Source organism: Kitasatospora sp. NPDC017646 (assembly GCF_044329365.1).
Classification (GTDB): Bacteria; Actinomycetota; Actinomycetes; order Streptomycetales; family Streptomycetaceae; genus Kitasatospora.
Map to the genome: position 1 here is coordinate 170,047 of NZ_JBIRJC010000008.1, position 114,040 is coordinate 284,086.

The 114,040-nt window shown below is 73.1% G+C and carries 98 protein-coding genes, 4 tRNA genes and 1 riboswitch (1 of these 103 cut by a window edge); of the genes, 69 read left to right on the forward strand and 33 right to left on the reverse strand.

Annotated features, from left to right (window positions below; genetic code table 11):
- Window positions 1–119 precede the first annotated feature (119 nt).
- Window positions 120–767: a TetR/AcrR family transcriptional regulator gene (locus ACH4J0_RS15625; RefSeq protein WP_396240258.1), complete on the forward strand. Its 648-nt coding sequence runs from the start codon at window positions 120–122 to the stop codon at window positions 765–767.
- A gap of 49 nt (window positions 768–816) precedes the next feature.
- Here the strand turns inward: ACH4J0_RS15625 and ACH4J0_RS15630 are convergent, their stop codons facing one another.
- Both ACH4J0_RS15630 and ACH4J0_RS15635 read right to left on the reverse strand, forming a co-directional pair.
- Window positions 817–1,527, reverse strand: coding sequence for a hypothetical protein (locus tag ACH4J0_RS15630; RefSeq protein WP_396240260.1), 711 nt, complete (start codon window positions 1,525–1,527; stop codon window positions 817–819).
- Window positions 1,528–1,747: 220 nt separating this feature from the next.
- Window positions 1,748–2,083: a GNAT family N-acetyltransferase gene (locus ACH4J0_RS15635; protein WP_396240262.1), complete on the reverse strand. Its 336-nt coding sequence runs from the start codon at window positions 2,081–2,083 to the stop codon at window positions 1,748–1,750.
- A gap of 32 nt (window positions 2,084–2,115) precedes the next feature.
- Here ACH4J0_RS15635 and ACH4J0_RS15640 point away from each other — a divergent pair, with 32 nt between their 5' ends.
- Window positions 2,116–3,234, forward strand: a complete 1,119-nt coding sequence (locus ACH4J0_RS15640; RefSeq protein ID WP_396240264.1) for an alpha/beta hydrolase — start codon at window positions 2,116–2,118, stop codon at window positions 3,232–3,234.
- A 24-nt stretch (window positions 3,235–3,258) separates the two neighbouring features.
- Here the strand turns inward: ACH4J0_RS15640 and ACH4J0_RS15645 are convergent, their stop codons facing one another.
- The 3 genes from ACH4J0_RS15645 to ACH4J0_RS15655 form a co-directional block, all read right to left on the reverse strand.
- Window positions 3,259–3,972: a DsbA family oxidoreductase gene (locus ACH4J0_RS15645; protein ID WP_396240266.1), complete on the reverse strand. Its 714-nt coding sequence runs from the start codon at window positions 3,970–3,972 to the stop codon at window positions 3,259–3,261.
- A 93-nt stretch (window positions 3,973–4,065) separates the two neighbouring features.
- Window positions 4,066–4,614: a GNAT family N-acetyltransferase gene (locus ACH4J0_RS15650; protein WP_396240268.1), complete on the reverse strand. Its 549-nt coding sequence runs from the start codon at window positions 4,612–4,614 to the stop codon at window positions 4,066–4,068.
- A gap of 230 nt (window positions 4,615–4,844) precedes the next feature.
- Window positions 4,845–5,036 carry a DUF6011 domain-containing protein gene (locus ACH4J0_RS15655; protein ID WP_396240270.1) on the reverse strand — a complete coding sequence of 64 codons (192 nt, stop codon included), beginning with the start codon at window positions 5,034–5,036 and terminating at the stop codon, window positions 4,845–4,847.
- A gap of 42 nt (window positions 5,037–5,078) precedes the next feature.
- Between ACH4J0_RS15655 and ACH4J0_RS15660 the strand changes: the two genes are divergently transcribed.
- Entirely contained in the window at window positions 5,079–5,846 is a 768-nt protein-coding gene (locus tag ACH4J0_RS15660) for a TetR/AcrR family transcriptional regulator (RefSeq protein ID WP_396240272.1), read from the forward strand.
- On the opposite strand, the gene ACH4J0_RS15665 is transcribed toward ACH4J0_RS15660, so the two are convergent.
- Window positions 5,833–6,231 carry a winged helix-turn-helix transcriptional regulator gene (locus ACH4J0_RS15665; protein ID WP_396240274.1) on the reverse strand — a complete coding sequence of 133 codons (399 nt, stop codon included), beginning with the start codon at window positions 6,229–6,231 and terminating at the stop codon, window positions 5,833–5,835. The genes ACH4J0_RS15660 and ACH4J0_RS15665 overlap by 14 nt on opposite strands.
- A gap of 97 nt (window positions 6,232–6,328) precedes the next feature.
- Between ACH4J0_RS15665 and ACH4J0_RS15670 the strand changes: the two genes are divergently transcribed.
- Together ACH4J0_RS15670 and rarD are read left to right on the forward strand one after the other, a co-directional pair.
- Entirely contained in the window at window positions 6,329–7,177 is an 849-nt protein-coding gene (locus ACH4J0_RS15670; protein ID WP_396240276.1) for an SDR family oxidoreductase, read from the forward strand.
- A 143-nt stretch (window positions 7,178–7,320) separates the two neighbouring features.
- Entirely contained in the window at window positions 7,321–8,298 is a 978-nt protein-coding gene (rarD, locus tag ACH4J0_RS15675; protein ID WP_396240278.1) for an EamA family transporter RarD, read from the forward strand.
- Between the two features lie 5 nt (window positions 8,299–8,303).
- On the opposite strand, the gene ACH4J0_RS15680 is transcribed toward rarD, so the two are convergent.
- Genes ACH4J0_RS15680 through ACH4J0_RS15690 form a run of 3 tightly spaced genes read right to left on the reverse strand, consistent with a single transcriptional unit; the run spans window position 8,304 to window position 11,499 of the window.
- Window positions 8,304–9,179 carry an ABC transporter permease gene (locus ACH4J0_RS15680; protein ID WP_396240280.1) on the reverse strand — a complete coding sequence of 292 codons (876 nt, stop codon included), beginning with the start codon at window positions 9,177–9,179 and terminating at the stop codon, window positions 8,304–8,306.
- Entirely contained in the window at window positions 9,166–10,230 is a 1,065-nt protein-coding gene (locus tag ACH4J0_RS15685; RefSeq protein ID WP_396240282.1) for an ABC transporter ATP-binding protein, read from the reverse strand. The genes ACH4J0_RS15680 and ACH4J0_RS15685 overlap by 14 nt, the downstream gene beginning before the upstream one ends.
- Window positions 10,231–10,233: 3 nt before the next feature.
- The gene (locus ACH4J0_RS15690) at window positions 10,234–11,499 is read right to left on the reverse strand and encodes an outer membrane lipoprotein carrier protein LolA (protein WP_396240284.1); all 1,266 of its coding nucleotides are present in this window, start codon (window positions 11,497–11,499) and stop codon (window positions 10,234–10,236) included.
- 181 nt (window positions 11,500–11,680) lie between these two features.
- Between ACH4J0_RS15690 and ACH4J0_RS15695 the strand changes: the two genes are divergently transcribed.
- Together ACH4J0_RS15695 and ACH4J0_RS15700 are read left to right on the forward strand one after the other, a co-directional pair.
- Window positions 11,681–14,269, forward strand: a complete 2,589-nt coding sequence (locus ACH4J0_RS15695; RefSeq protein ID WP_396240286.1) for a bifunctional FO biosynthesis protein CofGH — start codon at window positions 11,681–11,683, stop codon at window positions 14,267–14,269.
- Window positions 14,270–14,450: 181 nt separating this feature from the next.
- On the forward strand, window positions 14,451–15,566 hold the full coding sequence (locus tag ACH4J0_RS15700; protein WP_396240288.1) for an ADP-ribosylglycohydrolase family protein: 1,116 nt from the start codon (window positions 14,451–14,453) through the stop codon (window positions 15,564–15,566).
- 175 nt (window positions 15,567–15,741) lie between these two features.
- Here ACH4J0_RS15700 and ACH4J0_RS15705 read toward each other — a convergent pair whose 3' ends face one another.
- The 3 genes from ACH4J0_RS15705 to ACH4J0_RS15715 all read right to left on the reverse strand — a co-directional run bounded on the left by ACH4J0_RS15705 (window position 15,742) and on the right by ACH4J0_RS15715 (window position 18,013).
- Complete coding sequence (locus ACH4J0_RS15705; protein ID WP_396240290.1) at window positions 15,742–15,951, reverse strand: DUF397 domain-containing protein; 210 nt, start codon at window positions 15,949–15,951, stop codon at window positions 15,742–15,744.
- Window positions 15,948–16,811, reverse strand: a complete 864-nt coding sequence (locus ACH4J0_RS15710; RefSeq protein WP_396240292.1) for a helix-turn-helix domain-containing protein — start codon at window positions 16,809–16,811, stop codon at window positions 15,948–15,950. Before ACH4J0_RS15710 ends, ACH4J0_RS15705 begins: the two co-directional genes overlap by 4 nt.
- Before the next feature lie 461 nt (window positions 16,812–17,272).
- Entirely contained in the window at window positions 17,273–18,013 is a 741-nt protein-coding gene (locus tag ACH4J0_RS15715) for a GPP34 family phosphoprotein (protein WP_396240294.1), read from the reverse strand.
- Between the two features lie 298 nt (window positions 18,014–18,311).
- Here ACH4J0_RS15715 and ACH4J0_RS15720 point away from each other — a divergent pair, with 298 nt between their 5' ends.
- The 3 genes from ACH4J0_RS15720 to ACH4J0_RS15730 all read left to right on the forward strand — a co-directional run bounded on the left by ACH4J0_RS15720 (window position 18,312) and on the right by ACH4J0_RS15730 (window position 21,966).
- Entirely contained in the window at window positions 18,312–20,681 is a 2,370-nt protein-coding gene (locus ACH4J0_RS15720; RefSeq protein ID WP_396240296.1) for a D-alanyl-D-alanine carboxypeptidase, read from the forward strand.
- A gap of 127 nt (window positions 20,682–20,808) precedes the next feature.
- Window positions 20,809–20,881: transfer RNA gene (locus ACH4J0_RS15725), tRNA-Arg, on the forward strand.
- A gap of 611 nt (window positions 20,882–21,492) precedes the next feature.
- On the forward strand, window positions 21,493–21,966 hold the full coding sequence (locus tag ACH4J0_RS15730) for a hypothetical protein (protein WP_396240298.1): 474 nt from the start codon (window positions 21,493–21,495) through the stop codon (window positions 21,964–21,966).
- A gap of 124 nt (window positions 21,967–22,090) precedes the next feature.
- Here the strand turns inward: ACH4J0_RS15730 and ACH4J0_RS15735 are convergent, their stop codons facing one another.
- Window positions 22,091–23,020 carry a phosphatase PAP2 family protein gene (locus ACH4J0_RS15735; protein WP_396240300.1) on the reverse strand — a complete coding sequence of 310 codons (930 nt, stop codon included), beginning with the start codon at window positions 23,018–23,020 and terminating at the stop codon, window positions 22,091–22,093.
- A 422-nt stretch (window positions 23,021–23,442) separates the two neighbouring features.
- On the opposite strand from ACH4J0_RS15735, the gene ACH4J0_RS15740 reads away from it, so the two are divergent.
- Together ACH4J0_RS15740 and ACH4J0_RS15745 are read left to right on the forward strand one after the other, a co-directional pair.
- Window positions 23,443–24,414 carry a sigma-70 family RNA polymerase sigma factor gene (locus ACH4J0_RS15740; protein WP_030286482.1) on the forward strand — a complete coding sequence of 324 codons (972 nt, stop codon included), beginning with the start codon at window positions 23,443–23,445 and terminating at the stop codon, window positions 24,412–24,414.
- 136 nt (window positions 24,415–24,550) lie between these two features.
- Window positions 24,551–24,802: a hypothetical protein gene (locus ACH4J0_RS15745; RefSeq protein ID WP_396240302.1), complete on the forward strand. Its 252-nt coding sequence runs from the start codon at window positions 24,551–24,553 to the stop codon at window positions 24,800–24,802.
- Window positions 24,803–24,817: 15 nt separating this feature from the next.
- Here the strand turns inward: ACH4J0_RS15745 and mscL are convergent, their stop codons facing one another.
- The 5 genes from mscL to ACH4J0_RS15770 form a co-directional block, all read right to left on the reverse strand.
- Window positions 24,818–25,234, reverse strand: a complete 417-nt coding sequence (gene mscL / locus ACH4J0_RS15750; protein WP_396240304.1) for a large conductance mechanosensitive channel protein MscL — start codon at window positions 25,232–25,234, stop codon at window positions 24,818–24,820.
- Between the two features lie 30 nt (window positions 25,235–25,264).
- On the reverse strand, window positions 25,265–25,537 hold the full coding sequence (locus tag ACH4J0_RS15755; protein ID WP_396240306.1) for a hypothetical protein: 273 nt from the start codon (window positions 25,535–25,537) through the stop codon (window positions 25,265–25,267).
- Window positions 25,538–25,854: 317 nt separating this feature from the next.
- Entirely contained in the window at window positions 25,855–26,166 is a 312-nt protein-coding gene (locus ACH4J0_RS15760; protein ID WP_396240308.1) for an FmdB family zinc ribbon protein, read from the reverse strand.
- Window positions 26,167–26,291: 125 nt separating this feature from the next.
- Entirely contained in the window at window positions 26,292–27,584 is a 1,293-nt protein-coding gene (locus tag ACH4J0_RS15765) for an MFS transporter (protein ID WP_396240453.1), read from the reverse strand.
- A gap of 556 nt (window positions 27,585–28,140) precedes the next feature.
- Window positions 28,141–29,625 carry a potassium/proton antiporter gene (locus tag ACH4J0_RS15770; protein WP_396240310.1) on the reverse strand — a complete coding sequence of 495 codons (1,485 nt, stop codon included), beginning with the start codon at window positions 29,623–29,625 and terminating at the stop codon, window positions 28,141–28,143.
- 341 nt (window positions 29,626–29,966) lie between these two features.
- Here ACH4J0_RS15770 and ACH4J0_RS15775 point away from each other — a divergent pair, with 341 nt between their 5' ends.
- A complete protein-coding gene (locus ACH4J0_RS15775; protein WP_396240312.1) occupies window positions 29,967–32,687 on the forward strand; it encodes a penicillin acylase family protein in 2,721 nt (906 codons plus the stop codon).
- A 61-nt stretch (window positions 32,688–32,748) separates the two neighbouring features.
- Here ACH4J0_RS15775 and ACH4J0_RS15780 read toward each other — a convergent pair whose 3' ends face one another.
- Window positions 32,749–33,324 (reverse strand): 5-formyltetrahydrofolate cyclo-ligase, encoded by a 576-nt coding sequence (locus ACH4J0_RS15780; protein ID WP_396240314.1) that lies wholly within the window; start codon window positions 33,322–33,324, stop codon window positions 32,749–32,751.
- Between the two features lie 62 nt (window positions 33,325–33,386).
- On the opposite strand from ACH4J0_RS15780, the gene ACH4J0_RS15785 reads away from it, so the two are divergent.
- The 10 genes from ACH4J0_RS15785 (at window position 33,387) to ACH4J0_RS15830 (ending at window position 42,994) form a co-directional block, all read left to right on the forward strand.
- Window positions 33,387–34,295, forward strand: coding sequence for a GGDEF domain-containing protein (locus ACH4J0_RS15785; RefSeq protein ID WP_396240316.1), 909 nt, complete (start codon window positions 33,387–33,389; stop codon window positions 34,293–34,295).
- Between the two features lie 51 nt (window positions 34,296–34,346).
- Window positions 34,347–35,267, forward strand: a complete 921-nt coding sequence (gene galU / locus ACH4J0_RS15790) for a UTP--glucose-1-phosphate uridylyltransferase GalU (RefSeq protein WP_396240318.1) — start codon at window positions 34,347–34,349, stop codon at window positions 35,265–35,267.
- 28 nt (window positions 35,268–35,295) lie between these two features.
- On the forward strand, window positions 35,296–36,633 hold the full coding sequence (glp, locus tag ACH4J0_RS15795) for a gephyrin-like molybdotransferase Glp (protein ID WP_396240320.1): 1,338 nt from the start codon (window positions 35,296–35,298) through the stop codon (window positions 36,631–36,633).
- 167 nt (window positions 36,634–36,800) lie between these two features.
- The gene (moaC, locus tag ACH4J0_RS15800) at window positions 36,801–37,301 is read left to right on the forward strand and encodes a cyclic pyranopterin monophosphate synthase MoaC (protein ID WP_396240322.1); all 501 of its coding nucleotides are present in this window, start codon (window positions 36,801–36,803) and stop codon (window positions 37,299–37,301) included.
- A 17-nt stretch (window positions 37,302–37,318) separates the two neighbouring features.
- On the forward strand, window positions 37,319–37,822 hold the full coding sequence (locus tag ACH4J0_RS15805) for a molybdenum cofactor biosynthesis protein B (protein ID WP_396240324.1): 504 nt from the start codon (window positions 37,319–37,321) through the stop codon (window positions 37,820–37,822).
- On the forward strand, window positions 37,819–38,445 hold the full coding sequence (locus ACH4J0_RS15810) for a GNAT family N-acetyltransferase (protein WP_396240455.1): 627 nt from the start codon (window positions 37,819–37,821) through the stop codon (window positions 38,443–38,445). Before ACH4J0_RS15805 ends, ACH4J0_RS15810 begins: the two co-directional genes overlap by 4 nt.
- A 150-nt stretch (window positions 38,446–38,595) precedes the next feature.
- Window positions 38,596–39,600 (forward strand): hypothetical protein, encoded by a 1,005-nt coding sequence (locus ACH4J0_RS15815; protein WP_396240326.1) that lies wholly within the window; start codon window positions 38,596–38,598, stop codon window positions 39,598–39,600.
- A 71-nt stretch (window positions 39,601–39,671) separates the two neighbouring features.
- Window positions 39,672–39,745, forward strand: a tRNA-Ala gene (locus ACH4J0_RS15820).
- A 363-nt stretch (window positions 39,746–40,108) separates the two neighbouring features.
- The gene (locus ACH4J0_RS15825; protein WP_396240328.1) at window positions 40,109–41,350 is read left to right on the forward strand and encodes a glycosyltransferase 87 family protein; all 1,242 of its coding nucleotides are present in this window, start codon (window positions 40,109–40,111) and stop codon (window positions 41,348–41,350) included.
- Between the two features lie 24 nt (window positions 41,351–41,374).
- Window positions 41,375–42,994 carry a DUF2079 domain-containing protein gene (locus ACH4J0_RS15830; RefSeq protein WP_396240330.1) on the forward strand — a complete coding sequence of 540 codons (1,620 nt, stop codon included), beginning with the start codon at window positions 41,375–41,377 and terminating at the stop codon, window positions 42,992–42,994.
- Between the two features lie 35 nt (window positions 42,995–43,029).
- Here the strand turns inward: ACH4J0_RS15830 and ACH4J0_RS15835 are convergent, their stop codons facing one another.
- The 3 genes from ACH4J0_RS15835 to ACH4J0_RS15845 all read right to left on the reverse strand — a co-directional run bounded on the left by ACH4J0_RS15835 (window position 43,030) and on the right by ACH4J0_RS15845 (window position 45,737).
- Entirely contained in the window at window positions 43,030–43,452 is a 423-nt protein-coding gene (locus tag ACH4J0_RS15835) for a universal stress protein (protein WP_396240332.1), read from the reverse strand.
- Window positions 43,453–43,539: 87 nt separating this feature from the next.
- Window positions 43,540–44,406, reverse strand: coding sequence for a peptidase (locus ACH4J0_RS15840; RefSeq protein WP_396240334.1), 867 nt, complete (start codon window positions 44,404–44,406; stop codon window positions 43,540–43,542).
- A 2-nt stretch (window positions 44,407–44,408) separates the two neighbouring features.
- Complete coding sequence (locus ACH4J0_RS15845; protein WP_396240336.1) at window positions 44,409–45,737, reverse strand: VWA domain-containing protein; 1,329 nt, start codon at window positions 45,735–45,737, stop codon at window positions 44,409–44,411.
- Window positions 45,738–45,912: 175 nt separating this feature from the next.
- Between ACH4J0_RS15845 and ACH4J0_RS15850 the strand changes: the two genes are divergently transcribed.
- The 5 genes from ACH4J0_RS15850 to ACH4J0_RS15870 all read left to right on the forward strand — a co-directional run bounded on the left by ACH4J0_RS15850 (window position 45,913) and on the right by ACH4J0_RS15870 (window position 50,924).
- Window positions 45,913–46,761 carry an ATP-binding cassette domain-containing protein gene (locus ACH4J0_RS15850; protein ID WP_396240338.1) on the forward strand — a complete coding sequence of 283 codons (849 nt, stop codon included), beginning with the start codon at window positions 45,913–45,915 and terminating at the stop codon, window positions 46,759–46,761.
- Complete coding sequence (locus ACH4J0_RS15855; RefSeq protein ID WP_396240340.1) at window positions 46,758–47,441, forward strand: ABC transporter; 684 nt, start codon at window positions 46,758–46,760, stop codon at window positions 47,439–47,441. Before ACH4J0_RS15850 ends, ACH4J0_RS15855 begins: the two co-directional genes overlap by 4 nt.
- Window positions 47,442–47,517: 76 nt before the next feature.
- Window positions 47,518–47,652 carry a hypothetical protein gene (locus ACH4J0_RS15860; protein WP_396240467.1) on the forward strand — a complete coding sequence of 45 codons (135 nt, stop codon included), beginning with the start codon at window positions 47,518–47,520 and terminating at the stop codon, window positions 47,650–47,652.
- Window positions 47,653–47,898: 246 nt separating this feature from the next.
- Complete coding sequence (locus tag ACH4J0_RS15865) at window positions 47,899–49,386, forward strand: amino acid permease (RefSeq protein WP_396240342.1); 1,488 nt, start codon at window positions 47,899–47,901, stop codon at window positions 49,384–49,386.
- A gap of 128 nt (window positions 49,387–49,514) precedes the next feature.
- Window positions 49,515–50,924, forward strand: a complete 1,410-nt coding sequence (locus ACH4J0_RS15870) for a glycosyltransferase 87 family protein (RefSeq protein WP_396240344.1) — start codon at window positions 49,515–49,517, stop codon at window positions 50,922–50,924.
- Between the two features lie 78 nt (window positions 50,925–51,002).
- Here the strand turns inward: ACH4J0_RS15870 and ACH4J0_RS15875 are convergent, their stop codons facing one another.
- A complete protein-coding gene (locus tag ACH4J0_RS15875) occupies window positions 51,003–52,760 on the reverse strand; it encodes a penicillin-binding transpeptidase domain-containing protein (RefSeq protein WP_396240346.1) in 1,758 nt (585 codons plus the stop codon).
- A gap of 199 nt (window positions 52,761–52,959) precedes the next feature.
- On the reverse strand, window positions 52,960–54,738 hold the full coding sequence (locus ACH4J0_RS15880) for a dolichyl-phosphate-mannose--protein mannosyltransferase (RefSeq protein ID WP_396240348.1): 1,779 nt from the start codon (window positions 54,736–54,738) through the stop codon (window positions 52,960–52,962).
- Between the two features lie 105 nt (window positions 54,739–54,843).
- Between ACH4J0_RS15880 and rsmI the strand changes: the two genes are divergently transcribed.
- From rsmI to ACH4J0_RS15915, 7 genes are all read left to right on the forward strand, one after another.
- On the forward strand, window positions 54,844–55,713 hold the full coding sequence (rsmI, locus tag ACH4J0_RS15885) for a 16S rRNA (cytidine(1402)-2'-O)-methyltransferase (RefSeq protein WP_396240350.1): 870 nt from the start codon (window positions 54,844–54,846) through the stop codon (window positions 55,711–55,713).
- Between the two features lie 235 nt (window positions 55,714–55,948).
- The gene (locus tag ACH4J0_RS15890) at window positions 55,949–56,380 is read left to right on the forward strand and encodes a hypothetical protein (RefSeq protein ID WP_396240352.1); all 432 of its coding nucleotides are present in this window, start codon (window positions 55,949–55,951) and stop codon (window positions 56,378–56,380) included.
- Window positions 56,381–56,513: 133 nt separating this feature from the next.
- Complete coding sequence (gene metG / locus ACH4J0_RS15895; protein WP_396240354.1) at window positions 56,514–58,133, forward strand: methionine--tRNA ligase; 1,620 nt, start codon at window positions 56,514–56,516, stop codon at window positions 58,131–58,133.
- Window positions 58,133–59,011 carry a TatD family hydrolase gene (locus ACH4J0_RS15900; RefSeq protein ID WP_396240356.1) on the forward strand — a complete coding sequence of 293 codons (879 nt, stop codon included), beginning with the start codon at window positions 58,133–58,135 and terminating at the stop codon, window positions 59,009–59,011. Before metG ends, ACH4J0_RS15900 begins: the two co-directional genes overlap by 1 nt.
- A 188-nt stretch (window positions 59,012–59,199) precedes the next feature.
- Window positions 59,200–60,078 (forward strand): 16S rRNA (adenine(1518)-N(6)/adenine(1519)-N(6))-dimethyltransferase RsmA, encoded by an 879-nt coding sequence (gene rsmA, locus ACH4J0_RS15905; protein ID WP_396240358.1) that lies wholly within the window; start codon window positions 59,200–59,202, stop codon window positions 60,076–60,078.
- Window positions 60,075–60,989 carry a 4-(cytidine 5'-diphospho)-2-C-methyl-D-erythritol kinase gene (locus ACH4J0_RS15910; protein WP_396240361.1) on the forward strand — a complete coding sequence of 305 codons (915 nt, stop codon included), beginning with the start codon at window positions 60,075–60,077 and terminating at the stop codon, window positions 60,987–60,989. Before rsmA ends, ACH4J0_RS15910 begins: the two co-directional genes overlap by 4 nt.
- Before the next feature lie 115 nt (window positions 60,990–61,104).
- Window positions 61,105–62,916: an ABC-F family ATP-binding cassette domain-containing protein gene (locus tag ACH4J0_RS15915; RefSeq protein ID WP_396240363.1), complete on the forward strand. Its 1,812-nt coding sequence runs from the start codon at window positions 61,105–61,107 to the stop codon at window positions 62,914–62,916.
- Window positions 62,917–62,940: 24 nt separating this feature from the next.
- On the opposite strand, the gene ACH4J0_RS15920 is transcribed toward ACH4J0_RS15915, so the two are convergent.
- Window positions 62,941–64,818 (reverse strand): FUSC family protein, encoded by a 1,878-nt coding sequence (locus tag ACH4J0_RS15920; protein ID WP_396240365.1) that lies wholly within the window; start codon window positions 64,816–64,818, stop codon window positions 62,941–62,943.
- A gap of 318 nt (window positions 64,819–65,136) precedes the next feature.
- On the opposite strand from ACH4J0_RS15920, the gene ACH4J0_RS15925 reads away from it, so the two are divergent.
- From ACH4J0_RS15925 to ACH4J0_RS15945, 5 genes are all read left to right on the forward strand, one after another.
- Complete coding sequence (locus ACH4J0_RS15925) at window positions 65,137–65,682, forward strand: hypothetical protein (RefSeq protein WP_396240367.1); 546 nt, start codon at window positions 65,137–65,139, stop codon at window positions 65,680–65,682.
- A gap of 45 nt (window positions 65,683–65,727) precedes the next feature.
- On the forward strand, window positions 65,728–67,416 hold the full coding sequence (locus ACH4J0_RS15930) for a WXG100 family type VII secretion target (protein ID WP_396240369.1): 1,689 nt from the start codon (window positions 65,728–65,730) through the stop codon (window positions 67,414–67,416).
- Between the two features lie 98 nt (window positions 67,417–67,514).
- Entirely contained in the window at window positions 67,515–68,879 is a 1,365-nt protein-coding gene (locus ACH4J0_RS15935) for a S8 family serine peptidase (protein ID WP_396240371.1), read from the forward strand.
- Between the two features lie 131 nt (window positions 68,880–69,010).
- On the forward strand, window positions 69,011–70,315 hold the full coding sequence (mycP, locus tag ACH4J0_RS15940) for a type VII secretion-associated serine protease mycosin (RefSeq protein ID WP_396240373.1): 1,305 nt from the start codon (window positions 69,011–69,013) through the stop codon (window positions 70,313–70,315).
- A gap of 159 nt (window positions 70,316–70,474) precedes the next feature.
- The gene (locus ACH4J0_RS15945) at window positions 70,475–71,752 is read left to right on the forward strand and encodes an MFS transporter (RefSeq protein ID WP_396240375.1); all 1,278 of its coding nucleotides are present in this window, start codon (window positions 70,475–70,477) and stop codon (window positions 71,750–71,752) included.
- A 24-nt stretch (window positions 71,753–71,776) separates the two neighbouring features.
- Here the strand turns inward: ACH4J0_RS15945 and ACH4J0_RS15950 are convergent, their stop codons facing one another.
- Window positions 71,777–72,373 (reverse strand): flavodoxin family protein, encoded by a 597-nt coding sequence (locus tag ACH4J0_RS15950; protein WP_396240377.1) that lies wholly within the window; start codon window positions 72,371–72,373, stop codon window positions 71,777–71,779.
- Between the two features lie 169 nt (window positions 72,374–72,542).
- On the opposite strand from ACH4J0_RS15950, the gene ACH4J0_RS15955 reads away from it, so the two are divergent.
- From ACH4J0_RS15955 to ACH4J0_RS15975, 5 genes are all read left to right on the forward strand, one after another.
- A complete protein-coding gene (locus ACH4J0_RS15955; RefSeq protein WP_396240379.1) occupies window positions 72,543–72,992 on the forward strand; it encodes a winged helix-turn-helix transcriptional regulator in 450 nt (149 codons plus the stop codon).
- Between the two features lie 139 nt (window positions 72,993–73,131).
- Window positions 73,132–73,207 (forward strand) — tRNA-Thr (locus ACH4J0_RS15960).
- 177 nt (window positions 73,208–73,384) lie between these two features.
- Complete coding sequence (locus ACH4J0_RS15965; protein WP_396240381.1) at window positions 73,385–74,053, forward strand: LuxR C-terminal-related transcriptional regulator; 669 nt, start codon at window positions 73,385–73,387, stop codon at window positions 74,051–74,053.
- 189 nt (window positions 74,054–74,242) lie between these two features.
- The gene (gene galE, locus ACH4J0_RS15970) at window positions 74,243–75,205 is read left to right on the forward strand and encodes a UDP-glucose 4-epimerase GalE (protein ID WP_396240383.1); all 963 of its coding nucleotides are present in this window, start codon (window positions 74,243–74,245) and stop codon (window positions 75,203–75,205) included.
- Window positions 75,206–75,491: 286 nt separating this feature from the next.
- Complete coding sequence (locus ACH4J0_RS15975) at window positions 75,492–76,424, forward strand: LuxR C-terminal-related transcriptional regulator (RefSeq protein ID WP_396240385.1); 933 nt, start codon at window positions 75,492–75,494, stop codon at window positions 76,422–76,424.
- 17 nt (window positions 76,425–76,441) lie between these two features.
- Here ACH4J0_RS15975 and ACH4J0_RS15980 read toward each other — a convergent pair whose 3' ends face one another.
- A complete protein-coding gene (locus tag ACH4J0_RS15980; protein WP_030290689.1) occupies window positions 76,442–76,939 on the reverse strand; it encodes a MarR family winged helix-turn-helix transcriptional regulator in 498 nt (165 codons plus the stop codon).
- A 110-nt stretch (window positions 76,940–77,049) separates the two neighbouring features.
- Between ACH4J0_RS15980 and ACH4J0_RS15985 the strand changes: the two genes are divergently transcribed.
- On the forward strand, window positions 77,050–77,841 hold the full coding sequence (locus ACH4J0_RS15985; protein WP_396240387.1) for a methyltransferase domain-containing protein: 792 nt from the start codon (window positions 77,050–77,052) through the stop codon (window positions 77,839–77,841).
- A 73-nt stretch (window positions 77,842–77,914) separates the two neighbouring features.
- Here the strand turns inward: ACH4J0_RS15985 and ACH4J0_RS15990 are convergent, their stop codons facing one another.
- Together ACH4J0_RS15990 and ACH4J0_RS15995 are read right to left on the reverse strand one after the other, a co-directional pair.
- On the reverse strand, window positions 77,915–78,517 hold the full coding sequence (locus ACH4J0_RS15990; protein WP_270151038.1) for a TetR/AcrR family transcriptional regulator: 603 nt from the start codon (window positions 78,515–78,517) through the stop codon (window positions 77,915–77,917).
- A gap of 254 nt (window positions 78,518–78,771) precedes the next feature.
- Window positions 78,772–79,764 carry an acyl-CoA desaturase gene (locus ACH4J0_RS15995; protein WP_396240389.1) on the reverse strand — a complete coding sequence of 331 codons (993 nt, stop codon included), beginning with the start codon at window positions 79,762–79,764 and terminating at the stop codon, window positions 78,772–78,774.
- 269 nt (window positions 79,765–80,033) lie between these two features.
- On the opposite strand from ACH4J0_RS15995, the gene ACH4J0_RS16000 reads away from it, so the two are divergent.
- The 8 genes from ACH4J0_RS16000 (at window position 80,034) to ACH4J0_RS16035 (ending at window position 86,461) form a co-directional block, all read left to right on the forward strand.
- Window positions 80,034–80,104, forward strand: a tRNA-Gln gene (locus tag ACH4J0_RS16000).
- A 154-nt stretch (window positions 80,105–80,258) separates the two neighbouring features.
- Window positions 80,259–81,713 (forward strand): bifunctional UDP-N-acetylglucosamine diphosphorylase/glucosamine-1-phosphate N-acetyltransferase GlmU, encoded by a 1,455-nt coding sequence (gene glmU / locus ACH4J0_RS16005; protein ID WP_396240391.1) that lies wholly within the window; start codon window positions 80,259–80,261, stop codon window positions 81,711–81,713.
- Window positions 81,714–81,914: 201 nt separating this feature from the next.
- Window positions 81,915–82,892, forward strand: a complete 978-nt coding sequence (locus tag ACH4J0_RS16010) for a ribose-phosphate diphosphokinase (protein WP_396240393.1) — start codon at window positions 81,915–81,917, stop codon at window positions 82,890–82,892.
- Window positions 82,893–83,193: 301 nt separating this feature from the next.
- Complete coding sequence (locus ACH4J0_RS16015) at window positions 83,194–83,781, forward strand: 50S ribosomal protein L25/general stress protein Ctc (protein ID WP_396240395.1); 588 nt, start codon at window positions 83,194–83,196, stop codon at window positions 83,779–83,781.
- A gap of 119 nt (window positions 83,782–83,900) precedes the next feature.
- The gene (pth, locus tag ACH4J0_RS16020; protein ID WP_396240397.1) at window positions 83,901–84,479 is read left to right on the forward strand and encodes an aminoacyl-tRNA hydrolase; all 579 of its coding nucleotides are present in this window, start codon (window positions 83,901–83,903) and stop codon (window positions 84,477–84,479) included.
- A gap of 138 nt (window positions 84,480–84,617) precedes the next feature.
- On the forward strand, window positions 84,618–84,941 hold the full coding sequence (locus tag ACH4J0_RS16025; RefSeq protein ID WP_396240399.1) for a hypothetical protein: 324 nt from the start codon (window positions 84,618–84,620) through the stop codon (window positions 84,939–84,941).
- Between the two features lie 103 nt (window positions 84,942–85,044).
- Window positions 85,045–85,566, forward strand: a complete 522-nt coding sequence (locus ACH4J0_RS16030; RefSeq protein WP_396240401.1) for a SigE family RNA polymerase sigma factor — start codon at window positions 85,045–85,047, stop codon at window positions 85,564–85,566.
- Complete coding sequence (locus ACH4J0_RS16035; RefSeq protein WP_396240403.1) at window positions 85,556–86,461, forward strand: hypothetical protein; 906 nt, start codon at window positions 85,556–85,558, stop codon at window positions 86,459–86,461. Before ACH4J0_RS16030 ends, ACH4J0_RS16035 begins: the two co-directional genes overlap by 11 nt.
- 67 nt (window positions 86,462–86,528) lie before the next feature.
- Here the strand turns inward: ACH4J0_RS16035 and ppc are convergent, their stop codons facing one another.
- Window positions 86,529–89,264, reverse strand: coding sequence for a phosphoenolpyruvate carboxylase (ppc, locus tag ACH4J0_RS16040; protein WP_396240457.1), 2,736 nt, complete (start codon window positions 89,262–89,264; stop codon window positions 86,529–86,531).
- A 335-nt stretch (window positions 89,265–89,599) separates the two neighbouring features.
- Between ppc and ACH4J0_RS16045 the strand changes: the two genes are divergently transcribed.
- Window positions 89,600–90,868, forward strand: a complete 1,269-nt coding sequence (locus ACH4J0_RS16045; protein ID WP_396240405.1) for a sensor histidine kinase — start codon at window positions 89,600–89,602, stop codon at window positions 90,866–90,868.
- A gap of 70 nt (window positions 90,869–90,938) precedes the next feature.
- On the opposite strand, the gene ACH4J0_RS16050 is transcribed toward ACH4J0_RS16045, so the two are convergent.
- Window positions 90,939–91,505, reverse strand: coding sequence for an SUKH-3 domain-containing protein (locus ACH4J0_RS16050; protein WP_396240459.1), 567 nt, complete (start codon window positions 91,503–91,505; stop codon window positions 90,939–90,941).
- 73 nt (window positions 91,506–91,578) lie between these two features.
- A complete protein-coding gene (locus ACH4J0_RS16055; protein WP_396240407.1) occupies window positions 91,579–92,040 on the reverse strand; it encodes a YwqJ-related putative deaminase in 462 nt (153 codons plus the stop codon).
- A gap of 433 nt (window positions 92,041–92,473) precedes the next feature.
- Between ACH4J0_RS16055 and ACH4J0_RS16060 the strand changes: the two genes are divergently transcribed.
- The 7 genes from ACH4J0_RS16060 (at window position 92,474) to ACH4J0_RS16090 (ending at window position 105,706) form a co-directional block, all read left to right on the forward strand.
- A complete protein-coding gene (locus tag ACH4J0_RS16060) occupies window positions 92,474–93,622 on the forward strand; it encodes a Gfo/Idh/MocA family protein (protein WP_396240409.1) in 1,149 nt (382 codons plus the stop codon).
- Complete coding sequence (locus tag ACH4J0_RS16065) at window positions 93,619–94,737, forward strand: DegT/DnrJ/EryC1/StrS family aminotransferase (RefSeq protein WP_396240411.1); 1,119 nt, start codon at window positions 93,619–93,621, stop codon at window positions 94,735–94,737. The genes ACH4J0_RS16060 and ACH4J0_RS16065 overlap by 4 nt, the downstream gene beginning before the upstream one ends.
- Before the next feature lie 63 nt (window positions 94,738–94,800).
- The gene (locus ACH4J0_RS16070; RefSeq protein ID WP_396240413.1) at window positions 94,801–95,802 is read left to right on the forward strand and encodes an SMI1/KNR4 family protein; all 1,002 of its coding nucleotides are present in this window, start codon (window positions 94,801–94,803) and stop codon (window positions 95,800–95,802) included.
- A 63-nt stretch (window positions 95,803–95,865) separates the two neighbouring features.
- Window positions 95,866–98,646, forward strand: coding sequence for an SUKH-4 family immunity protein (locus ACH4J0_RS16075; RefSeq protein WP_396240415.1), 2,781 nt, complete (start codon window positions 95,866–95,868; stop codon window positions 98,644–98,646).
- 266 nt (window positions 98,647–98,912) lie between these two features.
- Complete coding sequence (locus tag ACH4J0_RS16080; protein ID WP_396240417.1) at window positions 98,913–100,328, forward strand: hypothetical protein; 1,416 nt, start codon at window positions 98,913–98,915, stop codon at window positions 100,326–100,328.
- Window positions 100,329–100,936: 608 nt separating this feature from the next.
- On the forward strand, window positions 100,937–104,569 hold the full coding sequence (gene mfd, locus ACH4J0_RS16085; protein ID WP_396240419.1) for a transcription-repair coupling factor: 3,633 nt from the start codon (window positions 100,937–100,939) through the stop codon (window positions 104,567–104,569).
- Window positions 104,570–104,668: 99 nt separating this feature from the next.
- Window positions 104,669–105,706 (forward strand): MazG family protein, encoded by a 1,038-nt coding sequence (locus tag ACH4J0_RS16090; RefSeq protein WP_396240421.1) that lies wholly within the window; start codon window positions 104,669–104,671, stop codon window positions 105,704–105,706.
- Window positions 105,707–105,710: 4 nt separating this feature from the next.
- On the opposite strand, the gene ACH4J0_RS16095 is transcribed toward ACH4J0_RS16090, so the two are convergent.
- On the reverse strand, window positions 105,711–106,136 hold the full coding sequence (locus ACH4J0_RS16095; protein ID WP_396240423.1) for an SDR family NAD(P)-dependent oxidoreductase: 426 nt from the start codon (window positions 106,134–106,136) through the stop codon (window positions 105,711–105,713).
- 290 nt (window positions 106,137–106,426) lie between these two features.
- On the opposite strand from ACH4J0_RS16095, the gene ACH4J0_RS16100 reads away from it, so the two are divergent.
- The 7 genes from ACH4J0_RS16100 to ACH4J0_RS16130 form a co-directional block, all read left to right on the forward strand.
- Entirely contained in the window at window positions 106,427–107,743 is a 1,317-nt protein-coding gene (locus tag ACH4J0_RS16100) for a cytochrome P450 (protein WP_396240425.1), read from the forward strand.
- A gap of 210 nt (window positions 107,744–107,953) precedes the next feature.
- A riboswitch (cyclic di-AMP (ydaO/yuaA leader) is annotated at window positions 107,954–108,121 on the forward strand.
- Window positions 108,122–108,126: 5 nt separating this feature from the next.
- Window positions 108,127–108,885: a transglycosylase family protein gene (locus ACH4J0_RS16105; protein WP_396240427.1), complete on the forward strand. Its 759-nt coding sequence runs from the start codon at window positions 108,127–108,129 to the stop codon at window positions 108,883–108,885.
- Window positions 108,886–109,126: 241 nt separating this feature from the next.
- Window positions 109,127–110,413, forward strand: coding sequence for a phosphopyruvate hydratase (gene eno / locus ACH4J0_RS16110; protein ID WP_396240429.1), 1,287 nt, complete (start codon window positions 109,127–109,129; stop codon window positions 110,411–110,413).
- Window positions 110,414–110,531: 118 nt separating this feature from the next.
- Complete coding sequence (locus tag ACH4J0_RS16115; RefSeq protein WP_396240431.1) at window positions 110,532–111,014, forward strand: septum formation initiator family protein; 483 nt, start codon at window positions 110,532–110,534, stop codon at window positions 111,012–111,014.
- Window positions 110,986–111,663: a DUF501 domain-containing protein gene (locus ACH4J0_RS16120; RefSeq protein ID WP_396240433.1), complete on the forward strand. Its 678-nt coding sequence runs from the start codon at window positions 110,986–110,988 to the stop codon at window positions 111,661–111,663. The genes ACH4J0_RS16115 and ACH4J0_RS16120 overlap by 29 nt, the downstream gene beginning before the upstream one ends.
- Entirely contained in the window at window positions 111,660–112,601 is a 942-nt protein-coding gene (locus ACH4J0_RS16125) for an exopolyphosphatase (RefSeq protein WP_396240435.1), read from the forward strand. Before ACH4J0_RS16120 ends, ACH4J0_RS16125 begins: the two co-directional genes overlap by 4 nt.
- 428 nt (window positions 112,602–113,029) lie before the next feature.
- On the forward strand, window positions 113,030–114,040 hold the 5' portion of the coding sequence (locus ACH4J0_RS16130) for an NAD(P)/FAD-dependent oxidoreductase (protein ID WP_396240437.1). The gene runs 357 nt beyond the window's last position; 1,011 of the gene's 1,368 nt are visible here — the first part of the coding sequence; the start codon lies at window positions 113,030–113,032; the stop codon falls past the right edge of the window.

The window sequence follows — 114,040 nt, forward strand, 5'->3', positions numbered from 1 at the left end:
GTACGCAGCATAGAGCACGCCTGTTCGGTGGCAAGTCCGCTCGCGAGCGGGCTGCATACACTACACCGGGCAGTTTTCGAGAGGGTCGGCGGGGGCGCCGACGCAGAAGGAGGAGGGCCGTGGCGACCACAGGCGGAGCGGGACGACCGGAGAAGCGCAAGGCGATCACCCGGGCCGCGACGACGGTCTTCGGACGCGAGGGCTACGTCCGGGCCAGCATGGACGCGATCGCGGCCGAGGCTGGGGTGTCCAAGCGCACGGTCTACAACCACTTCGCCGACAAGGAGACCCTCTTCCTGTCGGTGGCGCTCCAGAACGCGGCGGAACTGACCGAGCGGATCCGGGAGTTGATGGCGAAGTACCTCGACCGGGTGGTGGACCTGCGCCGCGACCTGGTCGACTTCGCGGTGGAGCGGGCGAACGCCGTCCTCTCCGCGGGCGAGCACGGGGCGCTCGGCCGGGCCATCCGCGCCGAGGTGGCCAACATCCCGGCGGACGTGCTGGAGGCCTGGCTGGAGGCCGGTCCGGTGGCCTCCCAGCGGGACCTCGCGGAGCACTTCGCGGCGCTCACCGAGCGCGGGCTGCTCGCCGCCGAGGACGCGGAGCTGGCCGCCGAGCAGTTCACCCTGCTGACCTTCCACGGCGTGGCCGAGCGCTCCTTCTGGGGCGCCCTGCCGGTGGCGGGGGAGGTGGTCGAGCGGATCGCGAGGGCGGGCGTGGACGCCTTCCTGCGGATCCACGGCGGGACCGCCGCCGCGGCGGAGTGACCGGTGGGCGGGGCGGCCCGACGCCGCCCCGCCCACCGGCCGTCCTGCGTCACTTCCAGTTGACGCCCTTGCCCAGGGTGTACGGCTCGCCCCAGTACTCGGCGCCGGCCACCTTGGTCGCCGTCGGCGCCAGCGCCAGCACGCAGGAGGTGATGGACTGGCCGTTGGTGAAGCCCTTCGGGAACGACGGGTGCGGGCACTTGTCGAAGGTGCCGATCAGCATCACCTCGGAGGCCTCCGAGCCGTCCGGCAGCGTGCCCTTCATCTGGGTCAGGCTGGCGAAGGACAGGTCGGTGCTGCCGGTGTTGGTGACCTTGAACCGGACGTAGTACGGCACCATGCCGGTGGCCTTGTCGCCGAGCTTGAGCGGGGCGAGGTCGGCCGGGTCGCCCTTGTCGATCGAGGTCACCGCGAGCGAGACGGTGCCCTTGGTGCTGCCCGAGACGAACGGGATGGTGGCGGCGTCGCCGAGCTTCAGCGTGGTCCCGGGCGCCGCGGTCGGGCCGGCCTGGGCCGGGGCCCCGCCGGTCGAGCCGGCGGTGGAACCGCCCGGCGCCGCACCGGTGGCGTCGCCGGTCGGCGCGGCGGAGGCCGCCGGGGTGGTGGGCGCGGCGGACGGCGTGGCCGGCGCCTGGGTGGCCGGCGCGGTGGCGGCGCTGTCGGACGACGCCGCGTCGTCGTTGCAGGCGGTCATGGTGAGCGCGCCCACCACGGCCAGGCCGGCCAGGGCCATGGTGCGACTGTTGCGGATGGTCTTCACGTGACGTCCCCCGTTGGTGCGGATCACTGCGGATCGCTCCGGATCATTGCGGACTGCCGTGGCGGCCGTCCTCCTGAGGGACGTTCATAGCGCAGTGATCAACGCGCACGCCACGACTTCGCCGGGTCTTGACCGGGCCGTGACGAGTCCCACCCGAGTCCGTGACAAGGGATGCCGAGTCGTGATCACACGTGCCCGAACCGCCCGCCATCTCGGCGGATCACCCTTCGTGCACACCGGGACGGGCCTCGCACCGGGGCGTTGTCCGTGCGGACGTGGGGCCCAGGTGGTCGGCGGCCGGGGCGAGGCGGCGGTACGGCGCGGTGACGCAGGCGCGGGCGAGGCCCCGGCCGCGGGCGTCGGGGTGGGTGACGACGTTGCCGAGCACTGCGACCCGGTGGGCGGCGGAGTGCACGTGCACCCCGGCGGCGGCCACCGGCCGGCCGTCCTCGTTCCGACCTCCGCCAGTTCTTCTACGACTGACCGCGCCGACAGTGCGGGGCGCGGGAGGTCGGCCCGTCCGACGTCCTGCGAGGATTGCCGGGCCGGGCCGCAACCGAACCGCCGGTTCCGGCCGTATCAGCTGATGTGAAGCTGACCGGCACGGCGTTCTTCGTCCTCTCCATCCTCCTCCTCCCGCTCTCCGTGGGGCTGCTGATGTACCTGTGGAACCGGGTGCGCGGCCCGCGGTCCGTGCGCTTCGGCAGCCGGCTGCTCATGGTGGCCTTCGCCCAACTCACCGCGGTGACGCTGGTGTTCGTGGTGGTCAACAACGACAACCAGCTGTACGGCAGCTGGGACGACCTGCTCGGCACCGGGAGCCACGTCCGGGCGGTGCCCGTGCCGCCCCCGGCGGATGCGACGGCCGCCGCGAACGGGCCCGAACAGCCCAAGGTGACCCAGCAGTTCACCTCGGTGGACGACAAGGCCGTGCCGAAGGACGTGAAGACCACCCAGTTGAAGGGCCGGGTCTCCGGGGTGGACGGCGAGGTGCTGGTCTGGACGCCGCCGCAGTACGACGACCCGGCCTACAAGGACAGGAAGTTCCCGGTGGTCGAGCTGCTCGTGGGCTTCCCCGGTTCGTCCAGCGCCTGGTTCGGCAGCATGAACGTCTCCAAGCAGCTGGCGCCGCTGATGAAGTCCGGGCAGATCGCGCCGTTCATCCTGGTCTCGCCGCGCGTGGTGCTGCTTTCCGACCACGTCGACACGGGCTGCGCGGACGTGCCGGGCAAGGTCAACGCCGAGACCTGGCTGGCGCGGGACGTGCCGCAGATGGTGCTGGACAACTTCCGCGCCGAGCCGGGCCCCGAGCGCTGGGCCGTGGCAGGCTACTCGGCGGGCGGGCACTGCGCCGCCCGGCTCGCACTGGGGCACCCGAACCGGTACCACGCCGGGGTCAGCCTCTCCGGCTACAACGACCCGAACGGCGAGTCGGACTCGCTCACCGCCAAGGACCCACACCTGCGCGAGGTCTCCAACCCGGTCTACCTGCTCCAGCACGCGCAGACGCCGCCCGACGTCGCCCTGTACGCGACGGGCAGGAAGGGCGACGGCTACGAGGACGCCCTGGCGCTGCAGCGCAACGCCAAGGCGCCGACGACCGTCACCCCGGTGGAGGTCAACGGCCCGCACCTGACCTCCACCTGGGAGCCGCTCGTCCCGTCGGTGTTCACCTGGCTCACCCAGACCGTGGGGAAGGCCGGCTGAACCTGCCGCCGCCGGCGGCCGGACCTACCGCTGGGGCAGCTCGCAGCCGTCCGGCCCGCAGGCCTGCGCGTCGTCGGCGCCGACCGTGATCAGCGGCGACGGCACCCGGCTCTCCCAGGCCTGCTCCAGCGCCCGGGTGAAGGTCTCGGCGGGCTGGGCGCCGGACACCCCGAGCCTCCGGTCGAGGACGAAGAACGGCACGCCCGTCGCCCCCATGGCGCTCGCCGTTGCCTCGTCCTCGCGCACCGCCTCCGCGTACGCCTCCGGATCGGCCAGCACCGCGGCCGCCGCCTCGCCGTCCAGTCCGGCTCCCACAGCGAGCTCCAGCAGCCGCCCGGCGTCGAAGGCCGAGCGCTCCTCGGCGAAGTTGGCCCGGTACAGCGCGTCCAGCAGCTCGGCCTGCCGGCCGTGCGCCTCGGCGAAGTGCAGCAGCCGGTGCATGTCGAAGGAGTTCGCGGCGTCCCGCCCGCCGTCCAGGTACGGCAGCCCCTCGCCGCGGGCGCTCTCGGCGATCCGGGCCTCGGCCGCCTCGGCCTCCTCCAGGCTCATGCCGTACTTTGCGGCGAGCAGCGGGATCACCGGCCGGGCCGCACGCGGCGCGTGCGGGTCCAGCTCGAAGGAGCGGTGGACGACCTCCACCTCGGCGCGGTGCGGGAACGCCGCCAGGGCCTGTTCGAACCGGGCCTTGCCGATGTAGCACCACGGGCAGTTGATGTCGCTCCAGATCTCGACGCGCACGGCGCTGCACTCCTTCCGGCCTCGCGCGGTCCCTCCGCGCCGACCCCTTCCGGAACGCCGACGTCCACCTGAATATTTCTCGCGCTGAAATGTTCAGGTGCGGCCGGGGGTGACCGGCCGTTCGTAGCGGCTCATCCAGAGGACCGGGCCCTCGCGCTTCGGCTGCCCGGGGACGCCGGGCCAGGGCGCGTCGCCGCGGTGGACGAAGCCGCGCCCCTCGTAGTAGTCGCGCAGCGAGCGGTTGTGGGCGACGCAGTCCAGTCGCAGCGCGTCAACCCCGCGCTGCCGGGCCCGGTCCTCGGCCCAGTCGAGGACCACCCCGCCCAGGCCGCGCGCCCACCGGCGGACGGCCAGCCGGTGGACGTAGCCGGCCGTACCGCCCGCGTCCGCCCACAGGGCGTCGGCCCAGTCGAGGGTGACCGTCCCCGAGGCCTTGTCGCCGACGTCCACCAGCCAGGTCTCGCCGCGCTCGATCGCCCCGGTCACCCAGGCCGGCGGGAAGCGGTCCGGCCACTGGCGGATGCCCCGGTCGCCCAGCCAGCCGGCCGCCTCGTCCAGCACGCTCAGCACCTCGGCGGTGTCCTCCCCGGTCGCGGGCCGGAACGACACCGGGTCGCCGGCCCACTCGATCGAACTGCTCATCGTCCCTACCGTTCCGGTGCGAAGGCTGACACGGGATCCCCGCCGCCCAGCGTTCCAGCTCCTCGGGCGCCGCGTCCACCGGGCCGGGGTGCGGGGCACGGGGCGCCCGCGAGCTTCTCCGGCGCTCGCGCCGAGGCCGCTCCCTCAGCGCCCCGAACCCCAGCAGGAACACCCCCGCCCCGGCCTGATCCGCCGCCTCTTCGGCCGCTCCTGGAACCGCCGGCCCCGGGCTACACCCCCGGCAGCGTCTCCTGTTCCACGTCGTACCGCGCGACCCGCTCCGCCGGATCGCGGCACTCCGGCCCCAGCCGCAGCATCCGCGACTCCGGGTCGTGCAGCGGCCGGTGGCAGCGTCGGCAGGTCACCCGGGGGCGGAGGGCCTGGGTGGTGTCCGTGCCGGGCAGTGGCTCAGGGCTGGTCATGGGGAGACGGTAACCGCCGCCGTCCGTGAAAGGATCCTGCGCATGGCCACGGACCGCAGCAGCGCAGGAGACCCCGCGCGCACCCTCGCCCTGCTCTGGGGGCTGACCGCCGAGGAGAAGCCCGGCCGGCGCGGCCCGAAGCAGGCCCGATCGACCGGCGAGATCGCCGCCGCCGCCATCGCCCTGGCCGACGCCGAGGGCGTGGACGCCGTCACCATGCGCCGGGTCGCCCAGGAGCTAGGGCTGTCCCCGATGGCGCTCTACACCTACGTCCCCGGCAAGGCCGAACTGCTCGACCTGATGCTGGACACCGTCTACGCCACCATGCCCCGCAGCGCCCCGGCCGACGACGGCTGGCGGGCCCGGGTGACCGCCGTCGCCGACGACAACCGGGCGCTGTTCCGCGCCCACCCGTGGGTCGCCGCCGTGTCCACCAGCCGCCCGCCGCTCGGTCCCGGCCTGATGGCCAAGTACGAGTACGAGCTGCGCGCCCTGGAGGGCACCGGCCTGCCCGACGTCGAGCTGGACGCCGCGCTGACCCACCTGCTGGGCTTCGTCCAGACCTGCGCCCGGATGGCCGCCGACGAGCGGGCCGCCCAGCAGGACAGCGCGCTGACCGACGCCCAGTGGTGGCAGGCCAACGCGGACCTGCTGGCCCGGGTCTTCGACCCCGGGCGCTACCCGGTGGCCGCCCGCGTCGGCGCCGCCGCCGGCCAGGCGCACGGCGCCGCGTACGGCCCGGACCACGCGTACGCCTTCGGCCTGGCCTGCGTCCTGGACGGGCTGGCGGCGCTGATCAGGGAGCGGTAGGCCGCCCGTCGTACTCCTCGCGGGCCGCGACCACCGAGTCCACCCGTCGCTCGGACCAGTGTGCGAGCGACGCGACCAGCTCCGCCGCTTCCCGCCCGAGCGGGGTGAGGCTGTAGTCGACCCTGGGGGGAATCACCGGGTGCGCCTCGCGCAGCACGAAGCCGTCCCGCTCCAGTGTCTGCAGGGTCTGGGCGAGCATCTTCTCGCTGACCCCCGTCACCCGCCGCCGCAGCTCGCTGAACCGGTAGCCGCGCTCGTGCAGCGCACCGAGGACGAGCACGCCCCAGCGGCTGGTGACGTGCTCCAGCACGCCCCGGGACGGACACATCCGGTCGAAGACGTTCGCCGGGGGCGGCTCACTCGCCCGCACAGTACTTACCTCCATGTCAGTACCCTACTTCGAAGTGCGTACTTTCGAAAGGTTAGTGCCAGCTCTAGGGTGAGTTCCGAGGTCAGAGAGCCGCCCAGGAGAAGGAGCACCCATGTACGTCGTCACCGGAGCCACCGGCCAGCTCGGCCGCCTCGTCGTCGAGGGCCTGCTGGCCAAGGTCCCCGCGAGCGAGGTGGCGGTGGCCGTCCGTTCCGCCGGGAAGGCGGCCGACCTTGCCGCGCGCGGGGTCGACGTCCGCGTGGTCGACTACGACGAGCCGCAGACCCTGGCCGGCGCCTTCGCCGCCGACGACCGGGTGCTGCTGATCTCGGGCAGCGAGGTCGGCCGCCGCGTCCCGCAGCACCGGGCCGTGGTCGAGGCCGCCCGGACGGCCGGGGTCGCCCTGCTCGCCTACACCGGCATCCTCGGCGCGGCGACCTTCCGGCTGGCCGACGAGCACAGGGCGACCGAGGAGCTGATCCTCGCCTCCGGCCTGCCGTACGCCTTCCTGCGCAACGGCTGGTACACCGAGAACTACCTGGGCGACGCGGCCGGCACGGTGGCGCGCGGCGTGGTGCTCGGCAGCGCCGGCCAAGGCCGGGTGGCCACCGCCCCGCGCCGGGACTACGCCGACGCGGCGGTCGCCGTCCTGCTCGACGGGAGCGAGCAGAACCGGGCCTACGAGCTGAGCGGCGACGTCGCCTGGAGCCTGGCCGAGCTGGCCGCCGAGCTGGCGAAGGCCTCCGGCGAGCCGGTCGGGCACCGAGACGTCACCCCGGCCGAGCACCTGGACGTCCTGATCGGCGCCGGCCTGCCGCAGGGCTTCGCCGAGGCGCTGGTCGACGTGGACGCGGGCATCGCGCGCGGCGAGCTGGCCGGAACCCCGGGCGACCTGGCCCGGCTGATCGGCCGTCCGACCGTTCCGCTGGCCGAGTCCGTCCGCGCGGCGCTGGGTGCCTGAGGAGGCCGTCTGACCTGCGAGGACGCCGGGTCCGTCCAGCATTCAGGCAATGTCATGACCAAAATCCGGAAACGGAGATGACAGTCGGCCCTCCCGCCAGCTACCGTCGCCAGGACGACACGCGCGCGGGAGGGCACTCGGCCATGCCACAGACGACCCAGCAGGACAGCGGCCGAGGCCTCTGGTACGGCATGGCGGCCTACGGGATCTGGGGGCTCTTCCCCCTCTTCTGGCCGCTGCTGGAGCCCGGCGCCGCCGACGACATCCTGGCCAACCGGATGGTCTGGTCCCTGGTCGCGGTGGTGCTGCTGCTGGTCGCCCAGCGGCACTGGAGCTGGATACGCCCGCTGCTGCGCCAGCCCCGCCGGCTCGCCATGCTGGCCGGCGCGGCCACGGTGATCTCCGTCAACTGGGGCGTCTACATCTGGGCCGTCAACAACGGCCACGTGGTGGAGACCAGCCTCGGCTACTTCATCAACCCGCTGGTCACCATCGGCTTCGGCGTCCTGGTGCTCAAGGAGAAGCTGCGCGGCGCGCAGTGGACGGCCGTCGGCGTGGGCGCCGCCGCCGTCGCGGTGCTCGCCATCGCCTACGGGCAGCTGCCGTGGATCGCGCTCACCCTGGCGCTCTCCTTCGCCACCTACGGCCTGCTGAAGAAGCAGGTCGGGCTGAGCGGGCTGGAGAGCCTGGCAGCCGAGAGCGCCTTCATGTTCCCCTTCGCCCTCGGCTACCTGGTCTACCTGGAGGCCAGCGGGCGCGGCACCTTCGGGCACACGGTGGCCGGCTCGTACGGCTGGGGGCACTCCGGGCTGCTGATGCTCAGCGGGGTGATCACCGCGATCCCGCTGCTGTTCTTCGGCGCGGCCGCCGTCCGGGTGCCGCTGACCGTGCTGGGCCTGCTGCAGTACCTGGCGCCGGTGTTCCAGTTCCTGATCGGCGTCGCGGTGTTCCACGAGTCGATGCCGCCGGCGCGCTGGGCCGGCTTCGCCCTGGTGTGGGCCGCGCTCGCGGTGCTCACCTGGGACGCGCTGCGCCAGGTGCGGGCCGACCGCGCCGGGCGGGCCACGGCCGTGCCGCAGCCCGCCCCGACGGAACCGGCCAGGGAGGCCGTCACCGGCTGACGCCGCTACGCGCTGATGTCCCGGCTGGTGAACCGGGCCCAGGCCGCCGAGCCGAACACCGCGACGTAGGCGGCCTGCAACCCGAGGTCCTTCCACACGCCGTCCCAGTACATGGGCTCGCGCAGCAGGTCCGAGAAGCTCATCCAGTAGTGGGTGAACAGGAACGGCCGCACCGCGTCCAGCTGCGGGAAGGCGTCCAGGATCTGCACCGTGATCACCAGCCCGACGGTCGCGGCCATCGCCGCGATGCCGCTGCCGGTGAGGGTGGAGACGAACAGCCCGATCGCCACCAGCCCGGCCAGCGACACCGCGACCACCCCGGCCACCAGCACCGCCCGCAGCAGGGCGTCGGCGAAGCCGATGGTGTCCCCGGAGATCAGCGTGACCTCGCCGAGCGGGAACAGGGTGGCACCGGTGGCCAGCGCCGTCACCGCGACCGCCGCGGTGGCGGCCAGGCAGAACACCAGCCCGGCGGTGAACTTGGCGGCCAGCAGCCTGGTCCGCCCGGCCGGGGCGACCAGCAGGTAGCGCAGGGTCCCGGTGGCCGCCTCGCCCGCCACCGAGTCCCCGGCGACCACGCCGACCGTCATCGGCAGGAAGACCGGCAGGGCCACCGCCAGCGCGGTGAACACCAGGAACAGGCCGTTCTGCGTGGTCTGCGCGATGAAGCTCGGCGCCCCGCCGCCACCGCCGCGCGGACTGTCCGTGTTGAGCTTGACGATCACCCCGATCAGGATCGGCAGCGCCGCCAGGATGCCCAGCAGCACCTTGGTGCGCATCCGGCGGAAGGTCAGGTGCAGCTCGTTGCGGAACAGCGCCAGGAACCCGGACGCGGTCTGCGGCCGACGGCCGATCGCCGGCACCGTCTCAGCCTGCGACATCGAAGCCCTCCCCGGTCAGCGCCACGAAGGCGTCCTCCAACGTGCCCCGCTCCAGCCCGAACCCGTGCACCCGGACCCCGGCCTCGACCAGCGCCGCGCACAGCTTGGGCAGCGCCTCGTCGCCGCTCGCGCCCACCTCGCCGTCCACCCGGCCCTCGCCGGGCACCAGGGCGTCCACCTGGTGGGCCGCCAGCACCTCCGTGGCCCGCGCCACGTCGGGCGTGCGGACCACCAGCCGGCCCTGCGCCCGGGCGGCCAGCTCGGCGACGGTGCCCTGCACCACCAGCCGGCCCCGGGACATCACCGCCGCGTGGGTGCAGACCTGCTCGATCTCGTCCAGCAGGTGCGAGGAGAGGAACACCGTGGTGCCCTCCGCCGCGACCTCCCGGACCAGCGCCCGGATCTCCCGCATGCCCTGCGGGTCCAGCCCGTTGGTCGGCTCGTCCAGCACCAGCAGCTCGCGCGGCTGGAGCAGCGCGGCGGCCAGGCCCAGGCGCTGCTTCATGCCCAGCGAGTAGGCGCGGGCCTTCTTGCCCGCGGCGGCGCTCAGGCCGACCCGCTCCAACGCGCTCTCGACCCGCTGCCGGCGGGTGCGCGGGTCGGCGGTCGGGTCGGCCGCGTCGAAGCGCACCAGGTTGTCCCGGCCGGACAGGAAGCCGTACAGCGCCGGGCCCTCGATCAGCGCGCCCACCCGGGGCAGCACGGTGGCGACGGACTGCGGCATCGACTCGCCGAGCACGGTGGCCACGCCGGAGGTGGGGGCGATCAGGCCCATCAGCATCCGGATGGTGGTGGTCTTGCCGGAGCCGTTGGGGCCGAGGAAGCCGAAGACGGAGCCGCGCGGCACGGTCAGGTCCAAGCCGTCGACGGCGAGCTGGCCGCCGCGGAAGCGCTTGGTCAGGCCGCGGGTCCTGATGACGTCGTCGGCGGGGGAACCGGTACGGGGGGTACGGGGAGCCGGGGCGGCGGACGGAACGGGGGCCGGGCGCGACGCGGCGCCCCGGCCCCCGGCCGACTCCGTAACGTCCCCCGTTACGGGAGTCTCGGTCATCCGTCAGTTCACCCCGGCGGCGTGCTGGAGGACCGACAGGGTCACCGCGCCGGCGAAGACCCGGCCGTCGTCGGTGAGCAGGACGTTGACGACCTTGGTGCTGATCAGGGTGCCGCCGCCGACCGGCTTGCCGAGCGACTTCACCAGGGCCTGCGGGTCCATCGGTCGGCCGTGGCGCTTGCCCTGCTTGCCGTTGTCCTGCTTGCTGTCCGGCGAGCCCTCGGCGGGCGCCCCGACGCTGCCGGGCAGCCGGGTGGAGACCACGGCCGTCCAGCCGTCGCCGACCACGTTCACCCCGTCGTGGCCCTTGGCCCGGTCGCCGTGGTCGCCGTGGTCGCCCTGCTGACCCTGGGTGCCCTTGGCCGCCTCGTCCGCCTTCTTCTCCGTCACCTTGGCCCCCTTGGGTGCCGTGAAGTCGAAGGTCTTGGCGGCCGGCTTGGCGAAGGACACGTCGGTGAAGTGGACGTCCAGCACGGTGGAGCCGTCGGTGGACTTCACCACCACCGCGAGCGGCACCCCGTTGTCGGCGGCCACCGCGATCCGCACCTCGGAGAGGGTCGAGCCGGACTGGGTCGGCTTGACGCTCAGCTGGTAGGCCTTCTGTCCGGCCACGGTGGCCGTCCCGGCCACGGTGACGGAGGTGGTGCCGGCGCTGCCGGTGAGGAACTGCCTGGCGGCCTCCTGCGGGGTGCTCGGCACCCCGGTCAGCGGCGCCTTCGGGGCCCCGGCGTGCCCGGCCGGACGACCGGTCACGTGCAGGGCGGTGTTGGTCGAGCTGTCCCACGCCCAGCTCTGGTCGCCGTTGTGGACGAGGGTGTAGCCGGCCATGTTCTCCATCAGGTCCACCCGCTGGTGGTCCGGGCCGTCCACCGCGACCCGCAGGGTCTGGTCGCCGCCGAGCAGACCGAGCAGCTTGGACTGCGGGTCCGCCGAGGCCTGGCCCTGGTCGCCGCCGTGTCCGGCCGCCGCACCGAGCCCGCCGGCCGCGGCGCCCAGCAGCTGGCTGGGCACTCCGAGGTCGGTGGAGACGGAGACCGTCCCGGACAGGGCCTGGGCGTCGGAACCGAGCACCTTGGTCACCACCTGCTCGGCCGACAGCTGCGGCAGGTCCGGCGGTGAGTCGGCGGCCAGCGCCGGCACCAGCCCGACCCCGGCGGCGATCACCGCGCCCACCGCCACCGGCACCCCGGCCCGGACCAGGATGCGCCGCCGTGAGCGGTACGGCACCCCGCCGTCCAACTGGTCGTCCAACGCCGTCTCGTTGGTCATGGCGTACTCAACTCCTCTGTGATCGCGTGCGACTGGCACTGCTCCTCCATTAGAGGCCGGTGCCACCGCCACGTCATCGCCCTGCAGGGTCACTTCGAGGTGAACCTGGTGGGTACGTCGACCCTGAGACGGCCTCAGGGTTGGGTCATCCCGGCGTACCACACTGGCGTAGGGTCGCGCCATGGACGGAACCGCCACGGACGCAAGCAACTCCCCGACGGCCAACGCCATGCGGCGCGCCCTGCGCCGCGCCCGGGACGGCGTGGCCCTCGACCTGGCCGAGGCCGCCGTGCTGCTCCAGGCCAGAGGCGAGGACCTGCGCGACCTGTGCGCGAGTGCCGCCCGGGTGCGCGAAGCCGGCCTGGAGGCGGCCGGCCGCCCCGGCGTCATCACCTACTCCAAGAGCGTCTTCATCCCGCTCACCCGGCTCTGCCGCGACAAGTGCCACTACTGCACCTTCGCCACCGTCCCCGGCAGGCTGCGCCGGGAGGGGCACGGGATGTACATGTCCCCGGACGAGGTGCTGGAGGTGGCCCGGCGCGGGGCCGAACTCGGCTGCAAGGAAGCCTTGATCACGCTCGGCGACAAGCCCGAAGACCGCTGGCCCGAGGCCCGCGAGTGGCTGGACGCGCACGGCTACGACGACACCATCGCCTACGTCCGGGCGATGTCCATCCGCATCCTGGAGGAGACCGGCCTGCTGCCGCACCTCAACCCCGGGGTGCTGAGCTGGACGGACTTCCAGCGACTCAAGCCGGTTTCCGCCTCGATGGGGATGATGCTGGAAACCACCGCGACCCGGCTGTGGAGCGAGCCCGGCGGCCCCCACCACGGCTCCCCGGACAAGGAACCGGCCGTCCGGCTGCGGGTGCTGGAGGACGCGGGCCGCAGCTCCGTCCCGTTCACCAGCGGCCTGCTGATCGGCATCGGCGAGACGTACCGGGAGCGCGCCGAGTCGTTGTTCGCGCTGCGCAAGGTCTCCCGGGCCTACCACGGCGTCCAGGAGCTGATCCTGCAGAACTTCCGCGCCAAGCCGGACACGGCGATGCGCGGCATGCCCGACGCCGAACTCGACGAGCTGGTGGCCACGGTGGCGGTCGCCCGGCACCTGATGGGCCCCACGGCCTGCCTCCAGGCGCCGCCGAACCTGGTGGACGGCGAGTACGAGCGGCTGATCGCGGCCGGCATCGACGACTGGGGAGGCGTCTCCCCGCTCACCCCTGACCACGTCAACCCCGAGCGCCCCTGGCCGCAGATCGACCGCCTGGCCGAACGTTCCGCCGCGGCCGGCTTCGAGCTGCGCGAGCGCCTGGCCGTCTACCCCGAGTACGTGCTGCGCGGTGAACCCTGGCTGGATCCGCGGGTGCTGCCGCACGTCCGCGCCCTGGCCGACCCGGCCACCGGCCTGGCGGACCCGGACGCCGTGGTCCAGGGCCGTCCGTGGCAGGAACCCGAGGACCTCCCGGAGTCGTACGGCCGGACCGACCTGCACACCGCCGTCGACACCGAGGGCCGCACCGGCGACCGCCGGGCCGACTTCGAGGACGTGTACGGCGACTGGGAGGTGCTGCGCGAACAGGTACTGGCCAAGGGCGCGCCCGAACGCCTCGCCGGGGACCTGCGCGAGGCGCTGGCGGTGGCCGCCGACGACCCGACCCGGCTCACCGACGACCACGCGCTCGCGCTGTTCCACGCGGACGGCCCGGCGCTGGACGCCCTGTGCGGGATCGCCGACGCCGTCCGCCGCGACGCGGTCGGCGAGGACGTCACCTACTGCGTCACCCGGAACATCAACTTCACCAACGTCTGCTACACCGGCTGCCGCTTCTGCGCCTTCGCCCAGCGCCGCACCGACGCCGACGCCTACACCCTCTCCCTGGAGCAGGTCGCCGAACGGGCCGCCCAGGCCTGGGAGGTGGGCGCCACCGAGGTGTGCATGCAGGGCGGCATCCACCCGGACCTGCCCGGCACCGCCTACTTCGACATCGCCCGCGCGGTGAAGGAGCGCGTCCCCGGCATCCACGTGCACGCCTTCTCCCCGATGGAGGTGGTCAACGGCGCGACCAGGACCGGCCTCTCGATCCGCGACTGGCTGCAACGGGCCAAGGAGTCCGGCCTGGACACCATCCCGGGCACCGCCGCCGAGATCCTCGACGACGAGGTCCGCTGGGTGCTCACCAAGGGCAAGCTGCCGGCCGCGACCTGGGTCGAGGTGGTCACCACCGCGCACGAGCTGGGCATCCGCTCCTCGTCCACGATGATGTACGGGCACGTGGACACCCCCGCGCACTGGCTCGGCCACCTGCGGCTGCTCGCCGGGATCCAGCAGCGGACGGGCGGTTTCACCGAGTTCGTCACCCTCCCGTTCATCCACACCAACGCCCCGGTCTACCTGGCCGGCATCGCCCGCCCCGGCCCGACCGCCCGGGACAACCGCGCGGTGGTCGCGATGGCTCGGCTGCTGCTGCACCCGCACATCCCCAACATCCAGACCAGCTGGGTCAAACTCGGCGCGGAGGGCGCGGCCGAGATGCTCCGCTCGGGCGCCAACGACCTGGGCGGCACGCTGATGGAGGAGACCATCTCGCGGATGGCCGGTTCGGCGTACGGCAGCTACAAGTCGGTGCGCGGCCTCCAGGCGATCGCCGAGGCCGCGGGCCGACCGCACCGCCAGCGCACCACCCTGTACGACGAGGTCCCGGCCGAGCGCCGGGCGGTGGCACTGGCCTCGGACGGGCACCTGCCGGAGCTGCTGCCCGTCCTGGACTGAGGCCGGTCGCGGGGCCCCGGCCGCTCCCGGGGCCCGTCCCGGGGGAGCGGCCGGGGTGGGGAACCGAAGTGCGAGGGAGGCCGTCGTCCCGCTCGCGCCTTCGAATACAGTGCCAGGGCGCGCGCCACGGCCGTGCGTCGCGCGGACCGGCCCCCACCCCGACGAAAGGCGCCCCGTCGTGATGCCACTGTGGTCACGAGCCCAGCAGCAGGACTTCCGCAGCCGGGTGCGCGGCTGCCTGCTCGGCGGTGCCATCGGTGACGCGCTCGGCGCCGGCGTCGAGTTCGAGCCGCTGGAGAGGATCCGGGCCCAGCACGGCCCGCAGGGCGTCACCGGCTACGTCCCCGCGTACGGGCGCACCGGAGCCGTCACCGACGACACCCAACTCAGCCTGTTCACGGTGGACGGCCTGATCCGCGCCCACATCCGGCGCGACACCGGCAGCTGGCACCCGCCCACCGACCTCCACCTGGCCTACCTGCGCTGGGCCGCCACCCAGCGCGACTGGGGCCCGGACGAGCGCCGCCCCGACCTCGGCTGGCTCGGCCGCGAGGAGTGGCTGTACGCCCGGCGCGCCCCCGGCCAGGGCTGCCTGACCGGCCTCACCGGGCCGGACGGCGAGCGGCTCGGGACCCTGGAACGGCCGAAGAACCCGCACTCCAAGGGCTGCGGCACGGTGGTGCGCGCGGCGCCGTTCGGGCTGCTCACCACCTGGGAGCCGGGGCTGGTGTTCCAGCTCGCGGTGGAGTGCTCGGTGCTCACCCACGGCCACCCCACGGGCTACCTCGCGGCGGGCGCGCTCGCGGTGATCGTCCAGTCGGTGGCCCGCGGCGGCACCCTGGAGGAGGGCGTCCACCTGGCGCTGGCCCTGCTCTCCGAGCGGCAGGCGCACGAGGAGACGACCGCCGCCCTGCGGGCCGCGCTGGACGCGGTGCGGGCCGGTGAACCGTCCGCCGAGCGGGTCGAGGCGCTGGGGGAGGGGTGGGTCGCCGAGGAGGCGCTCGCCATCGCGGTCTACTGCGCGCTGGTCGCCCACGACGTGCGCTCGGGGCTGCTGCTGGCCGTCAACCACTCGGGGGACAGCGACTCCACCGGCGCGATCTGCGGCAACCTGCTCGGGGTGCTGCACGGCGACACCGCGCTGCCTCCGGGCCTGGTGGCGGGGCTGGAGGGGCGCGGCGCGATCCTCGAACTCGCCGACGACTTCGCACTGGAGCTGATGCACGGCACCGAACTGCACGACCGGCAGACCGCGGAGGGGGCCGACTGGGTTGCCCGCTACCCGGTGGCGCACTGACCGCTCGTCACTGTGAGGCGGTCGTGCTGTGAAGCGGTCGTGCTGTGAAGGGGCCGTGCTTCGAAGGAGTCGTGCTCCGAAGGGGAGTCCTCGACACGGCAGTTGCCCGTGGCACCGGCCGCCGTTCGGGGCGACGGACACCGCTACGGGCAACTGGGCCGAGCACCGATCCGGTTCAGACCTCGCCGAAGGCCCCCGCCGCCACGGCGGACGCGAAGGCGTTCCAGGCCTCGGTGGAGAAACGCAGCTGCGGGCCCGCCGGGTCCTTGGAGTCCCGGACCGCGACCGCCCCCGCGGCCGGGCCGGCGATCTCCACACAGGCGCCCTGGCCTCCACTGTGACTGCTCTTGCGCCAACGGGGTCCGTGCTCGGCGGGGTTGATCATTCGTGGTATCCCTTTTCGATGTCGGCTATCAGCGACCGGCTCTCCGTGACACCGAGTGCGGCCGCTCTCAGGTAGTCGTAAAGACCGGTATAGCGGCGCACATCGGCCTCCTTCTCCAGGTAGAGATCGCTCGTCACACCTTCGAAGTAGACAACCGTGGAATCGGCTGACTCAGGGAACTCCAGCAGGGAGAATGTCCCGGTCATGCCGGGATGGGCGCCGTGCGAGAACGGGATCACCTGGATGGTGATGTTCGGACGCAGGCTCAGCTCCAGCATCTGCCGCAGCTGCCGGGCCATGATCTCGCGGCTGCCCACCTCGCGGCGCAGCGCCGCCTCGTCTATCACGGTCCACAGGCTGCCGAGCTGGTTGTCGCCCTGGATCCGCTCCTGGCGCTTCATCCGCACCTGCACCCGGCGCTGCACCGCTATCGCGTCGGTGTCCGGCTGGGTGCCCTCGACCACCGCCTGGGCGTACTGCTCGGTCTGCAGCAGCCCGGGGACGAAGGAGGACTCGTACGCGCGGATCGAGGAGGCCTCGGCCTCCAGGCCGATGTAGACGCTGTACGGCGTCGGCATGTCGTTGAAGTCGTGCCACCAGCCGCGCTGGCGGGACTCCTTGGCCATCTCCATCAGACTGTTGCGCATCTGTTCGTCGGCCACGTTGTACACGTCGCAGAGGTCGCGCACGTCGCGTTGGCTGATGCTGCGGCGGCCGTTCTCCAGTCGGCTGATCTTCGACTGGGAGACCATCAGACGGCCTGCCACCTCCTCCGCCGTCATCCCCAGGCCCTCGCGGAGCTTGCGCAGCTCCGAGCCGAGCCGCCGGCGGCGCACGGTGGGATTGATGTTCGCGGACACGTCGACCTCCGGCCGAACCTCTGGTGATCGTTGGAACGGCAGCCCTCGGAACACGTCGGACATTGGGACCAACCCCCCTGACTCGGAGCAGCATGTCACCTTGGGCCAGGTCGGCGCCGGGGAATCACAGCAGCGCAGTAGAACAGACCATCGGAAAAGCGCGTCCGTGAGACAGCGGAAGCTCCTAGGTGGTAATGCGGCTCGGCGACTCGGACCGGTGATGAGCGGAGGACCTCGACGGGCCTCCGGGAACGGCAGAGGGGCGGTCGCCGGGCGACTTGCGTCGCGGGGCGACCGCCCCTCGGTGCCACTGCTGGTGCAGGGATGGTGCCGGTGGTGCAGGGATGGTGCCGGTGGCGCTGCTCGGTACCGGTGCTGTGGGTGGTGCCGGGTCGCGCGGCTGGTGGTTCAGCGCCTTCGAGGAGCGTGAACGGCGGGGTGCGCGCCGTCGGCGGTGCGGATCAGCGGACCGCGACCCGCGGAGCGGTGACCCGCCCGCCCGAGGGCCGAACCGCGGCGCGGGCGCCGGAACGACCGGTACTGGGCCCGGAACCCTGGGATGAACGGTTCTGCTGCGTAGGCAGGCCGTTCTGCACGTCCATCACGGCGTGCGCGACCATCCCGCCCAGCGGGTCGTACCGGATCAGGTCGCGCAGTCGCGACCGTGAGGACCGGCCCTCGTTGCCCGGGTACAGGTGCTTGCCCAGCCCCACCGAGTGGGCGAGGGCCGCGAGCGCGGCCGTCCGCGGGTCCGGCGGCACGCCGGTGCGGATCGCGGTGTCCAGCCGCTGCTTGATCGCGGCGTTGGTGCAGTCGTCGGACGCCTGGTACCGGGTCGTCGGCAGCACCCCGCACACCTGCCCCGGCACGGCCGTGACCATGCCGCAGCGTTCGAGGTGCGCCAGGTACGTCTGTCGTAGCCCCAGCCGGGGCCCGCCGATCCAGTGCGCCGCGCGGACCGGACTGCCGCGTCGTCGCAGCAGTTCCAGCGCGTGGTCGAGGGTCGGGTCACCGGTCGGCCGTGCGAGCACGACGGCGATCCGGTCGCCCTCCGGTACGATCCGTCCGGCCAGGGACAGCTCGACGAGCTGCGCCCCGGCGAGTCCGAGGTCGAGGGTCTGCGGCTGCGCCGTGGTACCCGTGGTCGGGTCCAAAGCGAGCAGCAAGAGTTCCTCGGGAACAGTTCTGCGGCTCTTGCCCATCCAAGCCTCCCCGCGTGGATGAGAGACAGGGTGACGCCTCTCACACGGGCTTGTCGAGTACGCCTCCGAATCGTGACCTTGCGGTGAAGGCGCGGAACCGGCGGCCTCCGGCCCGGCGTCTGACTCTTGAACAGACCACGGTGCGGCCGTGCGGCGGCAATAAGCGCCGGTCGGGCGGGGTGTGCGCGGCTGGATCCGCCGTCGGTGGCGGAGACTGTACAGGTACACGGGGCGGGGCATCGGCTTCCCGAAATCGGGTCTACCGGTGCCCCGCCGGGCGTTGAGGAGGCTGGGATACGTGGGCGAGTCCCCCGACAGGGTGCTGAGGGACGGCGAGCGGGAGCAGGACCGCGAACGCGAACGGACCGGTGCGCCGACTGCCGAGGCGTCAGCCGAGGCCGCCGCGGACGCGTCCGCGGAGAGCTCGGGCGACGGCTCGGGCGACGGCTCGGCCGAGACCGCGGCGGGGAACGCGGAGGAGACCGCGGCCGAGACTGCGGCCGAGGCATCCGCCGACACGCCGAAGGCGGGCGCCAAGGGTGGTTCGACCGTACAGCTCCGTGTCCGGGATGTGGACAGCCGGACGACGATGCTACGGCTGCCGGTGGACAACAAGACCACCGCGCTGCGGCTGCCCGAGGAGCTGGTGAAGCCTGCTGGCGACGACGGTTCCGGTGGTTCGGCGGGGAAGAAGAAGGACTCGCCGAAGACTGACGGGGTGAAGGAGGCCGCCGAGCAGCAGCCCGTCGCCGACCCGCGTCTCGCCATGCGGACGCCTTCAGCGGCTGCGGAGAAGGCCGACGAGAAGGCGGACGAGAAGGCTGCGGAGAAGACCGACGAGAAGGCTGCGGAGAAGACCGGCGGCGCCGCCGACGCGCCCGCCGCCGCCGAGAAGGCCGCCGCCGAGAAGCCCGACCCGCGGAAGCAGGACGCTCCTGCAGAAGCCGAGCCCGCCCCTGACACGGAGACTGACGCCGACTCTCCCGCAGGTGCCACCGCAACCCTGACCTTGGCCAAGGGCGGGCAGCCCGGTCGGAATGCCGAGGAGTCGGGCCAGTCGGACCTGACCCAGAAGCTGGAGAAGCCCAAGCCGCTGAGCGCCCCCGCGGCCCCCGCCGGCGGGACAGTGCCCGAACCTCCGGAGCCCACTCCGGCGCCCGAGCCGACCCCCGTTCCGGATCCGACGCCCAAGCCCCTCCCCGAACCCGAGCCGACCCCGGGCCCCGCACCGCTGCCCGGCCCGGCCCCGAAGCCCGTGCCGGGCCCCGCCCCCACGCCGCCGCCGCTGCCGCAGCCGGACCCGAGGCCGATGCCGCCCGTCCCGCCGCGGCCCTCCCCGCAGCCCGCTCCCCAACCCGCTCCGCAGCCCCAGCCGGAGCCCTCGCCCGAGAACACGGCCGAGGCGATGGAGGTGCTGGCCACCCTCAACGCCCGGCCGGTCTCCCCGCTGCGGCGCGCGCTCAAGCGGATCACCATCTGGACGGTGTTCCTGGCCGTGGTGCTCGGCGCCGTGGTGGTGGCCCAGCTGCTGCGCCCGTTGCCGGACCCGAAGACGCGGATGACGACCGCGGGCAGCTTCAGCTTCTCCGGCGACCAGCTCGACCTGGCCTGGCCGACCAAGGGTCAGTCCGCCGCCGAGGTGGTCGGCGTCGGCAACCTGGGCAGCTCGGGGCAGGAGACGCCGGCGTCGATCGCCAGCGTCACCAAGGTGATGAACGCCTATCTGATCCTGCAGAAGTACCCGCTGAAGAAGGGGCAGAGCGGACCGACGATCAAGGTCGACAAGCAGGCCGCGCAGGAGTCCGGCAACGCCGACGAGTCCCGGGTGACCCTCGTCGAGAACCAGGAGCTCACCGAGTACCAGGCGCTGGAGCTGTTGATGCTGCCGTCGGCCAACAACGTGGCCCGGCTGCTCGCCCGCTTCCACTCCGGCTCCGAGGAGGCGTTCGTCAAGCTGATGAACGACACCGCGGCCAAGCTCGGCATGACCAACACCACCTACGCCGACCCGGCGGGCTTCAACGCGGACACCAAGTCCACCGCGAAGGACCAGCTGAAGCTGGCCGAGCAGGTCATGCAGGACGAGATCTTCCGGCAGATCGTCTCCACCCCGGACACCACGTTCAACAACGTGAAGATCTCCAACACCAACAACCTGATCAACCCGAAGACCGGCGTCATCGGCGTCAAGACCGGCTCCAGCACCCCGGCCGGCGGCTGCCTGATGTGGGCCGCCTACAAGGAGATCGGCGGTGTGAAGCGGCTGATCCTCGGCGTCACCCTGGGCCAGCAGGCCACCTCGCCCAACCCGGGCGACGGCATCCTGCCCACCGTGCTCAAGGTCAGCGGCAAGCAGATCCAGGCCGCGCAGAACGGGCTGACCGGCCAGACCGTGGTGAAGAAGGGTGACGTCGTCGGCTCCGTGGACGACGGGCTCGGCGGCAAGGTCCCGGTCGTCGCGACCAAGGACCTCGTGGTGGCCGGCTTCCCGGGCGTCACCGGCACCATCACCCTGGACCCGACCGCCGTCCACCACAGCGAGAAGGCGGGCAAGGAGATCGGCACCCTGCGCGTGGGCGCGGGCGACGGCAAGGTGGAGGTCCCGGTGGCCCTCCAGTCCGACCTCAACCCGCCGTCCATCGAGTCCCGCCTGCTGCGCCTCCTCTGACCCCTCCCCTCCCCGAACCCCGGAGGGGGAGCCGGCCCCGGCTCCCCCTCCGCCGTTCCCCGGTCCGCCACCCCTGTCGCACCCCCGATCCGGTACGCTGTGAACGGCCTGGTCACCGACCGGCCACGCCTCAGTAGCTCAGGGGATAGAGCACGGCTCTCCTAAAGCCGGTGTCGCAGGTTCGATTCCTGTCTGGGGCACAACAGAACCGCAGCTCGCAGGCCCTCCGTCCGCATCCGGGCGGAGGGCCTGCGGCATTCCCGCCCTTTCGGGCCGGCCACCGTGGTCTCACGGCGGCGCCCCGCACGTGGCCGTTCTCCGATCCCGTTCCGGAACCCCTGCCCCGGATGTGGTCGACGGGTCGGGGAAACCTCCGGTTGCCGTCGTGGAACCCAGGTCGCGCTCGCGGCGGCACTGGCCGAGCGGTCGCCGCCGGTGGTGCCCGACGAGCCGATGGCCGACTTGGGCCCGCTCACCCGGGAGGACGTCCCGGCCCGGCTGCGGAAGGTCGCGGCCACCACCGGCAGACGGCCGACCTGGGGGAGCGGCCGCGGGCGCCCGGCGCCACGGTGCCGGACTCGGCCACGCTCACCGAGATCGTGCTCGCCACCCTCCGCGGAGCCCGGACCGGGACGCCCGCGTCGCGGCACGCCGACTGGCCCCCGCGAGGCCGTACGACTCCCGAAGGCGGCGCACCCGTGTTCCGGCACACCGTTCCGCTCGACCGGCTGCCCCCGGCCGTCACCGTGGTCGCGCCGGCGCTCTACCCCCGTCCAGCCCCTACGAGGTGTCGAGCAGGCCGGACAGCGGCATGACTGAGGGTCTGGCGCCCTACCTCGCGATCCTGCTCGCGGTGGTGCGGGCCGCGCCCACGCCGGCCTGCGGGTTCGAGACCGGCACGGGGGGCCGGGCCCGGCCCCGGGCAGCGGCCGTTCGCGGCGGTTCGTCAGCCGGGCGGCCCTGCCGGGACGGCCCGCCGGGTGGCGGCCCCGGCGGCCGGGCCGGTGGCGATCGCGCACAGCGCGCTCAGCACCAGGTGGGGGCCATGGGCGCGACCACCGCCACCGCCACCGCCACCGCCACCGCCACCGCCACCGCGACCACCGCCGCCACCACCGCCGCCGCCACCTCCGGACGCAGCATGACGGGCCGCCAGATCGCCGTGCCGGACGGGCACCAGACCGCGCTGACCCGGCTCGCGGACGGCGGCGTGGCGGTCGAGACCAGCCGAACGGCCACGTCTGGGAGGGCCAACCGGTCTGCGGCGCCGTCTTCCTGGTGCTGACCGCCGCCCTGCTCGCCCCGGGCCCTCCGCCGAGTCCGGCGGGGACCTTCGGCGTTCCCGGGGCGGTTCCCCGGGGCCAGCGGCCTCGGCGACCTCGGCGACCTCAGCGGCGGCTGGAAGCGCCTCAGCGGACCGGCGCGTCCGGGCGGTCGCCCGGGCCGTCCCGGCCGGGGACGTCCGACTCGGCACCGCCCAGCGGGCCGTCGCCCGACCGGCCGTCCTCCAGGGGGTCGGGGTCCAGCAGGTCGCCGTCCGACGGTCCGTAGGCGTCCGGTCCGTCGGCGTCCGGTCCGTCGGTCCGCGGGGCCCGGACGGACGACACGATGACCCGCTGGACCCTGGGCCTGGTGCGCCAGTTGACCCGCCGTACGTCCCGCGCCAGCGCACCCGGCCGCCAGAGTTCGATCGTGGCCGTCACGATGCCCAGGACGACGCCGGCGGCCAGCCAGCCCGCCACCACGTCGCTGGGCCAGTGCACCCCGAGGGCGGTCCGGGTCCAGCCGATGGTCACCACCGTCGCGACGGCCACCGTGCAGGCGGCGGTCCGGCCGCGGCGGTCGACCCGGTACCAGAGCAGGCCGACCAGGACGGCACAGGTGATCGCCGAGGCCATCGCGTGCCCGGAGGGGAAGGCCGGGCCGCCCGCGTGCGAAACCGGGTCGGAGAAGGTGGGCCGCTGCCGGTCGACGGCCAGCTTGAGCGCCCACTGGGCGCCCCAGCCGACCAGCGCCTGGGCGGCCGTCCAGCCCGCCAGCACCCGGGCGCCGATCAGCCAGAGCCAGGTGGCCGCGATGCCGAGCAGTGCACGCATCGTGACGGGGCCGCCGATGTCGGAGAGGGTCTGCACCGCGGCGGTCCAGATCCGGTGTTCCCGTGCGTAGTCGTGGAGTTCGCTGATCCAGGCCTGGTCGAACTGGTGCAGGGGGTGCCAGTGGCCCGTCACCAGCGTCGCGAGGAGGCAGAACAGCGCGGCACAGCCCAGCGCGAGCGACGAGTCCCGGAGGAGACGACGCTGACGCACAGTGACGGAAGTCGTGCTGTTGGTCAGGTGCATGCCTGGTACCTTCCCAGCGTCCTGGGCCGATCGGGAGCTGCGGTGATAGCGATTCGGCATCTTTTGTGCGGAGGACCTGCGTGCGCCGGGTTGTGGGCGCGGGCGGGGGTCGGGGGCGCGCGGGAACGTGTGCGACCGCTCGGCTGTTCAACGAAGGGGCGGCGGTTGCGTGTGCGGCCGGTGAAGAAGTGCTCTACGGGTGGTCGTGGACGGGCACTTGAGGTGTTCGATCGGTCACGTGCTGTGCGGATCCGGGATGAAAACCGGCAGGATACTGCATTGCTGGGAAGAATCTGAGCGACTTGGGAATGTTGTCCGGAATCTGTTCGTTAGATCGTTACGTGTGAGCCCCTCGGGGCCCGCACTTCTTGCCCTCTCGGGCAGGCAGGCAGACCTCGGCAATTCCAGCAAAGGGAGCAAGCATGGCCACCCGTGCCGTCGTTCGCGACAGGGCCGACCGGACTCGCGCGGCCCGCCCGACCAACCTCGAGGCCGACCGTGACCTGGTCGGCATGTACCTCGACGAGATCGCCAGGACGCCCCTGCTCGATGCCGCCGAGGAGGTCGAGCTCTCGCTGCGGATCGAGGCCGGCGTGTACGCCCAGCACATGCTGGACGAGGGCGAACTTCCCGACGGCGTCACGCGCGAGGAGCTGGAGGCGATAGCCGCCGACGCCGAGCGCGCCAAGGACGTCTTCATCCGCTCGAACCTCCGTCTGGTCGTGGCGGTCGCCCGCCGCTACCCGCGCAGCGGCCTGCCGCTGCTGGACCTCATCCAGGAGGGCAACGCCGGCCTGGTGCGCGCCGTCGAGAAGTTCGACTACGCCAAGGGCTTCAAGTTCTCCACCTACGCGACGTGGTGGATCCGACAGGCGATCACCCGCTCGATCGCCGACCAGTCCCGCACGATCCGGCTGCCCGTGCACCTGGTCGAGGAGCTCGGCCGGATCCGCCGGGTGCAGCGCGAGAAGTCCAAGGAGCTGGGCCGCGAGGCGGAGCCGGCCGAGATCGCGGCCGAGCTGGACACCACCGAGGCCCGGATCAAGGACGTGCTGGACTGGGCGCGGGACCCGGTCAGCCTCAACATGTCGGTCGACGACGAGGGTGAGACCCAGTTCGGCGACCTGGTGGAGGACACCGGGGCGACGTCCCCCGAGGACGCCGTGATGGTCATGCTCCGCCGCGAGGAGCTGGACGACCTGATCGGGCGGCTGGACGACCGCACGGCCTCGATCATCCGCTCCCGCTACGGCATGGAGGACGGCCGCGAGCGCACCCTCACGGAGGTGGGCAAGCAGCACGGCCTCACCCGCGAGCGGATCCGTCAGATCGAGAAGCACGCCCTGGCCGAACTGAAGAAGATCGCCGACCACGCGGGCTTCGAAGCCGCCTGACGGCCGACGGCCGAGGTCGACCACCCGGGCCCTGGTGCGGAGCGCTCCGCACCAGGGCCCGTGGCGCGTCGCGGGCCTCTTAGGCTGGAGGGACAGGTCAGACCGTGAACAGGTGATCGGGAAAAGGGTGGACAGGGTGAGCGAGCAGCGACAGGCAGAGCAGGGGCAGGAGGAGCAGGGTCAGCGGCAGCGGGAGCCGAAGGCCCAGGGCGACCCGGACCCGGACCCGGCCAGGGCCAAGGCCCGCCTGGTCTTCCGCGATCCGCTGGACCAGCAGTCCCGGGACGACACCGACGCCGGCTGGGGCGACCGCCCCGGAGCCGGGGAGAGCGGTGGGCGGGGGCTGGACTGGTACCTGAGCCAGCGCCCGCCGCACCACGGGGACTAGGGCGGGGAACGGGGATCAGCGCGCCGTGACCAGCGCGTCGCGGATCTCGGTCAGCAGTTGGACCTCCCGGGCCTCGGCCTCGGCCGCCTCCTCGACGACGGTCCTGCGCCTGGCCGCCAACCGGTTCATGGGCACGATGAGGACGAAGTAGACGACGACGGCGGTGATCAGGAACTGCAGGGCGGCACTGAGCACCGACCCCCACAGGATGAGGACTCCGGACGTGACCTCACCCGTGCCGCTCACCTCGCAGGGCCCCTTGAGGCAGGAACTGTAGGACGCCAGGTCCTTCGTCCCGAACGCGCCGACGATCGGGTTGATCACGCCTTTGACGAAGGCGTTGACGATGTTGGTGAAGGCCGCGCCGATGACCACGGCGACGGCGAGTTCGACGACATTTCCACGCAGCAGAAATTCCTTGAAGCCTTTCATGCCGCCTCGAACGACGAAGTCGTTCCCGGGTCACGGGTGATCCTCCGGAAGCGCGGATTGACAATCCGTACGGCCCACCGCGCCCCCCGAGGGCGGCGGCAGACCGGCCCGCGCGGGCCCGAAGGCGAGCGCCGCGGCCACCGCGAGCAGTACCAGCGCGGGCACCCCGCCCCGCCGTCGGACGGCCCGGCGCCAGCGGTGCCACCCGCCGCACCCGCGCCGGATCGGCGGGAAGCTCGGCACCTCCTGCCGGGGCGGCACGGTGGGCGCGGGCAGCGGAACGGACAGGCTCATGGCCGTCATCGGGGCACCTCCGGAGGATGCGGTCGGACACCGCGCGGTCGGACACCGCGCGCTCACCGTGCGGTCGGACACCGTTCGGTGAGCACACGATGCGCGTTTCCGTCACCGCCGGAAAGCCGGTTCCCACAACCTGTGGACAACCCCGCCCCTGTGGACAACTTCGTACACCCACGCGAGTGAGCCCGACCTCCCCGGGCTGACGAAAGGCCGGACGCGAGCACGAAGAGCACGCGAAAGGCCCGTCACCCCCGCGCGAAGCGGGGCCGACGGGCCTTCCCGTGAAGCCTCAGGAACTCCCGGAATCCGGGGAGCCGAACTCAGCTCGCGGCCGGGGCCGGGCTGCTGGACGCGCTGGACGAGCTCGACGAACCGGAAGCGCTCGACGAACCCGACGCCGACGACGACGTCGAGGAGCCGGCGGACGAACCCGCGCCCACCGAGCTGCTGGAGGACGAGCGGCTGTCGGTCCGGTAGAAGCCCGAGCCCTTGAACACGACACCCACGGCCGAGAAGACCTTGCGGAGCCGTCCCTGGCAGTCGGGGCACGTGGTCAGCGCCTCGTCGGTGAACTTCTGCACCGCCTCCAGGCCGTTGCCGCACTCGGTGCACTGGTACTGGTACGTGGGCACTTGTCTTCCTCCTGGCACTCTCGCCTGATGAGTGCTAACGATGGTCAATGATGCGGCATTCCGTTGGATCAGTCCAGCGAATCCGGTGTGAGATGAGCCGGTACGGGCCGCGTTCGACCGCCCGCTCAGCCCTTGGCCGCGCCGACCAGCTGCGCCGAGGCGGCGCGCTCGCCGGACCCCGCCACCACGTGACCGCTCCTGGCCGGTGCGACCAGCAGGTGCCGCATCGACACCAGGGCGATCAGCCCCAGACCGGCGCCGACCAGCGGCACCAGGAACCCGGCGGACGGCCCGTGGCCGTCGATCAGCCGCCCGGCCACCATCGAGCCGACGGCCAGGCCGAGGCCGATGGCGCCGGTCAGCCAGGTGAAGGCCTCGGTCTTGGCCCCGTCCTCGACCAGGGTCTCGACCAGGGTGTAGCCGCTGATGAGGGTCGGGGCGATGGCCAGACCGCAGAACAGTCCGGCGATCGACAGGGTGACGAGGTTGGGCATCGCCCACAGCGTCGAGCAGCCCACCACCAGCAGCGCGTAGCTGATGACCATCCTGTGCTGGACGGCCCGCCGCCAGGCGATGACGCCGTAGAGCACGCCGGCCACCATCGAGCCGCCGGCGAAGATCCCGTACACGGTGCCGGCCGCGTCGTGCTGGCCGACCGAGTCGGCGAAGGCGTTCACCGAGACCTGCATCCCGCCGAACACGGCCCCCACCCCGAGGATCACTCCGGCCAGCAGTCGGACGCCGGGCGAGGCCAGCGCGGAGGCGCGTCGCGCGCCGGGCTGAGGGACGGTCCGGGTGGGAGCGGTGCGGCGCTGGGTGGCGAAGACCAGGCCGCCGACGAAGGTCAGTGCGGCCTCCGTGATCAGCGCGGTGGCGGGACTGACCGAGGTGGCGATCTTGGCGGCCAGGATCGGACCGATCACGAAGGTGAACTCGTCCGTCACGGACTCGAAGGCGAACGCGGTGCTCACCTTGGCCGCCGAGGAGGCGGACGCGCCGTCGGCGCCGATGGTGGCGATCCAGCGGGCCCGGACCATCGCACCGATCTGCGGCACGCTCGCGCCGGCCGGAACGGCGGCCAGGAACAGGCTCCAGGCCGGCGCGTGGCCGAGTGCCAGCGTGATCAGCAGGCCGACCGAGGCCGCGTGCACCGCGACGGTCGGAACGAGGACGGCGGCCTGCCCGTACCGGTCGGCGAGCCGCCCGGTCTGCGGGCCGATCAGCGCCTGCGCGACGGCGGCGATCGCCGTGACGGTGCCGGCGGTGCCGTACGAGCCGTGGGTGTCCTTGACGAGCAGCAGGATGCCCATGCTGAGCATCGCGTAGGGCAGCCGCGCGATGAAGGCGGGGGCCAGGAACGTCCAGGCGCCGGGCGTGCGCAGCAGCGCGCCGTACCCGACCTTGGCGGGTGCGGTCACGCTGTCGGGGGTGCTGGCCGCGGTGTCCGGAGCAGTGCCCGGAGCGGTGTCCGGAGCGGATTCCGCGGCGATCTCGACCGTTCGGCGGGCCGTCACGGTCGGTCCTTCCTGCTGCCTGGTAGCGCGGCAGGGCATGGGGTGGCCCCGACGGCGCCGAGAGTCGTCCTCTCGCGCGTCGACCGGGGTAGATACCGGGCCGGCCGGGCCTGGTGGGCCGGGGCCGGACCGCGGCCGCCGAGCGGTCGCGCCAACTCTGCGTCAGGCAGATGCTGGGGGTGGTCTAACGGTAGTTATACGGCGTAGTCGAACCAGCATACAGTTACGCGCGTAGATCCCGCCAGACCACCCACGACGCAGCGGCCGGCCGGAGGCCCTCGCCCGGGCCCCCGGCACAAGCGGCAGCCCCAGCCGGCACCGGCCGTTCAGCCACCCCGCCGGTCGGCCGTCACCGCCGCCGGGCATTACCCGGCCGTCACCGCCCGGCCGTCACCGCCCGGCCGTCACCGCCCGGCCGTCACCGCCCGGCCGTCACCGCCCGGCCGTCACCGCCCGGCCGTCACCGCCCGTTCAACCACCCCGCCAGCTTGCCGCCCTTGTCCACGGCCCGCAGTCGCCGCTCCGCGGCCTCGCTCACCTCGTCCGTGGTGACCACCAGCAGCTCGTCCCCGCCGCGCAGCATCGTCGCCTTGTCCGGCACGAAGGAGTTGCCCTCCCGCACCACCAGGGTGACCGCCGCCCCCTTGGGCAGCCGCAGCTCGCTGATCTCCACGCCGGACATCCGCGAGGCCGGGGAGAGGGCGACCGACAGCAGGTGCCCGTGCAGCTTCTCCAGTGGCGCGGACTCGATGTCGAGGTCCTGGCCCATCGCGCCCTCGCCGATCTTCAGCCGTTTGGCCATCCAGGGCAGCGTCGGTCCCTGGAGCAGGGTGAAGACGACGACCAGGATGAAGACGATGTTGAACACGTCCTCGGCCTTGTGCGCGCCGGAGACCACCGGGATGGTGGCCAGCACGATGGGGACCGCCCCGCGCAGCCCGGCCCAGCTCAGCAGGGCCTGCTCGCGGCCCGGCACCTTGAACGGGGTCAGCGTGAGCACCACGGACAGCGGCCGGGCCAGGAACACCAGCACCCCGCCGATCACCAGCGCGGGCACCACGGCGTCGCCCATGCTCTCGGGTGCGGCGAGCAGTCCGAGCAGCACGAACATGCCGATCTGCCCGATCCAGGCGAGCCCGTCGGCGAAGCCGCGCACGGCCGGTCCGTGCGGGAGCTTGGAGTTCCCGAGGATCACCGCGCTGATGTAGACGGCGAGGAAGCCGGAGCCGTGCAGCAGCGAGCCGCCGGCGTAGGCGAGCACGGTCAGCGCCACCACGGCGATCGGGTACAGGCCGGAGGAGGGCAGCGCGACGTGCTTCACCGCGAACGCGCCGAGCTTGCCGACGGCCAGGCCGACCGCCGCGCCGATCGCCAGTTCGGCGACGATCGTGGCGAGCAGCACGTACCAGGTGTCCAGTTCGCCGGCGGAGGCGAAGGCGACGACCAGGATGACCACGGGCGCGTCGTTGAAGCCGGACTCGGCCTCCAGCAGGCCGGTGAGCCGGTGCGGCAGCGGGACCATCCGCAGCACCGAGAAGACGGCCGCGGCGTCGGTGGAGGAGACGATCGCGCCGAGCAGCAGCGAGGTCCGCCACTCCAGGCCGACCAGCCAGTGGGCACCGGCCGCGGTGACGATGACGCTGATCCCGACGCCGACGGTGGCCAGCACGGTGGCCGCCGGCATCGCCGGTCTGACCTCGCGCCAGCTCGTCTTGAGGCCGCCCTCGGCCAGGATCACCACGAGCGCCGCGTAGCCGAGCACCTGGGTCAGTTCGGCGTTGTTGAAGGTGACGCCGATCCCGTTCTGGCCCAGTGCCACGCCGATCCCGAGGTAGATCAGCAGACTGGGCAGTCCTGATCGGGTCGAGAACCGGACGGCGATCACCGCGAAGAGCAGGATCACGGAGGCTTCGAGCAGGAGCTGGTTCAGATGGGCGACGTTCACGCAGTGGCACCTCGGGCAGGCATGGGCGGGCGGGGTGTCAGGTGGTGCAGGAGGGATCGGCGGTGCGGGGATGTCGGGTGGTGCAGGGGGTCGGTGGTGGAGCTGTCAGCTGGTACGGAGGTGTTCCGTGTGTACAGAGAGGGGTGCTGTCGAGCACCGGCCCGCTAAGAAGTCGTCAATGCTCCTGTTGCGGATCGTTACTCAGTCTAACATTTTGCCATATCTTTAGCTTGGTCCCCCGTTCACAGCCCTCCGCCGACTCGGCCTAATGTGGTTCCCTGTCACGGCCCCAGGCCCTGGACACGCCCGCCCGCCCCGAAGTCAGGACCGCAAGGACCCAGATGCCCCGCTCGAAGAAGTTCCGGCGCGCCCGTCTGATCGTGATCGTGCTGGTCGTGCTGCTGGTGGCCGGCGTCGGCTACGGCGGCTACCGCGGGGTCACCGCGGTCCGTGCGTCCTTCCCGGAGGTGGACGGCACGGTCAAGGTGGCGGGCCTGAGCGCGCCGGTCGACGTCAAGCGCGATGCCAACGGCATCCCGCAGCTGTACGCGGACACCTCCGAGGACCTGTTCCGCGCCCAGGGCTACGTCCAGGCCCAGGACCGCTTCTGGGAGATGGACGTCCGCCGGCACATCACCGCGGGCCGGCTCTCCGAGATGTTCGGCGACAGCCAGGTCGACACCGACTCCTTCATCCGCACCATGGGCTGGCGCCAGGTGGCGCAGAAGGAGTACGACAACAAGCTCTCGCCGGAGACCAAGAAGTACCTCCAGGCCTACGCGGACGGCGTGAACGCCTGGCTCTCCGAGCACCCCGGCGGGGAGAAGGCATCGCTGGAGTACGTCATGCTCGGCGCCGTCAACAGCGGCTACAAGCCCGAGCAGTGGACCCCGGTGGACTCGGTGGCCTGGCTCAAGGCGATGGCCTGGAACCTCTCCGGGAACCTCCAGGAGGAGATCGACCGCTCGCTGCTCGCCCAGGACTTCGGCCCGGACAAGATCGCCGAGCTGTACCCGGAGTACCCGTACTCCCGCAACGGCACGATCGTGAAGACCGGCACCGTCAGCGGTGACACCTACCGCCCGGCCGACGGCTCCACCCAGCCCGGCACGGCCCCCGGCGGTGGCACCGCACAGGGCGCTGCCACCACCAAGGCGCTGATCCAGGGCCTCACCGACCGGATCGACGGGATGCCGCAGCTGCTCGGCCGCCCCGGCCAGGGCATCGGCTCCAACTCCTGGGTGGTGGCCGGCTCGCACACCACCACCGGCAAGCCGCTGCTGGCCAACGACCCGCACCTCGGCCCCGGCCTGCCCTCGGTCTGGTACCAGATGGGCCTGCACTGCCGGACCGCCTCGCCGGCCTGCCAGTTCGACGTCTCCGGCTTCACCTTCGCCGGCATGCCCGGCGTGGTGATCGGTCACAACAAGGACGTCGCCTGGGGCTTCACCAACCTGGGCGCCGACGTGACCGACCTCTACCTGGAGAAGGTCACCGGCCCGGACACCTACCAGGTGGACGGCAAGGACGAGAAGTTCGACCTGCGCAAGGAGACCATCAAGGTCGCCGGCGGCGAGGACCGCACCATCACCGTCCGCACCACCCGGACCGGCGCCCCGCTCATCTCCGACCAGAGCACCGAGCAGCAGAACGTCGGCAAGTACGCCCCCAACGGCAGCTCCGCCCCCGACCGCGGTACCGGCGGCTACGGCGTCGCCCTGCAGTGGACGGCGCTCAGCCCGGGCAGGACCATGGACGCCGTCTTCGAGCTGGACAAGGCCCGCAACTGGGACGACTTCCGCGCCGCCGCCAAGGACTTCGCCGTCCCCGCGCAGAACCTGATCTACGCCGACGCCAAGAACATCGGCTACCAGGCCCCGGGCGTCATCCCGGTGCGCGGCAAGGGTGACGGCTCCATGCCCGCCCCGGGCTGGGACTCCTCCTACCAGTGGAAGCCGGACCCGGTCCCCTTCAACGCCCTGCCGTACAGCTTCAACCCGGCCTCCGGCTACATCGTCACCGCCAACCAGGCCGTGGTGGACCCGAGCTACAAGTACACGCTGACCAAGGACTGGGAGTACGGCACCCGGGCCAAGGAGATCACCGACCAGATCGAGGGCCTGCTCAAGAACAACGGCAAGATCTCGCCGGACGACATGCAGACCCTGCAGCTGGACAACACCAGCATCATGGCCAAGACGCTGGTCCCGCTGCTGCTCAAGCAGCAGATCGACGACCCGTACGTGCGCCAGGCCCAGGACCTGCTGAAGGACTGGAACTACCACCAGGACGCCGACTCGGCCGCCGCCGCCTACTACAACGGCGTCTGGCGCAACCTGCTCAGCCTCGCCTTCGGCCAGAAGTTCCCGGCCGACATCCGGGCCAAGGACAACTGCCTGCTGGTGCGCCAGCAGGACGACCCGACCAAGCCGGACAGCTCCAGCAAGATCGTCACCCAGTGCGGCACCCGCGACCCGGGCAAGGCCCAGCCGGACGGCGGCGACCGCTGGACCGAGGTGGTGCGCGCCCAGCTGGACAAGCCCGACAGCTCGTGGTGGACGTACATCGACTCCCAGCACAAGGAGCAGAAGGGCCTGGACAACCTGCTCAAGGAGGCGATGAAGAACGCCCGGCAGGACCTCACCTCGCTGCTCGGCAAGGACATCTCCACCTGGAGCTGGGGCCGCCTGCACAAGCTGGAGCTGCGCGAGCAGACCCTCGGCACCGACAACTCCTCGATCGCCTCGGGCGTCGTCCACAAGCTGCTCAACCGCGGCCCGTACCGCCTCTCCGGCGGCTCGGCGGCGGTCGACGCGGCGGGCTGGAACGCGGCGGCCGGTTACCAGGTGGACTGGATCCCGTCGATGCGGATGGTGGTCGACCTGAACGACCTGGACTCCTCGCGCTGGATCAACGTCGGCGGCGAATCCGGCCACGCCTTCCACGCGAACTACAACGACCAGACCGACCTCTGGCTCAAGGGCAAGCTGTTGGCCTGGGCGTTCACACCGGACGCGGTCGAGAAGGCCACCCAGCACAAGCTGGTGCTCACCACCGGCTGACGCCCGTACGGCACGCGGAGAACGGCCCCGCCCCCTCCGGGGGAGCGGGGCCGCCGCCGTCTCACCCCAGCGCCCGCACCCCCGAGGGCGTGACCGCCAGGTCCACCGGCAGGTCGTGCGGCTCGGCCGGTACCCGCTCCAGCAGCTCGTGCTCGTACAGCAGCACCGCCAGTACCGGCCGCACCCCCGCCCGCCCCAGCCGGGCCAGCACCCGGTCGTAGCTGCCGCCGCCCCGGCCCAGCCGCAGCCCGCCCCGGTCCACCGCCAGGCCCGGCAGCAGCACCACCGAGGCCCGCGTCACGGCCTCCGGCCCGAGCCGCGGCCCGACCGGCTCCAGCAGCCCGCGCCCGGCCGGGGCCAGCGTCTGCGGCCCCGCGTACTCGGCCCAGTCCAGGTCGTTGTCGGGCAGCAGCACCGGCAGCAGCACCCGCACCCCGCTCTCCCGCAGCGCGTCCAGCAGCGGCCTGGTCCCCGGCTCCGCGCCCACCGAGACGTAGGCGGCCACCGTGGCGCCCGGCGCGGCCAGCTCCCAGGCGTGACCGGCCAGGGCGTGGGCCGCCCGGGCGCGCCCCTCGGCGCTGAGCGCGCGGCGTTCCGACAACAGCCGTGTCCTCAGCTCGCTCTTCTCGTTGTGCACCGGATCCTCCACGTCCGAAAACCGTGACGCGCAGAGCCTGACACGCGAAAGGGCGCCCCCGATTGTCCACCCCGTTGCTGGTCCACGCCCTGGCCGCGCTGAGCGCCCCCGCGCTGGCCGGCGTCACCGTGCTCGGCCTGCGCGTGCGCCGGGAGCGGACCGAGGCCGCCGAGGACCGGGAGCGGCTGAACGGGCGGATCGCCGAACTGGAGGAGCGCTGCGCCGAACTGGAGCGCACCGCCTCCTGCGACTCGCTCACCGGCGTCTGGAACTACCGCCACCTGCAGCTCACCCTGGACCGGGAGATCGAACGGGCCCGCCGCGCCGAGCACACCGAGCAGGCCGACGGCCCGCGCCCGCTGGCCGTGCTGCTGCTGGAGATCGCCGGCTTCGACGCGGTCATCGCCGAACACGGCCGCGCCCGCGGCAACGCCGTGCTGCGCGACCTCGCCCAGCGGCTCGCGATGGAGATCCGCCGCGCCGACACCCTGGGCCGCTACAGCGGCGAGGAGTTCCTGGTGGTGCTGCCGGACACCGGCTCCGAGGGCGCGGCGCAGGTCGCCGAGCGGCTGGTCTGGTCGGTCCGCCGACACCTGCTGCTCGACTGGTCCTCCGGCACCCGGGCCCCCCGCCCGGCCGGGGGCAACGGCCTGACCGCCGCGGCCGGAATCGCCGTGCTGCCCGAGGACGGCACGCACGCGGCCGTCCTGCTGCGCTCGGCGGACGCCGCACTGGCCGCGGCACGGGCGGCCGGCGGCGACTGCTGGCGGACCGCGCCGCGCCCCGGACAGCCTTGCGGCGAGCCCCGTGAGCAGCCCGCTCCCGCCCCGGAGCGGCCTTCGACTGCCGAGCGTGACCGTTCGGGAAAGCCGGGTAGTCTGTCGGCCTGTACCGGAGGGGACCCCCTCGCCCAGCCGGTCGCTTCCCATACGCCTGCCACTGTGGCCGTGCCCCGGGACGTGCTGTCCTAGCCGTCCGACCGTGCTCGGCCGGGCGAAAACATGCCTGAGTAAGGTAAACGCATGACGACGACCGCCTCCCGAATTCCGGTAACCAAGGCCGTGGTACCCGCGGCCGGACTGGGCACCCGCTTCCTCCCGGCGACCAAGGCCACTCCGAAGGAGATGCTGCCCGTCGTCGACAAGCCGGCCATCCAGTACGTCGTCGAGGAGGCCTCCGCCGCGGGTCTGTCCGACATACTGATGGTCACCGGCCGCAACAAGCGCGCGCTGGAGGACCACTTCGACCGCGCCTACGAGCTGGAGGAGCTGCTCGTCCGCAAGGGCGACGAGGACCGCCTGCGCCGGGTCCGCGAGTCCGTCGAGCTGGCCAACATGCACTACGTCCGCCAGGGCGACCCGAAGGGCCTCGGCCACGCCGTCTCCGTCGCGGAGCAGCACGTCGCCGGCCAGCCCTTCGCCGTCCTGCTCGGCGACGACCTGATCGACCCGCGCGACCCGCTGCTCGCCCGCATGATCGAGGTGCAGCAGGAGCTCGGCGGCTCGGTCGTCGCCCTCATGGAGGTCGACCCCTCCCAGATCCACCTCTACGGCTGCGCCGCCGTCAAGGCCAACGGCTTCGGCGAGGACGTCTTCCAGGTGACCGACCTGATCGAGAAGCCCGAGCCCGGCGAGGCCCCGTCCAACTACGCCGTCATCGGCCGCTACGTCCTCGACCCGCTGGTCTTCGACGTGCTGCGAGAGACCCCGCCCGGCCGCGGCGGCGAGATCCAGCTCACCGACGCGCTGCGCGAGCTGACCGCCCGCGACGCCGAGAGCGGCGGCCAGGTGCACGGCGTGCTCTTCAAGGGCCGCCGCTACGACACCGGTGACCGCGCCGACTACCTGCGCGCTATCGTCCGACTGGCCGCCGAGCGCGAGGACCTGGGCCCGGAGTTCCGCTCCTGGCTGCGGGAGTTCGTCGGCTCCGAGCTGCAGGACTGACCCTCAAGACCAAGAGAGCGAGCCGCCGATGACCGGGTCCACGGAACACACCACCACCCCCGCAGCCTGCTGTGACGGGTCCGCGGACCGGGCACCGGCGGCTCCTCGCTTCTGGACGGTGGACGAGCACCGCGCCGACGTGTTGTCGGCGATCGGCCCGCTGCCCGCGATCGAGCTCCAGCTGCTCGACGCCCGGGGCTGCCGGCTGGAGGAGGACGTGGTCGCCGACGGCGACCTGCCGCCCTTCGACAACAGCTCGATGGACGGCTACGCGGTCCGCACCGCCGACACCGAGGGCGCCACCGACCTCTACCCCTCGGTGCTCACCGTGGTCGGCGACATCGCCGCCGGCGCGGGCGAGCTGCCCAAGGTCGGCCCCGGCCAGGCCGCCCGGATCATGACCGGCGCACCCCTGCCGCCCGGCGCCCAGGCCGTCGCCCCGGTCGAGTGGACCGACGGCGGCAGCGGCACCGGGACGGCCGCCGCCGCGATGACCGCGCCGGTCGCCGGCGAGGAGGTCCGGGTGCTACGGCCGGTCGCCGAGGGCGCGCACATCCGCCGCCGCGGCAGCGACGTCGCGGCCGGCACCACCGTCCTGACGGCCGGCACCCGGCTCGGCCCCACCCAGCTCGGCCTGCTCGCCGCGGTCGGCCGGGCCACCGTGAAGGTCCGCCCGCGTCCCCGGGTGGTGGTGCTCTCCACCGGCAGTGAGCTGGTCCAGCCCGGCGAGCCGGTCGGACCCGGGCAGATCACCGACTCCAACAGCTTCACCCTCACCGCGGCCGCCCAGGAGGCCGGCGCCATCGCCTACCGGGTCGGCGGCGTCCCCGACGACCCCGACCGGCTGCGCGCCGTCCTGGAGGACCAGCTCGGCCGGGCCGACCTGATCGTCACCAGCGGCGGGGTCAGCGTCGGGGCGTACGACGTGGTCAAGGAGGTCTTCGAGTCCTACGGGGGCGTCGACTTCCGCAAGCTGCGGATGCAGCCCGGCAAGCCGCAGGGCTTCGGCCGGATCGGCGGCGCGGCCGGGGTGCCGCTGCTCGCCCTGCCCGGCAACCCGGTGAGCGCCTACATCTCCTTCGAGCTCTTCGTCCGCCCGGCCATCCGCACCATGCTGGGCGCGGCCGACGTCCACCGCCCGGTGGTGCGCGCGCTCTGCCCGTCCGCGCTGCGCTCACCGGCCGGCCGCCGCCAGTTCCTGCGCGGCCGCTACTCGGCGGCCGACGGCACGGTGCAGCCGGTGGGCGGTGCCGACTCTCACCTGGTCGGGGCGTTGGCCCGGGCGAACTGCCTGATCACCGTCCCCGAGGACACCACCGAGCTGCCGGCGGGCAGCGAGGTCGACGTGGTGTTGCTGGACTCCTGAGCGGAGGACGGGTCCGGCCCCGGGTCGAAGGGCGCGCCTGCGCCGAAAAGCAGGGGCGGGGGAGCGCCGACCGCCGGTGTCGGCCCGAGGGCGCCCGGAGGCGTGCGGGCCGGTCCGGGAGCGGTACGGTAGCGCGGTATTCGACCTGCGCGCCCCTGGAGTTACCCGTGACGACACCGAACCCCGGCGACCGCCTCACCCACGTCGACGAGCAGGGCGCCGCCCGGATGGTCGACGTGTCCGGGAAGGCCACCACCGCGCGCACCGCCGTCGCCACCGGGCGGGTCCGGGTCTCCGCACAGGTGGTGGAGCTGCTGCGCGGCGAGGGCGTGCCCAAGGGCGACGCCCTCGCGGTGGCCCGGATCGCTGGGATCATGGGCGCCAAGAAGACCCCGGACCTGATCCCGCTCTGTCACCCGATCGCGGTCTCCGGCGTCAAGGTCGACCTCGCCGTCGCGGACGACGCGGTCGAGATCACCGCCACGGTGAGGACCGCCGACCGCACCGGCGTCGAGATGGAGGCGCTGACCTCGGTGACGGTCGCCGCGCTGACCGTGATCGACATGGTCAAGGCGGTGGACAAGGGCGCCGCCATCGAGTCCGTCCGGGTGCTCAGCAAGACCGGCGGCAAGAGCGGTGACTGGTTCGCGCCGGAGGTCGACGCGTGAGCGGGCGGGGCGGACGCATGAAGGCGCTCGCGGTGACGGTCTCCAACCGGGCCTCGGCCGGGGTGTACGAGGACAGGGGCGGCCCGCTGCTGGTGGCCGGGCTGACCGCGATGGGTTTCACCGTCGACGGCCCCCGGGTCGTCCCGGACGGCGAGCCGGTGGAGGCCGCGCTGCGTGAGGCCGTCGCCGCCGGCTACGACGTGGTGCTGACCACCGGCGGCACCGGCATCTCGCCGATGGACCTCACCCCCGAGATGACCGCCCGGGTCATCGACCGGCCGGTCCCCGGCATCGCCGAGGCGATCCGCGCGTACGGCCGCGACAAGGTGCCGACCGCGGCGCTCTCCCGCGGGCTCGCCGGGCTCGCCGGACGTACCCTGATCGTCAATCTGCCGGGATCGACCGGCGGCGTCCAGGACGGCCTGGCCGTCCTGGAGCCGCTGCTCGCCCACGCCGTCGACCAGCTCGGCGGCGGGGACCACCCCCGGCCCGACGCACCAGCTTCCGGGAGAGCGCACTGAACGCCGGCTGGCCGGTAGAACTCCAGGAGGGCGAGGTCGTGCTGCGCCCGATCCGGGCCCGCGACCAGCGCGAGTGGCAGGAGGTGAGCCGCCGCAACCGGGACTGGCTGCGCCGCTGGGAGGCCACCGTGCCGCCCGGCCCGGCGGGCCGGGCCGCGAGCCCCCGCCCGACGTACCGGCAGATGGTCCGCTTCCTGCGCGGCGAGGCCTCGGCCGGCCGGATGCTGCCCTTCGTGGTGCTCTACAAGGGCCAGCTGGTCGGGCAGTTGACCGTCGGCGGAATCACCTGGGGTTCGATGTGCTCGGCCAACATCGGCTACTGGATCGACGAGGCGGTGGCGGGCCGGGGCATCATGCCGACGGCCGTGGCGCTTTCGGTGAACCACTGCTTCCACGCGCTGGGGCTGCACCGGATCGAGGTCTGCATCCGCCCGGAGAACGGCCCCAGTCGCCGGGTGGTGGAAAAGCTCGGCTTCCGCTCGGAGGGAATCCGCCCGCGCTATCTCCACATCGACGGGGACTGGCGGGACCACCTGGTCTACGCCCTGACCGCCGAGGAGGTCCCGGAGGGGATGCTGGAGCGCTGGCGGGCGATCAGTTCGGGCCGTGAACCGCGCAATTGAATATATGTTCGAAAAAAATATCGATATGGCATCGGCGCGGTGGCGGACCGTCACAAATGCCGGCAAAATAGTCGGAGAATCAGCTTGATCACACGACACGCCGCACCAAATTGCTGCCAGGCCTTCCCCGGCGCCCGTACGGTGTGAATCGTGAGCAGTAGCGGCCTTATCTACGCCGTCATCGTAGGGGCCTGGGCCGCCTATCTGGTGCCGATGTGGCTCCGCAGGCAGGACGAACTCAACGAGGCGCGCCCGACGGAACGCTTCAGCACCGCCATCCGCCTGCTGGCCGGGCGTTCGGCGCTGGAGCGGCGGGCAGCCCGGGCCCTGGGCGACGAACCGCGTGACGACGAGCAGAGCAACGACGGTCCTCCCGAACGGGACGGGGCCGCCTCCGGCGACCCCGTCGCACGGGAGCCCGAACCCCCGGCGGAGCGCCCGGCCGAACGGCCGGCCCCCGCGCGGGCGGCCGGTGGCGAACGCCGGGCGCGGCTGCTGGCCCGCCGGCGCCGGATGGTCACCGTCCTCTTCCTCGCCTTCGCCCTCGGCGCGGTGGTCGCCGCGGTGGCCGGACTCGCCTTCCTCTGGGTCCCGGCCGTCCCGGCGCTCCTCCTCACCCTGTACATCGGCCACCTGCGCAAGCTGGAGCGCCAGCGGTACGAGGTGAAGCTCGACCGGGTGCGGGCCGCCCAGGCGGCCGAGCGACTGCGCCAGCGGGAGCGGCAGCGTGCCGAGGCCCCGACGGACGACCGGCCGACGGTCGAGGCGCCCGTTGCGGTGGAACCGGATCCGGCCCCGCCCGCCGAGCACCGGTCCGGCCGCCGCCCGCACCTGCGGCTGGCCGCCGACTCCGGCGAGGCCACCGTCCTGGTGTCCTCCGCCTCCGCGGTGGCCGAGGCGACCGAGCACGAGGAGTGGGTCGACGGAATGCGCGAGCGCGGTGCGGCCGGCCCGGACTCCTGGGAGCCGGTGCCCGTCCCGCTGCCGACCTACGTCACCGCGCCGGTCGCCCCCCGGGTGTCCCGGGGCCTCGACCTGTCGGCCCCGGGCACCTGGACCGCCGGGCGCCCGACCGAGTCCCGCAGCACCCCGCTGTTCGACCAGTACGCCGAAGCCCCGGCTGCGGAGTCCCGCCCCCGCGCGGCCAACGAATGACCGCCGTGACCGCCTCCGACCAGGGGGTGGTCACGGACCCCCTCCGAAAGGTGCTAGAGTTTCTTCTCGTTGGGGCTGTGGCGCAGTCCGGTAGCGCACCTCGTTCGCATCGAGGGGGTCAGGGGTTCGAATCCCCTCAGCTCCACCCAACGGACCGGTTCCGACCGGTCCACCAAATCCCGCCGGGAGTCAACTCCCGGCGGGATTTGGCGTTTCCGGCCTCCGCGGGAGCAGGCGCCCCGCCTCGTGACGGAGCTCACACCGCCTTCACCGGGCCGGAAACTGACGTGACTTCGGGGCTCAGGGGGGTCTCAGGGGGGTCGGTTATGGTGGGTGGGCCCAGACGCTGACGAGGGAACGATCTGGTCTATCTCAACGGGGTGCCATCGCGGTGCGCGAGTTCGGTCTGAAACGGTGGACGCGGCAGGCGGACCCGGCGGGGCCGGCGGGCGGCCCGGCGAGCGGAAGACCGAATTCCTGGACCATCGCGGCGGTCTGCGTCGCGGCGGTGTCCCTGGCGGCCTTCGTCGTCCAGCGGCACCTGCACGGGGCGAACATGGTCGACATGCTCGTCTACCGGGCCGAGGGCCAGGCCGTCGTCAACGGTGACGACCTGTACGCGATGCGGCTGCCCGGCTGGGACCTGCCGGCCACCTACCCGCCGTTCGCCGCGATGCTGTTCGTGCCGAGCACCTGGTTCGCCGTGAGTCCGCTGCGCATCCTGGTGATGCTCGGCAACTACGCGCTGCTCGGCCTGGCCGTGCACCTGTCGCTCAAGCTGGCCGGCTGGCCCGCCCGGCGGTACCGCCCGGCCGCCACGATCCTCGCGACCGGCCTGGGCGTCTGGCTGGAGCCGGTGTACACCACCTTCCAGTACGGCCAGGTCAACCTCGCCATCCTCTGCCTGGTGCTGTGGGACCTGACCCGCCCGGACCGCAGCCGGTCCAAGGGCGTGGGCATCGGCCTGGCCACCGCGATCAAGATCACCCCGGGTCTGTTCACGGTCTACCTGCTCCTCACCGGCCGGATCCGGGCCGCCCTGGTCTCCGTCGGCACCTTCCTGGCGGCCGGCCTGATCGGCTGGATCGCGCTGCCGGACGGCTCCTACGGGTTCTGGACCACGTACCTGTGGGACCCGAGCCGGGTCGGCGTCACCGTACTGGTGGACAACCAGTCGCTGCGCGGGGCCGTCTGCCGGCTGCTCGACGCCAACGACCCCGGCACGGTCGGGCTGATCGCCACCGGGCTGGTCGCCACGCTCGGGCTCGGGGTGGCCGTGCTCGCCGGACGCTCCGCCCGGGTGCTGCGCCGGGCCGACGCGTGGGGCGGCGTCTGCACCGCCCTCACCGCGCTGCTGGTCTCCCCGATCAGCTGGACCCACCACTGGGTCTGGTGCGTCCCGCTGATCGCCCTCCTGGCCGCGGAGGCCAGGAGCACCGGCCGCCGGGTGCTGCTGGGCGCGACGCTCGTGGTGTTCCTCTCCCACGTGATGTGGACCGTGCCGCACCGCTGGGGCCGCGGGGTCGCCTGGTACTGGCAGCTGCCCGGCTCGATCTACCCGCCGCTGGGCATCGCCGTCCTCGCCGTCATCGGCCTGCGGCTGTACCGCGCCCGGCGGCAGGAGGTCGACGCCTCGGCCGGGGCCTGGGCGCTGCTCGGCGCCAGGCTCGACCCCGACTACGACCGGGATCCCGATCGTGATCCCGACCACGACCCCGCCCGTGACCCCGCCCTGACCAATCGGATCTGACGGACGAGACGGACCGGAGCCGACGTGACCACCCAGACCGCGACCCCGTCGCCGCCCCTGGCAGCCGCGCCCGCCGCCCGCAGGGCCGCGGCCGTCCTGGGCTCGCCCGCCCGGCGCACCGTGCTGCTCAGCGCGCTGTGCTTCGCGGTGATGTGCGCCATCGGCATGCAGGGCTGGGCCTCCGTCTCGCTCGGCGGCTTCGACCTCGGCATCTTCGACCAGGGGGCGCGCGGCTACTCCCACTTCCACCTGCCGGTCTCGACGCTGAAGTACTACCACCACGAGTTCCCGCCCGGGTTCTCGCTGCTGGGGGACCACTTCTCCCCGGTGCTGGCGCTGCTCGCGCCGCTGTACTGGATCTGGGACGACCCGCGCTCGCTGATCATCGGGCAGGCGCTGCTGTTCGCGCTCGGGGTGCCGCTGATCCGGCGGATCGCCGCGCGGGCCTTCGCCGCCGCCGAGCCGGGCACCGCCCGTCGGGCCGCCGACCTGACCGGGCTGGTCTACGCACTCGGCTGGCCGCTGCTGGTCGCCTCCCGGGTCGGTTTCCACGAGGTCGCCTTCGCCGTCCCGCTGACGCTGCTGATGCTGGAGCGCGGCCAGGCCCGCCGCTACGGCACGGTGGTGCTCGCCGCGGTGCTGCTGTGCTGCACCAAGGAGGACCTCGGCCTGCTGGTCGGCGCGTACGGCCTGGTGCTGCTGCTGCGCACCCGCCGCACCGGGGACCGGGCCGGGCGCTTCACCGGGCTCAGCCTGCTGCTGGGCGGGCCGATCGCCTCGGCGGTGGCGATCAAGTGGCTGATCCCCGCGATGGGCGGCGAGCCGGGCTACTACTGGAACTACAAGGCGCTCGGCGACGACGGCGGCGACGCGCTGCGGAACCTGCTGCACGACCCCTTCCTGCTGGTGCAGACCGCCTTCGACCAGCCGCTGAAGCCGCTGCTGCTGCTCTGGCTGTTCGGCACGCTGTTCCTGCTGCCGCTGCGCTCGGCCACCGTGCTGTGCATGCTGCCGCTGCTGGCCGAGCGGATCCTCTCCAGCAACCCCAACCACTGGTCGATCGCCCGGCACTACGACTCGATGCTCTGGCCGGTCCTGCTGACCGCCACCGTCGAGGTGCTGGGGCGGATGAGCAGCGTCGAACGGCCCGAGCGGACCCGGCGGCGGGCCCGGCTGCTGGGCCTGGGCACGGTCGGGGTGGCGCTGGTCGCGGCGGTGCCGATCGGGCTGCTGCAGCTGGCGGTGCCGTCCTCCTGGGAGCCCAGGGCGAGCGAGGCCGCGCTGGTCCGGGCGGCCGGGCTGATCCCGGACGGCGCCTCGGTGGAGGCGGACAACCAGATTGCGCCGCGGTTGACCGCCCGGACCGACGTGGTGCTGGTGGACGGGACTCCGCGCGGACGGGAGTACGTGCTGACCCGGTCCGACAAGCGGTCCTTCCCGTTCAAGACGGACAAGGAGCAGGCCGACCGGATCGAGCTGCTGCTGGCCCACGGCTACCGGCAGCTCTGGGCCGAGGACGGCGTGGTGCTGCTGCACCGGGAGAGCACCGAGCCGGTGCCCGGCGAGCACGTGCCGGGGCCGGGCAGCAAGCCGGTCCAGGACGAGGTGCCGTCCGACGTGGGGCACAACCTGTTCAAGGGCTGACCAGGGCCCGTCACCAACCTGACGGGACGGAACACCTAGTCCTCTCGGACGATCACCACCGGGCAGGACGCGTGGTGCAGGCAGTACTGGGCGACGGTGCCCAGCGGGGCGTCCGGCGCGGTGGCGTGGCCGCGGTTGCCGAGGACCAGCAGGGCGGCGCCGGTCGCGGCGGCGACCAGGGCGGGGCCCGGCGGACCGGCCTTGAGCCGGCGGCGGAGCGGGACGGCGCAGGCGCCGGCCGCCTCGGCGAGGATCTCCGCGGCGCGGCGCTCGGGTTCGAAGCCGTCCAGGGCGGGCGGGACGAGGCCGTGCTCGCCGAGCAGGGAGGGGAAGTCCCAGACCGCCACCGCCTCCAGCGGGCCGCCGGTGAGGCCGGCCAGGCGGGCCGCCCAGCGGACGGCGGCGCGGGCGGGCTCGGAGCCGTCCACGCCGACCACGATCAGGCCGCGCGGCTGCATGGTTCGAGCGTAGGCACGCGGACGGGGTCGGACACGCCGGAGGGCCGGCCGGAGGGTGTCCGGCCGGCCCTCGCTGCGGCGGGTCCGCTACGGGCGCTCGGCGTAGGAGCCGTGCTGGTGCGAGCCCTGGTGCGGGACGGCGCCGTGGTGGCCGGGGCGGTGGCCGCGCGGGTGCCGGGTCAGGTGGTAGCCGAGGACGCCGGCCAGGGCGGCCAGGAAGCCGCCGCCGATGGTCCAGTACCAGCGGCTGTTCCAGCCGGAGAACCAGCCGGTGTACCAGTGCTCCTTCTCCGCGACCGGGGCCGCGGCCTTGGCGGTGCCGGCACCGCCGCCGACCGGCGGGACCAGCGGGGCCCTGAGCGAGCCGCCCTCGGGCTGGGCGTTGTCGGCGTTGCCCTTGGCGGCGACGTGCAGCTGGGCCGTGGCGGCCAGGCCGAGGTCGGGCTGCGGGGCGTCGGTGACCGACAGCCGGACGTAGTAGGTGCCGGGCAGCGGGTCCCCCGACCACGGCTCGGCCCAGGTGCGGACCTCGCGCAGGGTGCAGTTCAGCGCGAGGCTGGTGGCGCTCTGGTCGCCGGTGGCGTTCTGGGTGCCGGCGGTGCAGGCCTGGCGGCGGCGCAGCCCGTCGAAGACCTCGACGGTCCAGGTCTGCGGGCCGTGCCGGTCGCTCGCCGGGGCCAGGTTGACGGTCAGGTTCACCGTCGGGGTCTGGCCCTCGGAGGCGCCGAACGCCCAGTACAGGTAGTCGCCGGTGGAGACGGCGACGTCGGCGTCCTGGCCGGGGGAGAGGTTGACCGCGGTCAGGAAGGAGGTGCCGGCCTTGGTGGCCGGGCCCGGGGTGCCGCTCGCGGTCGCCGAGGGCGACGGCGAGGCGGCGGAGGCGGCCGGGGCGCCCAGCGCGAGGGCGGGCAGCAGGGCGAGGGCGGCGAGGGCGCCGCGGATCGTCGTACGCATGATCAGTTCTCCCGCCAGACGGCGATCCGCCAGCGTGCGATCCAGCCGGAGACCAGGCCGAAGACCAGGCCGGACAGGGTGAGGGTGAGCAGCAGGATCCAGCCGCGGCCCAGGCCCATCGCGGCGCCCTCGGGGGCGGGCGAGGCGGAGGCCAGGTCCACGGTCAGCTCCAGCGGCATGCCGGGGTCGGCCTGGACGCCGGCCTGCGGGGCCAGCGAGTTGCTGACGACCAGGCAGACGGTGGTGTCCGGCTTGTCCTTGCCCTTGGCCGAGGTGGTCGGGCTCGCGGTGACGTAGCCCTTGGAGTCGTCGGTGGACCAGCGCAGACCGGTGGAGATCACGTCGGTGCGGGCGCTGCCGGCGTCGGTGCCGCGGACCAGTTCCTGGCCGGCGGCACTGGTGGCCTGGAGCAGGACGCCGTAGTCCCGGGCCACCGCGCGGTCGAGGCCCACGCTGACCGAGGCGCGCAGCTCCTGGCCGGCCTTGACCGGGACCTTGTAGACGCGGTGCTCGGAGAACTTCTCCCGGTCGCTGTAGACGCCGGGGGTGAGCACCGGGGCGCTCTCGCACTTGTCGGTGCCGGTGGTCTTGACCGGGTTGACGGTGAAGGTGTCGTTGGAGCGGTCGACCAGCTGCTTCACCTTGTCGGTGAGCTGCTGCGGGGTGCGGACGTCGGTGTAGGTGCCGCCGGTCGCGTTGGCGATGCAGAGCAGCTGCTGGCGGGTCTTGTCGTCGTGGGCCAGACCGAGGGTGTCGACCACCAGGTGGATGCCCTGGGAGGCGAGTTCGCGGGCGACGTCGCACGGGTCGGGCGGGGTGCAGGTGTCCTCGCCGTCGGTGATCAGGACGATCCGGCGGGTGGCGTCGCCCTTGCCGAGGTCCTGGGCGGCGCCGCGCAGGGCCAGGCCGATCGGCGTCCAGCCGGTGGGGCGCAGGGTGGCGACCGCGGTCTTGGCCTCGACCTTGTTGGTCTTGCCGACCGGGAAGAGCTGCTTGGTGTCCTGGCAGCCGACGTTCTTGTCGTTGCCGGGGTAGGTGGCGCCGAGGGTGCGGATGCCGAACTCGGTCTCCGAGGGCAGGGCGTCGATCACCTCGTTCAGCGAGTTCTGGGCCACCGAGATGCGGCTCTTGCCCTGGATGTCGGCGATGTTCATGGAGCCGCTGACGTCCAGGATCAGGTCGACCTTGGGGGCCTCCTGGGTCGCGGGGGAGGCGCCGGCTGAGGGTTCGTCGGCGTGGGCGGGCAGGCCGAGGAGCAGCGAGGCGCCCGTTATCGCCAGGGCGGCCATCAGGCTGCCGAGCCTGGTCTTCGGTCGTCGTCGGGTATTCACCCGGCCGATCCTAGGGATCATCAGTTCGCCAAGGCCAAACGAGACCGGCCGGTGCACCCGACCGGCCCGGCGCGAACTCCGGCGCGCGGGAGGGCGATTGTCGGACGTCGCGCTCACGCCGCCCTTACCCGCGGTGGATAGCCTTCGTACGGTTCGGAGGGAGGCGGGGGCGCGGATGGAGCTGACCGCGGTCGGCAAGCGGTACGGGCGGGGCGGCCGGTGGATTCTGCGCGACGTCCAGCTGGCCGTCGGGCCGGGGGAGTTGGTGCGGATCGCCGGGGCGAACGGAAGCGGCAAGTCGACCCTGCTGCGGGTGGTGGCCGGGATCGAGCGGCCGAGCACCGGCCGGGTGGTGCGGTCCGGGGCGGCGGCGTACGTGCCGGAGCGCTTCCCGCCGGCGCTGCCGTTCGACGCCGCCTCGTACCTGCTGCGGGTGGGCCGGGTGCACGGGCTGTCGGAGGCGGTGGCGCGGCGGCGGTCGGGGGAGTGGCTGGACCGGTTCGGCATCGCGGACCGGGCGGGCACCCCGTTGAGCCGGCTGTCCAAGGGCACCTGCCAGAAGGTCGCGGTGGCGCAGGCGCTGATCTCCGAGGCCCGGGTGCTGGTGCTGGACGAGGCCTGGACCGGACTCGACCCGCAGGCCAGGGCGGTGCTGGACGAGGCGGCCGCCGAGCGGGCGGCGGCGGGCGCCGCGGTGCTGTTCGTGGACCACGACCCGGCCCGGCTGGCCGGGCGGACCAGCGCCGCCTACCGGGTCGGTGCGGACGGCGGCCTGCGCCCGGCGGAGGAGGAGCCACGGGCGGTGGACCGGAGCGGGCCGGTGATGGAGATCGAGGTGGACGTCCCGGACGGCGCCCCGCTGCCGGAGCGGCTGCCCGGCGCGCCGGAGCCGACCGCGCTGGGCCCGACGACGGTGCGGCTGGCGGTGCCGGCCGAGCACTCGGACGCGCTGCTGCGCAGCCTGTTGCTCGGCCGCCCGGCCGTACGGGTGCTGGCGGTGCGTCGACGGGAGGAGCGGCGGTGAGGCAGGTCGGAGCGCTGACCCGGTACCACCTGGAGCTGCTGGTGCGCTCGCACGCCTGGCTGCCGCCGTTCCTGACGTTCGTGCTGCTGCTGGTGATCGGGGTGACGGCGGGGGACCCGCTGCTGGGCGGGCTCGGTTACGGCGCGGGGCTGCTGGTGCCGGTGAGCGCCTGGTACGTGCGCAGCGCGCTGACCGCCGAGCCGCCGGCCTCGCGGGCCTGCCTGGTCGCGGTGGCGGGGCCGGCCCGGGTGCACCTGGGCGCGCTGCTGGCGGCGCTGACGGTGGCCCTGCTGCTGGCGGTGGGCGAGGTGGCGGCGCTGTGGTGGATCAGCGGGGCGGTGGCCGCCCCGGGGGCGCAGCGGGAGCCGGGGGTCGGCCCGGCGCTGCTGGCCGGGCTGACCACCTCGGTGGTCTGCGTGCTGCTGGGGGTGCTGGCCGGGGCGCTGGGCAACCGTCCGGTGCTGGTCCGCGCGCCGTACGGCATCCTGGCGGCGCTGGGCCTGGCCGCGGCGGCGCTGGTGGTGCCGGTCTCGCCGGCCAACGCGGCGGTGCGCGGGGTGGTGGCGGCGGCCCGGACCGGGCGGCTGGCCGTGCCCTGGGGCGAACTGGTGCTGGCCGTCGCCCTGTTCGTCGCGGTCGGGGCCGGGGTGGCCGCGCTGGCCGGGCGGCGGCCGGAGTGAGGGCGGTGTCCGCGGCCGCGGACACCGCCAATCACTCGTGTCCGCGGCCGCGGACACACCGCAGTGAAGGACGCATGTGGCCGGCTCGGACGCGGTGCCGCCGGCCGAGGTGGCCGTGGTGGTCACGGACGGTGACGCCATGGACGTCGCCGGTGGCAACCTGGCCGCCCCGATCGCCCGCGCGGTGATGCGGGCGGTGCTCCGCCACTGAGGCCAACCAGGTGCGTTGAGCTGGACGTTTAGCGGAACGGCCGGAGATGCAGCGGGTGCGAAGTGTCCGGTTTGTTATGTCTGATGCGCCGATTCGTACAATGCGCCGATCGGTATTGTTTGTTTGCGACACTGGTGTCTTCGCGGGGTACTGTCCCATGTTTGTTCGGTTGGTCCCCGATGACACCCCCGGTGCCCCGGTGACCGGCCGCTAGGACACCCTCCCCCGCCTAGAAGGACCGCAGTTTTGACCAGCAACACCCTCGGTGCGCGTCTGCTGCGACGCAAGCCCGTCTCGACCCTGATCGCGGAGAGTGAGGGCCACGGCCTTCCGGCCGGCGCACCCGAGGAGGGCGGACGCTCCGGCATCCACCTGCGTCGCTCGATCGGGCTCTGGCAGCTGTCCGCGATCGGCATCGGCGCCACCATCGGCACCGGCATCTTCTTCGTGCTCAACAGCGCGGTGCCGCAGGCCGGGCCGGCCGTCATCCTGTCCTTCGTGATCGCCGCGGTCACCGCCGGACTCACCGCGCTCTGCTACGCCGAGATGGCCTCCGCGATCCCGGTCTCCGGCTCCTCGTACTCCTACGCCTACGCCACCCTCGGGGAGGGCGTCGCCTTCGGGGTCGGCATCTGCCTGCTGATGGAGTACGGCGTCTCCGCCTCCGCGATCGCGGTGAGCTGGGCCGAGTACCTGAACAAGTTCCTCGACCTCGCCTTCGGGGTGAAGATCCCCGAGCAGCTGTCCGGCGCGCCGGACAGCACCCACTGGTTCAACCTGCCGGCGCTGCTGCTGGTCGCCATGGTGTGCTTCCTGCTGGTCCGCGGGGTCAGCGAGTCGGTGAAGGTCAACGCGGCCATGGTCGGGATCAAGATCCTCATCCTGGTGCTGTTCGTCGGCGTCGCGCTCACCGGCTTCCACTCCGGCAACCTGACCCCGTTCATGCCGCTGGGCATCGGCGGCGTGCAGATGGCCGCCTCCAGCATCTTCTTCTCGTTCATCGGCCTGGACGCGGTGTCCACCGCCGGTGAGGAGGTCAAGAACCCGCGCCGCACCCTGCCGCTGGCGATCATCATCTCGCTGGTCGTGGTGACCCTGCTCTACATCCTGGTCGCGCTGGCCGGTATCGGGGCCCAGCCCTGGAACAAGTTCGACGGCCAGGAGGCCGGGCTCGCCCAGATCCTCCAGGACATCACCGGCCAGAGCTGGCCCGCGATGGTCTTCGCGGTCGGCGCGATCATCTCGATCTTCAGCATCACCCTCGTGGTGATCTACGGCCAGACCCGCATCCTGTACTCGATGGGCCGCGACGGCATGCTGCCCAAGCGCTTCGCCCAGCTCTCCCCGCGCACCGGCACCCCGGTCTGGAACACCCTGGTGGTCGGGGTCGGCGTGGGCGCGCTGGCCGCGTTCATCCCGCTGAACGTCCTGGCCGACATCACCAGCCTCGGCACCCTGATCGCCTTCTCGGTGGTCTCGATCGGCGTGATCGTCCTGCGCCGCACCCAGCCCGACCTGCCGCGCGGCTTCAGGGTCCCCGGCTACCCGGTCGTGCCGCTGCTCAGCGTCGGTTTCTGCATCTACCTGATCACCGGCCTGCACGCCGACACCTTCCGGGCCGGGGCGATCGCCCTCGGCGTCGCCGTGGTCGTCTACTTCGGCTACAGCATCAAGCACTCCCGGCTGGAGCGGGCCGCGCAGGAGGCCGTCCCGGTCGACACCAACGCCGGCTGACCGTGCCGTTACCCAATCGTGAAGGGCCGCCGCCAGGTACGGAACCGGGCGGCCCTACGCGCGTAAACCCCCACCAACCGCCCGACGCGATGGCGACAGGGCCCGGTCCGCACCCATAACCTTCCACCATGGTGAGCACCCGCACGCCCGGCTTCTCCCGCCCGCGCGGCCGCTTCACCGGCCGCGCCAGAACGCCGGCCCAGTCCATCAGCGCCGAACTGCCGTCCAGACCGGGACGGCCGCCCAGGGGCTCCTCCAGCAGGCCGTTCCCCCGACAGCGTGGTGAGAGCACCTTTCCGCCCACGCCCGATCGGTGGAATCCCGCCCGGCTCGCCTCGCTGCGATGGGTCCAGCTGCTCGGCTGTCTGATCGCGGCCGGCTGGGCCGCCGCCTTCCCGCTCGTCTCCGACCTGGCCAACCAGCGGCTCTGGGGTCTCGTCGCAGCCCCCGCCTACGTCGTGGCCGGGCTCCTGTGCCTCACCCTGCCGCGCCGGTTCGCCGCCGAGGCCGCCGCCGTGGTCGCCCTGCTCGGAGCCGTGCTGGCCCCGCTCGGACTGCTCGCCGTGAACGGCCGCCACCAGTCCGAGGTCATGGTGGTCGAACGCTCGGCCCACCTGCTGCTCACCACCGGCGACGTCTACCTCCCGCACCCGGTGGTGGTCACCGACTACAACCCGTACCTGCCGGCGATGTCCCTGTTCGGGCTGCCGCGCCAGCTGCTCGGCAACTCCACCGCCTTCGCCCGCGTCGCCGGGGACGCCCGGATCTGGTTCGCGCTCACGTTCATCGCCTGCCTGCTGGGGGCGTGGCGGCTGCTGCGGCCCTCCAGGGACCGCGCGCCGCTGCTGCCGCTGGCCGTCCTCACCGCCTCGCCGCTGATAGCGCTCGCCCTCGTCGTCGGCGGGGTGGACCTGCCGCTGATCGGGGTCTGCTGCCTGGCCATGGCGCTCGCCGAGCGGGACCGCACGATCAGTGCCGGGCTGGTGCTCGCCCTCGCCTGCAGTCTCAAGTGGACCGCCTGGCCCGCCCTGCCGGTGGCCGTCCTGCTGCTGTGGCGGCTGTACGGCCGCCGGCCGGCCGCGCGCGCCGCGCTGATCGGGGTGGGGGTGAGCGCGGCGGTGCTGCTGCCGTCCGTGCTGACCCAGCCGCAGGCCCTGCGCGACCAGGTGGTGCGCTTCCCGCTCGGGATGACCGCGATCCGCACCCCGGCGGGCAGCCCGCTGCCCGGCAAGGTGCTGGCCGGTTTCGGGCCGACCGGGCACTCCGTCTCGCTGGCGCTGATGACCACGGCCCTGGTCGGGGTGGCGATCTGGCTGCTGGCCCGGCCGCCGGTCTCCGCGATAGCCGCCGCCGACCTGCTGGCCGCCGGGCTGGCGATCGCCTTCATGCTCGCCCCGGCCGGCCGGTTCGGGTACCTGGCGCTGCCGGCCGTGCTGGTGATCTGGCCCCGGCTGGCGGCCCGGCGCTGGAGCAGCCGCCGCCCGGTGCCGCCCCGCCCGGCGCCGGACGCGCCGGCGCCCGCCGTGCCGCGGCGCTGAGCGGGTGCCCCGGGGGGCGTGACGCACCGGAGCCCGCCCCGCCGTCACCGGCGGGGCGGGCTCCGTCACGTTCCCGGACTAGTGTCCGACGGCCTTGAGCAGCGAGGCGACCGCGGGGCCGGCCGCGTCCACGCCGTGTCCGCCGCCCTGGACCTCGGCGGCGACCGCCAGGTTGCCGCGGAAGGCGGTGAACCAACTGTTGGTGGTGGACGCGCCCTGGACCTCGGCGGAGCCGGTCTTGGCGCCCGCGTTGTCGGTGATCCCGGCCATCACCTGGCTGGCCGTGCCGCCGACGGCGGTGGCGTTCATCATCGCGCGCAGCTTGGCGGCGACGTCCGGGGAGATCTGCCGGGCCGCCTGCTGCTGCGGGAGGCCGGAGACCAGGATCGGCTGCTTGAACGAACCGCTCTGGACGGTCGCCGTGATCGAGGCGATGGCCAGCGGGTTCATCTGGACCTTGCCCTGGCCGATGTAGTTCATGGCCTGCTCGTCCTTGCTGCCCGGGGCCGCCGGGATCTTGCCGTCGGCGTTCGGCAGGCCGGTCTTCCACTCCAGGCCGATGCCGTACACGTCCTTGGCGGTGCCGGCGAGCGTCTCGGGCTTGAGGCTGGTCAGGCCCTGGTTGATGAAGGCGGTGTTGCAGGACACCATGAAGTCCTTCTGGAGCGTGTAGTCCGGGAAGGCGCCGGGGAAGTCGTTCGGGATGGCCACCGGGTTGCTGCTCTTCTCCGGGCAGGCCACCGGGGAGTCCGGGTTGAGCCCGGCCTCCAGCAGGGCCGTCGAGGTGACGATCTTCATCGTCGAGCCGGGGGCGAGCAGGCCGGTGAAGGCCCGGTTCTGGCCGGTGGCCGGGGCGTTGGCGAAGGCCAGCACCTGGCCGGTGCTCGGCTCGATCGCGACGATGGAGCCCTGCTTGCCGCCCAGGTCGGTCATCGCCTTCTCGGCGGCGGCCTGGAGGGTGTTGTCGATGGTCACCTTGAAGGGCTTGCCGGGCTTGGGCTCGACGATGGTGAACAGCTTGTCCGCAGCCGTCTTGCCGGACGGGTCGGTGATCACCACCGCGCTGCCCGCGTCCTGGTCCTTGTTCGGGTCCGGCGGCAGCAGCTTGCGGGCGTTGTCCTGGAGGCTGGCCATCAGCGCCGGGGTGAGCGAGGCGCCCTGCAGCGCCTTGCCGTTGCGGTCCACCACGGTGGACGGCGGCGCGAAGACCTGCTGGGTGGCGATCGTCTCGTTGCCGGACAGGTGCGGGTGGATCACCGAGGGCGTCCAGTGCACGGCCGGGGTGTCGTCGCTCATCTTCACGACGCTCAGGAAGCCGTTGTAGTCCCAGACCCGGCTGGTGCCCTCGAACTCGGCGCGGGCCTTGAAGCCCATCAGCACGCCGGTCGGCCCGGGGGTGGCGGACGGCGAGTCGCCCGCGCCGGGGGTGCCGGACGCGGACGGGGTCGCCGAGGCGGCGCCGGTGGGCTTGGCCGGGGTGGGCGTGCCGGTGGCCGAGGCGAAGGCCTGCGGGGTGGCCGGCCCGGCCGGGGTGAGGGTCAGCGCGCTGGGCTTCACCTGGGTCTTGAAGGCCGTCAGCGCGGTGGTGGCGGCCGTCGGGTCGTCCGTCAGCGAGGCCGCCTTCGCGATGTCGCCGGAGGCCCAGGCCGCCAGGAAGTCCTTCGCACCGTTCGCCGCCTGATCGGCCGAGGGCGGTTCGGCGACCACCGTGCGGGGCTTCTTGTCGCCGGACGACCCGGAGTCCGAGCCCATCAGGCTGTACGCCCCGTAACCGCCGCCCGCGAGGACGACGACGGACACGCCGGTGATGATGCCGATCTTCGCGCCACTGCGCATGGTGCAAGTCCCCCAGGGGTATCGCGGCCGGGCGCAACCGGACGGGCCGGAAACGCGGTACGTACCCCACCCTAGGCAGCGCTGATGAGGACGCCGACGAAACCCCGGGGTCTTGTGACGGATCTGGTACGTGTCGTGGACCGGGTGCGGACGTCGCGGGGGAACGGTGTGTCGGGCTTGCGGGGCCCGGGCCGCCGGCTCAGATCCAGCTGTTGAACCACATCCGGCTGCGCCAGTCCTCCAGCGGGATCGTCTGCCCCGTGAACAGCGGGAAGAAGTACAGGAAGTTCCACATGATCAGCAGCACCAGCAGGCCGGCCGTCGCCGAGCCGATGATCCGACGGTCCCGGGAGGCACCGGCCGGCCCGATCAGCGCACCGATCAGCATCGTCACGGCGAGCACCAGGAACGGGACGAACACCACCGCGTAGAAGAGGAAGATCGTGCGCTGCTGGTACAGGAACCACGGCAGGTAGCCCGCGGCCAGGCCGCACAGCAACGCGCCGGCCCGCCAGTCCCGGCGGAACGCCCAGCGCCACAGGCAGTAGACCAGCGCCACCACCGCCGTCCACCACAGCAGCGGGGTGCCGATGCCCAGCACCTCGCGGGCGCAGTCGGCGACGGTGCAGCCGTCCTGGCCGAACTTGGGGGACTCGTAGTAGAAGGACACCGGGCGGCCCAGCACCAGCCAGGACCAGGGGTTGGACTGGTAGGTGTGCGGGTCGGTCAGGTGGGTGTGGAACTCGTAGACCGTCGAGTGGTAGTGCCACAGGGCGCGCAGGCCCTCCGGTATCCACGGGTAGTCGGTGGAGCGGCCGACCGCCCAGTCCCGGCCCCAGCCGCCCTGGCCGGGCGCGTTGCTGCTGGCGAACCAGCCCCACCAGGAGGCCAGGTAGACGGCCACCGAGACCACGACGACCGACACGAAGGCCGGCACCACGTCCCGGGCCAGCACCGCCAGGTACGGGCGCGGCGCCCCGGCCAGCCGGCGGGCGCCGACGTCCCACAGCACGGTCAGGACCCCGAAGGCCGCCGCCACGTACAGCCCGCTCCACTTGGTGGCGCAGGTCAGGCCGACGCAGACGCCGGCCGCGATCCGGTACGGGCGCCAGCCCAGGTTGAGCCGCTGGGCGAGCGCCGGGTCCGCCACCCCGCCCAGGCGCGCCGCCAGCCGGGCCCGGGTGCGGTCCCGGTCCAGCAGCAGGAAGCCGAAGGCGGCGAGCATCCAGAACATCACCACCAGGTCGAGCAGCGCCGTCCGGCTGAGTACCAGGTGCAGGCCGTCCACCGAGAGCAGCAGGCCGGCCACGCAGCCCAGCAGGGTGGAGCGGAACATCCGGCGGGCGATCCGGGCCAGCATCAGCACCGACAGGGTGCCGAGCAGGGCCACCGCGAACCGCCAGCCGAAGGGGTTCATGCCGAACAGCTGCTCGCCCGCACCGATGATCCACTTGCCGACCGGCGGGTGCACCACGTACGACGCCATCGGGCGGTACGGGACGGCCGCGCCCGGCGTCATGATCGTCGTGTTGGCGTCCTCCGGCCAGTTGATCTCGTAGCCGCCGTGCCAGAGCGCGTAGGCGTCCTTGGCGTAGTACGTCTCGTCGAAGATGATCGCGCGAGGCTGGCCGAGGTCGGTGAACCGCAACAGCCCGGCGAACACCGCCACCGTGACCGGGCCCAGCCACCCGGACCAGCGGCACAGGAAGTACCAGAGGCCCTGCGGCAGCGAGATCCCCAGGCGCAGCAGCGCCGGGGACTGCGGGACGTCGGGCCCCGTCACCCCGGGGCCGTCCGGCATCGGCGGGACCAGGCGCTCGGTGAGCGTGCCGGTGGGGCGGGTGCGGTAGCCGTGCCCGGCCAGGCGCTCCCGCCAGCTCACGGGGGACCCGGGTGAGCGGGGGGACGGCAGGCCGGCACCGCCCTGCGCGGAGTGGTCCGTACCAGTGGGGGCCTGCGCCGCCGTGTCGCCGTTCATCCGCCACATCGTAGGGGCGCTCCTCGTACGTGTGAGCGGTCCCTCGCAAGCTGCCCGAATCGTCACCAAAAGCCCCGGCGCCCGGGAACTGCAAGGATGGGGCCCGTGACAGGAGTACTCGTTCTCGCAGGCACCCCCATCGGCGACGTCTCGGACGCCCCGCCCCGGCTGCTCACCGAGCTGGCCACGGCGGACGTGATCGCGGCCGAGGACACCCGGCGGCTGCGCCGGCTCACCCAGGCGCTCGGGGTGACCCCGGCCGGGCGGGTCGTCTCCTACTTCGAGGGCAACGAGGTCGGCCGCACCCCCGAACTGGTCGAGGCGCTGCTCGGCGGCGCCCGGGTGCTGCTGGTCACCGACGCCGGGATGCCCTCGGTCTCCGACCCCGGCTACCGGCTGGTGGCGGCGGCCGTGGCGGCGGACGTCAAGGTCACCGCCGTGCCCGGGCCGTCCGCGGTGCTCACCGCGCTGGCGCTGTCCGGCCTGCCGGTCGACCGCTTCACCTTCGAGGGCTTCCTGCCGCGCAAGGCCGGCGACCGGGCCCGGCAGCTGGCCTCGATCGCCGCCGAGCCGCGCACCATGGTCTTCTTCGAGGCGCCGCACCGGATCGCCGAGGCGCTCACGGCGATGGCCGAGGCCTTCGGGCCGGAGCGGCCCGCCGCGGTGTGCCGCGAGCTCACCAAGACCTACGAGGAGGTCAAGCGCGGGCCGATCGGCGAGCTGGCGGCCTGGGCGGCGGAGGGCGTCAGGGGAGAGATCACCGTCGTGGTCGCGGGCGCCCCGCCGGCCGCGCCCCAGGAGCTCACCCCGGCCGAGCTGGCCCGGCTGGTGGCCGTCCGGGAAGAGGCCGGGGAGCGGCGCAAGGAAGCCATCGCGGCGGTCGCGGTCGAACTCTCCGTGCCCAAGCGGGAGGTCTTCGACGCGGTGGTGGCGGCCAAGAAGGAGGCTTCGGAAGGGGCTTTGAAAAAGGGGTGAATTCCGGGGGTTGCGAGGCGGGCGGGGAGTCGTACCTTGGAGGGAAGGCCCCGGTAAACGCCCACTGAGCTGAAGTTTCGGTCGTGCTGGACGGGCTCCGGGAGGCCCTTCGTATAGGACTTCCCAACCCGCATCCAAGCTTTCACAAGAAGGGCGTCGACCGGGGCGGTCCGGGCATTTCCTGGAGGGGAAAGACCCAGCCGGGCGAGCGCCCGACGGGCAGTGGGAGACGGCTATGAGTGAGATCGTCGGTAGCCCCCGCAGTGGCAACGCGTTGAACGTCCCCGGCCTTGCGGGGCGGGCGCACACTCCCGTCGAGACCGTGCGGGAGGCCTACTCCTTCGCCTGCCTGCGCTGCGGGTACGGCTGGGAGCAGGCGTACGACATCGAGCACCACGTGGCCAAGGACGGCCACATCGTGTTCGAGTACCACGCCAACGGTGTCCGGGTGCCGTCCCCTCTGCTCAAGCCGACCTGCCCGGGATGCGGTGGCCACACCGTCCGGATCATGCGCGAGGGCCGGGTGGCCTCCGCCGACCAGCCCTGGCAGCACGCCCCCGGCTACCCGGCGCACGCCGAGCCGGCCGTGGCGACCCCGGTGACGGCGGAGCCCGTGGACCCGCCGCGCGGACGCTGGGCCCGGTTCTGGGCGCGGCTGCTGGGCTGACCGCCGGGCGGACGCCGGGCCGACCGCCGGCCGGGGAGCGGGAGCGGGGCCGCCCGCCGCGAGCAGTGCGGCGGGCGGCCCCGCCGCAAATGCGGTCGAGGGGTGCGTTCGGGCCCGACTAAGCTTTCCGACCATGGCGGCCACTGCAGACCACAGCACCACCGGGGCGAGCGCCCCGGCGTACTACGTTTCCACTCCGATCTACTACGTCAACGACCGTCCCCACCTGGGCCACGCGTACACCACCGTGGCGGGCGACGTCCTCACCCGCTGGCACCGCCAGCGCGGCGAGAAGGTGTGGTACCTGACCGGCACCGACGAGCACGGTCAGAAGATCATGCGGACCGCCGAGGCCAACGGCGTCAGCCCGCAGGAGTGGTGCGACAAGCTGGTCGAGGAGGCCTGGAAGCCGCTCTGGCAGCACCTGGAGATCGCCAACGACGACTTCATCCGCACCACCGAGGAGCGGCACACCGCCCGGGTGCAGGAGTTCGTCCAGGACCTGTACGACAAGGGCGAGATCTACAAGGGCGGCTACTCCGGCCCGTACTGCGTCGGCTGCGAGGAGTTCAAGCTCCCCGCCGAGCTGCTCGACGGCGCCACCGCGGACGAGAAACTCTGCGCCGTGCACAAGCGGCCGGTCGAGTGGCTGGAGGAGGAGAACTACTTCTTCCGGCTCTCCGCCTACGCCGAGCGGCTGCTGGAGTTCTACGCCGCCAACCCCGACTTCATCCAGCCGGCCTCGGCCCGCAACGAGGTGCTGCGCTTCGTCGAGCAGGACCTCAAGGACCTCTCGATCTCCCGCTCCACCTTCGACTGGGGCGTCCCGCTGCCCTGGGACGAGAAGCACGTCCTCTACGTCTGGGTGGACGCGCTGCAGAACTACATCACCGCGGCCGGCTACGGCAGCGACCCGGAGCGCTTCGCCGAGCTGTGGCCGGCCTCCGTCCACCTGGTCGGCAAGGACATCCTGCGCTTCCACGCGGTGATCTGGCCCGCCATGCTGATGGCCGCGGGCCTGCCGCTGCCCAGGCGGGTCGTCGCCAACGGCTGGCTGATGGTCGGCGGCGAGAAGATGTCCAAGTCCAACCTGACCGGCATCGCGCCCACCGACCTCACCTCGCACTTCGGCGTGGACGCGTACCGCTACTACTTCCTGCGGGCGATCCCGTTCGGCACGGACGGCTCGTTCTCCTGGGAGGACTTCACCGCCCGGTACACCTCCGAGCTCGCCAACGACTTCGGCAACCTGGCCTCCCGGGTCGCCGCGATGGTCGGCAAGTACTTCGGCGGAGCGCTGCCGGCCGCCACCGCGCACGGTGACGCCGAGCAGGCCGTCGCGGACGGGCTGCGCACGGCCGTCGAGGTCGCCGACCGGAAGATCGGCGAGGAGCTGGACTTCGCCGGCGGCCTCGCGGCGGTCTTCGAGTTCGTCAAGCAGGTCAACGGCTACCTCACCGAGCAGGAGCCGTGGAAGGTCGCCAAGGACGAGTCGGCCGAGGGGCAGGCCCGCCTGGCCACCATCCTCTACACCGCCGCCGAGGCGCTGCGCGGCACCGCGGTGCTGCTCAACCCGGTGATGCCGTCCACCGCCGAGAAGCTGTGGACCTCGCTCGGCGCCGCCGAGGGCCTCGGCGCGCTCGCCGCGCAGTCCGTCGCCACCGCCGGTGACTGGGGCCGGCTGCCCGCCGGTGCCACCGTCACCAAGGGCGAGATCCTGTTCCCGCGCCTCGAAGAGAAGCCGGCTTCCTGATGCCCGCCAAGGACGACGACCGGTCGACCCCGCCGCCGCTGCCGGAACCCCTGGCCGTGGCGGTGGCCGACTCGCACACCCACCTCGACATGCAGGCCGGCACCCCGGCCGAGGGGCTCGCCCGGGCCGCCTCGGTCGGGGTCACCACGGTGGTCCAGGTGGGCTGCGACGTGCCCGGTTCGCGCTGGGCCGCCGAACTGGCGGCCCGGTACGAGCAGGTGCACGCGGCCGTCGCCCTGCACCCCAACGAGGCGCCGCGGATCTTCCTCGGCGACCCGGACGGGTGGTCCGGGCAGCAGCGTCCCGCGGGCGGCCGGGCGGCGCTGGACGAGGCGCTCGCCGAGATAGACGCGCTGGCCGCCCTGCCCCAGGTGCTCGCCGTCGGCGAGACCGGCCTGGACTACTTCCGCACCGGGCCGGAGGGGGTGGAGATCCAGAAGGAGTCGTTCCGCCGCCACATCGAGATGGCCAAGCGGCACGGCAAGGCGCTGGTCATCCACGACCGGGACGCCCACGAGGACGTCATCGCCGTCCTGCTCGCCGAGGGCGCGCCGGAGCGGACGGTCTTCCACTGCTACTCGGGCGACGCCGAGATGGCGAAGGTCTGCGCCGAGCACGGCTGGTACCTCTCCTTCGCCGGACCGGTCACCTTCAAGGCCAACCAGCCGCTGCGCGACGCCCTGCTGGCCACCCCGCTCGACCGGATCCTGGTCGAGACCGACGCCCCCTTCCTCACCCCGCACCCCTACCGGGGTCGGCCGAACGCGCCGTACCTGATCCCGGTCACGGTCCGCTCGATGGCGGCCACCCTGGGACTGCACGAGGACGAGCTGTCGACGGCCGTCGCGCAGAACACCGCCCGGGCCTTCGGCTACTGAGGCGGGTCGAACGGGACGCGTTCCACCGGGACGAGGAGAGACGCGTTCCACCGGGACGAGGAGAGGGGCGTCCACCCGCCCGTCGCCCAGCACGGGGGACGCCCCGGACCTCGGTGCCGTACCCCTTGGAGATCGACCTCGCCCGGTCGTCGAACTCCGAGCCCCTCACGCGCCCGTATCCTTGGCGCGTGAGCACCACCGACCCCACCCCTGACAGCCACCTGCTGGGCGCCGCCGACATCCGGGAGCTGGCGGCCGCGTTCGGCGTGAAGCCGACCAAGCAGCGCGGGCAGAACTTCGTCATCGACGGCAACACCGTGCGGCGGATCGTCCGGGCCGCCGAGGTGACGGAGCAGGACGCGGTGGTGGAGGTCGGGCCGGGGCTCGGCTCGCTGACGCTGGCGCTGCTGGAGGTGGCGCGGCACGTCACGGCGGTCGAGATCGACCCGGTGCTCGCCCAGCACCTGCCGGACACCGTCGCGGCCCGGATGCCCGGCAAGGCGGACGCCTTCGACCTGGTGTTCAGCGACGCCATGGAGGTCACCGAACTGCCCGGCCCGGCGCCCACCGCGCTGGTCGCCAACCTGCCGTACAACGTGGCCGTGCCCGTCCTGCTGCACATGCTGGCGACCTTCCCCAGCATCGAGCGGACCCTGGTGATGGTGCAGAGCGAGGTCGCCGACCGGCTCGCCGCCAGGCCCGGCAACAAGGTGTACGGCGTCCCGTCGGTCAAGGCCAACTGGTACGCCGAGGTGAAGCGGGCCGGCGCGATCGGGCGCAACGTGTTCTGGCCCGCCCCCAACGTGGACTCCGGACTGGTCTCGCTGGTCCGCCGTGAGCCGCCGAGGACCACCGCCAGCCGCACGGAGGTGTTCGCGGTGGTCGACGCCGCGTTCGCCCAGCGCCGCAAGACCCTGCGCGCCGCGCTGGCCGGCTGGGCCGGCTCCGCCGCCGGGGCCGAGCAGGCGCTCGCGGCCGCCGGGATCGACCACAAGCTGCGCGGCGAGATGCTGACGGTGGAACAGTTCGCCGCGATCGCCGAGCACAAGCCCAAGGACGTCGTGTGATCACCGTACGGGTACCGGCCAAGGTCAACGTCCAGCTCGGGGTCGGCGGACTGCGCGCCGACGGGTTCCACGACCTGGCCAACGTCTTCTTCGCGGTCGCGCTGGGCGACGAGGTCACGGCGACTGCGGGCGAGGGCGTGACGCTCAGCTGCTCCGGGCCCGACGCCGACGCCGTCCCGCTCGACGACAGCAACCTCGCCGCCCGCGCCGCCCGGCTGCTCGCCGCCCACCACGGGATCGCCGACCCGGGCGTGCACCTGCACATCGCCAAGGCCATCCCGGTGGCCGGCGGCATGGCCGGCGGCAGCGCCGACTGCGCCGCCGCGCTGGTCGCCTGCGACGCGCTGTGGCAGCTCGGCACGCCCTTCGAGACGCTGCTGGAGCTCGCCGCCGAACTGGGCTCCGACGTGCCGTTCGCCCTGCTCGGCGGCGTCGCGCTGGGCAGCGGCCGGGGAGAGGTCCTGGAGCCGCTCGCCGTATCCGGCACCTTCCACTGGGTCTTCGCCGTCGCCGACGGCGGCCTGTCCACCCCCGCCGTCTACCGCGAGTGCGACCGGCTGCGCGAGGAGGCCGGCACCGGCTCCAGCGAAGCGGACGTGGCCGCTCCCGACGCCGACCCGGCGCTGCTCGCCGCCCTCGCCGAGGGCGACGCCGTCGCCCTGGCCGCCGCGCTCGTCAACGACCTCCAGCCCGCCGCCCTCTCACTGCGCCCCTCGCTGGCCGCCACCCTGCGGGCCGGCACCGAGGCCGGCGCGCTCGGCGCCCTGGTCTCCGGCTCCGGACCGACCTGCGCCTTCCTGGCCAAGGACGCCGAGGCGGCCGCCGCCGTCGCCACGGCCCTGCTGGCCTCCGGCACCTGCCGGACCGCCCACGCCACGCACGGGCCGGTGCCGGGGGCTTCGGTGATCTGAGGTACGGCGTTCGGGTCACGGCGGGCCCACTAGGCTGGGGTGATCGGGGTGTGTCCCCGAGAGAGGGGCGGGCTGGGCCCGCCCCGCGACCGCCGAACCCAGGAGCGCAGCACACGTGGCCGTCAACCTCGCCACCATCGAGTCCGTCACGAAGGTCTACGGCACCCGCGCCCTGCTGGACGCGGTGAGCCTGGGCGTGAGCGAGGGCGACCGGATCGGCGTCGTCGGCCGCAACGGCGACGGCAAGACCACCCTGATCCGGATGCTCGCCAAGCTGGAGGAGCCCGACGGCGGCCGGATCACCTGGAGCGGCGGCCTCGAACCGGCCGTCCTCACCCAGCACGACTCGCTCGACCCCGAGGCGACCATCCGGCACGAGGTCATCGCCGACCGCGCCGACCACGAGTGGCTCGGCGACGCCCGGATCCGCGACATCATCGAAGGCCTCTTCGGCGGCCTCGACCTGCCCGGCTTCGCCGACGGCCTGGACACCGTCATCGGCCCGCTCTCCGGTGGCGAGCGCCGCCGGATCGCCCTCGCCAAGCTGCTGCTCGGCTCCCCGGAGCTGATCATCCTCGACGAGCCCACCAACCACCTCGACGTCGAGGGCATCAACTGGCTCGCCCAGCACCTGCAGAAGCGCCGCTCCGCGCTGGTCTGCGTCACCCACGACCGCTGGTTCCTCGACCAGGTCTGCACCCGGATGTGGGACGTCCAGCACGGCGAGGTGCACGAGTACGAGGGCGGCTACTCCGACTACGTCTTCGCCCGCGCCGAGCGCTCCCGGATCGAGGCCGTCGAGGAGCAGAAGCGCCAGAACCTGGCCCGCAAGGAACTCGCCTGGCTGCGCCGCGGCGCCCCCGCCCGCACCTCCAAGCCGCGCTACCGGATCGAGGCGGCCAACGCCCTGATCGCGGACGTGCCGGAGCCCCGGGACAAGAGCGAGCTGATGAAGTTCGCCAACGCCCGGCTCGGGAAGACCGTCTTCGACCTGGAGAACGTCACCGTCAAGGCCGGCCCCAAGCTGCTGCTGGAGAACCTCACCTGGCAGCTCGGCCCCGGCGACCGGATCGGCCTGCTCGGCGTCAACGGGGCCGGCAAGACCTCGCTGCTGCGCGCCATGCGGGACGCGTACGCCTCCGAGGGCGACGTGCAGCCGGCCTCCGGCGTGGTCAAGGTCGGCAAGACCGTGCGGCTGGCCTACCTGTCGCAGGAGGTCGCCGAACTGGACCCGGAGACCCGGGTGCTGCAGGCCGTCGAGCAGGTGCGCTCCCGGGTCGACCTCGGAAAGGGCCGGGAGATGAGCGCCGGGCAGCTGTGCGAGCAGTTCGGCTTCGGCAAGGACAAGCAGTGGACGCCGGTCGGCGACCTGTCCGGCGGCGAGCGGCGGCGCCTCCAGCTGCTGCGGCTGCTGATGGACGAGCCCAACGTGCTGTTCCTGGACGAGCCGACCAACGACCTGGACATCGAGACCCTCAACCAGCTGGAGGACCTGCTCGACGGCTGGCCCGGCTCGATGGTCGTCATCAGCCACGACCGGTTCTTCATCGAGCGGACCACGGACGTCGTCCACGCGCTGCTCGGCGACAAGAAGATGCGGATGCTGCCGGGCGGCGTGGACGAGTACCTGGAGCGGCGGGCGCGCATGGCGGCTGCCGCGGCTCCCGTCGCGGCAGCTCCGGCCCCCGTCGCCGAGACGGCCTCCGGGCTGTCCGGTGGGGACCTGCGCGCCGCCAAGAAGGAGATGCAGAAGATCGAGCGGCAGATCGCCAAGCTGGACGAGAAGGAGTCCAAGCTGCACGCCCAACTCGCCGAGCACGCCGCCGACTTCTCCAAGGTCGCCGAACTGGACGGGCAGCTGCGCGCCGTCCGGGACGAGAAGGAGGAGTTGGAGATGAGCTGGCTGGAGCTGGCCGAGCAGGTCTGAGCCACGAGGCCCACTGCGTCTGAACTACGGTCTCCCGAGCAGCACTTCGAGTTCGTCCGCCGCACGGCCCAGCGCACTGAGCGCCGGGTCGTGCGGCGCACTCGGCCGGGCCGCCGGTCTGGTCGGCGGCCGGTGCTCCCGGGCCGCGGCGGTCAGTTCGTCCAGAGCCCGGCGGACCCGCTCCGTCTCGGCCGGATCCGGCACCCGGCCGCCGTACCGGACCTGCGCGGCGAACGCGGCCACCGCGCCACCGAGCCGCTCCAGCGCGGCCGTCGCCGGCAGCCACTGCTCGGCCAGCCGACCGGCCGGCGGCGGCTCGGTCAGTCCCTGCCGCACCTCGTGCCGGGCGTCCGCCAGCGAGCGGTAGGCCGTACGGCGCAGCCACACCTCGCCCGTCCTCCGGTGGTCGGTCACCGCGTCCAGGTAGGCGCGCAGCGCGGTCGTCGCGGCGACCAGCCGGGGCTCGATCCGGTGGCGCGGACGCTCCGGCCACAACAGGTAGCCGAACAGCAGCACCACGACGCTCGCCAGCACGCTGTCCAGCACCCGGGGCCAGAACTCGGCCGCGCCGCTCTGCCCGCCCAACTGGAGCAGGAGCAGCGCCATCGGCGTCATCACCACGGTGTTCAGCCCGTAGTGCGCCGCCGTGGCGTACGGCAGCAGGGCGACGCAGAGGGCCGCCATCGCGGTCAGCGCCCACTCCTCGGTGGTCAGCGACAGCAGCGCCGCCGTCACCACCACGCCGAGCACCGTGCCGACCGCACGGCTCACCGCGCGCAGGAACACCGAACCGAGATCCGGCTTCAGCACGAAGGCGATCGTCATCGGCACCCAGTAGCTCTTGCTCAGGGGGAAGCCGGCCGTCACCACCGAACCCGCCGCGATGCAGAGCGCGACCCGCAGGCCGTACCGGACCGACGGCCCGGACAACAGCCCGGCGCGCAGCCGCCACGGGTCCGGCGGGGGCGGCGGAGCGGTGCCGATCCGCGCGTCGCGGCCTGCCACGGCCTCGGCGGCGGCCCGCAGCGCCACGTCCAGCGCCTGCCTGGCCGGGGTGTCCGGCCGCCAGTCCGGCACCGCCACCTCGCCGCCGCCCCGCCGGACCGCCTCCGCCAGCAGCCCCGGCACCGCGGCCACCTCGGGCGGCACGGGCCGCCAGGCCCACAACAGGCCGGTCGCCGCCTCGGTCGCGGCCAGGGCGGCCTCGTACATCCGGCGCAGACCGGTGGGTTCCGCCGGACGGCGGTTCGGGAGCAGGTCCTGCACCTGGTTCAAGCGGGCCGTCAGCACCCGGCGGGAGTCCGCGCCCCGCGCGGTGCCCAGATCGGCGAGGGTGTGGCCGAGCGCCTCGTACACGGCGGCCAACGCCCGGTTGCGCGGGTCACGGTGCGGGGCGGCCGGCAGACCCGACAGTACGACGAACGCGGCACCCACCAGCATCATCGGCGCCGCCGCCCACCACGGACCCGGCAACGGCATCCCACTGCCCAACGCGGCCGACACCAGCAGCAGCATCCCCGCCGCCGACCCGCGCGGACCGGTCGCACTCACCGCACCCGACACGAACGCCGTCAAGGTCAGTCCGACACCGAGCCCGGCCGCCCCGACGTGCGCGTGCTGCAAGGCCGTACCGACCAGCATCCCGAAGGCCGAAGCCACCACCGCGGACCCGATCCTGGCCGCCCGCAGCAGCGCCGGCTCGACCCGATCGTTCATCGTCGCGTGCATCGCCCCCAGCCCGGCGAACACTCCCAGACCCAGCCGGTGCGCCCACAGCCCCGCCGCCAGCGGCACCACCAGCCCGACCGCGGCCCGCACCATCAACACCACCGGCACCGGCGGCCGCGCCGGCCGCACGGCACGGGCCCACCAGGGGGTCGAGATCTGCTCGTGCGAAGGCATGCCGTCACGTCCGTTCTGCGGCCTCGGGTCGCTGCTGTGCGACATTGCGCGGCAGATGGGGCGTACCGGGTCAGTCTACCCAGCGGCCGGAAGCGGGTTGTACGTGTCAAGTTCGTACCGATCGAGCCCGGGCGGGCCAAGGTCCCTGCCGGTCCGACAGGGGCGGTGGCTACCATGACGGAGGAGGTCGACCGCCCCCAGGGAGGGCGGTCGAACCGACCAGGACGGTAAGACCAGAAGAAGTTGACGGTGTGTTGCGGCGGGGAGGCCCCGGGGGTCGCCCGGGGGCCCGGCCGTACGGGGGAGAGGTGGACTGCTGTGACGGATCCGACGAGTGCACCGAGCGCGGGGACGACGCCGACGGGGACCAACCCGACTGGCGGCGGCGCGTATACCCTGCCCGCCAACCCAAAGATGTACGGTCCCACCATCAGCGAGTCGCAAACCTATTCGAGCGCTCAGGACCTCGTGGCCGCCTTTGGCGGGCAGAATGTCAAGATCGAGATCGACACGCTCACCGTCTTCGCGAACAAGGTCGAGGCCCTGCTCCAAGCGATGGAGGGGTCAGCGGCTGCGCCGTACAACATGAAGGAGCAGAAGCTTCAGGGTACGGACTTGGCCAGCGCCACATTCACGGAGGCGACGGACCTCACGACCGCCTACGGCAAGGTGCACACGGAACTCGTCAAGCTCCACAAGGACTTCTTGTCCCAGATCACGGCCATGAAGGACGCGGTCACGAAGACGGCGGGCGCTTACCGGACCAGCGATGACAACGCGGCGGCCGCTCAGAAGGCGATCGCGCAGAGTGCGGGCGTGACTGCACAGGCTTCGGCGCCGAAGCCGAGCAACTTCGATCTTTGATAGTGGCTCGGGGAGAGAGACGTACGGGTAAACGGGGAGTAGGCAATGGCAGGCGAAACGAAGTTCGACGATTTCAAGCATCAGCAGCTCATTGACATGGTGCAGCACACCAATCCCACGTTGGTGCTGAGCCGTGGCAACCAGCTCGGGCAGGCTGGCCGCGTTCTGAAAGAGCTGAGTGACGCACTCAAGTCGCACCTCGGCAACCTTGTCTGGGAAGGCCAAGCCGCCGAGAACTTCAAGACTTGGGCGGGAAATCTGCAGCAGTCGGCCGAGCTGCTGGCTAAGTATTCCACTGGCGCCGGGGACGCCATGCATCTGGCTGGTGAGACGCTCAGCACCGTCAAGTCCGGCATGCCGCCAGTGCCGTCCGATGCCCTCAACTGGGTGAATACGCGTAACACGCAGAAGCCTGACCCTGAGGTGCTCAACCGTCTCAAGTTGACCACCTTGAATCCGGACGGCAGCGGCCCCTCCACCGCACAAATCGATGCGGCGATGAGGCAAAGCGTAGGTGACACGTGGGTCACTGAATCACAGGCGATGGCCGGAACGCGTGAGCTCTACACGGCGCACCAGGATGCCATCCATCAGATGGAGAAGCTGGGGCAGGCCTATATCGCGGCGACGACGACGCTGAACGGCCTCGGCGACAACGTGGTGTTGCCCGGAACGCCTGATTCCGCCAAGGACAAGGGCGATGCGTCGGAATATTCGCAGAGCGGTGCCTCGGGCGGCAGCTACGGTGGCTCCGTCCGCGTTGCTCGCACGAGCGATGGCAGTACCGGAGGTTCCTACAGCCCGTCCGGTGCCAACTACGGTGGCGCCACCATGAGGCCTCGAGACCCGTCAACGAGCTGGCAGGACCCGTCCAACCCGACCCACACCGGGCCGGTCCCCCCGTACGACCACGGCCAGCTGCCTCCGCCGCCGCAGGACCCGGGCACCCCCACCTCGCCGTCCCACCCGTCGGGCCCGGTCACCCAGCCAGGTACTGGTCTCGACAGCCTCCCGACCCTGCCGGACCAGACCACCCCGGTCGGCCCCGGGAGCGGCCCCATGCTACCGAGCGGCCCGAGCGGAACTTCCACCTACCCGAGCGGGCCCGGTGGCGGCCCCGGTAGCTTGCCCGGCCTGCCGGGCGGCGGGCCGATCGCGGGCTTCCCGGGCGGGACCAGCGGTGGCTCCGTCCCGGCCAAGGGGATCGGCGGCATCCCCGGCAAGAGCGGCGGCTCGGTGCCCCTCCGCACCGGCCCCTTCAGCGGCGGCTCGGTTCCCGGCAAAGCCGGCACCCCGGGCCTGCCCAGCGGAACGGTCTTCGGCCGGGAGGGCGCCGCGAGCGGCGGCCGGGTCGGCGGACCGTCCATGGGCAGCGGAATGGGCATGCACCCCGGCATGGGCGGCGGCCACGGTGTCGGCGGCGGCAGCGGTGTCGGCGGCTCGCGTGGTCGGGGCCTGACCTCGACCGCCGGTGGAACGGTCGGCGGTCGCAAGGGCCCTGCCGCCGGTGGGGAGTTCACCCCGGGCGGTACGGGCCTGCGCAACCGTGCAGCTGCAGCGGGCGCTGCCGAGGGCGGCCCCCGGTCCGGACAGAACGGCATGATGGCCCCGGGCTCAGGCGGCCACGGCGGCAAGAAGGACCGCGACCGCCGCGACCGCGCGGACTACCTCCACGAGGACGAGGAGACCTGGACCAGCGGTACGCCGCACAGCAACCCGGACGTGATTGAGTAGGACGCCAAGTCTGCCCGGCCGCTGGGCCTACCCAGCGGCCGGGCAGGCCTGTTCGGACACGCTCTCCCGGTCTGCGGGAGGACTGACGAGGAGTTGTGATGGGGCGGACGAACGGGCGACGGCACTGGCGGGCTGCCGCTTCGCTTCTTCTGGCGGCAGGAATCGTGGGGGGCCCGGTCGCGGCACCGGCGTTCGCAGGGGACTCGATCCGTGAGGATCAGTGGCACCTGGATGCGATGCATGCCCCGGAGATGTGGCAGGTTTCGAAGGGAGCGGGGATCGTCGTTGCGGTGATCGACGGCGGGTTCAAACTGGACCACCCGGACCTGGTGGGGCAATTCCTCCCAGGTAAGGATTTCAGTGGAAGTTCTGGGGGAGTCGGGTCCTATGTTAAGGGGCATGCCACGCAGATGGCCGGCCTCATTGCAGGGACTGGTAAAGCCAATGGCGGAAAAGGCGCGTACGGTCTTGCCCCCGGTGCCAAGATCCTGCCCTTGAAGATCGCCAATGGTGATGAAGGGTCAGTCCTCGAATCTGAATTCATGGACCAGATCGGACAAGCCGTCACCTATGCGGTTGGGCAAGGCGCTAAGGTCATCAATGTTTCGCAGGGAACAAATGCGGCTCTGGTCAACCGCGAAGATGTCGAAAAGCTGAACAAGATTCTAGCCTGGGCTCGAGCCAAGGGATCCCTTGTATTTGCCAGCGTTGGAAACGAGGCGCAGTCGGGGAATCCGGTTGAATATCCGGGTGCTCTTCCCAATGTGGTCGGGGTCGGTGCTGTTGATCGGAACGGAACAGTTACCGCCGAGTCAGAGCACGGACCACAGGTGACTCTTGTCGCGCCAGGTATGGACATGATTGCGGCCTGTACCGAATCGACGGGTTACTGCAAGGGCCACGGTACGTCGGATGCGACAGCCGTGGCTTCGGCCTCGGCCGCGCTTGTGTGGTCGGTGCACCCTGATTGGGCGGCGAATCAGATTCTGCGGGTGCTTATTAATACGGCCAGCAAGCCGAAAGACGGATCCAACCGTACTGAGGACGGCGGATATGGGGCGGTGCGGCCCCGGATCGCCTTGACGGATCCCGGGGATCCTGGGCCGGCGGATGTGTCGCCGCTTCCGACTGATGCGGCGACGCCTTCGGCTGCCGCGTCGCCGTCGGCGAGTGCGTCCGTTCCGGTGTCGTCGGCGCCGAGTCCGGCTGGAGCGGCTTCCGGCGCGCCGACTGCGCAGCCGAAGGCTGAGGTGTCGTCCGGGTCGGGCAGCGGGCTGCCGATCGTGGGTGGGGTGGTGGCCGGGCTGCTGGTGGTGGTTGGGGTGGTGTTCGCGGCGTTGAGGCGGCGGAAGGCGGCTGTGCCGCCGGTGGATCCGCAGCAGCAGCTGGGCGCGGTGACCTTGCCGCCTCCGCCGTCGCACCAGCCGGCGGTGTCGCCGGAGGACAATCCGTACGCGCGGTAGTCGGTTGTCGGATCTGGGCCTGCGGCACGCCGCACGGCAGCGTCTGCTCGGCCTCTGGGCTCTCCCAGCGGCGGGGCAGCCCTATCCGGGGCAGGCTTTCCAGGCTGGCGGAGAGATGACGAGGAGTTGTGATGGGGCGGACGAACGCGCGCGTGCGTTCGCGGGCTGCTGCTGCAGCGCTTCTGGCGGCGGGAGTCGTTGTTGGCCCTGTCGCAGCACCAGCTGTTGCCGAGGACACCATTCGGCAGCAGCAGTGGCACCTGGATGCCATGCATGCGTCGGAGATGTGGAAGACCTCGAAGGGGGAGGGGATCACCGTTGCGGTGATCGACGGCGGGTTCAAGCTCGATCATCCGGATCTGGCGGGGCAGTTCCTTCCGGGTAAGGACTTCAGCGGTAGTCCCGGCGGCGTGGGGTCCTACGTGGACGGGCATGGCACCGAGATGGCGAGTCTGATCGCCGGAACCGGCAAGAGCAGCGGCGGGACGGGTGCCTACGGATTGGCGCCGGGGGTCAAGATTCTTCCCCTGAAGATGAATGACGGATCGGACCGGTCCCTGGGGGCTTCCATCTCGTCCGACTTCCTTGATGAGGTCGGTCAGGCCGTGAACTATGCGGTTGACCAGGGCGCGAAGGTCATCAGCATTTCGGAGGAGAGCGCGGCGGTCAACGCCACTCCGGAGAACGTTGCCAAGTTGAATCGCATTCTTGCGGCCGCGAGGGCGAAGGGGGTGCTCGTGGTCGCAAGTGTCGGGAATTCCGCGAAGGACGGAAATCTCGTCATGTACCCGGCTGCGCTGCCCAACGTCGTCGGCGTCGGAGCCGTTGACCGGAACGGCACGGTGACGGAGGAGTCTCAGACGGGGCCGCACGTCGCGTTCGTGGCCCCCGGCATAGATGTGGTCGACGCCTGCACGGGCTCCACCGGCTACTGCAAGCGCCATGGAACGTCTGCTGCTGCGGCTCTGGTGTCCGCTTCGGCGGCGCTGGTCTGGGCGGTTCACAAGGAGTGGACCGCGAATCAGGTCCTTCGGGTGCTTATCAACACGGCCGGCAGACCAAATGGTGGCAACAGCCGTACGGACAGCGCAGGGTGGGGCGCGGTCCGGCCGAGGATCGCACTGACGAGTCCCGGCGATCCCGGACCGGCTGATGTGTCGCCGCTTCCGGGCGACGTGCCTGTGCCGACTCCGTCGTCCGCACTCCTGGCCTCGCCGGTGCCGACCGCGACCCCTGCCGGTCCGTCGCCGACGGTCGCGTCGCCGACGGCCAGCTCTTCGTCGGCCGCAGTGGCCGCGGTGGACACCGGTGGCGGGGACGCCGGCCTCAGTTGGCCGGTGGCCATTGTGGTGATCGTGGGGGTGGTTCTGGCGGCGGGTGTGATCGTGGCTCTGCTGGTGCGGCGGTTGATCGTGGTGCTGCGGGGCGCGCGGTAGGCGTCGACGGAGCGCGGGGTGGGGCGTGGGGTTGTGGGCGTGCGCTGGAGTCACTCGGGTGGGGGCTGGTGGGGGGCCCCGGCGGTGGTGAGGGTGGGTGGTATGGATGCGGAGGGTGCTTGGCAGGTTGGGCAGTTGCGGCGTGCGGCGGCTGCGGCGTTGATCGGAACGGCGATCGAGTTCTACGACTTCTTCCTGTACGGGACGGCGGCCGCGTTGGTGTTCGGGCCGGTGTTCTTTCCCGAACTGGGCGCGGTGGGGGCGCTGTTGGCGGCGTTCTCGGTGTACGCGGTGGCGTTCCTGGCCCGGCCGTTGGGGGCGGTGGTGTTCGGGCACTTCGGGGACCGGGTGGGCCGGAAGGCGATGTTGGTGGTGTCGTTGCTGTTGATGGGGCTGGCGACGGCGGCGGTGGGGTTGTTGCCGGGGTTCGCGGTGTGGGGGTGGTGGTCGCCGGTGCTGCTGGTGGTGTTGCGGGTGTGCCAGGGCGTCGGGTTGGGCGGGGAGTGGGGCGGCGCGGCGCTGCTGATCGCGGAGAACGCGCCGGCCGGGCGGCGCGGGCGGTACGGGGGGTTCCTGCAGTTGGGGCCGTCGGCCGGGTTCGTGCTGGCAAACGGGGGCTTCCTGGCGCTCCAACTGGGTCTGGACGAGCGGTCGTTCCGGGAATGGGGCTGGCGGGTGCCGTTCCTGGCCTCGCTGGCGCTGGTGGCGGTGGGGCTGTTCGTGCGGTTGCGGCTGGCGGAGTCGCCGCTGTTCCGGGCGGACGTGTCGCGGGACCGTCCGCCGGTGGTGGAGGTGCTGCGCGAGCACTGGCGGCCGGTGCTGGCGGGCGGCGGGGCGATCACGATCGGGTACGCGCTGTTCTACCTGACCACCACGTACGCGCTGGCGTACGCGACCTCCGGCCTCGGGGTGGCGAGCACGCTGGTGCTGGCGATGCTGCTGGTCGGGGCGGCGGGCGGGGCCGTGACGGTGTGGTTGAGCGCCTCACACAGTGACCGGTGGGGCCGGCTTCGGACGTTGCGGTGGGCGACGGTCCTGGCGGCGGGGTGGTCGCTGGTGCTGTTCCCGCTGCTGGAGACGGTGCGCCGGCCGCTGATGTTCCTGGCGCTGGCCGGGGCGATGGTGGTGCTGGGCGGTCTGCTGGGCCCGTTGGCGGCGTTCCTGCCGGAGCTGTTCCCGACCCGGGTGCGCTACACGGGTGCCGCGCTGACGTACAACCTGGGCGGGGTGGTCGGCGGGGCGACGACGCCGCTGGTGGCGACCAGGCTGACCGCGGTGTACGGGACGGCGCAGCCGGTCGGCTGGTACATGGCGGCCCTGGGCGTGCTGGCCCTGGGCTGTTTGTGGCTGTTGCCGGACACCACCGGTGCGGAGTTGGCGGCGGTGGACGGCGGACGCCGCCGGGCGCCCGTTCTGGGGGCGGACCCGGCGGCGTAGCCGTACGTGCGGGACGGGGGGCGGTCAGCCGGCCAGGGCGGCGCGGCCGGCCAGCACGATCGCGGTGTGCCGGGCGACGCGCTCGCCCAGGTGCTCGGCGGTGGCGATGTCGGCCTTGTGGACGGCCTCGGCGCCGGCGTCGGACGGGGAGGACGCGGCGGCGCCGCTGAAGAAGCCGAGGCGGTTGAGGTCGTTCTCGCTGGCGGTGGTGGCGTTCCAGCCCGGCTTGAGGCCGAGGTTGACCCAGTTCATGCCGTGCTGGGCGGCGAGGGTCTGGAAGAAGCCGAGGGTGCTGGCCTTGTCGCCGCTCTTGGAGGCGGAGTTGGTGAAGCCGGCCGCGACCTTGTCCTTCCAGGCGTCGGTGAACCAGCGCTTGCTGGTGGCCTCGGCGAAGACGTGGAAGGCGCCGGAGGCGGTGCCCATGTAGGTGGGGGAGCCGAAGACGATCGCGTCGGCGGCGTCCAGCTGGGCCCACTGCTCCTCGGTGATGGTGTCGACGGCGATCGAGACGACCTCGGCACCTGCGGCGGCGGCGCCGCGCGCGACGGCCTCGGCTATCACGGCGGTGTGGCCGTAGCCGGAGTGGTAGGCGAGGGCGACGGTCGGGCGGATGGCGGTCATGCGGGGCACTCCTGTGCGGGGAGAGGTACGGGCGGAGGTACGGGGGCGAAGCAGGCGGGGGCATCGCCCTCGTCGTTCGGTCTCCAATATAGACCAGGTCTCTTCTGGAGACCAAGAGTGGAATGAAGACCAGGGGTGGATCGGAGACCGCGGGTCTACCCTGGACGGCATGACGACGGAGGAAACGGCCCGGACCGGCGCCGGACGGCAGGAGGAGCGGAGGAAGCGGGAGGCGCAGGGGGAGCAGGAGCTCGACGTCTTCGCGCAGCTCTGCCCCAGCCGCGAGATGTTCGCCGGGTTCGCCGACAAGTGGTCGATGCTGATCCTGATGAGCCTCTCCGCCTGCGGGCCCCAGCGCTTCTCCGAGCTCCAGCGCGGGATCGGCGGGGTCAGCCGCAAGATGCTCACCCAGTCGCTGCGCAACCTGGAGCGCAGCGGCCTGGTGCTCCGCACGGTCTTCCCGGAGACGCCGCCGCGGGTGGTCTACGACCTGCGGCCGCTCGGCCGGGAGCTGGCCGAGCTGCTCTCCCCGCTCGGTCAGTGGACGGAGCGGCGGGCCCTGCAGATGCTCGCGGCCCGTGAGGAGTTCGACGCGGCGCACCCCGAAGGGTCCCGATAGTGGACGGACGGACAGGCGGACGGGCTGGGCGGGAGCGGATCGGCCCCGGTCGGCTCCGGTCGGAGCCGATTTCCCTTTCGGGTCGACGGCCGTGTAATGTCTTCCTTGTTCGACCGGCCCGGGAAAACAAACCCGGCAAGCCCCTATAGCTCAGTCGGTAGAGCGTCTCCATGGTAAGGAGAAGGTCTGCGGTTCGATTCCGCATGGGGGCTCCACTGAAAGACCCTCGCCTCCCGGCGGGGGTCTTTCGCGTTCCCCGGGCCGGGCGCGGCCCCGGGCCGGCGACACGCGGTGGCCTAGCGGGTCGGGTACGGAATGCGTTGTGATGGTGCGTCATCGGCCGCCCGCCCGACAGGTGCGGGCGCGAGCCGGGCCCCGACCGGGAGGGCGTCATGGGTGTTCGACTCGTGGTGGTCGACGACCACCGGCTGCTGGCCGAGGCACTGGCCACCGCGCTCCAGTTGCGCGGCCACCGGGTGCTCGCGGTCGGCTCCCCGGCCGGCGTCGCCGCCGACCTGGTCGCCGGGCGACGGCCCGAGGTGTGCCTGCTGGGGGTGTCCGCGCCGGGGGATCCGGGCGCCTTCGACGGACTGTGCAGGATCCGCCGGGAGCGGCCCGAGGTGGCCGTGATCGTCCTCGGGCCGGTCGGCGAACTCCGCGGCGTGGCAGGCGCGTTCGCGGCCGGAGCGGCGGGGTACGTGCCGAGCGACGAGCGGATCGAGGTGGTCGAGCGGGCGATCGGACGGGCCCGGGCGGGCGAGGCCGCGGTGGCGGTGGACGTCCTGCGCGGGGCCTTCGACCAACTGCTGCGCCCGGTGGCCGAACCGGACGACGAGGCGGTCCGGCTGCTGCGGCTGCTGACCCGCCGTGAGGTCCAGGTACTGGCCCGGATCGCGGACGGCGAGGACACCGCGGCGATCGCCGCCGGGATGCGGATCGCCGCGAGCACGGCCCGGACCCACGTGCAGCGCGTGCTGATGAAGCTCGGCGCCCGCACCCGGCTGGAGGCGGCCGCGGTGGCCGCGCGCACCGGCCTGCTGGAGCGGATGGCCGGCGGCTGAGCGGAGCGGGTCGCCGGGGACGGCCGCGGCGCCTGTGGAGGTCGGCTGAGGACTGGGTGAGAATGCCCGGGAGCGACCGCCCGGGTGGTCGGGGGCACCCCGTCGGGCAGGGACAATTGACCCCAGTCGTTCGCATTCCGTCGATGGCGCCGCCGACCGGGCGGACCATCGCCCGCTGGAGGTCTCATCATGAGTAAGTACCTGGTCACGGGTGGCGCCGGCTACGTCGGCAGCGTGGTGGCCGCCCACCTGCTGGAGGCGGGTCACCGGGTGACCGTCCTGGACGACCTCTCGACCGGCTTCCGCGAGGGCGTCCCGACCGGTGCCGAGTTCGTCGAGGGCCGGATCCAGGAGGCCGGTGAGGTGCTGGACGGCTCCTTCGACGGCGTGCTGCACTTCGCCGCCTCCTCGCAGGTCGGCGAGTCGGTCGTGGACCCGGAGAAGTACTGGCGCAACAACGTGGCCGGTTCGCTGGAGCTGATCACCGCGATGCGCGCGGCGGGTGTGCGCAAGCTGGTGTTCTCCTCCACCGCCGCCGTCTACGGCGAGCCGGAGGTCGTGCCGATCGCCGAGACCGCCCGGACCTCGCCGACCAACACCTACGGCGCCAGCAAGCTCGCCATGGACCACATGATCACCAGCGAGGCCGTCGCGCACGGCCTGGCCGCCGTCTCGCTGCGCTACTTCAACGTGGCCGGGGCCTACGGCGCCTACGGCGAGCGCCACGACCCCGAGTCGCACCTGATCCCGCTGGTCTTCCAGGCCGCGCTCGGGCAGCGCCCGCACATCGCGGTGTTCGGCGACGACTACCCGACTCCGGACGGCACCTGCATCCGCGACTACATCCACGTCGCCGACCTGGCCGACGCCCACCTGCTGGCGCTGGACGCCGCCAAGCCCGGCGAGCACCTGATCTGCAACCTGGGCAACGGCAGCGGCTTCTCGGTGCGCGAGGTGATCGAGTCGGTCAAGCGCGTCACCGGCCGGGAGATCCCGGTGCAGGTCGCCGCTCGCCGGGCCGGCGACCCGGCCGTGCTGGTGGCCTCCGCCGAGCGCGCCCACGAGGCGCTGGGCTGGACGCCGCGCCGCCCGAGCCTGGACGACATCGTCGCCGACGCCTGGAAGTTCGCCCTGGAGAAGAACGGCAACTAGAGGTCGGCCCGCGACGGTCAACCGCCCGTTGCGGCCGGTCAGTTGGACAGATCTCGCAAGCCGTCCGGCTGGCCGGCCGCGCCACTCGTGCCACTCCTGGCGAAACTTCACCGAACCGCCACGGGAGCGTTTCCCGGCCCGTACGCTGAGTGCGGTACCGGTGGGGGCCGGCGCCCTTTCGGCCTCACCGGCCACCGGTGGGCGGGCGGAGCGGAGGGTCCGGAACGCGGACGCCGGACCGGTCCCCGCTCCCGGGCTCGGGTGCTCTGAGCAGGGGGTAGTGACGATGGGGCGGATCCGGGTCCTGGTGGTCGACGACCACCGGATCTTCGCCGAGGCGCTGGCCGCGGCCCTGGCCGCCGAGCCCGACGTGGAGGTGGGCGCGGCCGGCAGCGCGGCCGCCGCCGAGCGGGCGCTGGAGCGCGCCGCCGCCGAGGGGCGGGCTTACGACGTGGCGCTGATCGACGCCGACCTCGGGGCCGGGGCCGCCGGGCCGGGTGCCCGGGCCAGACCAGGGGGCGAACCGGCCGAAGAGACCCGGCGCCGCCCGCCCCCGGCCGTCCCGCCCCCGGCCGTACCGCCGCCGCGCCGGCCGGGTACCGGGCCCGCGGTCCCGGGGGCCGGCCCCCGCCCCGCGGAGCAGCTCCGTGCGGAACACGAGCGCGCCGACCAGGCCCGTGCCGACCAGCTCAGGCCCGCCGCCCCGCCGCCGGACGGCATCACCCTGCTCGGCCGGCTCCGCCGGGCCCACCCGGGGCTGCGCGCGGTGGTGCTGGCCACCGCCGACGACCCGCACCGCGCCGCCCGGGCGCTGCACGTGGGGGCCACCGGCTGGGTGGCGAAGGAGAGTTCGCTGGCCCGGCTGCTCGCGGTGGTGCGCGGGGTGCTGCGGGACGAGACGCACCTGCCGCCCGCGCTGCTCACCGGGGTGATCCGCGAGCTGACCACCGCCCGGCGGGACCGTACGGAGAGCGAACGGCTGGTGGACACCCTGACACCGCGGGAGAAGCAGATCCTGCGCTGCATGGTCGCGGGCCTGGGCCGGCAGGCGGTCGCGGAGCGGCTGTACCTGTCGCCGCACACCGTCCGCACCCACATGCAGAACGTCCTGGGGAAGCTGGGGGTGCACTCCACGCTGGCCGCCGTCGCGGTCGCCCGCCGGGCCGGGGTCAGTCCCGCGGAGCCGGTCGTGCCGCCGTCCATCGCCTCGGCCCCGTAGCCGGAGTCCGGGGAGGCTCAGCCCGGGATGTTGTCGAACGGCGCGACCAGCAGCCGCAGCAGGGCGGCGAGTTCGCCCTGCTGGCCGGAGCTGAGCTGGGCCAGCAGTTCGCGTTCGTGCGTCAGCAGTCCGGCCAGCGCCTGGTCGGCGCGGTCGCGGCCGTCGTCGGTGAGCCGGACGAGCACGCCGCGGCGGTCGTCCGGGTCGGGCAGGCGCTTGACCAGGCCCTTGCCGGTGAGGCGGTCGATCCGGTTGGTCATGGTGCCGGAGGTGACCAGGGTCTGGGTGAGCAGCTGGCCGGGGGAGAGCTGGTAGGGGGAGCCGGCCCGCCGCAGGGCGGTCAGGACGTCGAACTCCCAGGGCTCCAGGCCGTGCTCGGCGAAGGCGGTGCGGCGGGCGCGGTCCAGGTGGCGGGCGAGCCGGCTGACCCGGCTGAGTACCTCCAGCGGCTCCACGTCGAGGTCGGGGCGCTCCCGGCGCCACGCTGCGACCAGCCTGTCGACCTCGTCCTCCATGACGATCAGTGTATCGGTGGATGTGTCGATGTGAAGTCTCTTGACATCGAGAAATGTGCCAGTGAGGCTACAGGAGATATCTTGACGTCGAGATACCTGCGAGGTGAACGATGACCAGCCCCGCCTGGGACCCGGCGCAGTACCTGCGCTTCGCCGACGAACGCACCCGCCCGCTGCGCGACCTGCTCGCCCGCGTCCCCGCCCTGCCGAACGAGCCCGCCGCGACCATCCTCGACATCGGCTGCGGCCCCGGCAACTCCACCGCCGTCCTGCGCGAACGCTGGCCGCTGGCCCGGATCACCGGAGTCGACAACTCCGTCGCGATGCTGGACGCCGCCCGCGCCGAGGGCGAGCCCACCGCCGACTACCTGCTCGCGGACGCCCGCGACTACGACCCGGCCGCGGCCGGGCCCGACCTGATCGCCTCCAACGCGACCCTCCAGTGGGTGGACGGACACCTGGCGGTGCTGGCGCGCTGGGCGGACGCACTTGAGCCCGGCGGGGTCGTCGCCTTCCAGGTGCCCGGCAACTTCGAGGCCCCCAGCCACACCCTGCTCGCCGAACTGCGCCGCAGTCCCCGCTGGCGCGACGCCCTGGGCACCGACGCCGTCCGCAGCGGCGTCCACCGGCCGGAGCGGTACCTCGACGCCCTCGCCGGGGCCGGCTGCGCCGTCGACGTCTGGGAGACCACCTACAGCACCCTGCTGCCCGGGCCGGACCCGGTGCTGGAGTGGGTCAAGGGGACCGCGCTGCGCCCGGTCCTCGGCAGGCTCACCGACCCGGCCGACCGGTCCGCCTTCCTCGCCGAGTACGGGCGGCTGCTGCGCGAGGCCTACCCGGCCGGGCCGCACGGGACGGTCTTCCCGTTCCGGCGGATCTTCGCGGTCGGGGTGAGGCGGTGAGAGCCGGGGCGAAGCAGCGAGGGCCGGCTGAGGCAGTGGGGGCCGGGGGAAGCGGTAGGGGCGGCGGCCGGGCTCAGGCCCTGCGGTCGCCGACCAGCTTCGGGTGCCGCTCCAGGCCCTCCAGCCCGTGCCAGGCCAGGTTCACCAGGTGCGCGGCCACCGTGGCCTTGTCCGGCTTGCGGACCTCCAGCCACCACTGGCCGGTCAGCGCGACCATCCCGACCAGCATCTGCGAGTACATCGGGGCCAGCCGCGCGTCGAAGCCCCGGGACTTGAACTCCAGGCCCAGGATGTCCTCCACCTGGGTCGCGATGTCGCTGATCAACGAGGCGAAGGTGCCGGTCGACTGGGCCACCGGCGAGTCCCGGACCAGGATCCGGAAGCCGTCCGTCGAGGTGTCGATGTAGTCCATCAGCGCGAACGCCGCCTGTTCCAGCAGCTCGCGCGAGTGCCCGCCGGTGAGCGCCCCCGTCACCATGTCCAGCAGCAGCTGCATCTCGCGGTCCACCACCACCGCGTAGAGCCCCTCCTTCCCCCCGAAGTGCTCGTACACCACGGGCTTGGAGACTCCGGCGCGCTCGGCGATCTCCTCCACCGAGGTGCCGTCGTAGCCGCGCTCGGCGAAGACCGTCCGGCCGATCTCCAGCAGCTGTTCCCGGCGCTGCTTGCCGGTCATCCGGACCCGGCCGCCCCGGCGGCGCGGGGCCGGTGCGTCCGCGGTTCCGTCCGCCGCCCCGTCCGCGGCGCGTTCCGCACCCCGTTCGCCAGCTCCCTTGGAGGCTGCGCCGCTGGAGGCCGCGCCGGCCGCAGCGGCGGCCCGCGGACGGGCCGGCGCCGTTCCGGGCGCCGCGTCCGTCCGCGTGCTGTGGTGACCGCCTGTGCTGTCTGCGCTGCTCCCGTTCACCCCTACATCATGCTGGAAGCGCCGCCTCATGCTGCGCGGCGGGCGGCGATCCGCTGCGCGTCCGGCCAGCGGACGTCCCGGACCCAGCCGGCCAGCTCGAACCAGCGGATCAGCCGGGCCGAGGAGTCGATCTGCCCGCGCAGCACTCCGTGCCGGGCCGAGGTCGGGTCGGCGTGGTGCAGGTTGTGCCAGGACTCGCCGCAGGACAGCACCGCGAGCCACCAGACGTTGCCGGAGCGGTCCCGGGAGCGGAACGGGCGTCGGCCGACGGCGTGGCAGATCGAGTTGATCGACCAGGTTACGTGGTGCAGCAGGGCGACCCGGACCAGCGAACCCCAGAAGAAGGCGGACAGCGCGCCCTCCCAGGAGAGGCTCACCAGGCCGCCGACCAGTGCGGGCAGCAGCAGCGAGATGGCGGTCCAGAGCCAGAACAGCCGGGAGATCCGCCGCAGGGCCGGGTCGCGGACCAGGTCCGGCGCGTACTTGAGCTGGGGGGTCTGCTCCTCGTCGAACATCCAGCCCATGTGCGCCCACCACAGGCCCTTGATCAGTGCCGGGACGCTCTCGCCGTAGCGCCACGGCGAGTGCGGGTCGCCGTCCTTGTCGCTGAACCGGTGGTGCTTGCGGTGGTCGGCCACCCAGCGCACCAGCGGGCCCTCGACCGCCAGGCTGCCGACGATCGCCAGGACCAGCCGCATCGGGCGGGAGGCCTTGAAGGCACCGTGGGTGAAGTAGCGGTGGTAGCCGATGGTGATGCCGTGACAGGTGAGGAAGTACATGGCGACGGTGACCGCCGCGTCCGTCCAACCGAGTCCCCACCCCCAGGCCACCGGTACGGCGGCGAGCAGGGCGGCGAACGGCACGAGGATGAACAGGGCGAGCGCGATCCGCTCGGCGAGACCCTGCTTCTCCCCGCCGCGGGTGGCGGACAGCCGGGTGGCGGCGTCGGCGGAGGGATCGGAGGAGGGATCGGGATGCGCGGCGGCCCCCGCGCGTTCCTCACCGGCCTGGATGGTCATGAGCGTCCCTTCGCGGCGTCCCGGAGCCGGGACAAGCGGAACCTACGTTGGCGTAACCTACGGCATCGTAGGTTGCGCTCCGTGGCCAGCGGAACACACGGCCGCGCGGCGCTCGGGTGAATTCACCCGACTGGATGGATGAACCTCGGACCGCTGCCGTGCCGGGATCGGACGGGCCAGGACGGTCGGCACAGGTGGTGGATGTGAGGCGCGCTACCCCGTAGTCTTGGCCCAGCGCGCCGTCGGGGCTCCGGCGGCGGGAGCTCCGGTCCCGGATCGTCTAAGGGCAGGACAGCTGGTTTTGGTCCAGCTTATGGGGGTTCGAATCCTCCTCCGGGAGCACTGAGTACGGCCGCGGGCGGGCATGCGCGGGCCGGGCCGCTGGCATTCCGGTCGGCTGCCCCGCACTATCCTCGAACTGCCAGAGCACATGTGCGGACCCGCGTTCTGGCCTGCTCTGCCCTCTCTGTGAACCTAATGAGGAGCCTCCCCGCATGGGTGCCAATTCGCTTGCCGCCGTTGTCGTGCTCGCCGCCGGTGGCGGGACCCGGATGAAGTCGAACAAGCTGCCCAAGGTGCTGCACGAGGTGTGCGGTCGCTCGCTGGTGGGTCACGCGGTGGCGGCGGCCGGAGAACTGACGCCCGGGCAGCTCGTCGTGGTCGTCGGGCACCAGCGCGAGCAGGTCGAGGAGCACCTGGCGGCGCACCACCCCGGTGTGCGCCCGGTGGTGCAGGAGGAGCAGAACGGCACCGGCCACGCGGTGCGCACCGCGCTGGAGGCGCTGGCCGCCGACGGCGTCACGCTGGACGGCACGGTGATCGTCACCGCCGGGGACTCCCCGCTGCTGACCGGGGACACCCTGCGCCGGCTGGCGACGTCGCACGAGGCCCAGCAGAACGGCGTCACCGTGCTGACCGCCGTCGTCCCTGAGCCCTTCGGCTACGGCCGGATCCTGCGCGACGAGGACGGCACGGTCGCCGCGATCGTCGAGGAGCGGGACGCCACCGACACCCAGCGCGCGATCGCCGAGATCAACTCGGGCGTCTTCGCCTTCGACGCCAAGCTGCTCACCGAGGCGCTGGCCGAGCTCACCACGGACAACTCGCAGGGCGAGGAGTACCTGACCGACACCCTGGAGATCCTGCGCAAGGCCGGGCACCGGGTCGGCGCCGTGGTCGCCGAGGACCACCGGGACATCCTGGGCATCAACGACCGGGTCCAGCTGGCGCAGGCGCGCCGGCTGCTGAACGACCGCCTGCTGGAGCGGGCGATGCGCGCCGGGGTCACCGTGGTGGACCCGGCCACCACCTGGGTCGACGTCCAGGTGACGTACGAGCCGGACGCCGTGGTGCTGCCGAACACCCAGCTGCAGGGCGCCACCCACCTCGGCGAGGGCTGCGAGGTGGGCCCGAACTCCACCCTCAAGGACACCCTGGTCGGCGCCGGCGCCCGTGTGAGCAACACCACGGCCGACCGCGCCGAGATCGGCGAGCTGGCCGCCGCCGGCCCCTACGCCTACCTGCGGCCGGGGGCCAAGCTGGCCCGCAAGGCGAAGGTCGGCACCTACGTCGAGATCAAGAACTCCGAGCTGGGCGAGGGCGCCAAGGTGCCGCACCTCTCCTACATCGGCGACGCCACGATCGGCGAGGGCACCAACGTCGGCGCGGCCTCGGTCACCGTCAACTACGACGGGGTCAACAAGCACCGCACGGTCATCGGCGCGCACTGCCGCACCGGGTCGGACAACATGTTCATCGCACCGGTCACCGTGGGTGACGGCGCTTATACCGGCGCGGGCTCGGTGATCACCACCGACGTTCCGCCCGGCGCACTCGGTGTGAACCGCGCGCAGCAGCGCAACATCGAGGGCTGGGTCGAGCGCAAGCGCCCCGGGACGGTGTCCGCGCAGGCCGCGAAGGCCGCCACGGACGGCAGCGCGGAGGCCTGAGCGGCGGGCGCGGCCCGGCCGGACGGTCCCGGGGCGGACGGTTTCTGCGCGGGCGCGTAACCTTGGGGACATACGTGCGCCACTGGGCCTACCGCCCGTGTCCAGGCGTACCGACAATTCCCTGATCCCCCGTGGGTGCGGGCTGCGCCTGCCCTCCTCGGGAGTGGGGATTCAGCGTCCGCAACGCGAGGAGACGGTGCAGTGAGCGGGATCACGACGTCGGGTGAGAAGAAGCTCAAGCTCTTCTCCGGCCGTGCCCACCCGGAACTGGCGAAGGAGGTTGCCGAGGCGCTGGGGACCGAGCTGGTCCCGACCAAGGCCCTGGACTTCGCCAACGGTGAGATCTACGTCCGCTTCCTGGAGTCGGCCCGCGGCGCGGACTGCTTCGTGATGCAGAGCCACACGGCTCCCATCAACCAGTGGATCATGGAGCAGCTGATCATGATCGATGCTCTGAAGCGGGCCTCCGCCAGGAGCATCACCGCGATCCTGCCGTTCTACGGCTACGCCCGTCAGGACAAGAAGCACCTGGGCCGCGAGCCGATCTCGGCCCGTCTGGTCGCCGACCTGCTGCGCCAGGCCGGCGCCGACCGCCTGATGGCCGTCGACCTGCACACCGCGCAGATCCAGGGCTTCTTCGACGGCCCGGTGGACCACCTGTTCGCCCTGCCGCTGCTGGCCGACTACATCGGCGGCAAGGTGGACCGCTCGAAGCTGACCGTCGTCTCGCCGGACGCCGGCCGGGTCAAGGTCGCCGACCAGTGGTGCGACCGGCTGGACGCCCCGCTGGCGATCATCCACAAGCGCCGCGACATCACCCAGGCCAACACCATCCTGTCGGCCGAGGTCGTCGGTGACGTCAAGGACCGGGTGTGCGTCCTGGTCGACGACATGATCGACACCGCCGGCACGATCTGCGCCGCGGCCGACGCGCTGTTCGAGAACGGTGCCGCGGACGTCGTGGTGGCCGCCACCCACGGCGTGCTCTCCGGCCCGGCCGCGGACCGGCTGAAGAACTCGCGGGTGAGCGAGTTCGTGTTCACCAACACGCTGCCCACCCCGGCGCAGCTCCAGCTGGACAAGATCACCACCCTCTCCATCGCCCCGTCGATCGCCGCCGCGATCCGCGAGGTGTTCGAGGAGGGCTCGGTCACCAGCCTCTTCGAGGGCGTGCACTGACGAAGCCCCGCGCAGGCGGCCCCGGACCGTCCACGGTCCGGGGCCGCCGCCGTTTCCCGGGGAGGGGCCGATTTCGCGGGAGGGGGCCGGTGCGGTTAGACTCGTGAAACTGCTCGGCGAGGGATGCCGTGTGCCTGCTCGACGGGCACCGTCACCGTGATCGACGCGCTGCCGGTAGCGGATTCCGTCCGCCGGCAGAGGCCGTTTCCGCCGAGTGACCCCCGAACGTACTGAGGGTGTGGTCCCGGCGGTTTTTCGCGTTGCCTGCACCCCCGCGCCAGTCTTCACGAGGAGTGCAGTCGTGTCCGAGATCCGCCTTGCCGCTGAGACCCGTACCGAGTTCGGCAAGGGTGCCGCCCGTCGCGCCCGCCGCGCCGGCTTCGTCCCCGGTGTCGTCTACGGCCACGGCCACACCCCGGTTCACCTGAACCTGCCCGGCCACGACCTGATGATGGCCCTCAAGACCCCGAACGCCCTGCTGGTCGTTCCGATCGAGGGCAAGGACGAGTACGTCCTGCCGAAGGCCGTCCAGCGCGAGGCCATCAAGCGCACCATCGAGCACGTCGACCTGCTGCTGGTCAAGCGTGGCGAGAAGGTCACCGTCGAGATCCCGGTCCACACCGAGGGCGAGCTGGCCCCCGGCGGCAACCTGCTGGAGCACGTCCTCCAGGCCCTGCCGGTCGAGGCCGAGGCCACCCACCTGCCCGAGGCCGTCACCGTCTCCGTCGAGGGCCTGGAGGCCGGCGCCTCCATCCACGCCAAGGACATCGCCCTGCCGGCCAACGTCTCGCTGGCCGTCGACGCCGACGCCGTCGTGCTGCAGGTCATCGCCGCCCAGGCCGCCCCGGTCGAGGACGAGGCCGCCGAGGCCGAGGGCGCCGAGGCCTGAGCCTCGTAGCGCTGCACAGCTTCCGACCGCTGCCCCGGTCGCTCCCCTGGAGCGGCCGGGGCAGCGGTGCGTCCGGGATGATGACGTCGAGCGCCGAGTCGAGCGCGAAGGAGAGGGACATGGCCGAGGATTACGACGGGCCCTGGCTGGTGGTCGGGCTGGGCAACCCGGGGGAGCAGTACGCCAGGAACCGGCACAACATCGGCTTCATGGTGGTGGATCTGCTGGCGCAGCGGATGGGCGCGAAGTTCAAGGCGCACAAGAGCCGGGCGCAGGTGGCCGAAGGGCGGCTGGCCGGCAAGCGGGTGGTGCTGGCCAAGCCGATGTCCTTCATGAACCTCTCGGGCGGGCCGGTGACGGCGCTGCGGGACTTCTACAAGGTGCCGGCCTCGGCGCTGATCGCCGTCCACGACGAACTGGACATCGACTACGCGGCGCTGCGGCTGAAGCTGGGCGGCGGGGACAACGGCCACAACGGGCTGAAGTCGATCACCAAGTCGCTGGGTCCGGACTACCACCGGGTGCGCTGCGGGATCGGCCGTCCGCCGGGCCGGATGGAGGTCGCGGACTTCGTGCTGAAGGACTTCTCCTCGACCGAGCGCAAGGAACTGGAGTGGTTCGTGGACCGCTCGGCGGACGCGGTGGAGGCGCTGCTGTCCGAGGGGCTGGAGCGGGCGCAGGGCTCGTACAACTCCTGACGCTCCGTCATGTGCACGGAGTGCCCGGTACACAACAGTCGTACAACGCTTGGCCGTCAAACCTGAATCCGTGTGAGAAGCCTGTGCGGGATCCGATAGCGTCGGCCTGGTACGCGAACGGGTCCTGGGGAGTTCTCGATGCGGAGATTGCGTCCGGTCCGCCGACTGCGGCGGCTCCGGGTGGTCCGGCTGAAGCAGCTCGGACGACGGATGGGCACCGCCGGTGCGCTGGGAGCGGCCGGAGTGCTGCTGTCCGGCGGTGCGGTGGCGCACGCCGAGCCGGTGGCCGAGCCGGATCCGGCGGTCACGCCGGAGCCCGCGGCGGCGCAGTTCAGCCCGGTGCTGGGCGATTCGGTCGGCCCGGACGCCGGGCTGCTGGCGGTCGGCGGCGGCCTGGTGGTCGTGGCCGGCGGAGCGGCGCTGTGGCTGAAGCGCCGGCGCGAGGGCGAGTCCGCGGAGTAGGAACGTGAAGTGAGGGGCCGGTGTCCACGGGAGTGGGCACCGGCCCCTCGCCGTCTTGTCATCCGTTGTCGTCCGTTTCCGGCGGCCGGCGCGTCATGGGGGTATGAAGCGCGAATCGATGCGCCCGGGGGGTTCCGGATCCGACCCGTTCGACGAGTTCGTCGCGGCGCGGTACCAGGCCCTCCTGCGGGGGGCGTACCTGATCACCGGGGATGTCCACGACGCCCGGGACCTGTTGCACGACGCCCTGGCACGGGTGTACCCGAAGCGGTCGGCGATCCGGGAGCCCGGAGCGGCCGAGGGGTACGTCCGCAGGACGATGGTCCGCACGCACGTCTCGCGGTGGCGCCGGACCAGACGCGAGGTGCTGACGTCCGCCCTGCCGGACGGCCCGGCGGTCCAGGAGGCCGAGTGGGACGGACAGTTGGCCGCGGCGCTGGCCGGGCTGCCGCGGCGGCAGCGGGCGGCGGTGGTGCTGCGCTACTACCTGGACCTGTCCGTCGCACAGGTGGCGGTGGAGCTGGGGTGCTCGGTGACGACGGCGAAGACCCACCTGGCGCGGGGGATCAAGGCGCTTCGACAGGAACTGGTACCGGCGAGGGAGTTGGTGGGGCGTGAACGCTGAGGACGGGTTCGAGGAGGAGCTGTCCGTCCGGCTCGGGGCGCGCGCGGCGGGGATCGGTGGCAGCCCGCCGCTGGCCGAGCTGCGCGAGGCGGGACGCCGGCGGGCCCGGCGGCAGGGGGCCGTGCGGGCCGTCACGGCGGTGGCGGTGCTGGCGGTCGGCGCGGGGGCGCTGACGCAGCTGGGCGGCGGGGGGAGCCCGGGCTCGGCTACCGGGCCGGCGGCGCTCCGGACGGTCGTCGCGCCGTCGGCCGGGGCGGGGACGCCGGGGTCGAGGGGGGCGGACGCCGACGGGCTGGTGAAGACGGTGCTGGGCTGTCAGTCCGGGCCGACCTCGCTGCGGACTCCGGGCGGGGGCGGGGCGACGGGGGCGCCGTACTCGTCGTCGCGGGTGCCGTCGTCCGGCGGTCCCTCGACGGGCCTGACGCCGCCGGCCGGCTCCGCGCCCAGGACGACGGGGGCGCCGTCCTCGCTGTCACCGGAGCAGTCGAGCCAGGCCGAGCTGGCGCGGGCCGGGGAGGCGGTCGAGAAGCTGGCACGCGAGCACTACGCCGACGACTACTTCGCCACCTGCCGGGACGCGAGCACCCGCACGCTGTACGTGATGCGGGTCCACGGCACCGGCCTCGATGCCGCCGTGACGCACCTGGTGGCCGAATGGCCCGGCGTGAAGCTGGAGTTCAGGGACGCCGCGGCGGGCTACCCCCGGCAGCTCGCCCTCGCCGAGCAGATCCGGTCCGAGGCCGGGGACTGGGCGGCGACCTACGGAGTGCACATCCGGTCCGTCCAGATCGCCAACGACGGTGCCGGGCTGATCGTCGGGACCCCGCAGGCGGAGAGCGCCCGGAAGGAACTCCTCGCGCAGTACGGCGGGTTGGTGGTCGAGGTCCGGCCCTAGAGCCGCTGAGACGCACGCGAAGGACCGGTGCCCCCACCTGGAGGCACCGGCCCTCGGTGTTCCCGCGTCAGCCGGTGTTGCGCAGGCCGGCGGCGATGCCGTTGACGGTGAGCAGCAGTGCGCGGGCGCGCAGCGGGTCCTCGTGGCGGCCGGACGCGACCTCCTCGCGCTGGCGGCGCAGCAGCGCGACCTGGAGGTAGGAGATCGGGTCGAGGTAGGCGTCGCGGACGGTGAAGGTCTGCTTCAGCACCGGGTTGTGCTCCAGCAGTTCGCTCTCGCCGGTGAGCCGCAGCACCTCGCGCAGGGTGAGCTCGTGCTCGACGACGATCTGGTCGAAGATGTGCCGCAGCTCGGCGGGCACCAGCTGCTCGACGTAGTGGCGGGCGATCCGCAGGTCGGTCTTGGCCAGCGTCATGGCGACGTTGGACAGGAAGTTGCGGAAGAAGTGCCACTGGCCGTACATCTCGTCCAGCACGTCGCCGAGGCCGGCCGCGCGGGCGGCGGCGAGGCCGGAGCCGACGCCGTACCAGCCGGGGACGATCTGGCGGGACTGGGTCCAGCCGAACACCCACGGGATGGCCCGCAGGCCGTCCAGCCCGGCTCCGGAGTCGGGGCGGCGGGACGGGCGGGAGCCCAGGTGCAGCGAGGCGAGCTGGTCGACCGGGGTGGAGGCGAAGAAGTACTTCGGCAGGTCCTCCTGGTCGACCAGGGCGCGGTAGCAGGTGTGGGCGGCCTCGGAGACCCGGTCCATCGCGGCGTCCCAGCGGGCCAGTTCCTCGGGGGCCTGGCGCGGGGCGGTGTGCAGCGCGGAGGCGGCGAGGGTGGCGGAGAGGGTCAGCTCCAGGTTCTCCCGGGCGAGGGAGGGGAGCAGGTACTTGTCGGAGATGACCTCGCCCTGCTCGGTGACCTTGATCTCGCCCTCCAGGGTGCCCCAGGGCTGGGCCAGGATGGCCTCGTGCGAGGGGCCGCCGCCGCGGCCGACGGTGCCGCCGCGGCCGTGGAAGAGGCGCAGCCGGATGCCGTAGCGGTGGGCGACGTCGCGCAGCCGGCGCTGGGCGCGGTGGATCTCCCACTGGGAGGTGGTGATGCCGCCGAACTTGGAGGAGTCGGAGTACCCGAGCATGACCTCCTGGACGTCGCCGCGCAGCGAGACGAGCAGCCGGTAGGAGGGGTCGGAGAGCATCTCGTCCAGGATGCGGTCGGCCTGCTGGAGCTCCTCGGTGGTCTCCAGCAGCGGGACGATGCCGATCTTGGCGATCCCGGAGTGGAGGTCGATCAGGCCGGCCTCGCGGGCCAGCACGGTCGCGGCGAAGACGTCGTCGGCGCCCTGGCACATGGAGATGATGTAGCTCTCGACGATCTCGTCGCCGAAGCGCTCGAAGCCCTGGCGGATGGTGTTGAAGACGCCGAGGGTCTTGGTGCCGGCCTCGTCCAGCGGGGCCGGGGTGGGGGCTAGCGGGCGGCGCGAGCGCAGCTCCTTGGCGAGCAGCTTCTGCCGGTACTCGCGGGGCATGTCGGCGTAGCGCCAGGCCTCCTCGCCGAGCCGGTCGAAGAGCTGGCCGAGGGCGTGGTGGTGGGCTTCGGCGTGCTCGCGCACGTCCATGGTGGCGAGCTGGAGGCCGAAGGCCTCGATGGTACGGATGGCGCGGGCGAGGCGGCCGTCGGCGATCAGCTCGCCGCGGTGGGCGCGCAGCGAGTCCTGGATGAGCCGCAGGTCGGCGACCAGTTCGCGGGTGCCGAGGTAGTCGCGGCCCTCGATGTGCGGGGTGCCGCCGGCCAGGCGCTCGCGGGTGTTCTCCAGCTTGAGCCGGATGCAGGTGGCCTTGAGGCGGTAGGGCTCCTCGGCGTTCATCCGCTTGTAGCGGGGGCTGAGTTCGGGGAGCCGGTGCAGGTCGGTGTTGAGCGAGGCGAGCAGTTCGACCGAGGCGCCGGCCAGCCGCTCCGAGGTGGAGAGGGTGTTGCGCAGGTCGTCGATCGCGGCGAGGGCGTCCTTGATCCCGTACTCGTGCTGGAGGTTGAGGACGTCCCAGGTGACCTGCGGGGTGACGTTGGGGTTGCCGTCGCGGTCGCCGCCGATCCAGGTGCCGAAGGTGAGCGGGCGCACGCCGTCGGGCAGTTCGAGGCCGACCCGGGCGAGCTCCTCGTGCAGTTCCTCCAGGACCTCGGGGACGGCCTCGCGGTACAGCTCGTCCAGGTAGTAGACGGCGTTGCGGGCCTCGTCGGTGGGCTCGGGGCGGGCGATGCGCAGTTCGTCGGTCTGCCAGAGCAGGTCGATGACCTCGGCGAGGCGGCGGTCGGCCGAGCGCTTGGCGCTGCTGGTGCGGGCCGGGTCGGCGGCGGCCAGGCCGGAGGCGAGCTCCTCGTGGTGGATGCGGTCGAGGAGTTCGCCGATCCGGCGCAGCTTGTTGAGCACGCTGCGGCGGGCGGCCTCGGTGGGGTGGGCGGTGAAGACCGGGCGGACCGCCAGGTGGGCCAGGGTGTCTTCCAGGTGCTTGGGGTCGGCGTCGGCGAGCTGGTCGGCGGTCTGCGCGAGCAGCGAGCCCTCGCGGGCGCGGCGGGTGGCGAACTCCCGGCCGCGGTGCACCTGCTCGGTGACGTTGGCGAGGTGGAAGTAGGTGGAGAAGGCGCGGACCAGCTTGGCGGCGGTGTCCAGGTCGATGTCGGAGAGGAGTTCGGCGGTGGCCTCCCCGTCGGTGCGGCTGAGCAGCCGGACCTGTTCGACCAGGCCCAGCAGCTGGGGGCCCTCCTGGCGGACCAGCGTCTCGCCGAGCAGGTCGCCGAGGCGGCGGATGTCCGCGCGCAGGGCCGAGTTGTCTGCGGCTGCGCCGGCGGCGAGGACGGTGGGGCTGTCCGCCGGGGTGGGGACCGGAGCGGTCACGGCTGGCTCCCTGTGGTGGTGGGGTTCGGCAACGGCTCATCGTCACAGGTCCACGCGCAGTGCGGCGGGTGTGACGCGTGCGGACCGCGCTGTCCGACGCGACCAGCATAGGTGGCGGGGCGGTTGCTGTCCGAGAGGTGGCCGGATGGCGGACAGGGCTGCCGAAAACCACCTGTGGTCTGGACCACTCTGGGGGTGCCGGGGGCGTACCGGGCAATCCCGGTGGGGAAGGGCAGGGGTTGCCGCTTAATCTTTGGGGCATGAGCAAGTCGCCTGGGGAGCGCGTGCCGGTCCGGTCGTTCTGGTGGTGGAAGCGGCGGCGCAGCGCCCTCCTCGACGTCGGGCTGGCGCTGCTCGCCGCGGTCGAGTGCTCGGCCAGCACGATCGCCTTCCTCTCCGCCCGGATCCACGTGAGCCTCGCGGGCGCGGTCGGGATCGCGGTGCTCGGCACGCTGGCGGGCGGTTCGCTGGTGGTGCGCCGGCGCTGGCCGGCCGTACCGGTGCTGGCGACCCTGCTGGTGACGCCCGGGATGCTGGGCGTGGTGCTGCTGGTGGTGTCGCTGTACACGCTGGCGGAGACCTGGGAGTGGCCCTCCCGGCGCCGCCGGGTGGTGGCGCTGGCCGGGCTGGCCTTCGCCGAGGCGGCGGCCGTGATCGCGGTGACGCTGATCCTGCCGGGCGACTCCCCGGTGGAGCAGCCGCCGCTGTGGATCCAGATCCTGTTCTCGCTGCTGGTGGCGGTCGGGCTGACCGTCGCCCCGGTGGTGACCGGCCTGTACGTGGGCGCGCGGCGGCGGCTGATCGAGTCGCTCAAGGACCGCGCGCACGGCCTGGAGACCGAGCTGGACCTGCTGGCCGAGCAGGCCCAGGAGCGCGCCCGCCGGGCCCGGCTGGAGGAGCGCACCCGGATCGCCAGGGAGATGCACGACGTGGTGGCGCACCGGGTCTCGCTGATGGTGGTGCACGCCGGGGCGCTGGAGCGAATAGCCGGCAAGGACCCGGAGAAGGCCGCGCAGAGCGCCAGACTGATGGGCGAGGTGGGGCGGCAGGCGCTCAACGAGCTGCGCGAGATCCTCGGTGTGCTGCGGATGGACGACGAGCGGCAGCCGGAGCCGGACTCACTGGCCGGGCTGCCCCGGCTGGTGGACCAGTCCCGGGCGGCCGGGATGGCGGTGACGCTCACGGTCAGCGGCAGCCGGCAGGAGTTCACCGGCGAGGCCGAGCAGACCGCCTACCGGCTCGTCCAGGAGGGACTGACCAACGCCCACAAGCACGCGGGCGGCGCCCAGGTGTCGGTGCTGCTGGCGTACGCGCCCAACGGGGTGCGGGTGGGCGTGGTGAACGCCTGCCCGGGCGGGGACCGGGGCGCGGCGCAGCTGCCCAGCGGCGGTAACGGGCTGGTCGGGATGCGGGAGCGGGTGATCGCGCTGGGCGGCACCTTCTCGGCCGGGCCGGAGGCGGACGGCGGGTTCCGGGTGGAGGCGGTGCTGCCGTCCCGACTGGCCGTCCGGAGCGACCGGCTCGGCTGAACGGCCGGCTCGGCGGTGCGGCCGGAGGTGCCCCCGGCTGGGTGGCCCGCCGTACTCCCCGGCCGAGCGGCTAGCCGTACTCCTCGGCGGTTCGCAGCCGTTCCGGGGCGGTGCCCAGGACGAGGGTGTTGATCGCCTGGTCGATGCCGTGGCCGAGGAACCACTCGCCGGTGTGGTCCAGGCTGTAGACCCGGCCCTCCTCGTCGACCGCCAGCAGTGCCTGGCCGTACGCCTCCTCGCCGAGCGGGGCGAGCTGGGTGCCCAGCGCCCGGCCGAGGTCGAACAGGGTGCGCGGCTGGTGCAGGCCGCACATCGGGTCGATCAGGAAGGGCGTGCGGGCCAGTTGGCGGCCCGGGCCGGACAGGTCGAAGGCGAGGCCGCCGAACTCGGCCCAGGCCTCCACGGCCGCCGGGAACACCGCGTGCGGGACGCCGCCGGGACCGCCGTACCCGGTCAGGGTGTCGGCCCACTCCTCGGCCTGCCGGATCTGCCAGCGGCCGGGGTGCCAGCCGGAGGCCTTGAGCTCGGCGGCGACGTCGGCGGGGAAGCGCGGGCGGGTCCGCCCGCCGCCGACCGCGGGCGGGGTGCCCGGGGCGAGCGTGGCCGGTGCGGGCGGGGGCGGGCTGGGCGGATTCAGGGCGTGCTCCGAGGGCTCGGGGACGGGGGGCGTACGAGGGGCTGCGGGGGCGGGCGTCCGGCGTGCGGACGGCTCAGCGCGCCGGCGGCCCGACGGCGACGCTCAGCACGGTGAAGTGCTCCAGCATCGGGGCGCAGGAGCGGCACGGCGGGGCGTGGGTGCCGTGCGCCGGATCGCCCTCCTCGCGGATCCGGAGGGTCGTCATCCGGGCCCCCTTGAGCGCCTTGCGGGCCTCGTGCAGGCTCATCGGCTTGCGGGCGGCGCGCTTGGAGCGCTTCCCGTCGACCGTGGTCAGGTACTGGGAGAGCAGGACGGCCTCCGGGCAGCGGCCGGTGAACCGCTCGCGGGCCTCGGCCGGCAGGGCGTCCAGGAACTCGCCGACCAGCGGGTGCAGGACCGGGCGCCGGTCGTCCTTGTCGCCGGCCAGGGTGTGCACCTCGCCGCCCTTGAGCGACAGCGCGGCGGCGACGGCGGGCAGCAGGCTGTCGCGGTGGTGGCGCAGCACGGGCGGGCCCGCCGGCTCACCGGTGGTCATGCGGTGCCCTCCTCCTCGTTCCTGGCGGTCCGGTTCCTGTCGGTCCCCGTGGGGTCCGGGGCAAGCCTGTCATTCGACACCGACAACCGCACAACCGGGGTGCGGGCCGGGCGAACACCCGTGCGGTTCCCGGCGGATCGCGCCCGCGCCCCACCGCATCCTGGCCGCACCCGGGCCCGGTCCGCACAGCCTCGTCATGACTTGTCCACCGATCCACCGGAACCGCCCCCGCCCCCGGTCCCCGGCCGGTACCGTTCCGGCAGCGAGCCGAGGGGCGCGGACGGCCGTGCGGACGGTCACCGGGACGGGTGCCGACCGGGCCGGGTCAGCTGCCCGCGCCGGACGTTGAGGCCGCCGGAGCGGGCGCGGGCCCGTCCCGGCGCCGGAGCCGTGGGGGGTCCCGCCGGACCCTCCCGTGAAGGGGGCCCGAGCGATGACGTCGCAGCAGTGGACGGCCGAGGCCGCCAACCAGGCGCCCGGCGGGCACGTGCCCACCCCGGGCGAGCCGCCCCGGCCGGTGCCGGAGCGGCCGGTGGGCCTCGCGGTGGTCGGGGCCGGCTACTGGGGGCCGAAGCTGGTCCGCAACGCCCAGCAAACCCCGGCGCTGCGGCTGCACTGGCTGTGCGACCTGGACGAGGCCAAGGCCCGTACCGTGCTGGGGGAGTACAGCACCGTCGGAGCGAGCGGCCGGTACGAACGGGTGCTGGCGGACGAGCGGGTCGACGCGGTCGCGGTGGCCACCCCGGCGGGCTCCCACTACCCGCTGGTGCGGGCCGCGCTGGAGGCGGGCAAGCACGTGCTGGTGGAGAAGCCGATCACCACCTCCGCCGCCGAGGCCGCCGAGCTGGTCGAACTGGCCGAGCGCGGCGGGTTGGTGCTGATGTGCGACCACACCTTCTGCTACACCCCTGCGGTCCGCCGGATCCGCGAGCTGGTGCAGGGCGGGGAGATCGGGGACGTCCAGTTCTTCGACTCGGTGCGGATCAACCTCGGCCTGGTGCAGCCGGACGTCGACGTGCTGTGGGACCTCGCCCCGCACGACCTGGCGATCCTGGACTTCGTGCTGCCGCCCGGGGTCGTCCCGGTCGGGGTGTCCGCCCAGGGCGCCGACCCGATCGGGGCCGGCCGCGCCTGCGTCGCGTACCTGACGGTCCGGCTCAGCAACGGCGCGCTGGCGCACTGCCACGTCAACTGGCTCTCCCCGACGAAGGTCCGCACCACGCTGATCGGCGGCTCCCGGCGCACCCTGGTCTGGGACGACCTCAACCCGCAGGCCCGGCTGGCCGTCCACGACCGCGGGGTCGACCTCACCCCGCCCGACCAGCTGACCGACGCCGTCCGGCACCGGGCGCTGATCTCCTACCGGGTCGGCGAGATGGTCGCGCCCGCGCTGGTCGAACAGGAGGCGCTGCGCAACGTGATGGCCGAGTTCGCCGCCGCCATCGTCGAGGGCCGGCCCCCGCTCACCGACGGACGGGCCGGGGTGCGGGTCCTGGAACTGCTGGAGGCGGCCTCGCTCAGCCTCGAACTCGGCGGCATCACCGTGCCGGTGGGCGTCGGCGACCGGGAGGCCGTCCGGTGACCGGGGCGATCCCCCTGGTCGACCTGGCGGCCGCGCACGCCGAGGTCGAGGCCGAGGTGCGGGCCGGCTTCGACCGGGTGCTGGCGAGCGGCGCCTTCGTCAAGGGCCCCGAAGTGGCCGCCTTCGAACGGGAGTACGCATCCTTCGTGGGGGTACGGCACTGCGTGGGCGCCGCCAACGGCACCGACGCCCTGGAACTGGCCCTGCGCGCCCTGGACCTGCCGCCCGGCGGCGCGGTGGTGCTGCCCGCCAACACCTTCGTCGCCACCGCCGAGGCGGTGCTGCGGGCCGGGCTGCGCCCGGTGCCGGTCGACGTCGACCCCGAGCACCTGCTGATCGATCCGGAGCGGGCCGCCGACGCGCTGCCCGGCGCGGTGGCGCTGCTGCCCGTGCACCTGTTCGGCCAGTTCGCGCCGATGGAGGCGCTGCTGGAACTGGCCGACGGCCGTCCCGTGGTGGAGGACGCGGCGCAGTCCCAGGGCGCCCGGCGCAACGGGCGCGGTGCGTACGGGCGGATCGCGGCGACCAGCTTCTACCCGGGCAAGAACCTCGGCGGCTACGGCGACGCCGGGGCGGTGCTCACCGACGACGCGGAACTCGCCGGCGCCGTACGGCTGATCGGTGACCACGGCGCGCGCGACAAGTACCGGCACGAGCGGTTCGGCTTCAACTCCCGGATGGACGCCCTGCAAGCCGTGGTGCTGCGGGCCAAGCTGCGCCGGCTGCCCGACTGGAACGCCGCCCGCCGCGCCGCCGCGGCCCGCTACGACGCGCTGCTCGACGGGGTGGAGGGGGTCGTACGGCCGGGCACCGCACCGGGCAACGAGCACGTCCGCCACCTCTACCCGGTGCGGATCGCCCGCGGCCGTGACGCCGTGCTCGCCGCGCTGCACGCCGCCGGGATCGGCGCGGGGGTGCACTACCCCGTCCCGGTGCACCTGCAGCCGGCGCTGCGCCGGCTCGGCCACCGCGAGGGCTCCTTCCCGGTCGCCGAGCGGGCCGCCCGGGAACTGCTCAGCCTGCCGCTGCACCCGCACCTCACGGAGGCACAGCAGCTGCGGGTCGTGGAGGTGTTGGAACGGGCCCTGGACGCGGGGGATCGGGCGGGCGGGTGAACCAATAGGCTGGTGCCCAGCAAGCGCACCGAAGAATTTGCAGCAGCCAGTGGGGGCTCCCAGATGACGACAGGTCGGCCCGGCGTCGCCGCCGCACCGAACGCGGCGTACGCAGGTCAGGTGGTGCAGTTCCCGGACCCGGTCCGCGCGGAGCGGCACCCGGCCGGGGTCCGGGTGGACGAGTCCGGCTACCCGGACTTCGGCCCGTACGCCGCCGCGGCGGCCGAGGTCGCCGACCCGCCGGAGGGCTTCGGCGTGGACGAACTGCGGCTGACCGACTACGTCTCGGCCAACGTCGCGCTGTTCACCCAGGGCCACCCGCTCTGGGCCGACCTGGAGACCGCCGTGGCGACCCCGCCCGGCTGGACCTGGCACCACGCGGTCGGCCGGGCCGCCCCCGGCTGGCGCCGGATGGAGCTCGTCCCGGTCGAGGTCAAGGCCCTGCTGCGGCACCACGGCGGCCTGGCCACCTCGCCCGCCGACCACTCCCGCCGCGGCACCCGCCCGCTCCAGGAGCGCCGGCCCGTCCACTTCTCGCTGGCCAAGGACGGCGCGGACCCGATCGGCGTCCCCGAGGACCTGGTGCAGCGCGCCGAGGAGCGCCTCGGCTACCGGCTGCCCGGCGCCTACCGCACCTTCCTCAAGCTGGGCGGCGGCCGCGGCCCGGTCGGCGTGGCGCTGGACACCGAGCTCGGCATGCTGCTCGACCAGCCGTTCCTCACCCTCACCGAGGAGTACGGCACCGAGGACGTCGTGTACGCCAACAAGTGCCTGCGCGACCACCTCACCAAGGACTACCTGGGCATCGCCTACGCGCAGGGCGGCATCATCGCGCTCAAGGTGCGCGGCGAGCGGACCGGCTCGGTCTGGTTCCACCTGTACGACGACGCCCGCGACTCCGGCGCGCCGGAGGCCCCGGAGGAGCGCTGCGCCCGGCTGCTGCTGCCCTGCGGGGACGACTTCGACGCCTTCCTGCTGCGGCTGGCCGGCAGCCCGCCGGAGCTGGAGACGGTCGCGGAGCTGATGGTGGACGGCGGGTTCGCCCGGGCCGTCCCGGTGGACTGACGTGACCGCGGGAACGGCGTTGAGGGAACGAGTGGGGACGACGGGGACAGGGGTGAACCGGGCGTGGTGACGTACGCGCAGGCGCAGGAGCTCGCCGAGGAGTGGATCAACGGCGGCGTGCCGCACGCGCAGCAGCGCGAGGTGCGGGTCCGGGAGTTCGACCTGGGCTTCGTCTGCTGGGCGGTGTCGCCCGCGGAGGCGGCGGCCGGTCCCGCCGGTGCCGGTGCCGACGGTGGGTCGGGCTCGGGCTCCGGTTCGGGTGAGGCGCGGCTGGTGATCGCCCGCGACTCGGGTGCCAGCACGCTGTGGCCCGCGCTGCCCGTCAACGAGGTGGTCCGGCAGTACGAGGAGGTGTACGGGCGGCCGGTCGCGGCCAACCCGGTCGGCGCGGCGAAGCCCGCGCCGGGGCCGGTGGAGGCCACCTCCTTCCTGCTCAGCCCGCCGCAGTGGCTGCAGGAGGCGGGGGCGGCGGCGATCGCGGCGGAGGCGGAGAAGCTGGGCGGCGGCGCTGCCCAGGCTCCGCCTGCCGCGGTTCCCGCTCCGGTTGCTCCGGTGACCGCCGGCGAGCGGCCCGCGCCGGTGCCGCCCGCGCCCGTCCCTCCGGTGCCGCCCGCGCCCGTCCCTCCGGTGCCGCACGCGGCCGCGGCGCCGCCCGCGCCCGCCGTGCTGACCGAACCGCCGGTCTCCGACCGCCCCGCCGGGGACGCGCCGACCATGCTGGCCCCGCCGCCCGGCGAGGAGCCGCTCGGCGCTCCGCGGCCGCCGGTCGCCGCGCCGGTGCCGCCGGTCGCGTCGAACCCGCCGGCCGCCCCCGTGCCGCCGGCCGCCCCGGCCGGTGCCGAGGCGGCGACCGTCCTGATGCCGGAGGGCCTGCGCACCTCCGGTTCGGACCTGCCCGACGCGCCCGCCCCCGCCGGGGCCGAGGCCGCGACCATGCTGATGCCCCCGGGTAGCGGTGGCTACGGCATGCCCCCGGTCCCGCCGGTCGGCGCCCAGCCCCCGAGCACCCAGCCCCCGACCGCCCAGCCCCCGACCGCGCCGCCCGCCGCCCCGCCGGCCCCGGCACCCGCCGCGGCCGTCGAACCGGCGCCGACGCTGCTCGCGTCGCCGGACGCCATGCCCGGCCTGATGGGCCTGCCGGGTGCCCCGGCGGCCCCGCCCGGCGCTCCGGTGGAGCAGGCGCCCACCATGCTCGCCACGCCCGGCACCCCGCCCGCCCCGCCGGTCGGCGGAGCCCCGGTGGAGCAGGCGCCCACCATGCTCGCCTCGGCCGGCGGGCTGGCCGGCCTGCCCGGCGCCCCCGGCCCCGCCGCCCCGCCCGTCGCCGCGGCCCAGGGCGGCCTCGGCCGTGGCCCGGGCTCGGCCCCGCCGCCGCCCCCGCCGGGTGCGCTGCGCGGTGGTGCGGCCGGCCCGTCCGGTTCGTCCGGCGCGGGCGGGCTGGGCCGTACCGGCGGGTCCGCCCCGCCGCCGCCCCCGCCCGCCGAGCTGCGGCACGCGCCGGGCTCCGGCGTGCCCGCCTCCGGCCCCGGCGGCCGTGCGGCCGGTTCGACCCCGCCGCCCCCGCCCCCGGCGGGCCTGCGTGCCGGTGCGGCCCCGGCTCCGGCCCCGCAGGGCGCGCCCGCCCCGCCCGCCGGGGTGGCGTACGAGGCGACCCAGCTGGCCGGTGCGATCGACCCGGCACTGCTCGGCGGACCGGCGGACCCGGGCACCCCGCCGTCCGGCGGCCCCGCCGTCCCGCCGCCGCCCGGCGGACCGGCCGCCCCCGCCGCGCCCGCGGCCGGGTACGGCTACCCGAACGCGGGCGCCGCGCCCGGCGTCGTCCCGCCGACCCCGGTCACCGGCCCGCCGCCGGGCGCGCCGGTGCCGCCCGGGGTGCCCGCGGTGGGCCCGGGCTACTTCGCCGCGCTCAGCTACCGGGGCCCGGACGGCTCGGAACAGAAGCTGCTGCACCGCAGCGAGCCCGGCACCCCGCACCCGGAGTGGAAGATCCTCCAGGACCTGCGCCGGTTGAACGTCCCCGCGGAGCAGGTGCTGGAGCTCTACACCGAGCTGGAGTCCTGCGATCTGCCCGGCGGCTACTGCAACCGCATGATCGCGGCTTCCTGGCCGAACGTGCGGCTGACCCACACCGCCCCGTACGGCTGTGACCACGCCTCCCGGCAGGCCGGGATGGCCGAGCTCCTGGACCACCTGGACGAGCTGCACCAGCTGGCCTCCGGTGCCCAGCGGGTCCGCCCGTTCCGGGCCCCGCTGCCCGCGCCCGGGTCGGTCCAGCCGCTGCCCCCGCTGCCGCCCCAGCAGCTCGCCCAGGAGCTTGGGACGGCCTTCGGGCAGAACCTGTTCCGCTACGAGCAGCGCGCCGTCTCCCGTCAGGGCGTGCCCGAGCCGGTGTCGCAGACCCTGATGTGGGCCGGGCTGCCGCGCGACTTCGGGCCGTTCTTCTGGGCCCAGGCGCAGGAGGGCCGGCCGATCCCGACGCTGGCCGAGCTGGCCGCCGAGCGCGGCCTGCCCGCGGCCGCGGACTTCGGCGGCTACCTGGTGCTCGGCAACGACTACGGCCGTCAGCTGTGCGTCCAGTACGGCACCGCGAACGTGGTCGCCGTGGACGTCGACGGAACCGGCCAGCCGCCGCGCTTCGTCAACACCGGTGTACCGGAGTTCGTCCGCTCGCTGGCCCTGTTGGGCCGGATGTGGCGGCTGCGGTACGGGCTGACGCCGGAGCAGGCCGGTCGCTGGACGACCGACTTCCAGGCGGAGCTCGCCGCGATCGACCCGGCGGCCCTGCAGTCCACGGACACCTGGTGGGCCGTGCTGCTGGAGCAGTTCTGGGACGGTCTGCTGTAGCGGACCGTCGCGGATCCTCGCAGGTGGGGAGGGGTCGTCCCGGTGTCCGGAACGACCCCTCCGGCACGTCCCGGCAGCTGTGCCTCGTTGGGGTTTCGTCCGGATCTGCGCAAAATAGGTCAAGAGGATGGGTCTATCCGTCCGGTCCTCGACGTATTCCGGTCCGCACGACGGTCGAATCCGGCCCCGGTCTCCCAACCGGTTCCGGATCCGGCCGTTCCGTCCGATCATGGGCTCCGCAGCCCGCGAAACGAGGGGAAGAGCCCATGAGCGACGCCGTCCCCCAGTACGGCTTCACCCAGGCCCGGCGCGGTTACGCGCCCGAGCAGGTCGACCGGGCGCTCGTCGCCCTGACCGCCCAGCGCGACGAGGCGTGGGAACGGTTGAGCGTCCTGGGAGCCGGGATCCGGCAGATGGAGACCCGGCTGGAGGCCATCCGCCGCGCCGCCGAGGAGGCCCCGGAGCCGGACTACCAGGTGCTCAGCGAGCAGGCCGCCGGGCTGGCCGAGATGGCCCGGAACGAGGCCCGCGCCGTCAAGGAGAAGGCCGAGCGCTTCGCCGAGGACCTACGCGACGAGGTGTACGAGCAGGGGCAGGCGCTCGCCAAGGCGGCCGAGGAGTACTCCGCCACCCTCCGCGCCGAGGCCGACGCGGCCGCCCGCCGCACCGACGAGCGCACCCGTGCCGAGGCCGAGGGCATCCGCGCCGACGCCGACCGGGAGAGCCGCGCCGCCCGCGACGGCGCCACCGCCTACGCCGCCAAGGTCCGGGTGGCCGCCGCCGAGGCCGGCGAGCACGCCGCGGCCGAGCTGGCCGCCAAGCGGCGCCAGGCCGACGAGGCCTTCGCCGCGGCCCAGGCCAAGGCCGACGCCGAGGAAGCCGAGGTCTCCGCGACCGCCGAGCGCCGGGTCAAGGAGGCCGAGCAGCACCGCGAGACCGTGCTGAACCGGATCAAGCAGTTGGAGACGGACGCCCAGGCCAAGGCCGACCAGCTGATCGAGCGGGCCCGCCGGGAGGCCGAGGAGATCAACGCGGAGAGCGAGCGCGAGCAGCGCGCGTTCGACGCCCGGCTGGAGACCGTGCAGCAGCACCTGGACCACATCAAGGCCACCCTGGCCTCGCTCACCGGCGCGGCGGTCGGGCAGATCGAGCCCGAGGTGCTCGCCGCCGCCGGGGCCGACGCGGCCCCGGTGGACGCGGCGGCCGATGTGGCGCCGGTGGACGCGGCGGCCGATGTGGCGCCGGTGGACGCGGCGGCCGATGTGGCGCCGGTGGACGCGGCGGCCGACGTGGCGCCGGTGGACTCCGAGGCGGACACCGGGGAGATCCCGGTGGCGGACCTGCGGAAGGCGGCGTCGGCCGGGACCGAGGCGGACGCCCCGGAGCAGCAGCAGAAGACGACGGCGGGGCGGCCGCCGGTGGTCGGCGGCTGCTCGGCCCTCTCCAGGGTCGCCGACGCCAGGGACACCGAGGACACGGAGGTGGTGACCGGTCCGGTCGTCCCGGCCTCGGTGCCGCCGAAGCCGGCCGGGCCGCCCCCGTCGGCGGTCGAGCGGGACGACGCGGGGGGCGGGGCCGGTGCGGACGGCGCCGAGGAGACCCGGATCGTCCCGAAGATCATCATCGTGGACGACGGCGCCGGCTACGCGGCCCCCAACACGGTGACCTACCGCCGCCGCTAGCGGCCGGCCGCGAGCCGTGCCCGCCGACCGGACGGGTGCGGACGTCCGGCGTGGCGCGCGGAGCGGGTGGACGAAGCGAAGAGGCCGAGACCCGTGGCGCCCTCCAGGAAAGGGCACCACGGTTCCCGGCGCTTGGGCGGGCGCCCCCACCCAGGGTCGCCCGGCCTCGCACCTCCGACCCCCATCGGGGGTGCGACGGTGCCGCCACAGCCATCCCCCACGGTTGGGTGCGACGGGCACGTTCACCATGGTGCGCGATCTCCATGGACGGCCAGTGACCGGAGTATGTCCAGTTCGTGGCGGAAGGCGGAGCCCGGCCCGGCCCGGTGCCCGGCCCGTTCGCCCACCGGTCGGCCGGTGTTCCGTCCAGTGGTTCGTCTGCGGTCGTGTCCCTGACAGTGCGCCGGGTACGCCCGCCGGTTCGTCCCCCGCGAGGTCCGGCGCCCTGACGGCGCGGTCCCGCCGGGCTCGTACGCCGCGTGCCCGTCCGCGCCGCGGCGTAGGCTGGAGACCCCCGGCCGCTCGGCGTGCCGGGCCGTTCGCGTTGCCCCGGCGGGCTCCTCGCCGCCCGGAGGCAGCACCAGCCACGGGACGAAGAAGAGACCCAGATGAGCCTGACCGGACTTCTCGATGTCGTCGCGCGGGACGCGGCGCTCGCCGAGGCGATCGAGGCGGCCACCGCCACCGGAGCCGCGGCCGGCGGCCGCCGCCACCTGGACCTGGTCGGACCGCCCGCCGCCCGGCCGTTCGCGATCGCCGCGCTGGCCCGCGCGCTGGCCGGGCGGGCCGCCGGTGACCGGGGCCGCCCGGTGCTCGCCGTCACCGCCACCGGCCGGGAGGCGGAGGACCTGGCCGCCTCGCTGCGCTCGCTGCTGCCCCCCGACGCGGTCGCCGAGTACCCGGCCTGGGAGACCCTGCCGCACGAGCGGCTGTCGCCCCGTTCGGACACCGTCGGCCGCCGGCTGGCCGTGCTGCGCCGGATCGTGCACCCGCGGGCCGACGACCCGGCGGCCGGGCCGGTGCAGGTGATCGTCGCCCCGGTCCGTTCGGTGCTCCAGCCGCAGGTCAAGGGGCTGGCCGAGCTGGAGCCGGTGGCCGTGCGGCGCGGGGAGTCACACGACCTGGAGGAGGTGGCCCGCCGGCTCGCCGCGGCCGCCTACGCGCGGGTCGAACTGGTCGAGAAGCGCGGCGAGTTCGCCGTGCGCGGCGGCATCCTGGACGTCTTCCCGCCGACCGAGGAGCACCCGCTGCGGGTGGAGTTCTGGGGCGACGACGTCGAGGAGATCCGCTACTTCAAGGTCGCCGACCAGCGCTCGCTGGAGGTCGCCGAGCACGGCCTGTGGGCCCCGCCCTGCCGTGAACTGCTGCTGACCGACGAGGTGCGCGCCCGGGCCGCCGAACTGTCCGCCGAGCAGCCCGGGTTGGCCGAGATCCTGGACAAGATCGCCGAGGGCATCGCGGTCGAGGGCATGGAGTCGCTGGCGCCGGTGCTGGTGGACGACATGGAGCTGCTGCTCGACGTGCTGCCGCTCGGCTCGGTCGCGGTGGTCTGCGACCCCGAGCGGGTCCGCACCCGGGCCGCCGACCTGGTGGCCACCAGCCAGGAGTTCCTCCAGGCCTCCTGGGTCGCCGCGGCGGCCGGCGGCGACCGGCCGATCGACCTGGAGACCATCGACGTCTCCGCCGCCTCGCTGCGCTCGCTCGCCGAGGTGCGCGAGCACGCCGCCGAGATCGGACTGCCCTGGTGGTCCGTCAGCCCGTTCGCGACCAGCGAGTCCTCGGTCGACACCATCCTCGAATTCGACGCCAACACGCTGACCCTCGGGATGCACGCCGTCGAGGCCTACCGGGGCGACACCGCCCGGGCGATCGCCGACGCCAAGGAGCGGCTGGCCGCCGACTGGCGGGTCGTCATGGTGACGGAGGGGCACGGGCCCGCCTCCCGCCTGGCCGAGGTGCTCGGCAACGAGGGCATCCCGGCGCGGCTGGTCGCCGACCTCGCCGAGGCGCCCACCCGGGACGTCGTCCACGTCTCCTGCGGCTCCATCGAGCACGGTTTCGTCGACGAGGCACTCAAGCTCACCGTCATCACCGAGACCGACCTGTCCGGCCAGAAGTCCTCCACCAAGGACATGCGCCGGATGCCGTCCCGGCGCCGCAACGCGATCGACCCGCTGGCCCTGGTGGCCGGCGACTACGTGGTGCACGAGGCGCACGGCGTCGGCCGCTACGTCGAGATGGTGCAGCGCACCGTCCAGGGCGCCACCCGCGAGTACCTGGTGCTGGAGTACGCCCCCGCCAAGCGCGGCCACCCCGGCGACCGGCTGTTCGTGCCGACCGACCAGCTCGACCAGGTCACCAAGTACGTCGGCGGCGAGGCCCCGACGCTGCACCGGCTCGGCGGCGCGGACTGGGCGAAGACCAAGCAGCGGGCCAAGAAGGCGGTCAAGGAGATCGCCGCCGACCTGATCAGGCTGTACTCGGCGCGGATGGCCGCGCCGGGCCACACCTTCGGCCCGGACACCCCGTGGCAGCGCGAGCTGGAGGACGCCTTCCCGTACGCGGAGACGCCGGACCAGCTGACCACCATCGCCGAGGTCAAGTCGGACATGGAGAAGTCCGTCCCGATGGACCGGCTGATCTGCGGCGACGTCGGTTACGGCAAGACCGAGATCGCGGTCCGTGCGGCGTTCAAGGCGGTGCAGGACGGCAAGCAGGTGGCGGTGCTGGTGCCGACCACGCTGCTGGTCCAGCAGCACTTCTCCACCTTCGCCGAGCGCTACGCCAACTTCCCGGTCACCGTGAAGGCGCTGTCCCGCTTCCAGACCGACAGCGAGGCCAAGGCCGTCCTGGAGGGGCTGTTCGAGGGCTCGGTGGACGTCGTCATCGGTACCCACCGGCTGTTCTCCTCCGAGACCAGGTTCAAGGACCTGGGCCTGGTCATCGTCGACGAGGAGCAGCGTTTCGGCGTCGAGCACAAGGAGCAGCTGAAGAAGCTGCGCGCCAACGTGGACGTGCTCACCATGTCCGCGACCCCGATCCCGCGCACCCTGGAGATGGCGGTCACCGGCATCCGCGAGATGTCCACCATCACCACCCCGCCGGAGGAGCGGCACCCGGTGCTGACCTTCGTCGGGCCGTACGACGAGAAGCAGATCTCGGCCGCGATCCGGCGTGAACTCCTGCGCGAGGGCCAGGTGTTCTACATCCACAACCGGGTGGAGTCGATCGACAAGGCGGCCGCCCGGCTGAAGGACCTGGTGCCCGAGGCGCGGATCGCCACCGCGCACGGGCAGATGGGGGAGACCCAGCTGGAGAAGGTCGTCGTCGACTTCTGGGAGAAGGAGTTCGACGTCCTGGTGTCGACCACGATCGTCGAGTCCGGCATCGACATCTCCAACGCCAACACCCTGATCGTCGAGCGCGGCGACACCTTCGGCCTCTCCCAGCTGCACCAGCTGCGCGGCCGGGTCGGCCGCGGCCGCGAGCGCGGCTACGCGTACATGCTGTACCCGCCGGAGAAGCCGCTCACCGAGACCGCGCACGAGCGCCTGGCCACCATCGCCCAGCACACCGAGATGGGCGCCGGCATGTACGTCGCGATGAAGGACCTGGAGATCCGCGGCGCCGGCAACCTGCTCGGCGGCGAGCAGTCCGGGCACATCGCGGGGGTCGGCTTCGACCTCTACATGCGGATGGTCGGCGAGGCGGTGGCCGAGTTCCGCGAGTCGCTGGCCAACGGCGGCGCGGAGCCGGAGGAGGAGCCGCTGGAGGTGAAGATCGAGCTGCCGGTCGACGCCCACGTGCCGCACGACTACGCGCCCGGTGAGCGGCTGCGGCTGCAGGCCTACCGTTCGATCGCGGCGGTCAACTCGGAGGCGGACATCCAGCAGGTCCGGGACGAACTCGTGGACCGCTACGGGAAGCTGCCCGAGCCGGTGGAGAACCTGCTGCTGGTCGCCGCACTGCGGCTGTACGCCCGGCGGTGCGGGATCTCGGACATCACCCTCCAGGGCCCGAACGTCCGCTTCGGCCCGGTGGAGCTGCGGGAGTCCCAGCAGCTGCGGCTGAACCGGCTCTACCCGCGCAGCCAGGTCAAGGCGGCGGCCCAGCAGCTGCTGGTGCCGCGGCCGAGCACCGGCCGGATCGGCGGCAAGCCGCTGGTCGGCCGGGAGCTGCTGGGCTGGTGCACCGAGTTCCTGTCGGCGATGTTCGACGACCTGGCGGGGGCCAGGAAGTAGCACCCGTCGGAGCGGCGGTCCGGGGCTGCGGCCCGGGGCCGCCGTTGCCGTACCGGGATCGGCAGGGCCGGGCACGGTCGCGGCGGGTAGGTTCGAGGTGTGACGACGAATGCTGTGCCGGCGAACGCTCCGGGCGCGAAGCTGATCCTGCTCACCACCACCCACCGGGTGGCCCCCGGGCTGCTGGCGTGGCCGGCCTGGGAGGCGCTGCGCTCCGCGGGGCGGGTGCTGGTGGCCGACGAGGCGCATCCGCAGGTGGCGGCGGTGCGGCAGGCCGGGGTGACGGTCGAGGCGGTGCCGGCCGGGTCGGCGCCGGCCCTGGCGCGGCTGCTGACCGGGCAGCCGGCCGGGGCCGGGCCGACGGTGTGGCTGGGCGGTCCGGACGGGGACCCGGGGCTGACGGACGCGCTGGCCCGCCTCGCGGTGGAGCACGCCGGCGAGGTGCCGGAGATCGAGGTGTTGCCGGGCTCCTACGACCTGCCAGGGGCGCGGCTGCTGGACCTCGCCTCGGTGATGGACCGGCTGCGCTCGCCCGGCGGCTGCCCGTGGGACGCCGAGCAGACCCACGAGAGCCTGGTGAAGTACCTGGTCGAGGAGGCCTACGAGCTGGTCGAGGCGATCGAGGAGGGGGACCGGGACACGCTGCGCGAGGAGCTGGGCGACGTGCTGCTCCAGGTGTTCTTCCACTCCCGGATCGCCGAGGAGCACCCCACCGGGCCGTTCACCATCGACGACGTGGCCGGGGACATCGTGGACAAGCTGGTGTACCGGCACCCGCACGTCTTCGGGGACGTCGAGGCCGGGGGCGCCGCCGAGGTGGAGGCCAACTGGGAGCAGCTGAAGGCGGCCGAGAAGGCGGACCGGGAGTCCGTCCTGGACGGCGTGCCGGCCGGTCTGCCCGCGCTGGCGTACGCGGCGAAGCTGGTGTCCCGGGTGCGCCGGGCGGGCTTCACGGAGGTGCCGGACGAGCCGTACGAGCTGCCGGCCGAGCTGACCGCGGAGTCGGCGGGCCGGCTGCTGCTCGCGGTGGCGCAGCGGGCGCACGACGCCGGGGTGGACGTGGACGCGGCGCTGCGCTCGGCCGCGCGCGGCTACCGGGACGCGGTGCGCGCGGCCGAGGGGCTCGAGCCCGCGTAGCGGTTCAGGCGGCCGTGGCGGTGCTCTCGACGGGGCGCCGCTGCGGCGGCACAAGTTCGCCGATGGCCTCGCCGATCAGGGCGACCAGTTCGGCGAGGCGTTCGAGGTCGAGGTGGTCGGGCAGGTCGGCGAGGGAGACGATCCGCTCGCCCTTCGGGCCGGCGACGCAGAAGAGGTCGATCGGCCCGAGGTGCTTCTCGGCGGTGTCGACCAGGGCGGCGACGTCGCTGGGCCGACGGATGTCGCCGCAGACGCCCACCACGGGGCAGCCCGGCCGGTCGAGTTCGGCGGCGAGGTCCTCGGCGATCCCGACGTGCTGGTCGGCGATCAGCATCCCGGCGGCGCCGGCCGAGGTCAGCCGGCGGGCCAGGTCGGCTCCCGAACCGCCGTCGAGTACCGCGATGACGACGACTGCTCCGCTGACCCGCATGGTCTGCTCCTCCCTGTGGGCGACACCGCACCGGCGCCCACGCGTACTGCGGAGGATCGTAGGCACGTCCTGACCCTCCGCAACAGGGATTACCCCGCAGGTGACCAGGCTCACGCCTGCCGCCCGGCCAAGAGCTGTCCAAGGGCCGTCCACCGGGCGTCCACGGGGCGTCCACGCGGTGTTGGTGTGCCGCCGGCCCGCCGTTCACAAACGGTTCGCGAACCGGTGACGGAGCGGCGGCGTCCCGGAGGTCGGCCGGGCGGCCCCGGTCCAGCGGTTACGGTCGACCCATGCCAGCTCAGCCCGACGGCGCCCAGCCCGCCGCCCACCCCGCCCTGCAGCTCTTCACCTGGGAGTTCGCGGCCGACCCGTACCCCGCCTACGCCTGGCTGCGCGAGCACGCCCCGGTGCACCGCACCAAGCTGCCGAGCGGGGTGGAGGCCTGGCTGGTGACCAGGTACGCGGACGCCCGGCAGGCGCTCGCGGACAGCCGGCTGTCGAAGAACCCGGCGCACCACAGCGAACAGGCGCACCGCACCGGCCGGGTGGGCATCCCGGGGGAGCGGCAGGCGGACCTGATGACCCACCTGCTGAACATCGACCCGCCGGACCACACCCGGCTGCGCCGGCTGGTGTCGAAGGCGTTCACCCCGCGCCGGGTGGCCGAGTTCGAGCCGCGGGTGCAGCAGCTGACCGACCGGCTGATCGACGGCTTCGCGCAGCGCGGCTCGGCGGACCTGATCCACGAGTTCGCCTTCCCTCTCCCCATCTACGCGATCTGCGACATGCTGGGCGTGCCGGCCGAGGACCAGGACGACTTCCGCGACTGGGCCGGGATGATGCTGCGGCACACGAAGCCGGGCCACGGCGGCAGCCAACGCGGCGGCGTGGGGCGGGCGGTGAAGCGGATGCGGGCCTACCTGCTGGAGCTGATCCACCGCAAGCGGGCGGACCTCGGCGACGACCTGATCTCGGGCCTGATCCGGGCGAGCGACCACGGCGAGCACCTGACCGAGAACGAGGCCGCCGCGATGGCCTTCATCCTGCTCTTCGCCGGGTTCGAGACGACGGTCAACCTGATCGGCAACGGGACGTACGCGCTGCTGCGCAACCCGGACCAGCGGGCGCTGCTGCAGGAGTCGGTGGCCCGCGGCGAGACGGCGCTGCTGGAGACCGGGATCGAGGAACTCCTGCGCTACGACGGGCCGGTGGAGCTGGCGACCTGGCGGTTCGCGACCGCGCCACTGACCATCGGCGGAGTGGAGATCCCGGTCGGCGACCCGGTGCTGGTGGTGCTGGCGGCGGCGGACCGCGATCCGGCCCGGTTCGCCGACGAGAACACCCTCGACCTGGCCCGGAGCGACAACCCCCACCTGGGCTTCGGGCACGGCATCCACTACTGCATCGGCGCCCCGCTGGCCCGGCTGGAGGGGCGGTCCGCGCTGGCCACACTGCTCTCCCGGCTGCCCGATCTGCGGTTGGCCGAAAGCCCGGACGACCTGCGCTGGCGGGGTGGCCTGATCATGCGTGGATTGCGCGAACTTCCGGTCGAATTCAGTCCGGAGCGTCGCTCCCCGCACGCCGTTCCTGAGGCTCCGACACGCTGATCCGGCATCGGTTACAGCGCGCTGACGCCGGTGTGAACGCCCATCAAACCGGACAAAGCCCCGCCGTTGGTAGGCGATCGAACACGGGCCGTAATTCTGGTGTGATGTCGACGATATGAGCTTGTGATCGGTCTGAGGATCTGTCTAGTCTCCCTGGAGTCCGCAGCTGCGGACCCCGTGCGCGGAACGCCGAATCCTGCCCGCCGCGCCACGGGAAACCGACCAGACCCTGGGCAGGGGCGGGGGAACCAGGTTTGTTGCCGTTCCTCCACGGCTTGGGGTGAAGCCGCCCAAGCGGAATCGTTTCCGCCGACGGCGGCCGGGCCACCTCCCGGTCCGAACCCGACAGCTCACCTCGCAGGCGTGCGGAGAGGGACCTCTTCATGCTGCTCGTTGGAAACGGCCGTCATCGTCGTCGCACCCAGACCGAGAAGGCCATCGCCGTCGCCGGGGTGGCCGGCGTCGGACTCGCGCTGCCGCTCCTGACCGCCACCGGCGCCTCCGCCGCCCCGGCCTCCTCCTGGGACTCCGTCGCCCAGTGCGAGAGCGGCGGCGACTGGAGCATCAACACCGGCAACGGCTTCTACGGCGGCCTGCAGTTCACCTCCAGCACCTGGAAGGCGTACGGCGGCACCGCCTTCGCGCCGCAGGCCAACCAGGCCAGCCGGGCGCAGCAGATCTCGGTCGCCGAGAAGGTGCTCGCCTCGCAGGGCCCGGGCGCCTGGCCGGTCTGCTCCCAGAAGGGCAGCCTGAGCAAGGGCGGCGCCCCGGCGGCCGTGGACACCTCCTCGGACACCAAGGCGCAGTCCGCCCCCAAGCAGCAGGCGCCGAAGCAGCAGGCCCCCAGGGCCGCCGCGAAGCCGGTGCAGCAGTACGCGCCGAAGCACGCCGCCCCGATGAAGCCCGCCGAGCAGCCGGTCCAGCAGTACACCCCGAAGCACGCCGCCCCGCGCGCCGCCCAGCCGGCCCCGGCCGCGCAGACCGGCCACGACTACACCGTCCGTTCCGGTGACACCCTGTCGGGCATCGCCGCCGCCCAGGGCGTGTCCGGCGGCTGGCAGGCGCTGTACGACGGCAACCGCGGCACCGTCGGCGGCGACCCGAACCTGATCGTGCCGGGCCAGGTCCTGCACCTCGGCTGAGGCCTGACGAAGGGGCCGGCCGACCGGGCGGCCCCTTCGTCCGCCTTCGCCCGTCCCGGTGGGACAAGCTGGGACAAGCAGGTGAACTACCGGTGGGTAGCGGGGCCACACGCTGAGACGGAGCCGAGGTCGACGTGGTCCCGGGAGCCCGGGCGGTTAGGCTCTGGTCGTAACGACTCCGCAATCCTCCGGCCGACAGCGCCACCGTCAGCCGGACCCTGCTTCCGCAAGGAGATGCCTCGTGCCGTCCATCGATGTCGTCGTAGCCCGTGAGATCCTCGACTCCCGCGGCAACCCCACGGTCGAGGTCGAGGTCGGCCTCGACGACGGCAGCACGGGTCGTGCCGCTGTTCCGTCGGGTGCCTCGACCGGCGCCTTCGAGGCGCTGGAGCTGCGCGACGGTGACAAGAACCGCTACTTCGGCAAGGGCGTGGAGAAGGCCGTCCTGGCCGTCATCGAGCAGATCGGCCCTGAGCTGGTCGGCTACGACGCCACCGAGCAGCGCCTGATCGACCAGGCCATGCTCGACCTGGACGCCACCCCGGACAAGTCCTCGCTCGGCGCCAACGCCATCCTGGGCGTCTCGCTGGCCGTCGCGCACGCCGCCTCCGAGGCCAGCGACCTGCCGCTGTTCCGCTACCTGGGCGGCCCGAACGCGCACGTCCTGCCGGTCCCGATGATGAACATCCTCAACGGCGGCTCGCACGCGGACTCCAACGTCGACATCCAGGAGTTCATGATCGCCCCGATCGGCGCGGAGTCCTTCTCCGAGGCCGTCCGCTGGGGCGTCGAGGTCTACCACACCCTCAAGGGCGTGCTGAAGGAGCGCGGCCTGTCCACCGGCCTCGGCGACGAGGGCGGCTTCGCGCCGAACCTGGACAGCAACCGCGAGGCCCTCGACCTCATCACCGAGGCCATCCAGAAGGCGGGCTACGTGCCGGGCCGCGACGTCGCGCTCGCCCTGGACGTCGCCGCCTCCGAGTTCTTCAAGGACGGCGCCTACCAGTTCGAGGGCAAGGCCCTCTCGGCCGCCGAGCTCATCGAGTACTACGCCGAGCTGGTCGACGCCTACCCGCTGGTCTCCATCGAGGACCCGCTGGACGAGTCGGACTGGGACGGCTGGAAGGCCATGACCGTCAAGCTGGGCGACAAGGTCCAGCTGGTCGGCGACGACCTGTTCGTCACCAACCCGGCCCGCCTGGCCAAGGGCATCGAGACCGGCACCGCCAACGCGCTGCTGGTGAAGGTGAACCAGATCGGCTCGCTGACCGAGACCCTGGACGCCGTCGAGCTGGCCCAGCGCAACGGCTACCGCTGCATGATGTCGCACCGCTCCGGCGAGACCGAGGACGTCACCATCGCCGACCTGGCCGTCGCCACCAACTGCGGCCAGATCAAGACCGGTGCCCCGGCCCGCTCCGAGCGCGTCGCCAAGTACAACCAGCTGCTGCGCATCGAGGAGATCCTCGACGACGCCGCCGAGTACGCCGGCCGCGGCGCCTTCCCGCGGTTCAAGCACGAGGGCTGAGACGCCGCACCAGCGCACGCCTGACCGGTGCCCCGCCGCACACCCCGTAGGGTGGACGGCGGGGCACCGTCGCGACCAGGAGGGGATACGGGAGATGGCTGGCTGGAGGATCCCGGGCTTGGCGGCCCGGCCTCGGTTCACGAGCCGGGCGACCGTCCTCGTCCTGGTGCTCTGCTCGCTGGTGGCGATCCTGGCCTACCCCACGCGGCAGTTCATCTCCCAGCGCGCCGAGATCTCCGCCCAGCGGGCGAAGGCCGACCACGCGCGCCAGCAGGTCGAGCAGCTGCGCCGGGACAAGGCCCGCTGGCAGGATCCGGAGTACGTCAAGGCGCAGGCCCGCGCCCGGCTGCACTACGCGGTGCCGGGGGAGACCCCGTACATCGCGGCGGACCCGTCCGGCGCGCCGGCCCAGCCGTCCGCCTCCGCCACCCCGGCGAGCCCGTCCGCCGACGCGGCGGCCGGCCGGCCGCAGGCCGCCAAACCCTGGTACGCCGGCATCTGGGACTCGGTGGACGCCGCCGACACCGCCGCGCTGGCCCCCGCGACCCCCCGTCCGCTCCCACCGTCCTCCGTTGGAGACCCCACCCCCCATGACCACTGAGAACCACCCCGCCGTCTCCGACGCCGACGTCGCGGCCATCGCCGCCCAGCTCGGCCGGGTGCCGCGCGGCCTGCGCGGTGTGGCCCACCGCTGCCCCTGCGGCAACCCCGACGTCGTGGAGACGGCCCCCCGCCTGCCGGACGGCACGCCGTTCCCGACGCTGTACTACCTGACCTGCCCCAAGGCCGCCTCGCTGATCGGCACCCTGGAGGCGGAGGGCGTGATGAAGGACCAGACCGCCCGGCTGGCCGAGGACCCGGAGCTGGCCGCCGCCTACCAGAAGGCGCACGAGGACTACATCGCCCGTCGCGACGCGATCGAGGTGCTGGAGGGCTTCCCGAGCGCCGGCGGCATGCCGGACCGGGTGAAGTGCCTGCACGTGCTGGTCGGCCACTCGCTGGCGGCCGGCGAGGGCGTCAACCCGCTCGGCGACGAGGCGATCGGCATGCTGGAGGACTGGTGGGCCAAGGGCCCGTGCGTCTCCCCGGCCGAGGTCCAGGCCGCCGGTGAGCGGGTCGCCCGCAACCGCGCCAAGGAGCAGGACCACGAGGCCGTGATCGCGGCCAAGCAGCAGAAGACCGCGGAGCGGGCCGCCAAGCGCGCCGCCGAGGAGTCCGCAGCGTCCGCGGCGGAGCAGGAGTCCGAGTGAGCACGACCCGCGTGGCCGCGATCGACTGCGGCACCAACTCGATCCGGTTGCTGGTCGCCGACCTCGACCCGGAGACCGGTGAGATCACCGACCTCGACCGCCGGATGATCATCAACCGGCTGGGCCAGGGGGTGGACCGGACCGGGCGGCTGCACCCGGACGCGCTGGCCCGCACCTTCGAGGCCTGCCGGGAGTACCGGGAGATCATCACCGGTTTCGGCGTCGGCCCGGAGCGCACCCGCTTCGTCGCCACCAGCGCCTCCCGGGACGCCGAGAACAGCGACGAGTACGTCAAGGGCGTGCGGGACATCCTGGGCGTCGAGCCGGAGGTGGTGAGCGGCGAGGAGGAGGCGCACCTGTCCTTCGTGGGCGCCACCAAGGAGCTGGCCGGAGGTCAGTTCCCCGCTCCCTACCTGGTGTTCGACCTCGGCGGCGGCTCCACCGAGTTCGTGCTCGGCGGGTCGGACGTCCAGGCGGCGCGCTCCGTGGACATCGGCTGCGTGCGGCTGACCGAGCGGCACTTCGGCGGGGCCGAGCTGCCCTCCGAGGAGCAGATCGCGCAGGCCCGGGCGCACGTGCGGGCCGAGCTGGACAAGGCCGAGGAGGTCGTCCCGCTGACCGGCGCGGCCACCCTGGTCGGCCTGGCGGGGACGGTCACCACGGTGTCCGCGATCGCCCAGGACCTGCCCGAGTACGACTCCGAGCGGATCCACCACTCCCGGCTCAGCCGTGAGCGGGTCGCTCGGATCGCCCGCGAGCTGCTGGCCGCCACCCACGCCGAGCGCGCGGCCATCCCGTCGATGCACCCGGGCCGGGTGGACGTGATCGCGGCCGGCGCGCTGGAGCTGCTGGAGATCATGGACCGGACCGGCGCCGCCGAGCTGGTCGTGAGCGAGCACGACATCCTGGACGGCATCGCCTGGAGTACGGCCTCCTGACGGACCGCACGGCTTACCGAACCGGCCCCGGCGCCCCGTTGCGGGTGCCGGGGCCGGGGCGCGCCCGGGCGCGGGCGGAAAAGTTCGTGAATTTCTTCACATGACGATCCAGTCATTCGCTCCACCTCGCCGCCCGCTACGTCCGAAATGTGGGACCGAAGGCATGCCGCCGGTGGGGCCCGCTGGATCGCAGGTCAGGCCTCGGCTGAGGTTTGAAAATCGAAATCACAAGCGGGAACCCGGGCACTGTACGGATCGTTGCTGCTCAGCCGGGTGGTGCTCCGGCGCACGTTCACGAGGGGTTGTCGGGGCCCGTGAGCCCCTGCGTCGTGGCCGTTTTTGTGGGCGCGGAGTGTAGCACGGGGTGTCCACGAGCTTGTGACCGGGCTCACGAAGGCTGCTCCGGACGGTGCTGGATACTTTCGGATATGAGCACCACGGAGCGTCCTCGCATCCTCATTGTCGGCGGTGGTTACGTCGGCCTGTATGCCGCGATGCGCATCCTCAAGAAGATGCGCTACGGCGAAGCGACCGTCACGGTCGTGGACCCGCGGTCGTACATGACGTACCTGCCCTTCCTCCCCGAGGCGGCCGGCGGCAACGTCGCGCCCCGCAACCTCGTCGCGCCGCTGCGCAGCGCCCTCAAGCAGGCGGAGGTGCTGACCGGGTCCGTCACCGGCATCGACCACGCCCGCAAGGTCGCCACCATCCAGCCCGCGGCCGGCGACAGCTACGAGCTGCCCTTCGAGTACCTGGTCGTCGCGACCGGCTCGGTCTCCCGCACCTTCCCGATCCCGGGTCTGGCGGAGAACGGCATCGGCATGAAGACGGTCGAGGAGGCCATCGGCCTCCGCAACCACGTCATGGCTCAGCTCGACAAGGCCGAGTCCACCACGGACGCGGAGGTCCGCCGCAAGGCCCTGACCTTCGTCGTCATCGGCGGTGGCTTCGCCGGCATCGAGACGATCGCCGAGATCGAGGACATGGCGCGCGACGCGTCGAAGCTGTACAAGACCGTCAGCCGCGACGACATGCGCTTCGTCGTGGTCGAGGCCGCCAACCGCATCCTCCCCGAGATGGGCCCGGACCTCGGTCTGTGGACCAAGGAGAAGCTCGAGGAGCGCAACATCGAGGTCTACATCGAGACCTCGATGGACTCCTGCATCGACGGCCACGTCATGCTGAAGAACGGCATGGAGATGGACGCCGCCACCATCGTGTGGACGGCCGGCGTGAAGCCGAACCCGGTGCTGGCCAACTTCGGCCTGCCGCTGGGCCCGCGCGGCCACGTCGACACCGCGCCGACCCTCCAGGTCCAGGGCTTCGACTACGTCTGGTCCGCCGGCGACAACGCCCAGGTCCCGGACCTCGCCGCCGGCGAGGGCGCCTGGTGCCCGCCGAACGCCCAGCACGCGTGCCGCCAGGCCGTCGTCCTCGGT

Excerpts from the sequence above, each read along its gene's own strand:
- ACH4J0_RS15650 (WP_396240268.1), bottom strand. The coding sequence starts at position 4,614 with ATGAGCAGTTCGATCGAGTGGGCCGGCGACCCGGTGTCGTTCCGGCCC.
- ACH4J0_RS15655 (WP_396240270.1), bottom strand. The coding sequence starts at position 5,036 with ATGACCAGCCCTGAGCCACTGCCCGGCACGGACACCACCCAGGCCCTC.
- ACH4J0_RS15660 (WP_396240272.1), top strand. The coding sequence starts at position 5,079 with ATGGCCACGGACCGCAGCAGCGCAGGAGACCCCGCGCGCACCCTCGCC.
- ACH4J0_RS15665 (WP_396240274.1), bottom strand. The coding sequence starts at position 6,231 with ATGGAGGTAAGTACTGTGCGGGCGAGTGAGCCGCCCCCGGCGAACGTC.
- ACH4J0_RS15670 (WP_396240276.1), top strand. The coding sequence starts at position 6,329 with ATGTACGTCGTCACCGGAGCCACCGGCCAGCTCGGCCGCCTCGTCGTC.
- rarD (WP_396240278.1), top strand. The coding sequence starts at position 7,321 with ATGCCACAGACGACCCAGCAGGACAGCGGCCGAGGCCTCTGGTACGGC.
- ACH4J0_RS15680 (WP_396240280.1), bottom strand. The coding sequence starts at position 9,179 with ATGTCGCAGGCTGAGACGGTGCCGGCGATCGGCCGTCGGCCGCAGACC.
- ACH4J0_RS15685 (WP_396240282.1), bottom strand. The coding sequence starts at position 10,230 with ATGACCGAGACTCCCGTAACGGGGGACGTTACGGAGTCGGCCGGGGGC.
- ACH4J0_RS15690 (WP_396240284.1), bottom strand. The coding sequence starts at position 11,499 with ATGACCAACGAGACGGCGTTGGACGACCAGTTGGACGGCGGGGTGCCG.
- ACH4J0_RS15695 (WP_396240286.1), top strand. The coding sequence starts at position 11,681 with ATGGACGGAACCGCCACGGACGCAAGCAACTCCCCGACGGCCAACGCC.
- ACH4J0_RS15700 (WP_396240288.1), top strand. The coding sequence starts at position 14,451 with ATGCCACTGTGGTCACGAGCCCAGCAGCAGGACTTCCGCAGCCGGGTG.
- ACH4J0_RS15705 (WP_396240290.1), bottom strand. The coding sequence starts at position 15,951 with ATGATCAACCCCGCCGAGCACGGACCCCGTTGGCGCAAGAGCAGTCAC.
- ACH4J0_RS15715 (WP_396240294.1), bottom strand. The coding sequence starts at position 18,013 with ATGGGCAAGAGCCGCAGAACTGTTCCCGAGGAACTCTTGCTGCTCGCT.
- ACH4J0_RS15730 (WP_396240298.1), top strand. The coding sequence starts at position 21,493 with ATGACTGAGGGTCTGGCGCCCTACCTCGCGATCCTGCTCGCGGTGGTG.
- ACH4J0_RS15735 (WP_396240300.1), bottom strand. The coding sequence starts at position 23,020 with ATGCACCTGACCAACAGCACGACTTCCGTCACTGTGCGTCAGCGTCGT.
- ACH4J0_RS15740 (WP_030286482.1), top strand. The coding sequence starts at position 23,443 with ATGGCCACCCGTGCCGTCGTTCGCGACAGGGCCGACCGGACTCGCGCG.
- mscL (WP_396240304.1), bottom strand. The coding sequence starts at position 25,234 with ATGAAAGGCTTCAAGGAATTTCTGCTGCGTGGAAATGTCGTCGAACTC.
- ACH4J0_RS15755 (WP_396240306.1), bottom strand. The coding sequence starts at position 25,537 with ATGACGGCCATGAGCCTGTCCGTTCCGCTGCCCGCGCCCACCGTGCCG.
- ACH4J0_RS15775 (WP_396240312.1), top strand. The coding sequence starts at position 29,967 with ATGCCCCGCTCGAAGAAGTTCCGGCGCGCCCGTCTGATCGTGATCGTG.
- galU (WP_396240318.1), top strand. The coding sequence starts at position 34,347 with ATGACGACGACCGCCTCCCGAATTCCGGTAACCAAGGCCGTGGTACCC.
- glp (WP_396240320.1), top strand. The coding sequence starts at position 35,296 with ATGACCGGGTCCACGGAACACACCACCACCCCCGCAGCCTGCTGTGAC.
- ACH4J0_RS15805 (WP_396240324.1), top strand. The coding sequence starts at position 37,319 with ATGAAGGCGCTCGCGGTGACGGTCTCCAACCGGGCCTCGGCCGGGGTG.
- ACH4J0_RS15835 (WP_396240332.1), bottom strand. The coding sequence starts at position 43,452 with ATGCAGCCGCGCGGCCTGATCGTGGTCGGCGTGGACGGCTCCGAGCCC.
- ACH4J0_RS15840 (WP_396240334.1), bottom strand. The coding sequence starts at position 44,406 with ATGCGTACGACGATCCGCGGCGCCCTCGCCGCCCTCGCCCTGCTGCCC.
- ACH4J0_RS15850 (WP_396240338.1), top strand. The coding sequence starts at position 45,913 with ATGGAGCTGACCGCGGTCGGCAAGCGGTACGGGCGGGGCGGCCGGTGG.
- ACH4J0_RS15870 (WP_396240344.1), top strand. The coding sequence starts at position 49,515 with ATGGTGAGCACCCGCACGCCCGGCTTCTCCCGCCCGCGCGGCCGCTTC.
- ACH4J0_RS15875 (WP_396240346.1), bottom strand. The coding sequence starts at position 52,760 with ATGCGCAGTGGCGCGAAGATCGGCATCATCACCGGCGTGTCCGTCGTC.
- ACH4J0_RS15880 (WP_396240348.1), bottom strand. The coding sequence starts at position 54,738 with ATGAACGGCGACACGGCGGCGCAGGCCCCCACTGGTACGGACCACTCC.
- ACH4J0_RS15890 (WP_396240352.1), top strand. The coding sequence starts at position 55,949 with ATGAGTGAGATCGTCGGTAGCCCCCGCAGTGGCAACGCGTTGAACGTC.
- metG (WP_396240354.1), top strand. The coding sequence starts at position 56,514 with ATGGCGGCCACTGCAGACCACAGCACCACCGGGGCGAGCGCCCCGGCG.
- ACH4J0_RS15900 (WP_396240356.1), top strand. The coding sequence starts at position 58,133 with ATGCCCGCCAAGGACGACGACCGGTCGACCCCGCCGCCGCTGCCGGAA.
- ACH4J0_RS15920 (WP_396240365.1), bottom strand. The coding sequence starts at position 64,818 with ATGCCTTCGCACGAGCAGATCTCGACCCCCTGGTGGGCCCGTGCCGTG.
- ACH4J0_RS15930 (WP_396240369.1), top strand. The coding sequence starts at position 65,728 with ATGGCAGGCGAAACGAAGTTCGACGATTTCAAGCATCAGCAGCTCATT.
- ACH4J0_RS15935 (WP_396240371.1), top strand. The coding sequence starts at position 67,515 with ATGGGGCGGACGAACGGGCGACGGCACTGGCGGGCTGCCGCTTCGCTT.
- mycP (WP_396240373.1), top strand. The coding sequence starts at position 69,011 with ATGGGGCGGACGAACGCGCGCGTGCGTTCGCGGGCTGCTGCTGCAGCG.
- ACH4J0_RS15950 (WP_396240377.1), bottom strand. The coding sequence starts at position 72,373 with ATGACCGCCATCCGCCCGACCGTCGCCCTCGCCTACCACTCCGGCTAC.
- ACH4J0_RS15955 (WP_396240379.1), top strand. The coding sequence starts at position 72,543 with ATGACGACGGAGGAAACGGCCCGGACCGGCGCCGGACGGCAGGAGGAG.
- ACH4J0_RS15965 (WP_396240381.1), top strand. The coding sequence starts at position 73,385 with ATGGGTGTTCGACTCGTGGTGGTCGACGACCACCGGCTGCTGGCCGAG.
- galE (WP_396240383.1), top strand. The coding sequence starts at position 74,243 with ATGAGTAAGTACCTGGTCACGGGTGGCGCCGGCTACGTCGGCAGCGTG.
- ACH4J0_RS15975 (WP_396240385.1), top strand. The coding sequence starts at position 75,492 with ATGGGGCGGATCCGGGTCCTGGTGGTCGACGACCACCGGATCTTCGCC.
- ACH4J0_RS15980 (WP_030290689.1), bottom strand. The coding sequence starts at position 76,939 with ATGGAGGACGAGGTCGACAGGCTGGTCGCAGCGTGGCGCCGGGAGCGC.
- ACH4J0_RS15985 (WP_396240387.1), top strand. The coding sequence starts at position 77,050 with ATGACCAGCCCCGCCTGGGACCCGGCGCAGTACCTGCGCTTCGCCGAC.
- ACH4J0_RS15990 (WP_270151038.1), bottom strand. The coding sequence starts at position 78,517 with ATGACCGGCAAGCAGCGCCGGGAACAGCTGCTGGAGATCGGCCGGACG.
- ACH4J0_RS15995 (WP_396240389.1), bottom strand. The coding sequence starts at position 79,764 with ATGACCATCCAGGCCGGTGAGGAACGCGCGGGGGCCGCCGCGCATCCC.
- glmU (WP_396240391.1), top strand. The coding sequence starts at position 80,259 with ATGGGTGCCAATTCGCTTGCCGCCGTTGTCGTGCTCGCCGCCGGTGGC.
- pth (WP_396240397.1), top strand. The coding sequence starts at position 83,901 with ATGGCCGAGGATTACGACGGGCCCTGGCTGGTGGTCGGGCTGGGCAAC.
- ACH4J0_RS16025 (WP_396240399.1), top strand. The coding sequence starts at position 84,618 with ATGCGGAGATTGCGTCCGGTCCGCCGACTGCGGCGGCTCCGGGTGGTC.
- ACH4J0_RS16030 (WP_396240401.1), top strand. The coding sequence starts at position 85,045 with ATGAAGCGCGAATCGATGCGCCCGGGGGGTTCCGGATCCGACCCGTTC.
- ACH4J0_RS16045 (WP_396240405.1), top strand. The coding sequence starts at position 89,600 with ATGAGCAAGTCGCCTGGGGAGCGCGTGCCGGTCCGGTCGTTCTGGTGG.
- ACH4J0_RS16055 (WP_396240407.1), bottom strand. The coding sequence starts at position 92,040 with ATGACCACCGGTGAGCCGGCGGGCCCGCCCGTGCTGCGCCACCACCGC.
- ACH4J0_RS16060 (WP_396240409.1), top strand. The coding sequence starts at position 92,474 with ATGACGTCGCAGCAGTGGACGGCCGAGGCCGCCAACCAGGCGCCCGGC.
- ACH4J0_RS16070 (WP_396240413.1), top strand. The coding sequence starts at position 94,801 with ATGACGACAGGTCGGCCCGGCGTCGCCGCCGCACCGAACGCGGCGTAC.
- ACH4J0_RS16080 (WP_396240417.1), top strand. The coding sequence starts at position 98,913 with ATGAGCGACGCCGTCCCCCAGTACGGCTTCACCCAGGCCCGGCGCGGT.
- mfd (WP_396240419.1), top strand. The coding sequence starts at position 100,937 with ATGAGCCTGACCGGACTTCTCGATGTCGTCGCGCGGGACGCGGCGCTC.
- ACH4J0_RS16095 (WP_396240423.1), bottom strand. The coding sequence starts at position 106,136 with ATGCGGGTCAGCGGAGCAGTCGTCGTCATCGCGGTACTCGACGGCGGT.
- ACH4J0_RS16100 (WP_396240425.1), top strand. The coding sequence starts at position 106,427 with ATGCCAGCTCAGCCCGACGGCGCCCAGCCCGCCGCCCACCCCGCCCTG.
- ACH4J0_RS16105 (WP_396240427.1), top strand. The coding sequence starts at position 108,127 with ATGCTGCTCGTTGGAAACGGCCGTCATCGTCGTCGCACCCAGACCGAG.